The following is a 104,864-nucleotide window of genomic DNA, read 5'->3' on the forward strand; positions in this document are numbered from 1 at the left end:
AAAAAGAATTTGCAGGCTTTGAACGCAAAACCCTGCCGAACTTAGCTAAATTCGTGATGCTTACACGTTATCAAGCGACCATTGACGCACCTGTTGCGTATATGCCTGAAGAATTGAAAAATTCAATCGGTGAATATTTATCTGATTTAGGTAAAACCCAACTGCGTATCGCTGAAACTGAAAAATATGCGCATGTGACTTTCTTCTTTAGTGGCGGTCGAGAAGACGAATATGAAGGTGAAACACGTATTCTCGTGCCATCGCCGAATGTCGCTACTTATGATCTACAGCCTGAAATGAGTGCTTATGAAGTCACGGATAAACTCGTTGATGCGATTAATTCAGGTGCATATGATCTGTTAATCGTGAATTATGCCAATGGCGACATGGTTGGTCATACGGGTGTATTTGATGCGGCGGTCAAAGCGGTTGAAGCTGTCGATAGCAGTCTAGGTCGTGTCTATGACGCTGTGATGGCGAACAAAGGGCATATGATCATCACTGCCGATCATGGTAATGTCGAGCAAATGCAAGACTACGACAGTGGTCAGGTGCATACGCAACATACAACAGAGCACGTGCCATTTATCTATGTCGGACCGACTTCGGCAACGATTGCTGAAAAAGGTATTTTGGCAGATGTGGCACCGACCTTACTGAGCCTGATGAATATTCCTGTGCCAACAGAAATGCAGGGGCGTAATCTCATTACTTTGGCTTAAATCGCTGATTTAAGGTGTCGTATCAAAGAAGTTCGCTTTAGCTACTCATTGTGATGAATTGTTAAAGCGACTTACGTGCAGAATAATAATATTGAGTCGATTACATATTTCAGTTGATGTGATCGACTTTTACAGACACTATCAAGGATTGAATTGCGAGAAATCGCCACTGCATAGGACGTGAATATGCCCAACACATCACCACTAATCTTAGTTTTGCTGATGACAGTCTGTGGTGTGTTGCCAAGCTCTGCATTGTGGGCGCAAAGTGATACAACGCAGAATAATCCTCAGCCTGATAAAGGACTGAATACAAATTTTAATGATGAGGATTTTCGTACTGCGCCGAGTGATGTGAGTCAAAGCATAGATGATCAGCTCAGCCTTGACGAAGAAGAACTCTCAAATCAACCTGATGATGCGAATATCGAAGATATTCCGATTGATCAAATTCGCCAGTTTGTAGAAACTTTCCAATTGGTAAAAAAGAACTACGTGGATAATGTATCGAATGATCAACTGTTCGAGCAGGCGAGTCATGGTCTATTAGAAGGACTTGATCCCTATTCACGATATCTGAGCAATGAGCAATACCAACAACTGATGCAATTTACCGAAGGGCAGATTGCAAAAATTCCATTTCAGTTAGTTTACGTTCCTGAAAAACATCAATGGCAAATCGGTGGTATTGCCAATGGTTCTGATGCCTACGAGCTCGGCTTACGTAACAGCGAAGTGGTGGAAAGAATTAATAATAATGCCGTGCAATATTTGGATCAACGTACTGTTGATAGTTTGCTTACAGGGTCGCTCGGTAGTATTGTTAAGTTGAAAATCAAACGTGGTAATCGTTCGGTGGTTGCCGATGTCGTCCGAGATCAACAGCTAAACTATGATGTTGAACCGTATTTGACCGATGAGCGTATCTTGGTGTTAAAAATTAAAGCATTTCAGCAAGACACCGTGCAACAAATCCAACATTTCTTAAATATTTATCAGCAACGTACCGCAATTCGTGGTGTGATGATTGATCTTCGAGATAATCCAGGCGGCTTGCTTTCTTCGGCAGTTGAGCTTGCAGATTTGTTCTTGGAAAAAGGTTTAATTGTCAGTACCAAAGGGCGTATTGAGGCGAATCAACAATTCCAAGCCCTAGCCAGTCAAAATCCAGTGACTTATCCTGTAGCAATTTTACAAAATCGCTTTTCAGCTTCAGCTGCAGAAGTCTTCTCAGCAGCATTGAAAGAAAACCAAAGAGCGACTGTATTTGGTGAAACCAGTTATGGCAAAGGTGCTGTGCAAAAGCTTTTCCCATCACAACAAGGTGCGGTGCAACTGACCGTATCACATTATTTCACACCAAATGGCCAGATGATCGAAGGCAAGGGTGTTGAAGTCGATCGCAAACTCAACATGAGCGATCTACAGACAGATCGTCAGATTCAAGATGAAGCGAGTAGTCAGTTTGGTCGCATGATTCCTTAAAGGTCGAATTTTATATCAACTGCAACGCTTCGTGTTCTAAATCAAAAAGCCTTTTCATCTTAGAAAAGGCTTTTTATTGGAGTACAAATTAAAAAAGAAGTTGGTTATTCCTCATCATCGCTATCGAGTTCAAACTTTTTCAAACGATAACGCAAAGATCGGAAAGTCATACCAAGCTTTTTCGCTGCAAGTGTGCGATTCCAATGTGTTGCATCAAGCGCTTGAATAAGCAGACGTTTTTCAATCTCTGCCAAGTATTCTTCTAAGCCTTCTTGTGGAAGTCCTGATTTTCCAAGTTTTGGTAATTCAGGTTGATTTGATGCTTGCACTGACCCTGTAGGATGTGAGCTGATCGGCGACTCAGTGAGATCAGCGCTGTTACTACTGACATGCTGTCTTAAGCCTTGAATATGCTCACTGCGAATAATTTCACCATCGCATAAAGTAACGGCTCGTTCCATCACGTTGCGTAACTCACGCACATTTCCTTCATAGTAGCCTGTAAGTAAATGCGCTTTTGATGTATTCGACAATTGCATTGGTTCCAGTTGCCAATCCTGACAAATCTGCTTTAAGAAGTGCTCAGCGAGTACAATGATGTCGTTGCCACGTTCACGAAGTGGCGGAATATTCACTTCAATAACATGAATACGGAAAAATAAATCTTGGCGGAATACGCCTGTTTGCACCATCTCTGCAAGATTTTTATGCGTTGCACTCAGGATGCGAATATCGACGCTGATTTCTTGATCGCTACCGACAGGGCGGATTTTTTTCTCTTGAATTGCTCGAAGCAGTTTCACTTGCATCGCCAGTGGCAAATCGGCAATTTCATCTAAAAACAGTGTGCCGTTATGTGCCGCTTGAAACAGTCCAACTTTGTCTTGATGTGCACCTGTGAAGCTACCTTTTTTATGCCCAAAAAACTCGCTTTCCATCAACTCTTGTGGAATCGCACCGCAGTTCACAGGGACGAAAGGTCCTTCGTTACGATTGCTAAGCTGATGAATCAGTCGTGCGACGACTTCTTTACCTGTACCTGATTCCCCCGAAATATAGACTGGGGCTTGTGAGCGAGAAAGCTTACGAAGCGTACGCTTTAGATGTTGCATGACTTCAGATTGCCCTAATAGCAATTGGTCTTCGATCTGTAAATCAAGCGTGGAAATTGGGTTGATACTACTATCTAAGGCGTGTGAGAGTAATGCTTTGAGCTGAGTTTGTTGGATGGGTTTGCTGACAAAATCAAATGCACCTGCTTTGAGTGCGGCAATCGCAATATCGATACTGCCATAGGCACTGATCACCGCCACAGGTAAACCTGCATAATGCTGTTGGATATGTTCGACAATCTGTAAACCGTTACCATCAGGTAGATTGAGATCGGTTAAGCATATATTAAAAGTACGCTCGGCAAGGGCTTGCTTGGCTTGTTGGACATTTTCCACACAAACACTTTCAACGTCTAAGCGTTTTAGTGTCATTTGCATCAATGTGCGGATATCTTCTTCATCGTCTACGACTAAGGCAATCGCTTGCGCCATCGTGGTTAACCCCTAATATTTCATTAAATTTTTAATCTTCCATCAGTGGACATTCTATACGAAAACACGCACCTTGTGTCTGTGGAATATATTTCAAATGTGCGTGATTCGCCTCACAAAATGTTTTGGATAGATACAGTCCCAAGCCTGTACCATTGACCGCTGTACTATGAAATGGCTCAAATAAATTTTGCAGTTGCGCACTGCTGACGCCAGTGCCTTGATCAATCACGTCGATCATGGTGTAGTCACCAAGTCGATGTGCTTTGATGTCAATACGACTGTTTGGAATATGTTGATGTCCGTGACGGATCGCATTTCGAATCAAATTGATTAAGACTAAACGCAGCTGATGCGGGTCAAAATGAATTTCTGTTTTCGCTTCGATGGTTAAGCGCAAATGTTTTTGTACATCCATCAAGTCTTCACGGATAAAGCTACGTAGCCAAGGATATAGGTCGATGTCTTCGGACACGGTTTGATTTTGCCGTGACATATTTAAGGTATCTTCAATGATGCGATTGATGCGTTTGCATTGCTTATCAATCATCTCTGTCAACGATTTTAAATCGTCGTCAATATCATCCTCAAGTAACTCATTGGCTTGGCTAATCGCAGATAGCGGATTACGAATCTCATGGGCAATACTCGCAGAGAGTTGACCCAGTGATGCAAGTTTTAGACGTTGTACTTGTTGATTGATCTTATCCATACTTTCGATGGTAAATAAGGTCAGTTGCTGTGTCTGATTGCGTGTAATGATCGGACGATAGTGAATATTTAGCTCAACACCGATATCGGCGGTATAAATGAATGTGCCTTTGTAGTTTTGTGCTTTGTGGCGAAGTATCTCTTGCAATAGCTTTTCATCAATATGATGCAAGTCTTTGCTTCGGAGCAACATATCATTCGGTAGCTGTAACAAGTTTTCCGCAGAACGATTAATGGAAATAATCATACCTTGCTGATCAAGTACCATAAACCCTGTTTCAAGTTGCTCAATAATGTTTTGATTAATCTGTTGTAACTGAAAAATCGCAGAACGCTGGGTCGTTGCAACGGATTCAATAAACTTTAATCGACGAATGCCAATGCGGGCAATCGCATAAGTACTTAAGAAAACAAGGGTAATTAGGCTCGATGTACCAAAAAAGGCGACGTTACCATCGCCAAAAATACTATAGAAAAACTGCTGATAAACGACCGCAATCACACTCAGCAAGGTAATGATCAATGCCTTTCGTGCGGAAAGTAACATTACCGCTGCGAGTACCAACATCATAAACAGCAAGACGATGGCAATGTTTGGTCCAGTACTGAGATACAAAATCGCACTCAAGTGCAAATAATCAATGATCAAATACACAAAAAGCTGTTGGGATAAATATTTTTGTTTATAGCGAAATGTCAGGAAGTTCATCCCGCAAATCAGCACATAAGCTATGCTTAGTACCAGATAGGCTTTGGGATGTCGAGCACCAATGATCAAATCATTCATACTCACCAATAGAATGGCAAGTAAGCCCAGCGCAAGAAATAAACGATATCCCGTGTAAGATGCACCCAAGCGTTTTAGCGTTTCTAACTTATTGAGTTCTTGTAGTTTACTCATGTTGAGGAGATGTGGTTGTTTTTAGAGCTTTATTAAACCATAACGCATTGCCAAATGGGTAAGTTTTACATCACTATCCACGGTTAATTTTTCAAAAATACGATAGCGATAAGTATTGACCGTCTTTACACTGACGAAAAGTTTATCAGCGATCTCCTGCGCACTGACACAATTTACCACCATCATCGCAACTTGCATCTCACGTTCAGACAGACTATCGAATGGTGATTGTTGGTGATCGGAGAGATAAGAACTCGCCAACTGTTCAGCAATATCCGCACTAAAGTATTTGCCGCCTTGGGTGACTTTTTTGATGGCACGAACCATCTCGGTCATTGGAGCACCTTTGGTGATATAGCCTTTTGCACCTGCTTTGAGTAAAAGCGAAGGGTAAGGCTCTTCGGATAAACCACTCACAGCAAGGACATGCGTATTTGGTACAGATTGTAAAAGACGACGTGTCGTTTCTACACCACCGATCCCTGGCATGTTGACATCAAGCAATACCACTTCCGGTTGTAACTGCCTTGAAAGGAGAATTGCTTCCTCGCCAGACTCAGCTTGTCCGACCACCTCGATCTCCGGATGATCCTCTAGCATGCGACAAATCCCAGTCCGAACGAGTTCATGATCATCAACAACCAGTACAGAGATCACATTTTTCTCCCTAAATTTCAATTTTTTTGTTACATAACGCAAAATTCGCTTGCAATTACATCGTAATTTTAGCGATCCTATAACAGAACCCAACGAATTTGCTAAATGAAGTTTGAACAATGATACATGATCAAGCGTCTGGCAAGTCTTTTTTAACGCAGGAAGCGTAGTTTTAATAAAGGTTGTGTCTATGCGTAGAACTCACTCTAGAACCAGACAAGCTCTCAGTCGGCTGAGTTTGGCAATTGCCACTGTAGTTACTTGTCATTACAGTTTTGCTGAAATTGTCGTTCAGCAAAATACCTCAAACAATGCGAATATTGCATGGTCGGATGCGCAAGCGAGTCAATTCTTAAGCGATGAAGAACCAGCGGCACAGGTGTCGACACAAGTCACCACCCGCGCACAGCCTGCTCAAAAGTCTTCCACAATCGTGCTCAACAATAGCACGCTTGCCAATAAATATCCAACGACCACAAGCAATTACAACAAGACTTCATACAGCAGTTATAGTGCTTCACAGCCAAGCATCAATGCAAAAGCGGCATTGGTGATGGATGCGCAAACCGGTGAAGTGCTCTACGGTAAAAATACCAATACAGCACGTTCGATTGCTTCGATCACCAAGCTGATGACAGCGGTAGTGATCGCAGATGCACGTCTAGATATGTCAGAGCGTATTACGTTACAGCCGATCGACTTCGCAGGGGCTGCGGGTAAAAACTCAAGCTCGACGCTACGTGCAGGTGATACGCTGAATCGTGCAGAAGCTTTACTCTTTGCTCTAATGAAATCTGAAAACCCTGCTGCGGCTGCGCTTGGACGTACTTATCCAGGTGGTAAGAGTGCATTTGTTGCAGCGATGAATGCCAAAGCACGTGAGCTTGGTATGTATTCTTCGCAGTTTGCAGAAGCGACTGGTCTTGATCCTGCCAACCGTGCGTCGGCTCGTGATTTGGGGATTTTGGTGAGTGCGGCATCACAATATGGTTTGATTCGTCAGTTCTCAACCACACCACATTATGACTTCAATCTTGGCTATCGTGTATTGAAATCAAACAATACAAATGCTTTGGTGCGCAATGGTACGTGGAATATTAATATTTCAAAAACTGGCTTTATCAACGAGGCGGGTCGTTGTGTAGTGATGCACACGACAGTGAATCAACGTCCTGCAATCGTGGTATTGCTCGGTGCATCGAGTAGCTCGGCACGGACGAATGATGCGAATAATTTGCTAACTTGGGTCAGTCATTTGCCAAAACGTATCTAACGATTTTTTAAGTTCGTAAGTTTTAAAATCCCAAGTTTTGATGCTTGGGATTTTTCATTTAAAGTGTTATTTAAGGTTTTAAAGTACCGATATCAGTTTGAATAATTGGAAAAATAATATTTTTAGGGAAATCAGGAAAGAATTCATTGCTTTCGTAGGTCACTGTTGCGAGAAATAATAAAAATATCAGAATATACAGTTGCTTCTTTCTTATACTTTTCCAATAAAAAAGCGCATCAATTGATACGCTTTTAGCAAGTTTTGGTATGAGCTTCAATCTTTGTAGATCGAAGTATTTCGATTACAGATCAAACAACTTACCTGGATTCATTACATTGTTTGGATCAAAGACTTGTTTTAAGGCTTTCATATAGCCGATTTCAGTGTCTGAGCGAGTGTAGTCGAGATACGGTTTTTTGGTCATGCCAACACCATGCTCCGCCGAGATTGAGCCGTTATATTTCTTTACAGTTTCAAAGACATACTTATTCACCACCTGACATTTTGCGAAGAATTCATCTTTAGTTAAATTCGCAGGCTTTAAGATGTTTAAGTGCAAATTGCCATCGCCAATATGCCCAAACCAACAAATCTCAAAATCAGGATAATTCTCCGTCACGATTTGGTCAATCTCGGCAATGAATGCAGGCACATGGGTAATCAGTACCGAAATGTCATTTTTATATGGCGTAAATGGGGCAATCGACTCGGAAATATCTTCACGTAGTCGCCAAAGGTTCTGTACTTGCTCAAGATTTTGGCTCATTACACCATCAAGCACCCAACCTTGTTCCATGCAGTGCTCGAACAACTCCATGGCTTTGTCCATGATCGGCTCAAACGGTGCTTCAAACTCAAGCAACACGTAGAACGGACATTGACTTTCAAATGGACGCTGTACATGACCATGATCGAGGACTTTTTGCATGGCGACTTCACCGAAAAACTCGAATGCAGTCAGGTCAATTTTGCTTTGGAATGTATGCAATACAGGCATCACCGCATCAAAATTCGGCACACCAAGCACGAGAACTTGTAAGTCTTGCGGTTGACGTTCGAGCTTCATTTCTGCTTCGGTGACAATGCCAAGCGTACCTTCACCACCGATGAATAAATGCTGTAGCGCATAGCCTGTAGCATTTTTGATCATGCCTTTATTAATATGTAATACATCGCCTTTGCCCGTGACCACGGTCAAACCAAGTACCCAGTTACGCGTCATACCATATTTGATGACTTTGATCCCGCCTGCATTGGTGCCGATATTGCCACCGATCTGACTTGAGCCAGCTGATGCAAAATCGACTGGATAATATAAACCTTGCGACTCGGCATAGTCTTGCAGTTGTTCAGTCACCATACCTGCTTGGATATGTACCATACGATCGGCTGGATAGAAGTTCAGCACTTTATTCATGCGATCAAGGCTCACCACCATTTCGCCATTAGATGCGACTGCACCTGCAGATAAACCTGTACGACCGCCAGATGGTGTGATGGCGATATTGAATTGATTGGCTATTTTAACCAAATCCGCCACTTCTTGTGTGGTGCTTGGGAAAACGATCACACTTGGGTTTGGCTCAAAATGTTTGGTCCAGTCTTTACCCCAGGTCATCAGGGCGTCGGTGTCAGTTTTGACACGTTGTTCACCGACAATGTTTTGAATAGCGGTAAGAAAATCAGTAGGTAAATTGACAGAAGCATTCATAGTGCTAAACCCAAATATCGAGATAAAAAGACATGATTAAAAGCCATTGGATATATGTTATCATACTGCGATTCAATTTTTGGCCTTTGTAGCGGAGTCGTGATGAGCCAACTTTCACTTCCAAAAGATAAAATTCGTTTCCTCTTGTTAGAAGGTGTGCATCAAAATGCCATCGATACTTTGAACGCAGCAGGTTATACCAATATCGATTATCGTAAAACTGCGCTTGAAGGAGATGAGCTAAAAGAAGCGATCCAAGATGCCCATTTCGTTGGGATTCGTTCACGTACCCAGTTGACTGAGGAAGTGATTGAGTCGGCGAATAAATTGATCGCCATTGGTTGCTTCTGTATTGGTACCAACCAAGTAGACTTGAAAGCCGCTATGGCGCGTGGTATTCCAGTATTTAATGCACCGTATTCGAATACCCGTTCAGTTGCAGAATTGGTCTTGGCGCAAGCGATCCTATTGCTTCGTCGTGTCCCTGAAAAAAATATGGTATGTCACCGTGGTGGTTGGGACAAGTCTGCTGTGGGTTCGTATGAAACACGTGGTAAGACTTTGGGTATCGTTGGTTATGGTTCGATCGGCTCACAACTTTCTGTGATCGCAGAAAGCTTGGGTATGCACGTGATCTATTATGATGTCGTGACCAAGTTGCCACTCGGTAATGCACGTCAAGTCGGTTCAATGGGTGAGCTACTTGCCAATGCTGATGTTGTGTCGCTTCATGTACCTGAAGTGCCATCTACACGTTACTTCTTTACCAAAGAGCAATTTGCTCAGATGAAAGAAGGCGCAATCTTTATGAATGCGGCTCGTGGTACGTGTGTAGTCATCGAAGATTTGGCTGATGCGTTGAAATCAGGTCATTTGGGCGGTGCAGCAGTAGATGTATTCCCGAAAGAGCCGAAAGCCAATGGTGAAGAATTCCAATCTCCGCTACGTGGTCTAGACAATGTGATCTTGACACCACACGTTGGTGGTTCAACCATGGAAGCGCAGGCGAACATCGGTCTTGAAGTTGGTGAGAAATTCGTTGCGTATTCTGACAAAGGTATGACTTTATCTGCGGTGAACTTCCCTGAGATCGCATTGCCATTGACCGAAGGTCAACATCGCCTATTGCACATTCATAAGAATGTTCCGGGTGTATTGTCAAAAATCAACACACTATTTGCTGAGCAAGGCATCAATATCGCAGGTCAATCTTTGATGACTAAAGGCGATGTCGGTTACTTGGTCATGGATGTGGACGCATCTGCATCACAAGAAGCCTTGGATACTTTGTATAATGTCGAAGGTACGATTCGAGTACGTGTTTTATTCTAAGTATCGTTAAAGCAATAATCCTACAAAATCTAAACCATTCTTCGGGATGGTTTTTTAATGGGCTGAGCGTGGGTTGAATCCGCTAATTCAATAGTTGTAATTGTTTGAGTTTTTTCCAATCAACAAGGGAAACTTGATCTTTGGCAATCCAAAGATGAATTGGCTTTTCATCTTTATTTTCAAATTGAAAGAACAATAATATACCAAAGGATTGAATTGATTTTAATTCGGCTTGCTGTTGAAGATTTGATTTAACGACTTGAGAATTTTTAAGTGAATTTTTTGCGAGTGTCCACGTGTTTTGATCTAAATGTGCCATTGCCGTGATGGGCGAGCGATTTCTAAAAAATAAAGAGAAGAAACCTGCTACGACGGTCAATAAGAGCGCCCAAATACTTGGCATAGTTTGTAAAGCAAGTACAAATAAAATAGCCAATAAACCAATTTGAATCAGTAATTTATAAAAACTAACTTTGAGCTGTACATATAGGTTTGACGCATCCATAACTCAATATTTCAAAGTGTTTGTGGTGACAGGACAGTTAGTTGCTGTGTACGAAACTTTTCATCTTCGCAATCAAATCAAGCAAGGCTTTATTCTCAGGCTCAGACACTGCCATAAACCAATCAAGTAAATCAGGATCTTCTTGTTCGACCAATTCTTCAAATAAGGCTTGCTCATCAGCGGGTGCTGTTAAGTATTGAGTTTTCACATATGGGTCAAAATAAATATCCAACTCTTTTAAGCCACGACGGGCACGGTAGATGACTTTGCGCTGTTCTAAAGTAGGTTCGACTGACATAAGGGATCCTCAATGAATGAATCGGCATTCAACCGATTAAATTCGTGAAATTGTAAACTATTTTTCTAGATTTCTCTGATTTTCCTGATTGGATTGACTGAATTTACCTGAATTGTGGTCTTGGCAAAATCTGCCAGTTCCTCACTGGATTTGAGCATTGTGCGCATTGTTTGCACATTAGCTTTCCTTTTAACTAAATGGCGAATTGAATGGTAAAAATTTTCACGTTTTGAAGATTGAATGTTTTTTTAAATGATTTTGAATACAAGGATTTGTTATGTCTGAAGGTGCGATTCGTCCGATTGCCAATATGCTTCCCCGCAATTTATTTAATGCTGAACACGATGCTTTTCGTGACACGGTGCGTCGCTTCTATGAAAAAGAAGTCGTGCCAAATATCGAAAAATACGAAACCCAACAGCATGTTGATCGTGACTTGTGGAACAAGGCGGGCGAGCTCGGTTTGCTCTGTGCGACCATGCCTGAGCAGTACGGTGGCTCAGGTGTAGATCGCTTGTACAGTATGATCTTGATCGAAGAACAAGCCTATGCGATGGACTCCAGTACAGGCTTCTCTCTGCACTCTGATATCGTCGCCAATTACATTAATAACTTCGGTAATGATGCACAAAAAAGTCACTGGCTACCGAAAATGGCAGCTGGTGAAACCGTCACAGCGATTGCCATGACTGAGCCGGGTACAGGTTCAGATTTGCAAGCGGTGCGTACTACCGCAGAGCTTGATGGTGATGACTATATTATTAATGGTTCAAAAATCTTTATCACCAATGGCTATCTTTGCGATATGGCGATCGTGGTCTGCAAAACAGGTAAAGAAGAAAAAGGCTCTGCGAATTTATCCTTGATCATCGTTGAAGCGGATCGTGCAGGCTTTAGCAAAGGCAAGCCACTCAAAAAAGTTGGGATGAAAGGGCAAGATACTTGCGAGCTATTTTTTGATAATGTCCGAGTGCCAAAAGAAAACTTACTTGGTATGCAAGGCATGGGATTTATGATGTTGATGAAAGAACTTGCATGGGAGCGTATGTTAGTTGCGATCATCTGTCAGGCAGGTGCAGAAGCAGCGCTCGCACATACTATTCAATACACCAAAGAGCGCAAAGCCTTTGGTAAAGCGGTAGCAAGCTTTCAAAATACACGCTTTAAACTGGCGGAACTACGTACCGAGATAGATTTCTGTCGTGCTTATTTGGATCGTTGTATGGAGCTTCAACTCGAAGAGAAACTCGGCATTGATGCGGCGGCGGCAGCGAAGTATAAGATTTCGGATATGTTCTCCAAAGTCGTCGATGAATGTGTGCAGCTGCATGGTGGCTATGGCTATATGCTTGAGTACCCAATCGCTCGTGCCTATATCGACAACCGAGCCAATCGTATTTATGCAGGCACCAATGAGATCATGAAAGAGTTGATTTCAAGAACATTGTAAATGTGAAGTCATTGGCGATCAGGAAATTGTTAGACAAATTATCAAGATTGAAGACTATTTTTGTATAGTATGAAAATTCATCAACTGAGATAGAGGTGAGTGAAATGATTATTCCAACTTATCTTTTCGTCCTGCTAGCCACTGTTCTTGCAATCGTCATTGGTCGTGCTGGCACTGTACTTCGTGAAATGTTAGATCATCAACATTCTTAAAAAATAAGCACTCCATGCTTTAAGTTGTACACAAAAACAAGTCTATTCTCCCATAGGCTTGTTTTTTTTATGCCTAGAATTAAAAAATAATGCTGTAGAATATTTGATCTGAGCGGTAAATTGACTATACTGCCAAGTAACACTTGCAAAGCGGTCTTTTCAACAACAATAAGCTTTGCTATGGTGAGTGGTTAGGGACATCAAAAAAATATTGAGATAGAGGACGTCTATTTATGCCTAAGGTTCAGAAGTTGTGCCAGGGTGTGGCGCTTGCGATGACTGTTGCGGTGACTTTTACGGGGTGTTCGCACATCATTAAGTCAGGGGCGAATATTGCACTACGTTTTAGTGAAAATCATATCGTACCGCCAATCCTAGCTATGGATGATGCCGACATGGCATGTGCATCAGGGAACGCATTAACTCCTGCAATTATGTCTACCAAAGACATGGGTGCCGATCCCACCAAAATGGCTGTTTTACTGTACACATCTGCAGGACTTTGTGCAGAAACAGAAGCCTTAAATGCAGAGTTGCGCTACTTACGTGCTGCTAAAGCAGGTAATGTTGCAGAAGCACAAGATGCACGTATTGAACAAAAGCGTTGGGCTGCGATCGCTGCACATCGTCAATATGCAGGCTATCAAATCTTTGCCGAGCGTTGGGAAACCAAATACAAATTCAGATTGGGTGATTCATGCCCAACGATGAAAAAAGATTTAGATAAAACTGTTTACCTATTGGGTATGCTCAGTGGTCTACAAGCTGTGACCAATGATATTAACTCTGGCGGTGAAGTCGAAGTACCGAAGGACATCGCTGCGATTGTTGAGCGTGGTATGGCGTGTCTAGACAATGAACAGTTCTGGGGCACGCCAAACGCAACACGTGCGGTCATTTGGCAGCTACTTCCAGGTGCTGAAGAAGGCAAGCCTGATCCACAACAAACATTGCGTGACTCAATGGCGATCGGTGAGCGTACGGGTGTTCGCCTACCACATGCGCTCTATGCAGTCGCAGCACAAGCCAGCGGTGATCCTGCTCGAATTCGTGAGGCGCTCCGTGCGTATGGTAATTCGATTGGTGAAGGTAAGGCAGTGAATCCTGACTATCGCCTTGTCAATACAATGGCAGGCTTGATGGTGCGCTCGGTTGCAGATCGTTATTGGACTGAAAATACTGGCGTGCGTATGGCAGATGGTGGCTTTAACACCTTCTGGGATGAAACGCCTGATGATGGTTTAGGTGATCTTGGTGCGGACTTGTTTGATGCCCTAGACGCTGATAATGTGCCAGCGGTTGAAGCTGAGACAGAAGCTGTCGAAGAAACCGTAGAGGCAGAAGCAGTTGAAGAGCAAGCAACTGAATCTGAAGCGACAGAATCTGAAGCGACAGAGAGTCAAGCAGAAGAAGCTGTTGAATCTGAAACTGTAGAAGAAGTAGTCGAAGATGAGGCGGTAGAGTCTGATAGCCAACCTGCGGAATAACAGTCTGTACTCAAAAGCAGTAGGCTACTGAAAATCAAGTTAAGGTAGCGAATGAAATCAGAGCAAGGCAAATTGATGTTGATTGTACTCAGTGCAGTGCTGAGTGCAATTATGCAATTTGCGCCTGATTTTTTTATTTATCTAAGTGAGGTGATGTTGTCACAGCCGTGGCGATTTATTACAGCGCATTGGGTGCATGTGGGGTGGGTACATTATCTACTCAATCTCATTGCCTTTATCTGTTTTCCTTTTATTTTCCATAAAATTCGCACACGCCTACTGTTACTTTTTATTGTCATCTTACCGTTGATGATCAGCTTAGGCTTTTATTGGTGCTTTCCTCAGATCGAAGCCTATGCAGGGTTTTCAGGTGTACTACATGGCTTGTATGCAATGGCAGCGCTTGTGTCTTTGCAATTTCCACGTGAACGATTATTTGCGACACTTATCCTTGCAGGTTTGATCGCTAAACTGATTTGGGAAGCAACAGTCGGTGAAATCTCTGCCACGATGCAAATGATAGGTAGTCCGATCTTGATCGAAGCCCATCAGCTCGGCGCATTGATGAGCATCATACTGCTGTTGATGGTTTTGCTTTGGAATCGTATCTGTTCAAAATGGGCACTTCGTTTGGTCTATTAAAAGCGATGGATATTCGCAGATTCGACGGTAAAGACTTGGCAAGAGTTGACTAAATTAACGCAAATAATTTGAAAATAGCTATTTTCAATTGCTTAGAAATACTGCAAATTACACAAAACTGGAAAGTGAGATGTCGGGATCGGCATCAAATGGATGTAATAACAACAAGCAGATGCAATGGTCGAGAAAATGAGCTTCTCAGACTGGCGTTTGTAATCAATGTGGGATACATATGCAAGATAGTAATCAACACCACGATGCACATAAGGTTGATCCAGGGAAGCCTAGAAATGGATATGAATGGTTATCGACCATTGCCATCTTTTTCTTATTGCTACTTACCCTGATCATTGGTACTGGAGAGATGATCCACGGACAGCTATTGCGTGTCGGTGAGCAAATCTACGGTGATCCTGATACTGGGATTCAATACTCCTTCCTGCGTGCAGAGCCTGAAAAACCGAGTTGTGAGCGCAATATTGATATTGATGCTGCAGTTCAACAACAGATGGCAGCCAATCAAAATGATGAATTTGCGGACTTCTTTGGCGTAGCCTCAGAGGAAGATGTACGTAATTCAATCATTGCAGGACAAGCGTCCTGTGTAGAAAAGCATAATTTTTATGATCAGATCGTCACACATATGGACGAGCATCCGAGTGTTCGGACTTATCGTGCCTTTGAAACGACTTTCTTTGGCATCTTTAAGTTTGGTACGGAATACCGTGCGTTACTACTGATGCTCATGGTGGCGATTGCCTCGATCATTACGACCTTTAATATTCATCATATTGGGCTTCGAGCGCCGAGCACCAAGATCGACTTTAAGGTCTATGGTGTGGCAATGGTGATTGCCAACCTATTCCTGACCAGTGCCTGTATTTTCCAGTACAATTCGGCGATGAATGCAGGGGTCGAAGTTGCAACCAAGATGCAGATTATTTACTGGCTGTGGATTGGTTTATTCTCGCTGTTGACCTTGATCAGCTTGTATAAATTGGTGAAACCGCCTGTGCCAACCCAAGAGGGTGGTAGCATCGGGCTAGCATTGTTAAGTGTGCCGTTATATGCCTACATGGCGATTTCTACAGGTGCAAACTTTACATTCCTGATGAATTATCCGATGGGTCAAGCGATCTATTTGGGACAACTCATTGAGTTCTCAAATATCTTCTTGAGCTTATCATTATTCATTTGGGTGGGTATGTTGCTCAAGCGAACTCGTGTCGTCGATTTATTTTTGAATATTCTACGTCCGTGGAACTTCGCGCCTGAAACCTTAACATGGTTGATTCTATTGGCTGCGGCTCTACCAACAGCATATACAGGTGCTTCGGGTATCTTCGTAATCGCTGCGGGTGCGATCATTTATCGTGAAGTATGGAATGCGGGTGGTCGTCGTCAGTATGCGATTGCTGCTGCAGCGATGTCTGGTTCGATGGGTGTGGTACTTCGTCCATGTCTATTGATTGTGGTCATTGCATCACTGAATAAAGAAGTCACAACGGACTTGCTCTACCATTATGGTGTGTACGTCTTCTTGTTGACCTCGACTTTATTCTTGATCATTTCATTGTTCTTGGCGAAAGAGAAGTTCCGTATTGCATCACCTGCGGTCGCATTGCCAAACTCTGCCAAAGCATTGGTACCTGTATCACCGTATATCGTGATCGCAGTAGCAGTTTGGGCATTCTACAAGTTTGTACTTGATACCAACTTGAATGAGTTCACAGCGCAAGTGATCATGCCGATTATTCTGTTGGCAATGGTATTGTTTGATTCACTGCGTAAAGCACCTGAACCACAACCTGCAACAGGTCATTGGGATGAGTCGCTAAAAGACTACGAACATGCCAATGCACCGACACATGAGCCACGTGAAAATATTGGTTTCTTCAAGTCGGTGAGTTATGCGACCTTTGAAACCATTGGTCATATTGGCGCATTGATTATGCTGATGGCATTGTCTGTGAGTGTTGGTGGTTATCTTGAGCGTATCGAAGTGATGAGCATCATGCCAACTGACTTGAGCAGTATCGTGATGGCATTGACCATGCTTGCGATCTTGATGGTCTTCGTCGGTATGGTCATGGATCCATTCGGTGCGGTGATCTTGATCTCTGCGACAGTTGCGCCAGTGGCTTACTCGTATGGTATTGAACCAGTTCACTTCTGGATGATTGCATTGATCAGCTTTGAGTTGGGTTATGTATCTCCACCAGTTGCGTTGAATCAGCTTCTCGCAAGGCAATCCATTGGTGATGCCGAGGTCGCAGAAGCCGATGCAGAAGTCCGTCACAAGTCGTTCTACTATCGATTTGAGCGCTGGTTGTTACCACTGATGGTGATGTTCCCTGCGATGTTGATCGTGACCTTTATTCCATACTTACTCAAGCTATTTGGTTGGTATCAGTAAAGTGTGGTAATTGAAAAAAGTTGAACATCAATAACAAAAAATAAGCATCTTCGGATGCTTATTTTTTTACCTAAAAGAGTAGATATTTTAGCAGTTGTGAAGCTGTTAAAAGAGAAGTCGCTATGAAAATAGACGTTGTACTTTGCGCTGAATCTGTGGCGAACACATCAATAACGCAATAAAAATTAAACTAAAACCAATGACGTTGAGTACATCAGGATATTCTTGCCAAAGCAAAGCTGCCCATATCCCTGCAAAAATAATTGCTAAATAATTCGCAGGACCGATCTGACCCGCAGGTGCGAGCTTATAGGCATGTGACATGCAGAGCTGACTTGTGGTTGCCAAAACGCCTGCACCAACGAGATAAATCATTTCCATCATATCGAATGCACGCCAACGCCAAAACATGGGTACCGCAGAAATGATGGTGGCGATTAAGCAAAAATAGAACACGATACGCACGGGAGGCTCAGTACTGGTCAATGCACGAACCGTGACGAATGCCATCGCTGCACAGAAGCTAGCGGTGATACCAATGGCAGACAAAGTATTAAATAAACCACTATCAGGCTTTGCCACAAAAAGTACGCCGATCATGCCCAAGATAGAGGTGATGATCATCCATGAGGTAATGCGTTCTTTTAAAAATAACCAGGCCACTAAAGGAATAAAAATTGGTGAAGAGTAGGTAAATACCATCGCATTGGACAAGTTCATATGTGCAATAGCATAGAAAAAGCCATACATCGCAATCAGACCGATCACTGCACGCCATGTATGCATCCACAGCTTTTGCGTTTTTAGATTTTGAAAACCTGATCGAATGACCAATGGAAAAATAAAAATCAATCCGATCGCATTACGAAAAAATACGATCGTGGCATTATCAACCGTATGAGAGGCAAGGCGAATCAGTACGCCCATCGTCGCAAAAAGAAAGGCGGATATTGCTAAGAGATAGAGCGCAGTACGGATATTGGAGGTGCTGTCATGCATATTAGAAAGTTGGCACAATAATCGCTATAGTCTGAGAACTTAATTCCTGCTAAAGCGTTAACCTCGTTCGCAGTACTATTTGTACATATTCGCTCAGTTGCCTTGTATCAGAAATCAATTTCTTCGACTATATTGTACCGAAATTCTTAAATGATGCGATGTTTCTTATGTTGTGGATTAATTTTAGTGAATTATTGTACTGAAGTTTGCGTATTTTCAGAATTTTGCAATTGTGCCTCGAGCTCTGCAAGTTGTTGCTCTTTCAGTTCAAGCAATTTATCGGCATCTTGATGTTGTTGTTCAAGCAAAACTTTTTGTTCACCCAGTTGCTTTTGGACTTCCTCAAGTTGCGCAATTTCATCTTTTTGTAGCGCTTGATCTTCAGCGATCGGCTGTTCAACCAGTGAGTCGTCTACTAAGGCCGCAAATTCTTCGCTATTTTCTTGCATTTGCTCGGTTTGTTCGGTCGATTGTTTAGCAATATCTGTGAGCTGTTCTTCGCTAAGCCCATGCTCTTCAAGTGGACGAGCTGATGATGCTTTGTCTGCTGTCGCACTTTTGGCAGGTTGATTATCCTGTAAACCCACGTAGGCTGCGATCGCCAAAACAACGATGCAAATTACACCGATAATGATCCATAAATTTTTATTTGAATTTTCACTCGACATGATGTCTTCCGTAAATACTAAAATTATTTGTGTTGCCGTGGTTTAAACTGTATCACCCCAATATCGTCAGGCGCTTCAGGCTCGACATAGCTTTCTTCGCTAGGTCGTTGCTCTGTATAGTCGCATTCGACACATTCGATCCACTCATCATCAGCGGTGGTGATCATGACGACACGATCTTGTGCCTGACATTTTGGGCATTTCGCCCCTGCGATAAAACGTCGCTTCATGAATACAACCTATGAATTTCAATTGATTGTCACAATGAGATGCTTTGCGATCATTGGATCAAGGCTAAGTGTAGCGAATTCACCTCACCTCGTCCAATATTTCACATGGTTAAGTTTTTAAGGGTTTAAGAAACCGTCCAACCATTATGACGCAATAACGCATCAATGCTTGGCTCACGACCACGAAACTCGGTGAAGGCTTGCAGTGCTTCGACTTGTCCACCCACGGCGAGAATGGCTTTGCGGAAGTCTTGACCTGTTTCCACATTAAAAATACCTTCTTGCTCAAAGCGATCAAAGGCATCACTGGCAAGCACTTCCGCCCATTTGTACGAGTAATAACCCGCTGCATAACCGCCTGCAAAGATATGGCTAAAGCTGTGTTGGAATCTGTTGTCACTTGGTGTATTGAGTACCGCAACTTGACTCCGCACTTGATCTAAAATCTGCTGAATTTGTGCGGTTGTTGGCGCAGGGCTTTGCGCATGAATATCCAAGTCAAATAGTGCAAACTCGACTTGTCTTAAAGTTTGCATCCCTGTTTGGAAGAAGCGTGCTGCGAATAATGCGTCCAACAGTGACTTTTCAAGTGGTGCACCTGAGTCGATATGCGCACTGATCAAGTCTAAACCTTGCTCTTCCCACGCCCAAAACTCCATAAATTGACTTGGTAGCTCCACAGCATCCCACGCTACGGCGTGCGTACCTGCCACGCCGATATGATCAGCTTCAGTCAAGATATGATGCAAACCATGTCCAAATTCATGGAACAAAGTGGTGATTTCATCATGGGTGAGCTGTGCAGGGTGATCGCCAACAGGGGGTGCAAAGTTACACACCATAAACGCCACAGGTTTTTGATCGAGTTGCTGATCTTTGACTTTTGAGCGGAAGCCACTCATCCACGCACCGCCACGTTTATTTTCACGAGCATACAAGTCAAAGTAGAATCCGCCTATCACCTGACCTTGTTCTTCTACTTCATAATATTTGGCGTCAGGATGCCAAAGATCCGCTTGCTTCTCAACGATATTCACCGCATACAGTTTTTCCGCAATTTGGAACAAACCATTGACTACTTTTTGAATTGGGAAATATGGCTTTAAGGCTTCTTGTGACAGGTTGAAATTTTGTTGTTTAATTTTTTCAGCATAATACGCCGTGTCCCATGCTTGTAATTCGCTGATACCGTCTTTTGCAGCAAAGGCTTGGATTTCCGCCAGTTCTTGCTTGGCAGGCGCTTTGGCTTTGTCGGCAAGATCGATTAGAAATTCACGGACTTTTTCTACGCTTGGTGCCATTTTTTTCGCCAATGACAATTCAGCATAATTGGCAAACCCGAGCAACTGCGCTTGTGATTCACGCAGTGCCAAAATCTCTTGCATGATGGCACTATTGTCAAACTCGGCATGTCCGCCAAGCTCTGAGGCGCGCGTGGTATAGGCATGATAGATGGTCTTGCGCAGTTCACGATCATCGGCATAAGTCATGATGGCGAGATAGGCTGGAATGTCTAGGGTTGCGACTGCTTGATCTAAGCCTTTTTGTTCACCGTACTGACGCAGTAGCGCTTGGCTACTGGCAGGAATGCCTTTGAGCTGTGCATCATCAAGTGGCAAATGATATGCCTGCGTGGCATCGAGTACATGATTGGAAAAGTCTGAGGAAAGCTGAGATAAACGAGCGACATTTTCCGCATAAATCGCTTTTTTCTCAGGTGGAAGTGCCACACCAGAGAGTTTAAAGTCTTTGATGGCATGTTGAATTGCGCTTTGCAGTGCAGGACGCAAGTTGGCAAATTCGGCTTGATCAGCGATGAATTGATAAGTTTGATACAGCGCTTCGTTTTGCCCTGCTTGGGTATAAAAGTTGCTAATTTCAGGCAAGAGCGATTGATAGACTTCACGGACCTCAGGCGTGTTCATCACCGCATTAAGATGTGACAGCACACCAAACAGCTCACTGAATTGATTTTCAAATTCATCAAACTGTTCAACAGTATGTAAGCTGTGCTGAAAATCCTGCGGGGTTTGGACCTGCGCAAGCAGATTCAGACCACGTTGAATCAGGTCGAGAATGTCTTGTTTTAATTGTTGAATATTGATTTGACTGAATTGTGGTAAAGGTAATGTCGCTGGTTGGGGTTGCATATTCACACTCTAAAATATTGTCTTCATTGAATTTAATAAGTGCAAAAGCATGTAAAATCAAGCGATCTAGACAAAATAATTAAAATAAAACGTTATTAGCGTTTATATAGGTATTAGCCTTTTAAAAGTAACTATAAAATCTTTTGCAAAATATGAACAAATCGATATTTTTTGTATATTTGCGTCTATCTCTCTTGGTGTTTATATGAAAAACAAGTAAATTGATCATAATTTCTCTTTGCTCGAGAAATATAAATAATGCTGAACAATTTGTAATCTGGAGATTTAGCACATGGGCATGGTACAAGAATTTAAGGAATTTGCCTTAAAAGGCAATATGATGGATTTGGCGATTGGTGTGATCATCGGTGGTGCATTTGGTAAAATTATTGATTCATTGGTCAAAGATGTGATTATGCCTTTGATTTCATGGATTTTGGGCGGTGAAGTAGATTTCACCAATATGTTCGTGATTTTGGGTGACAACCCAAACAATATTCAAACTTTAGAAGCTGCCAAAGAAGCAGGTTTGAATATCTTCCATTATGGTAACTTTATTACCATTTTCATCAACTTTATCTTGTTGGCATTTGTGGTGTTCTTATTGGTGAAAGCCATGAACAAAATGCGTCGTAAAGAAGAAGCTGCGCCTGAGCCGGCGGCAACACCTGAAGACATCGAGTTGCTTCGTGAAATTCGTGATCAATTGAAAAACCGACCATAAGTCGCATTTTTTTAAATCACTATTAGCTACAGAAAAACGGCATTCATTGCCGTTTTTTATGGTCATTTTTAAGCTAACTTGAGCTAAGTTTTTAATAGAAAGTTTATGGTTTTCAGTTTACCATGCCTGAAAATTTGATCATGATCGAGTGAAATGAATACGCTATTTGTCTATGGGACATTACGACCAAATCAAGCAAATGAACATATTCTTGCACCGTTAAACGGAGGTTGGCAAAAGGGCTATGTACATGGTGTGGTTCATACACTGGATTGGGGGCCTGATATTGGATTGCCTGCAATCGTCCTTGATTCTAACGCAGATCAAGTCGAAGGTTTATTCTTTATTCATGATCAGCTTGATGTGCATTTGCAGATGTTGGATGAGTTCGAAGGTTTGCAATACGAGCGCGTCGAAGTACAAGGCTTTGATGACAATGGACAGCCCATTGATGCGTGGGTATATATCATGAAAAATTTGCACGACTGATTTCTATATTAAGCACAATTTTAAGTGTCTATTCTTAAACTCAAAAAAATCAGCGAAAACCATCCATTCGGAATTTAATTTCAAGCAGATGAAAGCCAAATTGGCTTTTGATTGGACCGTGCAGTTTGCGTTCTTCTGCGCTAAAAACCAATTTATCAATCACAGGAACGAGTTGTCCTTTCTTGACCTCGCCGAGCTCACCGCCACGTTTCGCTGAGTTGCAGGTGGAGTGCTGTTTGGCGATCTTGGCAAAATCTGCACCTGCGAGGATTCTTTGCTTAAGCGCTTCGGCAAGTGCTTTGTCTTTGACCAAGATATGGCGAACGATCGCAGTCTTCATTTAACCACTCCATTTGTTTTTCTCGCACTGACTTGAGTCGCCTTTTTCTTCGATTTTGTTGCTGTTGTTTTTATCTTTACCTTTTTCAAAGGCTGACATTGTGGGCAAAAAGCACTGGCACGTTGTCCGAGTTTGATATTTTCAATCGGTGTTTCGCAGTTGACGCACATCTCTCCAACACGCCCATAGGCAAGTAAGGTCTGTTGGAAATACCCATTCTCACCGCTGGCGTTACTATAATCCCGAAGCGTTGAGCCACCGAGTTGGATGGCATGTGCTAAGACTTTTTTAATTTCTGCGACCAAAGCAATTACCTGCGCTTGGCTTAAACTATTGGCAGGCTGAGCAGGGTGAATCGCTGTGTTAAAAAGACATTCTGTAGCATAGATATTGCCCACACCAACCACAATATGATTGTCCATCAAACCGACTTTAATGGCGACTTGCTTGTTTTTTAATTTTTCAAATAAATAATCGGCGCTGAAATCATCGGATAAGGGTTCTGGTCCTAGAGGATCAATGAGTTTTTGTTGATTCAATTGGTCGAGCCAAAGCAAGCAACCAAAGCGTCTAGGATCGTGGTAACGCAAGTGAATATCGCCAAAATCAAAAACCACATGATCGTGCTTTCTAAGTTCGGTATAGGGCTCACAGAGGCGAAAGCTCCCTGACATGCCGAGATGCCAAAGCATCTGTTTTCCCTCAAAATCGGCGATGATGTACTTTGAGCGACGACTTAAATGATTGAGTGTTAAGCCAATGAGTTGTGAAAGATCAGCAGGCACAGCCCAACGCAACGAGGGTTGATAGACCGTGACATTGACTAAGCGTAATCCCAATAAGGGTTCAAGGCTAGCTTTGGTGGTTTCGACTTCTGGAAGTTCAGGCATTCTGAAAGCATATGGCTAAAAATTTTAAGTGTGTAAATCATATCACTATTTGTTTCATCCTTTATTCATATGTTTTCGTGCATACCACGATCAGAGCGTTTGTTACTAAGTATTCGTTAGTGTCGTTGTATTAAGTTTTCATATTTTACAGGTAATAAAAAACGGATGATGAACATCCGTTTTTATCACGCTAATTAGGCTTTTTTACTTTACGGTTTCAAGTAACATTTCTAACTCTTGCGCAGTACGACCACCCGAAATACGTTGTCCATTATTGAGAAATAATGTTGGTGTACCTGTGATATTCAAGGTCGCTGCAAGGTCAATATTTTGTGCGATTGGGTTTTTGCAGTTCTCTACAGCACTCGGCGCTTGTTTGTGAAGCATGTAGTCTTCCCATGCTTCGTAGCGATTTTGAGAACACCATACCTTTTTGGCGATCGTTTCAGCATTTGGGTGTAATGCTTTTAAAGGCATGAGAAATGTGTAAATCGTGACGTTATCCACAGTTGTCAACTCTTGCTCTAGTCGTTGGCAATACGGACAGTCAGGATCGCTAAACACATAGAGTTTACGCTCACCTTTGCCTTTGACATTTTTAACTGCATTTTCTAAAGGGAGCTGACTGATATTGATCTGATTCAACTCTTGTTGACGTTGTTCAGTCAAGTTGGTTTTGGTCTTGAAATCGACCAAATTTCCAACAAAGAAGTAGCGAGCATCTTCATCGGTATAGACTAGATTGCCTGCAACTTGAACCTCATAAATGTCATCGACAGGGCTTTTACCAACGACTTTGGCACTCAAGTTTGGATAATTGTTTTTTAAATTTTTTGTCAATGTATCAGCATCGGCAAAACTTGCACTACTGAAAGTTAGCGCCAACCCCATCAATACGATAGTTGCCTTATGTAGGATCTTCATATCATTACTCATTCCATGTTTTAGACATAATGCAGAAACATCGCAGAATATACAAGATTAGATATGTTCAAAGGCATACCACGTTGAGGGTCGTATTCAAAAGAAAAATCTTTACTGTCGCAATAGTGGAACGATATGTTGACTTTATTGGCTATTTATTCGGCAAATCAACTCCTATAATAGCTTCATAACGAATTGGAGATGAATCATGAGAAAAGTGATCGCAAATATTAACAACAACCAAATGCACTGGGTGGGCGATGGATTCCCAGTACGAAACTTGTTTTCCTATGATCGTTTAGGTCAAGCGATTAGCCCATTCTTACTTTTGGACTATGCTGCACCTTATCCATTCCAACCGACTACTGAAAAACATGGCGTGGGTTCACATCCGCACCGTGGCTTTGAAACAGTGACGATTGCATACAGTGGCGAGGTTTCGCACCGTGACTCAAGTGGCGGTGGTGGTACTATCAAAACAGGTGATGTGCAATGGATGACCGCAGCATCAGGTGTGGTGCATGAAGAGTTCCATTCCACAGATTTTGCTCGAGATGGCGGTATCTTTGAGATGGTTCAGCTTTGGGTGAATTTGCCAGCCAAAGACAAAATGACACCACCAAAATATCAAGGTATCACTGCGGATGAAATTCCAAATGTCACCCTCGATGATGAAGGTAGCAACTTGCGTGTGATCGCAGGTGAATACCTTAACCAAAAAGGTGCGGCTTCAACCTACTCACCTGTCAACATGTGGGATGGTGTGTTGAGAGCAGGCACTACACATCGCTTCTTTGTCCCTGTGACACATAATGCGATGTTGGTCATCTTGAATGGTGAAGTGGTGGTCAATGGTGATCAAACTGTCAAAGCCAATAGTGTTGCAGTCTTGGCACGAGATGGTGAGGCAGACTTTGAAGTCGTGGTCAATCAAGATGCAAAATTCTTGATCCTCACAGGTGAACCATTGAATGAGCCAATCGAAGGTTATGGTCCATTCGTGATGAATACTCAAGCTGAAATCAAACAAGCTTTTGTAGATTTCCAAAGTGGTAAATTTGGTGAGATTCCAACTGAGGCATAATGTCTGAGTAGAAAATGTGAAACACATGAAAAAACGAGGTCAAGTGCCTCGTTTTTTTGTGCAAAAAATGGCTAGAAATGGCTTAAGTATAGCGCTTTAGAAAAAGAACCTTTGTGGAACCAAATTTCTCAACTTTAAATGGTTTGTAGCCTCGTCGTTGATACATCGCAAGATTCTTTTGACTATGCTCACCTGTAAATAGTTCAAACCGTTGTGCGTTCGGAAAAGTCTTTTCTAAGGCTGTAAATAGTTGCGAACCGATACCTTGACCTTGCAACTTTGGAAGGACAGCCATGCGACCAATATGGACCGATGCATTTTTAAAATAGACTTGTCCACTTGCAACTAATTCGCCGTTGAGGATGACTTTAAGAATAGTTTTATGCTCAAATTCCGTAATCAGTTCTGCTAAGGTTTGGGTTAATGGTGGAATATTAAAATCATTATTTAATTCTGCCTCGGAAATAAAAGCTACTCTTTGTAAATCGAGTAATGCGTCTGCGTTCGCAGTCGTTGCACGGTGAATTTCCATTTTAGCCATTCCTACTCTATTGCTAATTTATCTTTAAGCATTAGGATTTAATCCACCAAAACCCAGCCACTTTCACCTTTTGCCACACGTAGATCGGCGGTATTGGTTTGTGCGCCTAAGAATGGCATCTCGACGGTGACATTGACTCGGCAATTCAGATCTTTGGTTTTATCCACCTTATTACAATCCAACTTTTCAAAGCGAGTCACTTTCATGATCTCACCCTCTTGCTTCATGATTCGAGAGGCAAGATCATTGGTTTGATTGATCTGTTCTTGGTAGAGCGCATGTAGTTCTTCTTGACTTGGCTCACGGCTACAGCCTGTTAAAACCAAGCTCGACATCAGGATAATGGCGATAGATAGGATATTCTTCATTGTGATGCTTTCTCGAGTTTTTGTCATTAAGTGATATGGTTAAAAACGAACGATTTTATTGTATGGTGACTTAGTAACTTTTTAAAGCTTACGTTACTGTTTAAAGCATAGTAAATGTTACATAAAAACATAAATTGTAAATTATTATTCGATAAAACAATGAGATTCGACAACAATACGTCATGCAGATATTTGCTTTAATGAATTTAAATTTTTCCATTCAAACTCATTGGAGTAGACGACAATGTACAACAAAAAAGCATGGCACAACAAAAAAGCATGGCTGACTTTTGCCACCATCACAGGAATGGTACTTTTAATGAGCTCGGCATATGCACAGAACAGTGAAATTGCGACACAAACTCCTTCACAAGGAAAGCCTAAAGCGGTTGATGCGATTGACGTGCAAAAATATGCAGGCACGTGGTATGAAGTGGCACGATTGCCGATGTATTTTCAACGCAACTGCGTCAGCGATGTGCAAGCCAAGTATAGTTTAAATGCCGATAAAACCATTCGGGTAAAAAATCAATGTATGAATAAAGAGGGTGAGCTAGATATATCGGAAGGCGTTGCCTATCCACAAAATGATGGTAACAGCCAATTGAAAGTCAGCTTCTTACCAAAAGGGTTGCGTTGGGTGCCTTTTAGCAAGGGGGATTATTGGGTGCTTCGTGTCGATGAAGATTACCAAGTCGCATTAGTGGGCGGACCTTCGCATCGCTATCTGTGGTTATTGTCACGGACACCTGATGTGGATGAAGCGGTGATAGAAGATTATCTCAATACCGCCAAAGCACAAGGCTATGATTTATCGAAACTGGTTCGGACGAAGCATATCGCCGAGAAATAATTGATCTATTGATAAAAGTCTTTTCAGCAAAAATAACGCCTCAAAATAGAGGCGTTTTTTAATTTTAAGGCTTAATTAGACGCGCAAGCTTTTGCTTCAGTTGCAGTGTCAGAGCTGTTGTCAGATCGACGACGCATTTGCCAAAGAACCAACAACATCGCAATGCCTGCCAAAACAGCACCTGTGAGCGATACCGCCACATAGCCAAGTCCTAGACTGAGCACCGCACCACCTGCGGCTGCACCCACAGCATTGCCCAAGTTAAATGCACCGATATTCACAGAAGATGCCAAACCTTGCGCTTCATGTGCCACCTCCATAACACGCATTTGTAATGGTGGCACCACAGCAAAGGTTGATGCACCCCAAATCACTAAGGCAATACCCGCACCAATCGCTGTTTTTGCCAAGATTGGAAACAACAGCATCATCACACTCAATAAACTTAAAAAGCCTAGTAATGTTTTATCAATCGATTTATCTGCAAACTTACCGCCGAGATGATTACCAATCGAGAAGCCAATCCCGATCATCACTAACATAAAGGTAATCAATGTTGGACTGGCATCAGTGAAAGTTTACAAACTTGGCGCAATGTAGGTATAGAGGGTAAACATGGCACTGGCGCCAAGCACCGTCGTCGAAAGCGCAAGTAGCACCGCAGGTCGTGTAAGTACCGCAAGCTCTTGTTTCACATTCGGCTTGTTGCCTTTTTGTCCTTTTGGCAGTACCGCCCACAGTGCAAGCATGGTCACCATACCCAGCCCAGAAATTACCGCAAAAGCATTACGCCAACCGACATTTTGACTAAACCAAGTGGCAAGTGGTACGCCACCAATATTGGCAATGGTCAGTCCCATAAACATCATGGCGACCGCACTGGCTTGTTTCTCTTTCGGTACAAGGCTGGCTGCTACCACCGAACCTATGCCAAAGAATGCACCATGATTCAAACTGGTAATGATTCGTGCGCCCATCAGACTGGAATAGTTTGGTGCGAATGCTGCCAAGATATTGCCAATGGTGAAAATCGCCATCAGCAAGATCAAAGCCTTACGGCGTGTCGCAGATGACAATAGTAGCGTCATAAATGGCGCACCAATCATCACACCCATAGCCTAAGCGGTGATTAGCATCCCCGCTTGAGGAATAGAAATATCCAAACCTGCGGCAATCTCAGGTAAGAAGCCCATCGGTGAAAATTCAGTAGTCTCAATGGCAAATGCACCGACCGCAAGTGCCAACACAGGGAGAGATGATTTCATTCGCAATACTCAAAAAATTGAGAAAAACCCAAGTGTTTTAAGATGATGCTATTCTCTCTAAAAAACGCTTATTGAAAAATTGGACTTTAGGCAAAATGTTGTTGACTAAAAATCAATAATAGTTGTGCTCAATATAGATGAAATCCTCAATTGAAGAACTGATTGCCTTTGTCACCATCGTTGATAGTGGTGCGATCGTCTGTGCAGCGGCACAGCTTGATCAAACTACATCGGGTGTTAGCCGTACCGTGCCTTACAACGCCTTGAATCCAAGCTTGGTGTGACTTTGCTTGAACGTACTACACGCAAGATTAACCTCACGCAAGAAGGGCAAATCTTCTTAGAAAAAGCACGGCAGATACGGCGGGATTTAGAAGCTGCCGAAGATGCCCCATAGGCTTTTGATCAAGAAATTTCAGGCTTGATTCGGATCGACTCGGCAACACCGTTAATTTTGCATGTGGTGGCACAGCTGATTCAGGAGTTTATGCAACTGTATCCTGCAATCGAAATCGAGATGAATAGCAATGACCAAGTCATTGATTTATTGGAGCAACGCACCGATGTGGCATTTCGCTTTGGGCAACTGCAAGATTCGAGTTTGCACGCCAAGTTGCTGTGTCGCAGCCGTTTGTATATTGTTGCCAGTCCAGAATATCTAGCAAAGCATGGTTATCCTGAATCGCCAAATGTCTTGGATCAACATCAATTGATTGGTTTTAGTAAAGTCCCTGCACTGAACACTTGGCATTTAGAGGTAGATGATCGGGCGCTCACCATTCATGCAAAACTCAAAGCCTCTAATGATGAAACGGTGCGCCAATTGACCTTGATGGGCAATGGGATTAGCTGTCTGTCGCAGTTTTTGGTGTCTAAAGACCTGCAACAAGGACGTTTAGTTGCCCTGTTTGAGGATGAAATTACCACACATCATCAAACTATCCATGCGGTGTACTATCAGCAAGATCATTTGCCGAAGCGAGTACGGATTTTTATTGAGTTTTTGGCAGAAAAATTAAAAAATATAGAGATAACTAAGTAGCTTTACTTTTGGATATTACAACAAAAGATTGCAAACTTAAATCCACTTTTTCCAACGGAAATAAATAATCGGTCCAATAAAAAAGATCATGATCAAAATCGCCACGATAATAAAGCTCGTCGTGCCATGCGCAAAAGGCAAGACATCAGTGTTCATACCATAGATACTGGCGATGAGCATCGGTGGCGCAAGCATACTTGGCAAAATCGAGAATCGTTTGATGGTGTCACTTTGTTCAGTATTAATGAATCCTGAGGTGGTATCCATCAGGAAGCGCACTTTTTGAAATAAGAAAGCGTTGTGTTCTACGAGTGAGCGGACATCTTCGTTGAGCTCTCGAATATCCGCATCATAGATATGACTGCCGAGCGCACGAGGGCGTGATAAGAAAGTCAAAACACGACGTAAATCAATCAAACACAGTTGTGCTTTTCCGAGCATATCTTCTTGATGGGCAAGACGTGTAATCATGTCGTCAAGATCAAGAATCTGCTCACGATGATGATTGTTGAGTACTTCGGTGGCGTATTTTTCCAAGTCCTTGTGGATATCTTCCAAGATATCCGCAAGCTCATCGAGTTTGGCTTCAAGTAGTCCTAAAAGTATCCAAACAGGATCTTTAAAATCCATATCGTAATCATTACGACGTGCACGTGCACGGAAAGCACGGAAAGCAACGAGCTTCTCACCACGCAAGGTAATCAAACGATCTTTGGTCAGAATGAAAGCAACGGTCTGAATGGTCGCTGCCAACATATTTTCAAATTCTTCACTTTCACCATCGGCTTGGAAGTTTTTATTTTTGGTGAGGAAGTAAGTGCTGATGTGCAAAATCCCTTCGTCATCACGATAAAAACGTGCTGAAGAAGAAATGTCTTCTAAAGATTTGAGCGTTGGTAGGTTTTGCTTATACGCCTCAAGCACCCAATCTTGCTCTTCATGAGTTGGCGCAATCAGATCAATCCACACCAACTCAGGGTGTAGATCAAAACCACCATTGATGGTGTCATCTTCTAAACTACCGCGATCGGTGGCATAAAACGCTTCAAGCATAGTCGTCCTCCTTGCGCTAGTTGGTCAGATTGAGTTGGTTTTTAAAAGATAAACCGATTAAGTTTGCCTATTGTAGTCAAGCTATTGCAAAAATTGCACTACTTAAAATCACTTTTTGCAAAAAAGCGAGTATGGTTATACTAACCGCTTATGACCAATTAATGAATATCTGAGTTTTCCTTATGCAAGCGATCGCTATTTTTTGTGGTTCATCTTCTGGCAATGATACGCACTATATCGAGTCGGCGCAGTTGGTCGGTGAGTATCTCGCTAAGCATCAACTCACCCTCATTTATGGTGGGGGCAAAGTTGGGCTGATGGGTGCTGTGGCAGATAGTGCACTGGCGAGTGGTGGCAAAGTAATCGGCGTAATGCCCAAAGATTTGGTCGACCGTGAAATAGCCCATCAAGGCTTGTCCGAACTGCATGTGGTGGCAAATATGCATGAACGGAAGCAGAAAATGGCGAAGCTTGCCGATGGCTTCATTGCCTTGCCAGGTGGCGCAGGGACATTAGAAGAAATCGCTGAACAATGGACGTGGGCACAGCTTGGCATCCATCAAAAGCCGTGCGCTTTTTTGAATGTGCTTGGTTATTATGATCCGTTGATCACCATGGTGAATCAGATGGCGAATAAACATTTCACCAAGCAGATGTATGCCGATATGTTGATTCACAGTGATTCGATCGAAACCATCATTAGCGAATTTCAAAACTATCAAGCACCGCATGCTAAGTGGATAAAAGGGGCGGTGGAGCCGTGATTTTATTTAAGGATTTTCAACTCTATAGACCTCATCCGAAATTGGATGATAGAAGGTGTTATCAAGATTCAAATCGATAATTTCTCCCTCAAGGCGTACAGCAATAATAGTAATATCGTAGGTTTTAAACTTACTATCGATTGATGTTGTATCTATCTTCTGTGTTATTGCATCAACTTGGATTGATTCGAGTGTTTTTAAATTCGTTGCTTTCACTTTAGAATTCATGGTTTCAACTCCGTGCTTTAAGAGTTTTAATTATAGATAGCTGTATAATGGATTTGAATATCAAACTTTCCTTAGGCGACATTCCGTGTCGCTTTTAATGATTGGAAAATTAATGCCTCGCATCACACAAACATGCTACCTGCACATTGCTACAACCAAGCTCGGTGAGTAGATTTTTCACCGCAAGTACACTTGCGCCAGTGGTGATCACATCATCCAAGATCAGTACCGAGTTATAGCGTTTTTCCGTGGTATTCAGCATCATCTGCGCTTCGGCATGGATTAGTCGCTCACTGCGATCTGCGCCACGTTGGCTGATGCCAGACTCACGAGAGATTGGTCGCCAAATCGGCAGTTGCCATGCTTTGCTTAATTCTTGTGCCAACAGCTCGGATTGATTAAAACCTCGAAAGATCAGTTTATCTGTAGAGATCGGCATTGGCACGATGGCTTGTACACGAGGTTTCGGCATAGTGAGTAAACATGCAACCAGTAGATCGACATATTGCAACTGCGCTTGATCCTTATACGCATGCAAGATGCGATTCATTGGGAAGCGATATTCACACGCCACCCAACAACTTACCTCATGGCGTTCGATCAACTGTTGTTTCCACGGCAAAGTCTGCCAACATTGATGACAGACACCATGTTGCTTGGCGCGTGACGTCTGACACAGCAAACACGGTTGCAAGCCAAAGGTTGGTAGCCGAAACGTCGCATTGGAAAAAGTCCGTTGTAGCTTTTCAAACAAAGGCAAATTAGATAAAGGCATAGCGTGGTGCCTCGGGAAGCCAGCGTTGCATCAGCGCATCGGCATGCTGTGGATGCGTATGTAAAATCTGTTCGGCAACTTGATGGGCACGTGCCAGCAAATAATCGTCCCGTTGCAGATCGGCCACTCGAAAGCTCAAGTTACCTGTTTGCTTTGTACCCAGCACATCACCCGGACCGCGCAGTTCTAGATCACGCTCTGCAATCTCAAAACCGTCATTGGTTTGACGCAAAATATCTAAGCGAGCTTGACCGTTCTGTGATAGTGGTGATTTATAGAGTAAAACGCAGAAACTCTGCTGTGAGCCTCGTCCAACACGTCCACGAAGCTGATGTAGTTGTGAGAGTCCGAGTCGTTCTGCATTTTCAATGACCATGATGGAGGAGTTTGGTACATCGACACCGACTTCGATCACCGTGGTAGCGATCAACAGTTGTAGATCATGATTTTTGAATTGTTGCATGACCAGTTGTTTTTGTTCGGGTTTGAGTTTGCCATGTGCTAGTCCGATTTTTAAATCAGGAAATTTCTCGGACAGTTCTTGAAAAATCGCTTCAGCAGCCTGCGCATCTAATGTTTCCGATTGCTCAACGAGGGTGCAGACCCAGTAGGCTTGCTTGCCTTCCATGCAGTTTTGATAGATGCGTTGTAGTACCTCTTCACGGCGTTCGATCGGCATGGCGACCGTTTGGATCGGTGTACGTCCAGGTGGCAGTTCATCAATGATCGAGGTGTCCAAATCACCATAAGCACTCATTGCTAGCGTCCGTGGAATCGGTGTGGCAGTCATCACCATCTGATGCGGTGTCATGCCATCTGCGCCTTTGTCCCGTAAAGCGAGGCGTTGATCAACACCAAAACGATGTTGCTCATCAATGATGACTAAGCCCAAACGCTTAAATTCAACCTGTTCTTGAAACAGCGCATGCGTACCAATCACAATCTGCGCTTGTCCTTGTTTGATCTTCTCAAGGGCGATATTTTTCTGTTTTGTGCGTAGTTTTGATGCCAAAAAAACCACTTCTAAGCCACTTTTTTCAGCATCGAGTTCACGAAACCATTGATCAAAGTTGAGATAATGCTGTTCCGCTAAAATTTCAGTCGGTGCCATGATTGCCACTTGCCAACCTGATTCTAAAACATGGCAGCTTGCCATCGCAGCGACTAAGGTTTTTCCTGCACCCACATCGCCTTGTACAAGGCGGAGCATTGGTTTATTGGTTTGCAGATCATTGAGAATTTCTTGACTCACTCGTTGCTGTGCATTGGTGGGTGTAAATGGAAGTTGCGCTAAAAGTCCTTTGAGTAGGTTTTTACTCGGCGACATTTTTGGCGCTTGGATTTGTTGAATATAATGCCTGCGTTGTAAAAGACTGATTTGATGGGTGACCAATTCTTCAAAGATCAGCCGTTGCTGAGCAGGGTGGCGTGCTTCACGAAGCTGTGCCACATTCGAGCTCAAAGGCGGATGATGGATAAAATTTAAGGCTTGGATTAGATCAAATTTCTTGGCAATCCCTTCAGGCATCAGCTCTTGTAGGTCGTGCGCATATTGTTTTAAACATTGACCAATGATCTGACGGAGTTTGGCTTGTTTGAGTCCATCAGTGCTTGGGTAAATTGGTGTAAGCTGTGAATTCGCTTGCATTTGTGCAGATTTAGAAATGATTTCAGGGTGATACATTTCCAAGCCACGTGCGCCTAGACGCACCTCACCAAAAACACGTATCTGCTCGCCGACCGCCAATTGTTCAGTTAATGCTTTATAGAAATGATAAAAGCGTAAAGTGACTTTGCCCACACCATCGGAGAGCAGTACCGCCATGGATCTCTTTTTGCCTGCGGGAAAATCGACTGATTTGACTTCGCCTTCGATCAATACCGTGCGACCAACCTGTAAGGATTGCATATCGAGCAAAGTGCCACGATCTTCATAATCACGTGGCAGATGAAATAAGGCATCGTGTGTGGTGAATAGGTTGAGTTTTTCCAGTTGCGCAAGATTGGCATCGGTGATTTTGGCAAGTTTGGAAAGCGGGATATTCATTGATGATGAATGTTTTATTTGTTGATTTGCACTCATGATATGCAAGCGTTACAGAAAGTGCAATGCAATGACGAAAATGCACCAAATTCCACAATACTGTTTAAATTAGTGCAGTTTTTCTATAAAACTGGTCAAAATTGTCAATTTCAAAAAATTATAAATCAGTTATGATCAGTTAAAAGATGATCAATATGTGTGTGCATAATATATTGTGATGCGTAAATTTTATTATGTGTCACCATCCAATCAAATGTGATGCAGACAGGGTGAAGTCGTTTTTTTGATCATCACCGATGAAAACAAGAATATTGCAATAGCAAAAAAGTGAGGGAACACCATGCGAACTTTGAATTCGTTGATGCTGGGGACACTGTGTGTAGTGGCAGTTGGTAGTGCTCAGGCGGCGTCAAAACAACTTTGTGTTTTTGATATTATGGGTAGTAATGGCGATATCATGGCACTGGCTAAAGATTACGCTTTAGTCGCCAAACAGTGGGGCGTTGATATTGAACCCAAAACCTATACCAGTTTAGATGATGCACTTGCCGATTTTGAGGTAAAAAAGTGTCAAGGCATCATTGCGGACAATTATGCTACCAAAAAATACAACTCATTCATGGGAACAGTTGGCGCAGTTGGTGCGATTCATGATTATGAGCTGGCAAAAAAAGTTTTGATTGCTCTTGGTAGCCCAAAGCTAGCCTCTAAGCTTAAAAATAAAAACTATGAAGTTGCAGGCTATATTCCTTACGGATTGGCGTATATTTTCACTAAAGATCGTTCAATTAACTCGATTGAAACAATGAGGAATAAACGTTTTGGTGTTCTAGGCATTGATCCATCTCAGGCACGTATAGCGAAGCGTGTTGGTATGAAGCCTGTAAGTATGACCTTTGATAATGCTGCATCCAAATTTCGTAAAGGTGAAATGGATATTATTCCTGCACCAAAAGTTGTGTATAAGCCGTTTGAAGTTCAAAAAATCATTGGTGAAAATGGTGGCGTGGCGAATTATCCATTGGCGTTCATGAGTATGAATTTAATCCTGCATAAGAGTGAGTTTCCGAATACGCTTGGGCAAAAAAGTCGTTCTTGGTTTTCAAAAAAAACCCCTCAAATGATCAAAATAGTTGAAAAATGGGATGCTACAGTTCCTGAAAAAGTGCAGTACGGTATTCCTGAAATTGATCGTAGTAGTTACGACTTACTCTTATCCCAACTACGGAAGGAATTCATTGATAACAGAATGTATGATGCCACGATGATTACACTGATTCGTCATCTACGTTGTAATCAAGAGCCAACGTTCATTGAGTGTAAAAAGTGATTTGGTTCAAGGTCGAGTCAATATCGGGGTCGTGGTGAGATCACGACGTCCCATAAAACAAAAAAATATTTTAGGCGAACTAAGTAGGGGAATAGCATGCGAATTTTAAATTCGTTAGCGATAGGGACATTGTATGCGATGACAATCGGTAGTGTGCATGCTGCAACATCACAATTGTGTGTTTTTGACATTATGGGCAGTAACGGTGACATGATGGCAGTTGCAAAGGACTATGCACTGGCTGCCAAGCCGTGGGGTGTAAATATTGAACCACAGGTCTATACAAGCTTGGATGATGCAGTGTCCGACTTTGAGTCAAAAAAGTGTCAAGGCATTATTGCCGATAACTATGTGACGAAGAAATATAATAATTTTGCTGGGTCTATTGGTGCAGTTGGTGCCATCAATGATTATGATCTAGCTAAAAAAGTGCTGATTGCACTAGGTAGCCCAAAGCTCGCCTCAAAGATGAAAACGAAAGATCATGAAGTGGTCGGTATGGTGCCTTTTGGACTGGCTTATTTTTTCTCTAAAGATAAAAGTATCAATTCACTTGAGAAAATGGCTGGTAAGCGTATCGGCGTCTTAAAAGATGATCCATCGCAACAGCGTATGGCGAAACGTGTTGGTATTAAACCTGTGTTTATGACCTTTGATAATGCGATTGCAAAATATAAGAATGGTGACATGGATATTGTGCCTGCACCGCTGATTGTTTATAAGCCGTTTGAAGTAGGGAAATTGGTGGGGGGGCAAGGTGGGGTTGCTGATTTTCCAATCGCATTAATGACCATGAGTGTGGTCTTTCATCGTGGCGATTATCCTGCAGACTTTGGGCAAAAGAGCCGTAAATGGTTTGCAGGGAAACAATCTCAATTTATCAAGATGGTCGAGCGATGGGATGCAACCGTACCGAAGAATATTATGTACGAGATTCCTGAGATTGATCGAAAAAGTGGTGATTTATTACTTTCTCAACTTCGAAAAGAGTTTATTGCAGATAAAACCTATGATGGGACGATGATTACTTTGATTCGCCACTTACGTTGCAATCAAGAACCGAATTTCATCGAATGTAAGAAGTAAATATTCCTAAAAAAAATCAAGGCGGTCAGATGACCGCCTTTGTTTTGTCTTTGCAATGAATTTACTTAGCTTTACCATAAATTTATTTGGCTTTGGGCTTCTTACGTAGACGTGAGGTCTTCTGCTGTGCAAGTGCTTCAAGTGCAACTTTCAGCTCTTCATCATCAAAAGTGGTAATGTGCTCCAGCATATGTAGCGTCGATTCATCGAGCACCAAGTGCGCATTTTGAGCAATATTGCTTAAACGCTCTTGATACTCAATCAAGCCTTCATTGATCTCAATAAAGTTGAGCTGTGTCAGTACTTTTAAGAAGCTTTGGAACAAAGCTTTGTCAAAGAACTCTGGAGAGTTGAAGTCATAGAGCACAGACAGTCGTTGACCTAACAGGTGACTGAGTTCTTCAACTTGCTTACTACTGATTTTGCCACTACCACGTTGGGTAATCAGCGCAATAGTCATAAAATAGCGTTCTAAGCTTTGCTTAACAGGTTTTGCCAAGATCAACAGTTGCTTGTGCTGTTCGCTGTTTGGTGTTGGGCTATACAAGGTTTGCTCATGATCAACAGTCATCAACTTGGCTGCAACCAAAGCGTCACTATACTGATCAATGATCGGCTCAATCTCTTTAAGCTCCCATTTTAAGAACAATTCAGCTTTTAAGAATGGGTAAAGTGCTTTGATCACGTTGATTAAATCAGTACGTTCTAGGCGGCCGTTATGCTCAACTAAAGCTGCAATGAGTGATGGCAAGATATAGAGATGCAATACATTGTTGCGGAAGTAGGTGAGTAGAACCGCTTGATTATCCTCAATACCAATGATGTCGCCAAGCGCATGTTTAATGCGTTTTATGAGTTTCAACTTCAGACCGTAGGCAATCATCTCTTTGCCAGAAAGTGGTGTGACCTGACTCCGCTCGTCATATGGCAACTGTTGTGCAAGCTTTTGATAAATATCAAGCTGTGCAGCGCAAGTATCCTCATCGAGTGTGTGCTTTGACGTTGCCAGTAAAACCAAAGATAACAATGTCACAGGGTTGATCACCGCCGCACGGTTGATATTCACCATAATATCGTGGGCTGCTGTGCCAATCGCACTAGATACTTCACTTGGTAGGCTTTCGTTATTGCTTGCAACGATGGTGTTTTCCACTTGGTGTTGCTTTAACACATCATCAAGGAAAACTGGCTCACCAAAATTCACATGAACTTTACCGAAGATGCGTTCGATTTTGCGCAAAGTTTTAATAATGCCGAAGATGGATTCTGCTTCTTTGGGTTTACCTTGCATCTCGCCAATGTATGTGCCACCTTCCATTAGGCGTTCATAGCCAATATAAGTTGGAATAAAGGCAATTGGCTTTGCGCGGTCACGCAGATGGCTATGCACCGTCATGGCAAGCATACCTGTCTTCGGAGGCAATAAACGTCCAGTACGTGAACGACCACCTTCGATAAAGTATTCCAGTGGTGTATTACGTGACAAGATGCTAAACAAATACTCTTTAAATACCGCAGTATAAAGTGGCGCACCAGTGAAGCTACGGCGAATAAAGAATGCACCACCACCACGTAATAATTGACCGACAAACGGCAAGTTGAGATTATCACCCGCAGCGATATACGGCACCATTAAGCCACGTTGATAAATCACATAAGACAATAATAAATAGTCGATATGACTGCGATGACATGGCGTGTAGATGATTTCATATTTATCCGCAAGTTCACGCACGGTACTAAAGTTATGCACCTCTACGCCATCGTAGAGCTGAGTCCATAGGCGAGTCAGCGTGCTTTCAGCAAAACGAATCGCAGAATAAGAATAGTCTGAAACGATCTCATTTAAGTGACCAATCGCAAGACGTTCAGCTTCTTCAACGCTGATCTTTTTACGGATACTTTCTTGCACAATCGCATCTTGAATGTCACGAGATTTGATCAAACTCTGCATCACATTGCGACGATCAGAAAGATCGGGACCAAGTACAGCTTCACGTTTGCTATCAAGATAGTCATTGATATGACTGACGACAAAAGTCGCAGGAGAAAGATTTGGATGTTGCACTTTTGCATAGTCAACAAGCTGACGTAGCGAACGCCCTTCATGGAACTCAATATAAGTCTGGCGACCGTGAATACCGATATTTGCCAATTGTTTGATTTTACCCGGTGTACTCCACGAGTCGGTAAATAACAGCTTTAACCATGAATCTTCTTTGTCAGGCGCACGTCCCCACAAAATGGTGACAGGTACCAGTTCAATATCGAGTTCAGGGTTTGCCTCGAGTGCTTCGATCAAACGAAGTAAACGTGGTGGGAAGTTGTGTGCAGGCGGATTAAGCAAATTATTTTCATTGCGGTGTTGTAAGAAAATGACCGATTTCTTCTCATGGACATCGGCAAAATTCAATGGATATAGCGCACGATCCAAGCCCTGTCGCTTGGTTTCATTGTCGAGCAAAATCGCATTGCTTCGTGAATAATTCTGCAAAACATACAGCGTCAGTTTGTTGCGAGCTTCACTATCTGTTTGTGGTTCAGCTTGCGCATCTGTCTTATTTTTTTGTTTTGGTAATTCGCCCAAAAGATGAGGCTTCACCGCAAAATTCAATAACTTACTTGAAAGTCGGCGAGATAGTTTTGTAAAACCAGACTGATCCACTCGAGGACTCCTGTGGTTGGTCAAATGCAAATATCGGCTATTTTGCAGAGATTGGCTTAAAAAAGAATGGTATTTTATGCCAACTTTGCACAGAAGTGTTTAATCACCTTACTTTGTTACAAGTTTCTCTTGAGCTAGGCATATCATTGAAAAGATTAGCATCAATTTATGGCAATGTAGTTCGGTATTTTGTGAAAGAAAGGTGCGTATTTGCATCTGCCAAATTATCCAAGTGGGGCAGTAAATGATGACTTCGCAGTTTTTCTTGATAGAAAAATGATTCTCATATGATATTTTTATCTTAATTTGATAAATATTTATGAAATGCGAATTAAGTCATCGTGGCTATAGGTTGAATAAGTCAAATATGGCACAATGATGTTGACAACAGCTATTTCCTATTTTTATTCACTGCAACATAGACAAAGCAGAACAGGTGCGCTATGACTTCACTCACTAAAGAATTAATTGATCTTCTGACGCTAGAGCGAATCGAAGATGGGCTGTATCGTGGGCAAAGTCGTAACCTTGTTGGCAAGCGTGTCTTTGGTGGACAGGTACTTGGTCAGGCATTAATGGCTGCATCGTATACCGTTGAAAATCGTCCTGCGCATTCGCTACATGCCTACTTCTTATTTGGTGGTGATATCAATGCACCGATCGTCTATGAAGTCGATAAACTGCGTGATGGTAAAAGTTTTTCCAGTCGTTGTGTGAAAGCCATTCAACATGGTCGAGTGATTTTTCAAGCGATGGTATCGTTCGCTGAGCCTGAAGAAGGCTTGGAATACCAAATGGATGCACCTGACTATCCGCTCGCCAAAGATTTACCAAATGAAGAAAAACTCAAAGGCTCATTGATCAAATTTGTCCCTGAAAATTTGCGTGCTGCATTTCAACGACGTCGTCATATTGAGATTGCACCGATCAATCCAAGTAATCCATTTGATCCACAACCCGAAGCACCATCTCAAGCGCATTATCTACGTACTTGGGACAAGATTGATGGAGAACATGACACGATCGCTTTGCATCAGGCGATTGCCGCATTTTGTTCAGATTTTACTTTGTTGAGTACAGCTTTGCGTCCACATGGCTTGTCGTGGATTTCACCAAGCCTGCAGTCGGCAAGTATAGATCATGCAATGTATTTTCATAAACCATTCCGAGTAGATGAGTGGTTGCTCTATGATATGGAAGCAACGCAGACTGCAGCCTCTCGTGGATTAAACTTTGGTCGCATGTGGCAAGATGGACAACTGGTATGCAGTACCACACAAGAAGGTTTAAATCGTCTTAGAGAAGTTGATTTGGGTCGAGCTTGAAAGGGTAAAGGTTCAAACCCTTAAAAATCATTTTAACAACTCACGTTAAAAACAAACTCGCTAAAAGAACACGACATCGTGTCGAGTTTTTTTCTGCCTTGTATTTTATGCTAATGTGTAGTCAATTGAAAAATAGATAATTCGCTATGTGGAAATCACTCAATACGCAGATTTTTATTGCCGCCATTTTGGGCTTGGCATTCGGGTGGCTCTTGTCGCTTGGTGATCCTACACATGTTGAAGTGACAACATGGCAGAGTGGCAGTTTATATATTCTTGGTTTGTTGAGTGGCGTTTTTATTGGCTTGCTCAAGATGCTATTGATTCCACTGATTTTTTGCTCCATCGTGGTTGGCGTGGCAAATCTTCAAGCTATTGGGCGCTTTGGTCGTGTTTGGAAAATTACATTATTATGTTTTATGACCACGACAACGTTGGCACTATTTTTAGGTTTAGCTTGCGCACATATTTTTGATACAGGTAAAGGGCTAGACATTGCCCTGTTCCAAGATCAGATGGCGAATTATCAAGCGCCAGATACGCTGAGCCCATCGGCATTTTTTAGCAATTTTATTCAAAATACGTTGATCAATCCGTTTAAAGCATTTAGTGATGGTAATGTGCTGTCCGTGGTGATTTTTGCTTTATTAGTTGGTGCGGTGATTGTCGCAGGGCGTGGGCAGTTTGACACGGCGCAGCAGTTTTTTCAGCAAGGCTTTGAGATGATGATGAAGTTGGTGCAATGGGTGATGTACATTGCGCCAATTGGTATTTTTGCATTACTAGCAAAGCTGGTGGCGACTTCTGATTTTGAAGTGCTTGGCAGTTTGGCGAAGTTTGCCACAGTGGTGACAGGGACGACGATTTTTCATGGCTTGGTGGTATTACCGCTGTTGCTGTGGCTATTTGGGCGGATTTCGCCGTGGCGCTTTTTTAAAGTCGCTCGTCCTGCATTAGTCACGGCATTTGCCACCAGTTCAAGCTCGGCGACTATGCCTTTATCTATGCGCTGCGCACAGGAGCTAGGCGTGAGTCCGCAAGTTTCAGGTTTTGTGATTCCGCTTGGTGCACAGCTCAATATGGATGGTACGGCATTGTATGAAGCCGCCGCAGCATTGTTTATTGCCAATCTGATGGGGCTTGAGCTCAGTTTGACTCAGCAGATTATTGTGTGTTTGACCGCTATGCTTGCTTCACTGGGTGCGCCAGGGATTCCAAGTGCAGGGATGGTCACCATGATCATGGTCTTGCAGTCTGTAGGATTGCCTGCCGAAGCGATTGCCATACTTTTACCAATTGATCGTTTGCTCGATACGGTGCGTACTGCGGTGAATGTACAGGGCGATATGATGGTGAGTGCAGTGGTGCAACGGCATGTTAGTGATGCAGATTTACTCGAACAAAATATGGCTTAACACTTATATAAAAAGGCAGATCAATGATCTGCCTTAGTTTTGTCATATTACATGACTGAATAAAAATTTTAATGCAGAATCTTATCTAAGAATTGTTGCGCACGTTCGCTACGTTGTCCTGTAAAGAACTCATCCGTTGTACAGTCTTCCAAGATTTTGCCTTGATCCATAAAGATAATGCGACTTGCCACTTGCTTGGCAAAACCCATTTCGTGCGTCACACACATCATGGTCATACCTTCTTTGGCAAGTCCAACCATCACATCGAGCACTTCATTGATCATCTCAGGATCGAGTGCTGAAGTTGGCTCATCAAAGAGCATCGCAATCGGATCCATACTGAGCGCACGAGCGATTGCAACACGTTGTTGCTGACCACCTGAAAGCTGTGAAGGGAACTTGTGCGCATGTGCACTCAAACCAACTCGATCAAGATAAGCCAAGCCTTTCTTCTTGGCATCTTCTGGCTTGCGTCCCAAGACTTTGACTTGAGCAATGGTGAGATTTTCGGTAATGCTCAGGTGTGGAAAAAGTTCAAAATGCTGAAACACCATACCGACTCGACTGCGTAACTTGGTCAAATCCGTTTTTGCATTGGCGATCGACATACCATCAACGACGATATCGCCTTGTTGAAAAGCTTCTAGTCCGTTGACGGTTTTGATGAGTGTTGATTTCCCCGAACCTGATGGACCACAAACGACGACGACTTCACCTTGACGGATCGCAGTTGAGCAGTCGGTTAACACTTGGAAATCCCCATACCATTTATTGACATTTTGAATATCAATCATGACTTCATTCATGCTCATACTTGTAACCTTTTTTGCAATTTTTTGACGGTATATGTGGCAAGTAAACTAATACTGAAATAGACCAAACCTGCGAACAGAATATATTGAGTCAGCAATGCCATCAGATCACCACGGACGTAGTTGGTACGGAAAAAGTCTAATAAACCAATCGCATACACCATCGTGGAATCTTGAAAGAGAATAATGGTTTGCTGTAAGAGTAGCGGTGTCATTTTGCGAAAAGCTTGAGGCAAAATGATCAAACGCATATTCTGACCATAGCTCATGCCCAGTGCATAAGCGGCAGCCGATTGACCTTTTGGGATAGACTGAATCCCTGCACGGACAATCTCGGCAAAGTACGCCGCTTCAAATAGCATAAACGCCACGATACTCGATACCAGTGCGGTATCAATGGTCAGGTATTTGCCAGTCACCCCTGTATAGATAAATGGCACCGCAAAGTAGAACCACATCAATACCAAGAGCAGTGGAATGGAACGGAATAAATTTACGTAGCTTTTGGCAATCAAGTTCAACACTTTAATGGATGACAATCGCATCAATGCCAAGATGGTTCCGATAAAGACACCGCCGATGGCAGCTACGACGACGACTTGCACAGTGATCTTAAAACCATGCCAAAGCGCAGGGCCTGAAAGCTGTAGATCGTTAATAAAACTCGTTAACCACTCCATCACTTACCTCCTTCTGCGATCAAACCTGGGATTTGAAAGCGTTTTTCAAGGAAGTTCATAAAGAGAATTAGACAAATATTGACGGAGATAAAAATCAGCGTCACATAGGTGTAAATCTCAATAGTATTTTGCGTATATTCGCTGATGGTTTTCATCTGTGCGATGAGTTCTGATACACCAACCAGCGATGCCACAGAAGTGTTTTTGACGCAGTTGGTCAGTTCAGAGCTGAGAGGCGGTAAGATCATGCGAAAAGATTGCGGTAAGATCACATGGCGATACAGCTGTGGCGTGGTAAAACCCATTGCATAGCCTGCATTGATCTGACCTTTTGGAATCGCTTCGATACCAGTACGGACTTGCTCGCAGACCCGAGCTGCGGTAAATAATCCTAAACCGATACTTGCCGATAAAAATGCTGTCGTACCGACACTTAAATCATTCATCCACCATGCTTTGATTGGCGCAGGTAGAAAGTTGGGGATGACATAAAACCAAATAAACAGTTGAATCAATAAAGGCACATTACGAAAAATCGTCACATATCCTGTACCAATCGCACGTGCAGTCTTATTCGGTAACGTACGCATAATCCCAAGCACACTACCGAGGATGAGCGCAATACTCCATGATACCAGTGTAATCAGGAGTAACCACTCAATCCCGAGCAGTACCCAATGCAGATAAGTCGTATTGTCTACACCTGTGGACTGAAACAGCATCGCCCAATTCCAATTGTAATTCATACGTACTCCAATAGTTTAAATCGCACCATTGTCAAAGTGTTTTAAATGAAACCACTACACAAGGATGCTTGCATTAAAGCCGTCAGTAAAATCGCCACGCCACCATTTATAAAACAGTAACGTGGCGGAATATATGAATTACTGATCACGGTCGTGTGGATTGGCGATCAATGCTTTGACATCATCTGACATCGGGAAGTTCAGGTTGATATTCTTCGGTGGAATTGGCGATTCAAACCATTTCGTATACATGCTGTTGATTTCACCTGAAGCGTATGTCGCTTTGATGGCATCATCGACGATTTGTTTAAATGCGGTATCACCTTTACGCATCATACAGCCATAAATCTCTTTAATTGGCGCTGTACCCACGATCACCCAGTTGCTTGGATCTTTGGCTTTTGATTGCTCACCTGCAAGTAGAATGTCATCCATCATAAAGGCTGCGGCACGACCACTTTGTAGCATTAAGAATGATTCTGCGTGGTCTTTTGCAGAGATTACTTCGCTGACACCAAGCTCAGTTGCATGTTGCTTCAACCAGCGCTCAGAGGTTGTCCCTGCGGTGGTGACGACTTTTTTATCTTTCAAATCTTCATAGTCTTGAATGCCAGAATCTTTGGCAGTCAGTAAACGACCGCCTACCTCAAAATAACCCACAGAAAACGCAACTTGCTGTTGACGCTCTTTATTATTGGTCGTCGAGCCACATTCCAAATCCACTGTACCGTTTGATACCAGTGGAATACGGTTTTGACTGGTCACGAGGTTATAACGAATTTTTAAATCAGGAATGTTGAGTTGCTGTTTTAAAGCTTCGACGACTTTCAGTTGTAAGTCATGTGCATAGCCTTCAGGTTGATTTGGGTTGCCTGAAATATATGAAAAAGGAATGGATGAGTCACGATGACCGAGTACGATGGTTTTTGATTGTTTGATCTTATCCAGTGTACCAGAGGCACTTTCAGCACCACCTGTTGCAGGTGCTTTATTGCCACTATCACAAGCCGTTAGTCCAAACATGAGTGTGCTTGCACAAAGCGTCGAAATCAAAAAACGTTGATTTAGCATAGAGAAATTCCTTCTTTAACTTCATAGAGCGAACAGATTTCGATCTATAAATTTGCATCTGCATCCATTGATAAGGTGAGATGAATATGTCCATAAATGTTGCGTTGTTGCTGTAAGATAAATCGCAAAAATTCTGCTGCATTTATTCAATACACAACACGCTTTGATACAAAAATATATGAGAAAGAAAAACTGTACAAGAAAACTAAGCAAGTATCATGCTAAAGAATAACATGCAGTGGTGAATGATTAATTAAATTGAGAGATTTTCCGTAAAAGCAGAGCTCAAATCTGACCCATAAAAATGCACCCAAAAAGGTGCATTTTAAGATGCTTAGATTCGCATTTGAGTATTTAATTCATTTTATGCAGCGGCATGCGTTCCTGTCAGCTCGGCGCGTTTTGCTGCGGGAGATTGATCGAGATAGCGAATTGCATCTTCGGTATTCGCCTCATGTAAAGGGTTATACCAAGGCATCAAATAATCAATCTGCTGTGCAACCAGCCAAATTGGATTTGGGATCAATTTGTTTTTACTGCGTTTTGCTGTTGAATACCATTCTAACCAAATCCACGGTTTGAGCAGATGTGGTTTTTTATGAGCAAAACGAGGGTCTTGCTTCATAATATTGGCTGCACCATCGACCCATAAACCGAGAACCCCGACGATCACAGCAATACTCAAATAATAGCGTGCAATATAGCCACCACCGAGATGACGGTATAGGTCAAATGCGACGGTACGATGTTCGACTTCTTCTGCGCCATGCCATTTGACCAAGTCCACCATTTCAGGATCAGCACCGAGCATTTCCCAGTAGTTATTTTCCAAAGCATATTTTCCGAGAACACAGGTCATGTGTTCAACTGTGGCGATGATGCCAAGTCGGAATAAATCCCATTGTTTTTCAAGTGCTTTGGGTACGGCGATACCAAGTGGCTTATCTGCGAGTAATTTGTTAAATAGCAGATTCATCACTTCAAGATTACGTGCTGGATCAATATTCCGCACGCTGAGATATTCACCATTGGCAGAGCTGTGCGCTTTGGCGTGCATGGCTTCCTGACGGATAAAGGCTTGCACATCTTGTTTGAGCTTTGGATCGTCGATTTGATGTAAGACTTTGTTGTATAAACGGCAAAACCAAAACTCACCCGCAGGCAAAATCATATTGATTTCGTTGACAAAGTAGCTTGCAAAAGGTTCATTCGGAATCCAGTCTATAGGCGTTTCTTGCCAATCAAATTTTACCTTACGAGGTTTGATTTGGTAAGCAATCGAAGAAAGGACTTTTTTACGCTTAAAAATTGAAAGTAATGACATGATGATGAACCTTAATGCACCGATAGCTATGTATCATTGGTTTTATTTAAGCTCAGCGATACTATTTGCGCAAAGGAATTGAGGTCAAAGCATGTCATTTTGGGACGATTGTTTTGATGAAAAACGGCTTATTTCTCAGGATGATCGCTATCCACTTCACCTAAGATCGGAATAGCATCAAGGTCAATCCCTTCAAGCAGATCGAGCTCTTGAATATTCTCTTGTGTGCTGTCGTTTTCACCGTCACGATCTGATTCATCAGATTGATTAATGGTAAAGCCTAAGCGACCAGCCATCACCATAGCGAGTTCATCCAAACCTTGACGATCGAGTGATGAAAACAGTTGAATAGAAAATTTGAGTTTTAACTGATTCAGGTCTTTTTTGACTTCAAGCAAAGCTTTGTTTGCAGGGCCACGATTCAATTTGTCTGCTTTGGTGAGCAAGATGTGTACAAACAAGTTTCGTGCGTGCGCCCATTCCAGCATCATACGGTCAAAGTGTTGTAGCGGATGGCGAATATCCATCAGCAAGACTAAACCTTGCAAGCTCTCCCGATGAATCAGGTAGTTTTCCAGTTCTTTTTGCCAAACTTTCTTCATTTCTTCAGGAACAGCAGCATAGCCATAACCCGGTAAATCGACTAGACGTTGCTCAGGATTACCCAGTGTAAAAAAGTTGATCATCTGCGTGCGACCCGGTCGTTTCGATGCACGAGCCAGTTGCTTTTGATTGGTCAATGTATTGATCGCACTGGATTTTCCTGCATTGGAACGTCCTGCAAAAGCAATCTCATAGCCTGTATCTTCGACACATAAATCGAGCTTTGGCGCACTCATCAAAAACTCCGCCTGACGTAGCCAGTTCAACGCCTGCGATGAATATGCACTGGTGGCATCATCAGTTTTTTTCGTATAGCTGATTTTATGCTTTGGTGCGAGTTTGGCTTTGGTGTCTTTGGACTTTTGATAGCGGTGCATTTCAATTCATTGTGTCGTTGATTAATAGGTATTATAAGTCAAGTCGACAAGATGTGAAGTTATTGATGCTGTTACCAATAAGAATTTGCGTAATGCAGAAAAGCCCGATGATGAATATGATTGGGTCGTTGCACCTGACTTTAATCCTCAAAAAGCACGTACCTTAACTGCGTTAGCACTGACCAAAACTAACTCAACCAAAGAGCTACAACGAATGTTTTGGCCGTATTAAAATTGTTTAATTATTCATAATTTTAAAGAAATAAAATCCCATCAAGTGCCATGCTTGGTGGTTTTTTTGTAGATCATTCTTATTGAGTCATGTTTCAGAAGTGACGAAAGTAAACTCGGTGTTTAAATAATTTGTTTCACATTTAGTGGCTTTTGAAATTCATAATCACCCAAATGGGTGATGTTTTACATCTTCCTTTAATTTAGTGTTTATATAATATATTCTTTAATTGGCATATAAGGCTCTAATTTAGAAAAAGTGACCGATTTTGATGTTATTTTTTTGTTTATATCATGAGTTGCCAAGAAAATATTTTAAAAAAATGATGAATCTCTAAAAATGAGGAGCAAGACGATGATTTTTAATAAAACCTTATTAGCATTATTTGTGAGTACGTCCATCTTATTAACAGGATGTGGAAGTGACTCAGATAACGATGATACGAATCCAACACCAACCACACCTTCGGAGCCTGAGGATAATACGGTTCAGTCTGAGGCAACTTTGGTCAGCGAGGATGCCAATATTGCAGTATTTGGTAATGTTGAAAGTGCAAATTTTTCTGAAACCCAATTGAAGTCGGGGAAAGGAGTTTTACTGCTTGATGATAAAGCGGTGAACGCAGTTGGTTTTGCTTTGGAAGCAGGGGGTGAAACGCAAGATTTAAATCAGTTTGCTTCAGAAAATCTCGCTGACTTCATTACCCTTCTGCAAGAAAATAATGCAACGGTGAATGTACTAGTGAACCGAGTTTCTACGAATACTCAAGGCCAAGTGTCAAATGTTACATTGGATATTGATTTTGCAAGTGCAGAAAATGTGACAAAGGTGCGTGATCTGTTGCTTGCATTTCTCAATGGAGGTTCAAGTGTTTCTACGCCTGCAAAGGTTACCCTTGCAGAGAATAAGCTTCGTCTAAATCTTTCATTTTGGGTCGTTGGAGATACAGGCTTTATATGGGCCAATACTTATGCCGCAAAAGATGCTACTGCAGTCAATAAAGTTTATGGTGACTTAAACTTGGCAAGTGCTTTAACTAGCAATGTGGCGCTGAGTGTGAAATCGGCAACGGAAAAATTTACTCAGAACGCGCAAGGTTCGAATGCTGTAGATATTCTGTGGAATATTGATTCTTCAGGATCAATGGGCGAAGAGCAAGCAAATTTGGCGGATGGTGCAAGTCAGTTCTTCACGACCTTGAATCAAGCAGGAATAGATTATCGTCTTGCAGTGAATACCCAAGATAAGGCAGATTGTAAACAGTTAAGAACACTGACTGATACGACAACGAAGTTTATTGATAAGAACACACCCGATGCTCTTACAGAGTGGGCATCCTTAGCTAGTCCTGGTACGTATGATTCAAGTAATGAAACAGGTTTTTATTGTACTCGTGAAGCAGATTTGACAGGATTTGATCGTGAAAATGCAAAAAATCTTGTTGTCTTCGTTTCTGATGAGCCTGAAAATGAAACTGCAGAAGAAAATATTTATATTTCTAGCGACTATATGGCACGGGACTTTGCAAACTATAAGAATTACTTTGTCGGCACAGGCTTCACCTACTTTGCAATCGTAGGTACAGGCAATTATGTGCGAAATACTTTCAGTGACCCAGCAAATAATTACTATTCGACGCCAAGCGAGAATTGTAGTGGAGAGGGTGGTTCGGCTGTTGGTGGTGGGCACTTTAAAGAAATTGCAAAACTTACAGGTGGAAGCTCTGCCTCAATATGTGCTGATGCCTCAAGTTGGACGGTCGTGTTTGATGAAATTATAAAAGCGGCATCAGCTTTGGCGAGTCAATTTGCCTTAAAGCAAGTGCCAATTCCATCAACTCTTCAAGTTAAAGTTGCTGGCAAAGATGTTGCTCGTGATACTGCGCATCAAAATGGATTTGATTTGGTCTACAGTGTAGATGGCGCAACAGTTGTGTTCTACGGCGATGCACTTCCAACAGCGAATCAAAAAGTTGATGTGAGTTATGACTATTTGCAGCAATAAGTTGCAAAAGAATGCTCTGAAAGGCAATTAGTAAACCTGCACTGACTTGATTGTTAGTGTGGGTTTTAAGTTTTATGTGGGAATCATTAGCTGATGCACAGAAATTTAAGCTTTAGCGAATCGTTACATTGGCAATTTTTTCTAAATCCGCATCTTCGGTGAGGCTATAGAGTACAGGTTGATGCAGTGCGTCACGAAGTTGAAAACCATTGAGATGTTGGTAGAACTGCTCTAATGCTTGATCTAATAAGGATTTTAGCCCACAGCTAAAGCGCAAAGCGCAAGCGGGTTCTAGGCAATTCACTGCTTTTTGGTCATGTTCTAAGGTTCGTACGATCTCACCAATCGGCAATTCGTAAGCTTTAGGTGCAAGTTGAATACCGCCCCCCTTACCACGTGTGCTGATAATCCAACCTTGTTTGACCATAAAATGTGTGACTTTCACCAAGTGATTTTCGGAGATTTTGAGGGCTGTTGCTGCTTGCGCAATAGTGACCAGTTCTTCACTCGGTTTGAGTAAGAACATGAGTAGGCGTAGACCATAATCACTAAATTTATTCAGTTGCATAGACAGCAGAGCAGTTCAAAAAGGCAAAAGACGAGTATAGCATTGACTCGTCTTTTGCTATTGGTTTTAAAAAAACCTATAGTCGAAGTAACTTATTCCTGATACAGGGCAACCAAGTGAAGGTGTATAAGTCGTACTGCGAGCGAGGTTAACGAAGTAGCAGGATTAAAGTGCTTTGACTATACAGTTAAGCACTGAGTTTTACACCACCAGTACCAAAGGCTTCGCTATGGATATTCTCGGCAGGAATTCCACGAGCTACGAGCGCTTTCTGTTGTTCAGCCATAAACGGCATTGGACCACAAAGATAATAATCTGCATCTTTAGGCAATTGATCATCAGAGAGTGCACTTAAATCTAAGCGACCTGCAATGTCATAATCTTGCCCAAGTTGGTCATGGGTTTCAGGAAACTCATAAGCCACTAAATGAGTAAGCTGTGGAAATTTTGCATTCAGTTCTTGCACATGTGACTTCATTGCATGCACTTTACCATTGCGACATGCATGATAGAAATATACGGATTCAGGCATATCTAAGCTTGCCAAATGATTGAGCATGGAAATCATCGGTGTGAGTCCAACTCCGCCACTGATCAACACATTTGGACGATCTTTATCAAATAAGAAGAAGTTACCTGTTGGTGCAGACACTTCGATTTCAGCACCTTCAGTTAGACCATGTAGTGTATTCGATACCCAACCACCTGCGAGATCGCCTTTTTCATCTTCACGTTTTACAGAGATACGTAAATAATCCTGCTGTGGACTATCAGATAATGTGTACTGACGTGGTTGCTTCAAGCCCAACTCTTCGACCAAAACACGTACCGAAATATATTGCCCTGCCTGATGTGTTGGTAGGTCGCCATCATCACTTGGCTTCAGATAAAAAGAGGTAATTTCACTGCTTTCTTGCACTTTTTTCGCAATTTTAAAGCTTCTCCAACCGAGCCAACTACCTTTGGTTTGCTGATGTTGTTCATAAATGGCTTTTTCTGCATTTATAAACACATCGGCAAGCTGACCGTACGCAACACCCCAAGCTTCAATCAATGGATCGTCCATTGAAATACTCAAGACTTCACTAATGGAATGCAATAAATTCTCACCAACAATCGCATAGTCAGGCGATTGAATATTCAAGCTCACATGTTTGTGCGCAATCAACTCAATCACTGGGGCAAGGACAGATGGATCATCAATATTCTCCGCATAAGCAAGCACCGCACCTGCGAGCGCCTGTGCTTGTGCGCCACTACGTTGGTGTCCCATATTAAAAGTTTCTTTTAACTCAGGGTTATTGCTGAGCATGCGATTGTAAAAATAGGAGGTGAGGGCTACGCCACTTTCACGTAGAACAGGAACTGTGGCTTTGACGAGGTCTTTTTGGCTTTCAGTAATCATGATCGTTGGCTCTTTTTGGGATGGTGGATTAAAATATATATTTAAAATACATCTTTAAAGATGTATTTGCAATATATCTTTTTTGTGGCAACTATATTGTTAACTTAAGCTTTTGTTTAAATTGATATTAAATATGAAAATGCCTTTGCGCATTGTTATGCAAAGGAATTTTATGATCTGTCTTAATGATTGCTTCTAATTATTTCCGCCCAAAAATCGACCCGAGAATACCTCGCATGATTTTTTGCCCAGTGCGTCCACCTAAGCTACGTGCTGCACTTTTTGCAAAAGTACCCACAGTGTCTTGAATCAACTTTTCACGTTGTCTTGCGGCACGCTCGGCTTCTTTTTGTTGCTCTTTTGCGATGCGTTCTTGTTCACGGGCTTGCTGTTTTTCTAAAGCGGCTTGTTCTTTAGCTTGTTGTTTCGCCAATGCTTCCTGTGCTTTTGCATTCTCAGCAGCTTGGGCATCAGCGATCTTTTGTTGTTCGAGTTGCGCCACTTTTTGATTTAAAAGCTCATAAGCACTTTCACGGTCGACCATCTGCTCATAGACACCTGCAACGATGCTATGAGTCATAAAGGCTTTACGTTCTTCTACGGTGATTGGACTAAATGCTGAGTATGGAGGCATCACCCAACCACGTTCAACGATTTGTGGTGTACCTTGCGCATCAAGACAGCTAATCAGGGCTTCGCCGACGCCAAGCTGAGTAATTGCATCAGCGACTTCAAATTCAGGATTAGCACGGAATGTATCAGCAGCGGTTTTCACTGCTTTTTGATCTTTTGGCGTGAATGCACGCAGGGCATGCTGTACACGATTACCGAGTTGACCCAACACACTTTCAGGAATATCCAGTGGACTTTGTGTCACGAAGTAAATCCCAACGCCTTTGGAGCGAATCAAGCGCACCACTTGTTCGATTTTCTCTTGCAGTGCAGGACTAGCATTATCAAAGAGTAAATGCGCCTCATCGAAAAAGAACACCAATTTCGGCTTGTCCATATCACCGACTTCGGGCAGTTGTTCGAACAATTCAGATAACATCCACAATAAGAATGTGGCATAAAGTTTCGGGCTATTCATCAGCTTATCGGCAGCCAATACGTTGATATAACCTAAGCCATTACCATCAGTTTGGATAAAATCCATAATGTTTAGACTTGGCTCACCAAAGAAGTCCTCACCACCTTGATCACCAAGTGCTAACAAATTGCGTTGAATTGCGCCAAGACTGGCAGGAGAGAGGTTACCGTATTCTGATTTCAGTTCAGATGCATTTTCACTGACATAAGTCAGCATTGATTTTAAATCTTTAAAATCAATTAGCAACATGCCTTGATCATCAGCCACACGGAACACTGCTGAGAGGACGCCTTCTTGGGTGTCATTTAGATTGAGCATTTGCGCAAGGAGAAGTGGTCCAATCTCAGACACCGTGGTGCGAATCGGGTGCCCTTGCTCGCCAAATAAATCCCAAAAAGTCGTCGGACAACCTGCAAAAGGAACGCTATCAATGCCAAGTAATTTTAAGCGTTCTTCAAATTTCGGACTGGTTGTCCCTGCTTTGGCGATACTCGATACATCCCCTTTGGCATCGGCAAGAAATACGGGTACGCCGATCCGAGAGAAATTTTCCGCCAAGACTTTTAAGGTCACGGTTTTCCCTGTACCCGTTGCGCCTGCGATCAAGCCGTGACGATTGGCAAATTTGGAAAGGAGGTCAATATTTTGCGTGGTATCTGTTGTTTTTTTGGCGATGGTTAAGGCTTGGCTCATTGATGATGCTCATAAAAAGGCGAATTGAGCAAAACATAACATATTCAAAATGTTTGAAAAAGCCATTTCAATGTAGCCATTTTGATAAAGCCAAGCTGTGAATTGGTTCTCGCTTAAATAAGTGTAATAGTTCTGTCTTAACGTGCTCGCTTCTGCAAAGAAGATTTAAAACTTTGCACCAAATACTCGTTATTCAGCCAATATTGCAGTTGCGGATCGTTGCTGTCTTTGATGTGATTAAAGGTATGCCACAATGAGCTTAACGTAGCATCAGGTTCAGGGCGTTCGATTAACTGACATTCATCATCGAGTTTGAAATGTCCATTTTGCACAATGCGGTAATACCAACCGATACAGCCCTCATCCAGTAAAAATTTGGCAATACCACGACGATTCAGTTGCGCATCAATTTTCCAACACGGTTTACGAGGACGAGTGACTTGCATTTTCACCGTGCCGATTAGATAAATATCACCAACGCAGACATTCGACTCATTCATACTGGCTTGATCCGCATCGCCGATAATCAGATTTTCACCAAGCATGCCTTCATAAATCGTTACATCTGGAAAATTGGCTTTGATCAGTGGATAAACCGAAGCAGGCATTTGGTGAATCGCTTGAAATTGCCCACCATGAAAAAATGGATCGGCTTGTTCATCTCCGACAATGCCTAACGTAGTGACATCAGCTTCGGTAATGGTGAACTTATTAATGGCACTGGTTTGTTCTCGTGCGAAAGGCATGGCTTCGCCGATTTGAATGCGAGTGACTTTACCACAATTTAGTGGTAAATCAGGATGTGTGAAGTCGCTCATCTCATTCTCCAGTGCGTTTAGTTCTGCAATGTATTTAAGGCTTGCTGAATATCCTTGATCAAATCATCTGCATGCTCAAGCCCAATGCAGAATCGTACCAACCAACCGTCTTGCAAATGTGGCGTTGGCAATTTGCGAATTGCTTTGAGGTCATAATACATCACCAAACTGGTCGGTCCTCCCCAACTAAAGCCGAGGTGGAATAGCTGTAAGGCATTGCAAAATTGCTGAATCTGTTCAAGCTGATATTCCGCTTTAAAAATCACACTGACAATCCCTGCGCCCAGTCCTGTTGTACAAATCTCTTGCCAATGTTGATGTCCTGCATGACTCACAATACTTGGGTGTAGCACTTGAGCAAATTCAGCACGAGATTGTAAAAATGGAATCAGTTGTAAGGTGTTTTGATGGTGCTGTTGATAGCGTAGTGCCATGTGGCTGAGGCTTCGGCTGATTTGGGCGCAATCATCACCTGATACAGCAATGCCTTGTAAGGCGTGCATACGCAGTAATTCAAGATGCAACTTTTTATCAATGGTGCTGATGCTTCCCATCAGCATGTCGCCACCACCGCTTGGATATTTGGTTAAAGCATGTACGCTGATATCGACTGCAAGTTTTTCACTATCGTTACTCTTATTAGCGTTATTTGTATCACGAATGTCAAAAGGTGAGAAAGCTAAACATGCGCCCCATGTGTTATCCAGTGCGGTCGTTACGCCATGCGCTTTGGCTTTTTTAATCAGTGTGGCTAAGTCAGGAAATTCTAAAGTGATCGAGCCTGCCACTTCGATCCACAGCAATTTTGACTGTGCGCTAAATTGAATACTATCTACGTCGGTTGGACTATAGAATTTTAACACCACACCATATTTCTGCTGTAAGGCAACTAGATGATCATGGTTTGGGCTGTAAATATTGTCAGGAATCCACACTTCATCGCCCGTATTTAATAGTGCGCTATTGACCAAATTGATCGCAGACAATCCACTTGGTGCAAGCAGACAGTATTTTGCACCTTCAATGTGCGTAATTTGATCAGCGAGATTGTAGGTCGTCGGCGTGCCGTGCGTGCCATAACTATAGTCATAATCATCTGACCAGTGGCGATTGTTCAGTGCATCGGTATCTTTGAAAATAATGGTTGAAGCACGATAAATCGGCGTCTGTACCGTGTGTATATATTGTGGCGCTTGGCGAATCGGTTGGCTTATCGCCGTTTGTAAGTGAAGTTGCTGCTGTGCTGTGTTTGATTCGCTTGTATTGGTATGCTTAGACATTGTTAATAAATGATAACGAAGTGTGAATAAATATCATTTTTTCATATTTTAACGAGGGCTTGGCTTCAATTTTGCAATCCAATTGTAAATCGTCAAACAATGGAATAACGACATGACAACGCAACTGCGAGTGCATTATTTTCAGCATATTGCTGGTGAAGGATTTGGGAGCTGTGAAAATTACTTAAAAAGTAAAAATGCCAAGATCAGCGCCACAGAGTTTTTTGCACTACCAATCGAATATAAGTTGGATATCGAAGCTTTGCCCAATATCGAGGATGTGGATTTGCTGATCATTATGGGTGGCACGATGAGCGTCAATGATGAAGCAACTTATCCGTGGCTTGTGATCGAGAAGCGTTGGTTGCGTCGTTATATCGCCAGTGGTAAGCCTGTGATTGGTCTTTGCTTGGGTGGGCAGTTGATCGCTAGTGCTTTGGGTGCAAGTGTGACTCAAAATACACAGCGTGAAATCGGTTGGACGGCGATACAGGCGGTCAATCCGTATCCGATCGATTGTTTTGTGATGCCTGAGCAATGTGAAATCATGCAGTGGCATGGTGAAACTTTTGCCTTACCGCAAGGCGCGAAACGCTTGGCAGAAAATACAGTGTGTAGCAATCAGGCTTTTCAAATTGGGAATAATGTCCTTGGATTTCAATTTCACCCTGAGATCACACAATTGGCATTAAAAAATCTGCTAGAAAATGAGCAAGAGGTAGAGTTGTTCGTTGAACAAGTGCCGAATGTCAGAGATCGCCTGAAACAAGCTGTTTCTCACGATGCTTTAAAAAAATTCCAAACTGGTAATCTATTGCTCAATCAAGCAATCGACTATGTATTAGCGCATAGTGTGTCCATGCAAAATTTGATGGTTGACGGTTTGAGAGCAACTTTTTCTGATGATGAAGCAGTGATTGTGTAGTTGTTTATTGAATGCGTTTAATAGGACAAATTATTCATAAAAATAAGGACTGGAAGACAGTAGATAGATTAAAAAATATTCGTCGTGTTTCCTTGCTTTACAAGGCTTACATGGATATAATGAGCGACCTTCGAATTTCGAAGACGAGTTGATCTGGTTTAAATTATTGATTTATTTCTTTAATTTAAATGTTGATGGTCAATTTATCGTGACAGTCGTGGCATCGATCACGACCTTAGTGATATTCACTGCCCTTGACACTTGCCGAAAGGTGAGGTGCGTCATGGGTGATTCTTTATATTTTAAGCTTGGAGTTTACTGGTATGTCTAACCAGAGAATCCGTATCCGTCTTAAGTCTTTTGATCATCGTCTGATTGATCAATCTTCTCAAGAGATCGTGGAAACTGCTAAGCGTACGGGCGCACAGGTGTGTGGTCCGATTCCAATGCCTACACGCATTGAGCGCTTTAACGTTTTGACTTCACCTCACGTGAACAAAGATGCACGTGATCAGTACGAAATCCGCACCTACAAACGTTTGATCGACATCGTTCAGCCAACAGACAAAACTGTTGATGCATTGATGAAATTGGATCTTGCGGCTGGTGTAGACGTTCAGATCGCATTGGGATAAGGCTTTCGGATGATTAAGTCGATTTATAGAAAGATTTAATCAGCTGTATTTTAAGAGGTTTACACACATGGCTATTGGTCTAGTCGGTCGCAAGTGCGGTATGACCCGCATCTTCACTGAAGCCGGCGTCTCTGTGCCAGTCACAGTGATCGAAGTCGATCCAAACCGTATTACACAAATCAAAACACTTGAAACTGATGGTTATCAGGCGATTCAAGTGACTACTGGTGAACGTCGCGAATCTCGCGTAACGAGCGCTCAGAAAGGTCACTTTGCAAAAGCTGGTGTGGCTGCTGGTCGTCTTGTGAAAGAGTTTCGTGTAACTGAAGCGGAACTTGAAGGTCGCGAAGTTGGTGGAACTATCGGTGTTGATCTGTTTGAAGTTGGTCAAGTAGTTGACGTAACAGGTCAGTCGAAAGGTAAAGGTTTTCAAGGTGGTGTTAAGCGTTGGAATTTCCGTACGCAAGATGCAACTCATGGTAACTCTGTATCTCACCGTGTTTTGGGTTCTACAGGTCAAAACCAAACACCTGGTCGCGTGTTCAAAGGCAAAAAAATGGCTGGTCACTTAGGTGATGAACGCGTAACTGTGCAAGGTCTTGAAGTGGTATCTATCGACGCAGAACGTTCAGTTCTTGTTGTTAAAGGTGCTATTCCTGGTTCAACTGGCGGTGACGTTATCGTACGTCCTACCATCAAGGCTTGAGGGGAAATAAAGTGAATTTAAAAACTGTTTCCGGCTCTGCGGTTGAATTGTCTGAAGTTGCTTTCGGTCGTGAGTTTAACGAAGCGCTTGTACACCAAGTTGTAACAGCTTACTTAGCTGGTGGTCGTCAAGGTTCTCGTGCACAAAAATCACGTGCAGACGTATCTGGCGGTGGTAAAAAGCCATTTCGTCAAAAAGGTACTGGTCGTGCTCGTGCTGGTTCTATTCGTAGCCCTATCTGGGTAGGTGGTGGTAAAACTTTTGCTGCTCGCCCACAAGATTGGTCTCAAAAAGTTAACCGTAAAATGTATCGTGGTGCGATGCAATGTATTTTGGCTGAACTTGTTCGCCAAGATCGTTTGGTATTGGTTGAAGATATTCAAGTATCTGCACCAAAAACCAAAGAGCTTATTTCTAAGTTGAATGACTTGAATGCAAGCCGTGCATTAATCGTAACTGATGCTGTTGATGAGAATCTTTACCTAGCTGCTCGCAACATTCCACATGTTGATGTGGTCGACGCAACTGCAATCGATCCAGTAAGTTTGATCGCATTTGATAAAGTTGTTATGTCTGTTGCTGCTGCGAAGAAAATTGAGGTAGAACTCGGATGAACAACGAACGTATCTATCAAGTCCTACGTGGACCTGTATTCTCAGAGAAAGCACAAGTTTTAGGCGATACTGCTGGTGTTCAAGTGTTCAAAGTTGATATTCATGCAACTAAACTTGAAATCAAAAAAGCGGTTGAACAACTCTTTGGTGTGCAAGTTGTGAAAGTAAATACAACAATCACTAAAGGTAAAACTAAACGCTTTGGTAAAACATTAGGACGTCGTTCTGATGTGAAAAAAGCATACGTCACCCTGAAAGCTGGCCAAGATGTAGAAATGGCTGACTTGGGCGATACCGCTGCTGATTCAATAAGCAATACAGCGGAATAAGGACGAAAATTATGCCAATTCAAAAATGTAAGCCAACGTCTCCAGGGCGTCGCTTTGTGGAAAAAGTGGTGCATAACCACCTTCATAAAGGAAAGCCGTTTGCAGCGTTGACTGAAGCTAAAAAACGTACTGGTGGTCGTAATAACAACGGTCACATCACGACTCGTCACGTTGGTGGTGGTCATAAGCAACAGTACCGTATTGTAGACTTCAAACGTAATAAAGATAGCATTCCAGCGGTTGTTGAGCGTATCGAATACGATCCTAACCGTACAGCGCACATCGCATTGTTAAAATATGCTGATGGTGAGCGTCGCTATATCATTGCGCCGAAAGGTTTGCGTGCAGGTGATAAAGTTCAATCTGGTAACGATGCACCAATTCGTCCAGGTAACTGTTTGCCACTTCGCAATATGCCAATCGGTTCTACGATTCACAACATCGAGCTTAAAATCGGTAAGGGTGCACAGTTGATGCGTTCTGCTGGTACTTCAGCACAGTTGTTGGGTCGTGATGGTATTTACGCAATTATTCGTCTGCGTTCAGGTGAAATGCGTAAAGTGCATGTTGAGTGCCGTGCTGTGTTAGGTGAAGTATCTAACTCAGAAAGCAACCTTCGTTCATTGGGTAAAGCTGGTGCATCGCGCTGGCGTGGTGTTCGTCCTACCGTTCGTGGTATGGCGATGAACCCAGTTGACCATCCACATGGTGGTGGTGAAGGGCGTAACAAAGGTATTCAACCTGTAAGCCCATGGGGTCAAAAAGCGAAAGGGTACAAGACTCGTACCAATAAGCGTACGACTAAGATGATTATTCGCGATCGTCGCGTCAAGTAAGGAATCTAACTAATGCCTCGTTCATTAAAAAAAGGTCCATTCGTCGACGCACACTTGTTTGCTAAGGTTGAAGCTGCAGTCGCTGCGAACAACCGCAAGCCGATCAAGACATGGTCACGTCGTTCGATGATCCTCCCAGATTTTGTTGGTTTAACAATCTCTGTTCATAATGGTCGTAACCACGTTCCAGTAATTATTACTGAGCACATGGTTGGACATAAACTTGGTGAATTCGCGCCAACCCGTACCTATCGTGGTCACGGTGTTGACAAGAAATCTAAACGTTAATAGGTGTCATGATGGAAGTAACTGCAAAATTACGCGGTGCCGCTATCTCGGCACAAAAAGCACGTTTAGTTGCTGATCTTATCCGTGGTAAGTCAGTTGCGCGCGCACTCGATATTTTGAGCTTCAGCAACAAAAAAGCTGCTGTGTTAGTCAAAAAAGCACTCGAATCTGCGATCGCCAATGCTGAACACAACAACAGCTTAGATGTTGATGATCTCAAAGTAACAACGATCTTCGTTGACGAAGGTATGAGCCTTAAACGCATCATGCCACGTGCAAAAGGTCGTGCGGATCGTATCACTAAGCGTACCTGTCACATCACTGTTAAGGTAGGAGTTTGATATGGGTCAGAAGGTTCATCCAATCGGTATCCGCCTAGGTGTTGTGAAGCGTCATAACGCCAACTGGTATGCGAGCCCGAAACAATACGCTGAATATTTGCTAAAAGATCTTCAAGTTCGTGAGTTTTTGAATAAAAAACTTAAGAGTGCGATGGTCAGCAAAATTCTTATCGAACGTCCAACAGGTGCTGCTAAGGTAACAATTAGCACTGCTCGTCCTGGTATAGTTATCGGTAAAAAAGGCGAAGACATTGAGAAATTACAACGCGAATTAACATCTATTATGGGTGTTCCTGCGCAAGTAAGCATTCATGAAATTGATCGCCCTGACTTAGACGCACGTTTGGTTGCTGAAGCGATTGCTTCACAACTCGAAAAGCGCGTAATGTTCCGTCGTGCTATGAAGCGTGCGGTACAAAACACTATGCGTGCTGGTGCGAAAGGTATCAAGGTAGAAGTTTCTGGTCGTTTAGGTGGTGCAGAGATTGCACGTACTGAATGGTATCGTGAAGGTCGTGTGCCTTTGCATACACTTCGTGCGGACATCGACTACTCTACTTTCCGTGCAGAAACAACTTACGGTACGATCGGTGTTAAAGTTTGGATTTTCCGTGGTGAGATCTTGGGTGGCATGAAACAAGTCATGAACCCAGCACCTGCTGAAGAGCGTCCAGCTAAACGTGGTCGTGGTCGTGGTGAAGGTCAAGAGCGTCGTGGTCGTCGTTCAGACCGTGCAGACAAGGGAGAATAATCCATGTTGCAACCTAAACGTACCAAATTCCGTAAAGTGCACAAAGGCCGTAACACTGGTCTAGCGCATCGTGGTAGTACAGTATCATTCGGTACGATCGCATTGAAAGCGACTGAACGTGGTCAAATGACTGCGCGTCAGATCGAAGCAGCGCGTCGTACGATTAGCCGTCGTGTAAAACGTGGTGGTAAGATTTACATTCGTGTATTCCCTGACAAGCCAATTACCGAAAAACCATTAGAAGTTCGTATGGGTAAAGGTAAAGGTTCTGTTGAATACTGGGTTTGCCAAATCAAGCCAGGTAAGATCCTGTACGAAATGGAAGGTGTGAACGATGAGTTGGCACGCGAAGCATTCACGCTTGCAGCTGCTAAGCTCCCGTTTAAAACCACTATCGTAACTCGGACGGTAATGTAATGAATACTAAAGATCTACGTGAAAAATCGGTAGAAGAGTTGAAAGCTTTGCTTGATGAGCAACAGCTAAACCAATTCCGTCTTCGCATGGCGAAAGCGACTGGTCAATTGGGCAAAACGCACGAAGTGCAAATTGCTCGTAAGGCGATCGCACGCATCAAGACACTCCTTACCGAAAAACAGGGGAACGGACAATGAGTGAGAATACAGTTCGCACTTTAACGGGTAAAGTTGTAAGCGACAAAATGGATAAGTCTATTGTTGTACTTATCGAACGTCGTGTTCAACACCCGTTGTATGGCAAATCAATCCGCCGTTCAACTAAGTTACATGCTCATGATGAGAACAATACTGCCAAGATTGGTGATGTTGTAACCATCAAAGAAAGCCGCCCAATTTCTAAAACTAAAGCTTGGACTTTAGTGGAAGTGGTTGAAGCAGCTGCTGAGTAATTCAACGTTCTTGTTGCATCATTGGTTAATTTCGAGTAGGATTTACGCCTTTCGAATGAGCCAGTGATGCTCGGTTTTGGAGTAGGGCAATGATTCAAACCGAAAGTATGCTCGACGTAGCAGATAACAGTGGTGCACGCCGCGTACAATGTATTAAAGTACTTGGTGGCTCGCATCGTCGTTACGCTTCAGTTGGCGATATTATTAAAGTAACAGTAAAAGAAGCAATTCCACGTGGTCGTGTTAAAAAAGGCGACGTAATGAATGCTGTTGTTGTTCGTACCAAGTTTGGTATTCGTCGTCCAGATGGTTCTGTGATCCGTTTTGATGACAATGCTGCGGTGATTTTGAACAATAACAAAGCACCGATTGCAACTCGTATTTTCGGACCAGTGACTCGTGAGCTTCGTACTGAACAGTTCATGAAAATCATCTCATTGGCTCCAGAAGTTCTATAAGAGACAGTCATGGCTAAAATCAAAAAAGGCGATCAAGTGATCGTGATCGCTGGTAAAGAAAAAGGCAAGCAGGGTACTGTTCTGTCTATTTCAGAAGATCGTGTTAAGGTCGAAGGCCTTAACTTGGTGAAGAAGCATCAAAAGCCAAACCGTGTAACAGGCGCTGAAGGCGGCATTGTTACTCAAGAGGCTTCGCTTCATATCTCTAACGTGGCAATATTTAATGCTACAACCCAAAAGGCTGACCGTATTGGTTACCAAGTTGATGCAGAAGGCACGAAAACTCGTGTTTACAAGTCAAATGGTGAAGCAGTGGCGGCGGCGAAGTAATAGGTTGATAGGGCAATGGCCAGACTTAAAACTCGTTATAACGACGAACTTAAAGCTAAGCTTAAAGAAGAGCTAGGCATTAAGAATGTGATGGAGATTCCTCGCATCACAAAAATCACTCTAAACATGGGTGTTGGTGCAGCTGCAACTGATAAGAAATTATTAGATGGTGCTGTAGCAGACATGACGTTAATTGCTGGTCAAAAACCAGTAGTTACGCTTGCACGTAAATCAATCGCTGGTTTTAAAATTCGTGATGGTTGGCCAATCGGATGTAAAGTTACATTACGTGGCGACCAAATGTATGAATTCTTAGATCGCTTGATCTCTATTGCAATCCCACGTATCCGTGACTTCCGTGGTTTCTCATCGAAATCATTTGATGGTCGTGGTAACTACTCAATGGGTTTGAAGGAGCAAATCGTTTTCCCTGAAATCGATTTCGATAAGATTGATCGTATTCGTGGTATGGATATTACCGTTACTACGACTGCTCGCACCGATGACGAAGGCCGTGCGCTTATGCGTGCATTCGGCTTCCCGTTCAAATAAGAGGTCGATATGGCTAAGAAAGGTATGATTAATCGCGAATTAAAACGTGAGAAAACAGTCGCTAAATACGCTGCAAAACGTGCTGAATTAAAAGCAATCATTGCAAACGTAAATGCGTCTGAAGAAGAGCGTTTTGAAGCGATGATGAAATTTCAAGCATTACCACGTAATGCATCTCCAGTGCGTCTGCGTAACCGTTGTGGTTTGACTGGTCGTCCACATGGTTATTTCCGCAAGTTCGGTCTAAGCCGTAACAAATTGCGTGATACCGTGATGCAGGGTGATGTCCCAGGCGTTGTTAAGGCAAGCTGGTAAGGAGCGACTATAAATGAGTATGCAAGATACCGTTGCCGACATGCTAACACGTGTTCGTAACGCACAAATGGCAAATAAAGCAACTGTTGCTATGCCAAGCTCTAAATTGAAGGTTTCAATTGCAAACGTTCTAGAGCAAGAAGGTTATGTTTCTGGCGTTGAAGTATCTGAAGAAGGTGCTAAAGCGACATTGACGATTACCTTAAAATATTTTGAAGGCAAACCAGTTATCGAAAGCATTAAGCGTGTAAGCCGTCCAGGTCTACGCCAATATCGCAATAAAGATAGCTTACCGAGCGTTAAGCAAGGTTTGGGTGTTGCAATTGTTTCTACAAGCAAAGGTGTCATGACTGACCGTGCGGCTCGTGCTGCTGGTGTTGGTGGTGAAGTCCTTGCTTTTGTATCTTAATAGGTGATTCCTCATGTCTCGTGTGGCTAAAGCCCCAGTAACTGTACCGAATGGTGTAACAGTTACTCAGAACGGCCGGCAGGTCGAAGTGAAAGGCAGCAAAGGTACGTTGTCTCTCAACCTGCATGCGCTGGTCGAGCTAAAACAGGAAGAAGGTCAACTTCAAATTGCTCCTAAGCAAGAGTCGAAAGACGCTTGGATGCAAGCTGGTACTGCTCGCGCTGTATTAAACAACCTTGTGAAGGGTGTAAGTGACGGTTTTGAACGTAAATTACAACTAATCGGTGTTGGTTATAAAGCTGCGGTGAAAGGTAATGTAGTTAACCTTAGCCTTGGTTTTTCTCATCCAATCGATTACAACTTGCCTGAAGGTGTGACAGCTGAAACACCTACTGCGACTGAAATTATTTTGAAGTCTGCAAATAAGCAATTATTAGGTCAAGTTGCTTCTGAAATCCGTGGCTATCGTCCGCCAGAGCCTTATAAAGGTAAAGGTGTGCGTTATTCTGACGAAGTTGTACTTCGTAAAGAAGCTAAGAAGAAATAAGGCGCGAGGTTCTTATGAACGAAAAGAAACAATCCCGCTTGCGTCGTGCAAAAAGCACACGCTTGCACATTCGTGCATTGGGTGCGACTCGTTTGTGTGTAAACCGCACACCGCGTCACATTTATGCGCAAGTTATCTCTGCAGATGGTGGCAAAGTATTGGCGCAAGCTTCTACTTTGGATGCAACTTTGCGTAGTGGTACTACGGGTAACGTTGATGCTGCAACTAAAGTTGGTGCATTGATCGCTGAACGTGCGAAAGCTGCTGGCGTAACAAAAGTTGCATTTGACCGTTCTGGTTTTAAATTTCATGGTCGTATCAAAGCCTTGGCTGATGCTGCTCGTGAAAACGGCTTGGAGTTCTAATCATGGCTAAAGTTGAACAAAACGAAGGTCTTGTTGAAAAGCTGGTTGCCGTTGATCGTGTAGCCAAAGTGGTTAAAGGTGGTCGTATCTTCTCTTTCACAGCATTAACTGTTGTAGGTGATGGTAACGGTCGCGTAGGTTTTGGTCGTGGTAAAGCACGTGAAGTTCCAGCTGCTATTCAAAAAGCACTTGAAGCTGCTCGTCGCAACATGATTACAGTTGACCTAAAAGGCACAACTTTACAACATCCTGTGAATGCGCGTCATGGTGCAAGCCGTGTGTACATGCAACCTGCATCTGAAGGTACTGGCGTAATTGCTGGTGGCGCAATGCGTGCTGTTTTAGAAGCAGCGGGTGTACATAACGTACTTGCGAAATGTTATGGCTCTACAAATGCCGCTAACGTAGTAAACGCAACTTTTAATGGTTTGCGTGACATGACTTCTCCTGAGAAAGTCGCTGCGAAACGTGGTAAATCAGTAGAAGAAATTCAAGGGTAATAATCATGAAAACGATTAAAGTTACCCAGACTAAATCATCAGCGCATCGTTTGAAAAATCACAAACTTTGCCTACAAGGTTTAGGTCTGCGTCGCATTGGTCATACTGTAGAAGTTGTTGATACTCCTTCTAACCGCGGTATGATCAATAAAGTCTACTATATGGTTAGTGTAGAGGAATAAGCCCATGACTCTGCGTTTAAATGAACTTGCACCTGCAGAAGGTGCAAAACGTGACAATCTTCGTCTAGGTCGCGGTATCGGTTCTGGTGTCGGTAAGACTGGTGGTCGTGGTGTGAAAGGTCAAAAATCACGTAAAAGTGGTGGTGTTCGCCCAGGCTTCGAAGGTGGTCAAACAGCGTTGTATCGTCGTTTACCGAAATTTGGTTTTACTAGCCAAATCGCATTAAAAACAGCTGAAGTACGTTTGTCTGAGCTTGCTAAAGTTGAAGGTGATATCGTTTCACTAGAAACTTTGAAAGCTGCGAACGTAGTACGTAAAGATATGTTGCGTGCTCGTATTGTACTTTCTGGTGATGTTGCTCGTGCATTCACTATTCAAGGTGTTGCATTGACTAAGGGTGCGAAAGCTGCTGTTGAAGCGGCTGGTGGTAAAGTCGAGGAGTAATCGTCGGTGTCTATGTCTCCTAGTTCTTCGGGTCATGTGCATTTGCAAAAAGGGCAACCTTTTTATGTGAAGTATCGTGAAATTATTAACCGATTGATGTTCCTTGTTGGAGCATTATTGGTGTTTCGACTAGGAGCGCATATACCTGTACCTGGTATTAATAATGCTGCACTAGAGAATTTATTTAATGCAAACCAAGGAACTATCCTTGGTATGTTTAATATGTTCTCTGGTGGTGCGTTAGAGCGTATGTCGATTCTTGCGCTTGGGATCATGCCGTATATTTCGGCATCGATCATTGTGCAGCTCATGTCTTCTGTCGTGCCTTCGTTAGAAGCATTAAAGAAAGAAGGTGAGCAAGGTAAACGTAAAATCCAACAATATACTCGTCAGGGTACATTATTACTTGCACTGGTTCAGTCAGTCGGTATGTGTGCTGGTTTGATTAGTCAAGGGATTACGTTATCTACAGGCTTAGCATTTTATGTTCCTGCTGTGACCTCTTTGGTTGCAGGTACCATGTTTTTGATGTGGTTGGGTGAGCAAATTACTGAGCGTGGTGTAGGTAATGGTATCTCGATGATTATCTTTGCAGGTATTGTTGCAGGTTTACCAACATTGGTGATGCAAACTTTCTCATCTGTTGAAAGCGGACAGAGTAGTTTGATTGCGATATTAGTGTTTGCGGTATTGTCTTTGATCGTTTTGGCGGCCATTGTCTTTATCGAAAAAGCACAACGTCGTGTCCCAGTGAACTATGCACAAAAGCAGCAAGGTCGTCGTGTCTTTACTGCACAGCAGACACATTTGCCATTAAAGATTAATATGGCGGGTGTGATTCCTGCGATCTTTGCAAGCTCACTGCTATTGTTCCCTGCAAGTTTGGGTCAATGGGTGGGAAGTAATGATCCAGATGCGGGCATTATTAAACGTGCTTTACAAGATTTGGCATTGGTTTTGTCACCTGGACAGCCGTTATATTTAATTCTGTTCGGTGCTTTAATTATCTTCTTCTGTTACTTCTATACCGCTTTGGTATTTAGTCCTAAAGAAGTTGCTGAGAATCTAAAACGTAGTGGTGCATATGTGCCAGGTATTCGCCCAGGTGAACAGACGTCACGGTATTTAGATCATATTCTCAATCGGTTGACCTTCATCGGTGCGATCTATATGACCATCATCTGCTTGATGCCGATGGTGCTACAAAGCTCTTTCGGTGTGCCATTTTATTTAGGTGGAACATCGTTGCTGATTGTTGTGGTTGTTGTGATGGATTTTATGGCACAGCTACAAGCTCATTTAACATCGCATCAATATGATAATCAAACATTGATGAAAAAATCGACCGCTCAACCATAAGTTGGAGCAATAGAGGTTTATCATGAAAGTTCAAGCTTCAGTGAAAAAAATTTGTGGTAACTGTAAAGTTATCCGTCGTAATGGGGTGATTCGCGTAATTTGTAGCGCAGAGCCTCGTCATAAACAACGTCAAGGTTAATCTTAATCTTAGACCTGTTGATTTATTAGGTTTTTTGGGTTAATATCCGCCCCTCAAGATTTTTGTGGGGCGGCTCATTATCACGAGTGCCTTGTTGGAGAAAAGTCAATGGCTCGTATTGCCGGTGTAAACATTCCGGATAACAAGCATGCTGTTATCTCTCTTACGTATATCTTTGGTGTTGGTCTTCACACTGCTAAGAACATCTTGGCTGCTGTGGGTATCGCTCAAACAACGAAGATTCGTGAATTGGATGACGCTCAGCTAGATGCGATTCGCTCGGAAATTGCTAAGGTTCCTACCGAAGGTGATTTACGTCGTGAAATTTCCATGAACATTAAACGTTTAATGGATTTAGGTTGCTACCGCGGCCTTCGTCATCGTCGCAGCTTGCCTGTCCGTGGTCAACGCACCAAAACTAACGCACGTACCCGTAAAGGTCCGCGCAAACCGATTAAAAAGTAAGATTTTTGGAAGCTAAAAGATGGCTAAAGATACTCGCACACGCAAGAAGGTCTCTCGTACCGTCTCTGAAGGTGTTGCACACATTCACGCGTCTTTTAATAACACCATTGTAACGATTACCGATCGTCAAGGTAATGCATTGGCTTGGGCTACCTCTGGTGGACAAGGCTTCCGTGGATCACGTAAATCAACTCCGTTTGCTGCTCAGGTAGCGGCTGAAGTTGCTGGTAAAGCAGCTTTGGACTACGGTTTGAAAAACTTGGACGTCCTTGTAAAAGGTCCTGGTCCAGGTCGTGAATCTGCGGTTCGTGCATTAGGTGCAGTGGGTTATAAGATTAACAGCATTACCGATGTGACCCCAATTCCTCACAACGGTTGCCGTCCACCTAAAAAACGTCGCGTGTAAGGAGAAACATTCATGGCTCGTTATATTGGTCCTAAATGCAAACTCTCTCGCCGCGAAGGGACAGACCTGCAACTTAAATCTGGCGTTAAACCTTTTGACGTCAAAACTAAAAAACATGCTAAAGCGCCTGGTCAACATGGCGGGGCTCGTGGCAGTAAGCAATCTGAGTATTCACTACAATTACGTGAAAAACAAAAAGTACGTCGTATGTACGGTGTTTTAGAGCGTCAATTTAGTAATTACTATAAAGAAGCTGCTCGTGTAAAAGGTGCAACTGGTGAAAACTTGTTGAAACTCCTTGAAAGCCGTTTAGATAACGTTGTTTATCGTATGGGCTTTGGTTCTACTCGTGCAGAAGCTCGTCAGTTAGTTTCTCACCGTAGCATTACTTTGAATGGTCGCCGTGTAAATATTGCATCAATTCAAGTGAAAGCAGGTGATGTGATTGCTGTGCATGAAGGCGCTAAACAACAATTACGTATTAAAAACGCAATTGAATTAGCGACTCAACGTGGTATTCCAGAGTGGGTTGATGTAGATCACTCTAAATTGGAAGGCACGTTTAAATCTGCACCAGATCGCGCTGATCTATCTGCTGAAATTAATGAAAGCTTGATTGTAGAATTGTATTCTAAATAATCCTTGAGGTGGCAATATGACGCGTACTGCAAACGAGTTCCTTACTCCGCAAGCGATCAAAGTCGATGCGGTTACAGGAACCTCGGCAAAAGTAATTCTTGAGCCTTTAGAGCGTGGTTTCGGTCACACTCTTGGTAATGCTTTGCGTCGCATTCTATTGTCTTCTCTACCTGGCGCTGCTGTGGTAGAGGTGGAAATAGAAGGTGTCGAGCATGAGTACAGTACCTTAGAAGGCTTGCAGCAGGATATCGTCGAGCTCTTGCTGAATCTAAAAGGGTTGTCAATTAAACTGTTCGATCAGAGCGAAGCATATTTAACATTAGACAAACAAGGCGCTGGAGAAGTAACTGCAGCTGATCTTCGTTTGCCACATAATGTTGAAGTTGCAAATCCTGAACATGTATTGGGTACTTTGAGTGCTAATGGTCATTTAAAAATGCGACTAAAAGTTGCTCAAGGTCGTGGTTATGAGCCATCTGATGCGCGTTTCCCTGAAGGTGAAACTCGTCCAGTGGGTCGTTTACAGCTTGATGCAAGCTATAGTCCAATCACTCGTGTGTCATACACAGTCGAAAGTGCTCGTGTAGAACAACGTACTGACTTGGATAAGTTGGTTATTGATCTTGAAACCAATGGTACTGTTGATCCTGAAGAAGCGATTCGTAAGGCAGCTACTATTTTGCAACAACAAATCGCGATTTTTGTTGATTTGCAAAAAGATCAAGCCCCTGTTGCACAAGAACCACGTGAAGAGGTCGATCCGATCTTACTTCGTCCAGTGGATGATTTGGAGCTTACTGTTCGTTCGGCGAACTGTTTGAAAGCAGAAAATATTTACTACATTGGTGATCTTGTTCAACGTACTGAAGTTGAGTTGTTGAAAACTCCTAACTTAGGTAAGAAATCGTTGACTGAGATTAAAGATGTGTTGGCTTCTAAAGGCTTACAACTCGGCATGCGCTTAGAAAACTGGCCACCAGCTAGTTTGCGTATGGACGATCGTTTTGCCTATCGTAGCCGTTAATTGAGTAGGACTATTCACCATGCGTCATCGTAATAGTGGTGTTAAATTAGGCCGTACTAGCAGCCATCGCAAAGCGTTGTTCCAAAATTTGACGAATGCTCTTGTAGAGCATGAGTTAATTAAAACAACTTTGCCAAAAGCGAAAGAACTTCGCCGTGTTGCTGAGCCTTTGATCACCTTAGCGAAAAACGATACTGTTGCAAACCGCCGTTTGGCATTTGCTCGTACTCGTTCAGCTGCAACTGTTGGTAAATTATTTACCGTTCTTGGCCCTCGTTATAAAGAACGTAACGGCGGTTATCTACGTGTGCTTAAAGCAGGCTTCCGTGCAGGTGATGCTGCGCCAATGGCTTATGTTGAGCTTGTAGATCGTGAGATCAAATCTGCAGAATAATTCTATTATTCGCAATAAAAAAGGTCAGCTTATGCTGACCTTTTTTGTGTTTGTGATTTTTCTAAATATATTCCTTACGGCTTATATATGACTAGGGCGGTGTATTTTGTTTAGCCAACAATTGCTGTGAAAGACTATGATATGGATGAACTAGTTGTGGTGATTATGGGGGGGATTTATTGACAATTACAAAGTAGAGGAACATCCATATCTAACCAGTAGTGTAAAGGCTTTAATTAATTTCATTATTGTTCTTAATTTTGGTTGCTGGAAAAGCCTTTATAAATGATACATTGACCTACTATGGATTTACGCTGAACTTTTTAGTCGCTACAGTAATATAGTCATTTCTAGCGGTTACTTTTAGCTTTATAGAGTTTGTTTTTAAAGGACGTAAATAACTATTCAAAAAATCAAATGAGCTTATTTGTTAATGATTATCAATATTTGCTTTTTTAAAACAATAGTGCTTAGATGGAAAACAAAACCATTTGATAAGCTGACCTTTTAGAAATCAATCGCAATTGATTGCTTTTGTAGGAAACTAAATTAATAAAAACAATCCTTTGAATGCTATCTAAAGTTAATGTTAGCTTGATTTTGCACGGTTGTATTTTCGATGATTTATCATGTTGTCATCGAATAAACATAAAAATTTCCCAAATTGACATTGTTCATTGTCAAGTTTGTGCTAGAGTAAGATCAAAGCAAAACTCGGAACAGAATAATGGCTCAGCATATTAATACATTGATCATCGGTGCAGGGATCTCGGGCATTGGTACAGCGGTACATCTCCAAAACGACGCACCGCAACGTGACTTCCTTATTTTTGAACGTCGTGACCGTATCGGTGGGACTTGGAGTTTATTCCAATATCCAGGCATTCGTTCTGATTCAGATATGTCTACCTTTGGTTTTGAGTTTAAGCCGTGGCGCAAAGCGAGTGTACTTGCTGATGGGGCTGCAATTTGTGAATATCTGCAAGAAACTATTGATGAAAATAGATTAAATCAAAAAATTAAATTTAAGCATGCGATTGTATCTGCGAATTGGAATTCTGAAGCACAATTGTGGGAATTGAATGTTGATAACAATGGTAAAGCAGAGCAGTGGACTGCAAACTTTGTGGTGAGCTGTACTGGTTATTACAACTATGCCAACGGTTTCCAACCTGATTTTCCACAAGCAGATCGTTTCAAAGGGCAATTTATTCATCCACAGCATTGGCCTGAAAACCTAGATTTTGTCGGTAAAAAAGTGCTGATCATAGGTAGTGGTGCAACGGCGATTACATTGGTACCTGCGATGGCAAAACAAGGTGCAATCGTGACCATGCTTCAACGCTCACCGACTTATATTGCGACGGTGCCTTCAGTCGATATGGTGTACAAAACCATGCAGAAATTTATGTCGGAAGATCGTGCATATCAACTGACGCGTAAACGTAACATCGCTGTGCAACGTGGGATCTATGCTTTTGCAAAAGCACAGCCTAAGCTGTTACGCAAATTGCTCCTTGCAGGTGTAAAACAACAGCTGAAAGGTAAAGTCGATATGAAGCACTTTACTCCGACGTATAATCCGTGGGATCAGCGTCTTTGTGTTGTTCCAGATGGTGATCTGTTTAAAGTACTTCGTGAAGGGCAGGCGTTTATTGAAACTGATCATATTGATCATTTTGAAGAAAATGGCGTGGTCTTGAAGTCTGGTAAGAAGATTGAGGCGGATATTGTGGTATCTGCAACAGGTCTTGAGATTCAGTTGCTTGGTGGTATTGATGCAACGATGGATGGCGTGAAAATCAATACACGTGAAGCAATGATGTATAAAGGTGCGATGATTAGCGATATTCCAAACTTTGCATTGATCATTGGTTATACCAACGCATCTTGGACGTTGAAAGTCGATGTAGTTGCAGATTATCTTGCACGTTTGCTAACGCATATGGATCAGAATCAACTTGCAACAGTGATTGCTCAAGGTGATCCATCCGCCAAGTCAAATGATAGTTTGATGGGGAGTAGTTTGACTTCGGGTTATATCAAACGTGCCGATCAGATCATGCCACGTCAAGGGACAAAGTCACCGTGGAAGAATGAGGCGAGCTATTATGCTGATCGTGATGCGCTTAAAAATGCACGCTTTGATGATGGTATTTTAAGCTTTGCCAAAAAACTGGTGGCAACAAAACCGACAGCAAAAAAATTGGCAAGCTAATCATCCATTACGCTGAACGTAAAAAAATGCCTAGATTTGTCTAGGCATTTTTTATTGCTTTCAAGCCCCATAGCTTCTAATTTATCGTTTTCAACGAAGCACTGATATTGTTTGTACTGAGTTGAAGATAACGCCATCCTTCGAAAGGAATTATTCAATCACACCGCAAGCGATACGTGCACCGCCACCGCCTAGTGCTTCAGGCGTGTCAGAGTAGTTATCACCACCTGCATGGATCATGAGTGCTCGTCCTTGAATGGCATCAAGACTCAAGCGAGGCGCTTGTACTGCAGATGTCGCTGTGCCGTCAGCATTGACTGTGAGCGCAGGCAAATCACCGAGATGACCATTGCCTTGAGGATAGTCATGTTTGCCTGATTTGGTAGGGTCAAAGTGACTACCAGCTTTCAGTGCGGCACCAGCTTTGCCATCTTTCATATCAGGTTCGCATGATGGATTTTCATGGATATGGAAGCCATGTTTACCCGCAGGCAAGCCTTGAAGCTCAGGTTTAATCACGAGCCCTTGCTCTGCTTTAATAAATGTCACGGTACCAATGCTATCGCTAACACCTTCAGCAGTCACGGCATGCACTTTGATTTTGTGCATTTCATTGGTTTTCATGGTGCTCGTACAGCCAGTCAATACGACTGCGGAAAGAATGCCACTTGCAAGCAGTTTCATTTTTAGCATATTGGTCATATTCATTCTCCATGGATTGATTCAATAAAATTCGTAAATTTAATTCTAGAATAATACGAATGATTCTAAGTTACTGTAACAGTATGAAAGTAAAGCAACATAATGTAAAAAATAGAAATATTCATATCAATAAAAAAGCCCAACCGTTGTTGAGCTTAGTTTATTCGGCGTGTGGAGTATTGCTATTTGCTCGTATCCAAATCTTCTGTATGTAAACCTTCGGTCACCAATTCATCTGCATTGGCATGAAAGTCTTCTGCTTTTTGAATATTTTCTTGGAGCCATTCTTTCCAAATCGCAAGTAAAACTGCCAAGATCACAGGACCGATAAATAACCCAACCAATCCAAAGCTTGCTAAACCGCCCAGTACACCAAACATAATCAATAAGAATGGAATTTTTGTTGCACCTGAAATGACCAATGGGCGAATCACATTATCCGCACTACTGACGATGGCGACACCCCAAATCAATACACCTGCAGCTTCAACAGTGTGCCCTTGTGAAAATAGCCATAGCGCCACGCTACCATAAGCAATCGGTGGACCAAAAGGAATCAGTGCAAATACAAAAGTGACGAGGGTTAGTACCATTGGATTTGGCACACCTGCAACGATATAACTCGCTCCTGCAAGGAGTGATTGGACAATCGCAGTTAAGCCCACACCATAGACCACAGCGCGAGTGGTTTCAGAAATGGTTTGAAAATAGTGGTGAATACGAGGACCAATCACCATTTCAAATGCTCGGCGCACTTGTTCTAAGATCAAGTTGCCATCTCGATAGAAGAAAAATAATGACAAGATCGCAAAAATCAGTTTTACCAAATTGCGACTAATCTCGGCAACGACAAAACGACCATAACCAAGATGCCCTTGAATCCATAAGCCAATATTTTGCGTAATCGCATGTGGATTGCTATTGAGCTCAAAGATAATGCGCTGTATCTCTGGACCAATAAATGGCAAGGTTTGCACAAACTCGGGTACTTCAATTTTTCCTGCATAAAGCTGTTGCTGTACTTCGAAGTACAACTGACGTCCTTCGTGTTGCAGTACAAAAATACCAATGGTGAGCGGAATACCGACCACCAGTACCAAAAGACTGGTCATCAAAATTGCGCTGAGGTTTTTACGTTCCCCAACCCAATGATAAATTTTTTGATGCAAAGGCCATGTGATATAGGCGATGATGGACGCCCATAACACTGGAACAATAAAATATTTGAGAATTTCAAAGCTTAATAAGATCAGACAGAAGAATAGTCCGAATAGTAGTAAACGTTGCAAAATAGGCGCATTTTGTTGCACGAGAGCTTTCCATCTTCACGAAGCATGCTGAGGCTTATGTTAGCTGAAAATCAACGCTTGTGGAACGCTGATTTTGTCAGTTATCGGGATTGGATTTTTAAAACCAATTCTGCTTTTTATCTTTGCTATTTTGACCCAACAAGCGACGAATCAATGGCTCCCATTGTTGTTGGATGAGCATGTATTGCTTCTGTGTACGGTCAAAGACACTTAAACCATCCATTGCCAACTGACCATAAGCTGTACGTTCACTGATCCACGCAACGGGCTCTTGCTCGACTTTATCAAAGAATTTCTGAATTTGTACTTTGCTATTTGCACCTGTCTTGATGCGGTTGGCAAGGAGCATGATGTCCACTTTGCCTTTACGGATGCGCTTAATGTCATCAATATTTTTTAAGAAACGCTTGGTACTGTCGATATCAAAAAATGAAGCTTGCAGTGGCACGATCATCGCATCACTTTCTGAGATGAGATGTTCTGCATGCTCGCCAGAGAGAGCCCCCGGAGCGTCGATGATGAGCCAATCGACTTTTGCTGGCGCATCGCCAATAGAGCTTTCATTGCGCCAATCGACGGCTTGAATATTTGCGACTTCTTTGCCACGGACTTTGAGCCATTTGAGTGATGATTTTTGATTATCTGCATCGGCAAGTGCGACTTTGTAGCCACGATTGGCAAGTGCTGAAGCAAGAGTAATTGCTGTTAAGGTTTTGCCACAACCACCTTTTTGATTTGCAATTAAAATTGTCTTCATATGCTCACTCTTTAACCTTTCTAATAAATCATCATTAGGGTCTGTTGACATTTCAACCATGGATTGCGTTATCAGCTGAAACTACAGAAACGAGGCATGAAACGAAGGGAATGGTCACTCCCTTGCCAAGTTTCATAACGAAGTTTATGGCAGTTTTAGCGATAGCCCTTCGGGACTAGGATATTTTTTGACGCTACGTCGTTAGGAAAGAGTCATTTAGAGTGACTAAATTTCCTCATTCCTGCCTAGTATCGCCTAAAAAATATCCGTAGTCGCAAGCATCTGTGAAAGGTCAGCAGACCCTATGCAAAATCTTTACCCAAGCATATCATTAAAATATGACAAGAGAATGACAGGGTTGTGTAAAATTGGTTTTAATCTATTGATATTTCAGGCATGAATGTATTTGAGTTGTGCGCTTGAAATTGTTTTAATCTGCGCATAATGACGCATTAGTCTAGGTAAATTCTTATGTCTGTCCCAGTGGCGCTATTCATTGGTATTTGTATTGGGGTGATGATCAGCGTGTTGTGGTTGTATCTCATCAAAATACAACAGCTTCATGCAGAGTATCAATATGAAATCAGTGAAATGCGACGAGAGCATGATCAAGCACTTGCGCTCGCTCGTAAGCGTAGTGTGAATACCAGTCGTGCTGTACTCAAAGGCAAGATGGCAGAGCAGTTTGCGCCACATTTGCCTGAATTCGATTATTTGCCGAGTGATGCGAGATTCTTAGGCGATCCTGTGGATTATGTGGTGTTTTCAGGCTATAGCGACTTTCGAGAAGGTCTGTGTGATGCGGACGAGATCGAAGTGGTGTTGATTGACATTAAATCTGGTACTGCGAGATTGACCAAGGGACAGCAAGCAATTGCACAGGCGATTGATGATGGACGAGTGCGCTTTGAAACGATACATATTGCCCTGCCCACAGACGATAATGAGGATGAGGAGATTTAATCCTTAGTAAATCTAAGAATTTAAAAAGTTAAAAATTTCCCTTTCTATAAATTTATCGTTTTTGTACACGTGCCATCAGCATACGGTTTCCAATCGCAGGAATGCCATCTGCGTAGAAATAATTTTTTTCCACAAATTCAAATCCTGCATTTTTTAAGTAGTGTTCAATATTGCGGTTGAGATGACAGCCATCGGCAAGCTTTTTCTGAATCGGTGTCAGTGCATTCTGCCAACGCTGTGTAGATGTCTGATCGGAATAGACATGCTCGACTAAATGAAATGTACCGCCAACTTCCATCACCCGATAAATTTCTGCCAAAGCCTGTTCGAGTTTTGGAATGCTACACATTGTCCATGTTGAAACCACATTTTTAACGCTATTAGTCGGTAGTGGAATGGATTCTGCAAAATTGCGTAGATGACGAATTTCAAAATTACTTTGCGTAAGTCGCTCACTGGATAATGCTTCGATATGCGCATTGGGCTCAAGCGCATACAGTACATTCAGATTTTGATAAAATGCTAAATTCAAACCAGTACCAAAACCAATCTCCAAACATTCATCAGATATTGGCAAAAGCAACTCACGGCGTGCATCCATCAAGCTTGCTGTTTTCATCACTTGATCGAGCAAATGCGGAAAGATGTGTTGTTGATAATATTGATATGGTCTGAATAATTTCAAAAGTCGCTTTCCTTGCTCTGAGCACATTTACAATTTTGTGCATATTTTCTGCCGATTCCACGCTTAAATTTACCAAAAAATACGGAAAAAAGCACAGCTACATTAGACAATAAATACGTAATAGTTGTGCGTATAAAGTAGCAAAATGGTAGGAATGGTCACGTGATGGAATTCGCCTTGAATAAAATCAGTCAGAAGAAAATCAGTTTAATCCTCATGATGAGTTGTTTACCTGTGACGATTACCCATGCCAGTCATCACAATGCAGATACCACCCAACAAGTACAACCTAGCCAAGATTTTTCAGTGCAAGCACTGTATAACGTAGCACGTGGTCTGCCACCAGTAGCAGGGCAGTCGGTGTCGGTGTTGCAGCCTTTTCAGGGTGATTTTCGCATTTTGGGCTACAAGACTTATCAAGATGATGAGCAAGCTAAATTTTCCCCTGTCGATTTTGCCGTGAGTTGGGGGATGTTCGCCAATCCAAAAATCGCATCACAAATCCAAGTCAAACAATACGACCGTTACTTGCAGTGGGCGATTCCTTACTTGCCAGTGCCTGCCGAAGAAGCGATGCAAATGGTGTCGAATATTCACATTATTCCTGCCAATCCTGAGATTGCCAAGCAGATCAAACACGTAAAACGTGGCGACTTGGTACGTATGCAAGGTGATTTGGTCGAGGTGAAATCAGAAGATTTGGTGTGGCGATCTTCGGTACGACCTGATGATGTCGGTGATGGCGCATGTGAGGTATTTCGGGTTGATTCGATCCAATGGTTAGAAAAAAATGCAAAAGTGCCGAGTAGGTCTTAATTTTTCAAACTATTACACCAACCTCAACTTTAAATTTGTTTAAATTCAGAAAATCCCCCTAAATCCCCCTTTGAAAAAGGGGGACTTCCAATGAAATTATGTAAGTCATCGAGCTTTGGTTGCTCCTCCCTTTTTTAAAGGGAGGTTGGGAGGGATTCTAAACTTATGAATGCTAATCTAAGATGATAATATATTCTATCAATTAATATTGTATATAAAATAAATCTGTATTAGCTGTTTAAAATTCATCAAAAAAATGCCGACTCAGATGTTCGGCATTTTTTTGATTTAAACATTTAATTCAGCATTTCAAATTTACGCTTAAATTTTTTGATAATGATAAGCGTGAGTGATGTAGGGAAATGCAATTTCATCATCAAGCTGAAGATCAAGATAAGTGTCGATAATCTTTTCCAACTCATGACGAATCATCGCCTTGTCGATCGCCGAAGCGGTGGCAATAAAACTGGTCGATAAGATGCGCTGAATCACGACGTGTTCAACTGTACCGATATGCTCAAATTGGAACTGACTTTTCCCGATCAATTGAAATTGAGTATGCGTATCTAAAGCCTGTTGCCAATCCCCCTTGTGATAGCGTGGCGTGTCACCTTCAAATGGTGCGATGAGATTGGCAATCGCAGCCACCCAATCAATCTCTGTATCTCGTTGATTCCAAATCAATCCCAAAGATGCTTGCGGTTTTAGCACATGATAAATTTCATCTAAAGAAGCATGATCTGCAAACCAATGAAAAGATTGTGCGCAGATGATGGCATCGAAATATTCATTCGGAAAGCTTAGATTTTGGCTGTCTGCTTGTTTGGTTTTGACCTCGGGAAAGCGATGTTGCAATTGCTGTAGCATCTCTTCGATGGGCTCAATCGCCGTGAGATGTGAGCTGACTTGTTGCAAATAAGGAATAAATTTCCCCGTGCCTGCGCCAAGATCGGCGATACGACTATCAGCCGTTAAAGCCAAATCTTGCTTTAACCATTCGACGATGGCTTGCGGATAATTTGGACGTGCCTGCTGATATAGCACTGCATTTTGACTAAAACCATCTTTGGCAGATGGATGGATGATGCTATTCATGATGAATTTTATTCTTAAAGAAAAAGGAAAATAGAACGCTTAATTTCGACTGGAATCTTAACGCTTATTGTAGGAAGCTCAAGTGATGCTTTGTAATGTTTAAAGCATTTTTCGGTGCTTTATATTTCAAAATATGAAAGCCAATTCATTCTAAAACCAATGATGCAAGCCAAGCATGTAAAAACTAAAGCGGACAAAGTGTCCGCTTTAGATATTTCAGGAGTATGAAAAGTTGTTTGGCTTAGATCAATTAACTTAAATCATAGCGATCAGCATTCATCACTTTAACCCATGCTTTGACAAAGTCTTTGACAAACTTCTCTTTGTTGTCGTCTTGCGCATAGACTTCAGCGTATGAACGTAAAATTGAGTTTGAGCCAAACACCAAATCCACCCGAGTCGCAGTCCATTTCACTTGTTCAGTTTCACGGTCGATGATCTCGTAGCTATTACGTCCAGTCGGTTTCCACTTGAAGCGCATATCGGTCAAATTGACAAAGAAATCATTGCTGAGCACGCCAACTTTGTCGGTGAGCACGCCATGTTTGCTGTCGCCATAATTGGTGCCGAGGACACGCATACCGCCGACCAATACCGTCATTTCATGTGCGGTCAAGCCCATGAGCTGTGCACGATCGAGTAGTAATTCTTCAGGTGTATTTTCATAATGCTGTTTCTGCCAGTTGCGGAAACCATCATGAATCGGCTCAAGCACATCGAAAGATTCTGCATCGGTCTGTTCATCCGTAGCATCACCACGACCCGCTGCGAACGGCACAGTGATCTCAACACCTGCTGCACGAGCCGCTTGTTCAACCGCTGCTGTTCCACCAAGTACGATCAAATCGGCAATGCTGACTTTCTTCGCTAAGCTAGCTTGAATAGATTCTAAAGTACTCAGTACTTTTTGTAGGCGTTCAGGCTCATTGCCGACCCAATCTTTTTGCGGTGCTAAGCGGATACGTGCACCATTGGCACCGCCACGGAAATCCGAACCACGATAGGTGCGTGCGCTATCCCAAGCCGTGTTAATTAATTCCACAGAAGTCAATCCGCTATTTAATAATTGCTGTTTTAAGTCGGCAATTTCTGCATGAGACAAAGTGTAATCCACGGTTGGAATTGGATCTTGCCAAAGCAAATCTTCACTTGGAAAATCATTGCCAAGATAACGACTTTTTGGTCCAAGATCACGATGGGTCAATTTGTACCAAGCACGAGCAAAGACTTGAGAGAAATAATCAAAGTCATTATAAAAACGCTCAGAAATTTCACGGTAAATCGGATCAGCTTTCATCGCCATATCGGCATCGGTCATGATCGGATTTCGACGTACCGATGGATCGTGTGCATCCAGTGGTTTTTTCTCTTCAGGTAGGTTCACAGGTTCATATTGCCACGCACCCGCAGGGCTTTTGCTGAGTTCCCAGTCATAATTGAGCAACAAGTCAAAATAGCCATTGTCCCATTTGGTCGGCTCAGTCGTCCAAGCGCCTTCGATGCCACTAACCATGGTATTGCCAGCATTACCTGTACCTTCAGAGTTATGCCAACCTAGACCTTGAAACTCAACATCGGCAGCTTCGGTATTCTCACCCAAAAGTTCAGCCTGACCATTGCCGTGACATTTACCAATGGTGTGACCACCTGCCGCCAGTGCCACAGTTTCTTCATCATTCATCGCCATGCGACCAAAGGTGACACGGATATCATGCGCAGTTTTCAGTGGATCAGGCTGACCGTCAACGCCCTCTGGATTGACATAAATCAAGCCCATTTGTACCGCAGACAATGGATTCTCTAGGCTTTCACGGTCGCCATCATTTTCATAACGGTTTTCTGTGGCAGCGAGCCATTCACGTTCAGAGCCCCAATTCACATCTTTTTCAGGATGCCAAATTTCACGGCGACCACCTGCGAAGCCATAAGTTTTCAGCCCGACCGCTTCATAGGCAACCGTGCCTGCAAGTACGATCAAATCGCCCCACGAGATTTTATTGCCATATTTCTTTTTGAGTGGCCAAAGTAGACGGCGACCTTTATCGGTATTGACGTTATCAGGCCAAGAGTTCAGCGGTGCAAAACGTTGATTACCTGTGTTACTGCCACCACGACCATCGCCTTTACGATAGGTGCCCGCCAAGTGCCATGCAGTACGCACAAACATGCCTGCATAGTTGCCCCAATCTGCTGGCCACCATGCTTGGCTTGAGGTCATCAGGTCGTGTAGGTCTTTTTTAACTGCATTCAGATCGAGCTTGTTAAACTCTGTCGGATAATCAAAATCTTCATCGAATGGATTGGTCTTGCGGTCATGTTGATGCAAAATGTCGAGATTGAGCGCATTTGGCCACCAATCCGTTGGGGTATGTTTATTTTCGGTGTTTGCGCCGTGCATGACAGGGCATTGTCCAGTGGGTGCGTTCATTGGTCTCTCCTATAGCTTGCGAATATCCGTATGGCTGGCTATTGCTTGCTGAATCATGAAGTGGAAACTCAGTGTTTAAAATAAAAAATTAAACAACCTGAAATTTTTTAAAAATCGTGTCTTCAAAAACATTGCAACATCTCTAAAAAGATTTTGTCATCAATGATTTAAACTGTACTCAGCAAGATATACTTTGAATAAAGCTAACATACCTTGCTGAGGTGAAGTGTTACGTTTGTTAGTCGAAATCTGTGTTTTGAAATCAGTCATGGGACGAACTCCATTTACATCTGCTGATGTCGAACAGATGCTGTCTTAACCGTTGGAATTTATTATAAGAATGACGCTTAATATTTGTAAAACAGATTAAAACTTTAACTGTTATTTAAATATTCGATAGTCTTGTATGGAAGAAATTCTACTTTGTTTGATGTCATTGTTTTAGAAAAGCATCACAGGCAATGCCAATGTCAGCTTGCAAAATTTCCCATTCGCTAAAATCAGGCTGAACCAACAGCGTCTGCATCACAAAACCATAAATTACACGATGTAAATTGATCGCAGTACACTCAAGGTGTTCTATCGCAAATGGTTGTAGCAAGTCCTGCCAAAGCTGACACATCAGCGCATAATGCTTTTGATAAACTTCGCTGGTTGATAATTGGCGCTCTAATAAAAAAATGGTCACCCAAATCTGCTGTGCGTTTTGAATCTTTTTTAGTTGAATTTGAATCAGTTGCTTCACATAGTCAGTAATTAAAATATCAGGTTGAGCGCTTCTTATTTGCGTGCCGTGTTCAAGTATTTTTTGTGCTAGTGCTTTGATCTGTTGATGAATGATCAGGGCAAAAACGTCCTCTTTTTGACTAAAATATTCATAAAAAGTGCCTAAGCCCACGCCTGCAATCTCGGTCATCTCTCGAATGGTGATTTCAAAATGATGTTTCTCCGCCAAAAGCTGAACAGCACTATCGAGCAGAGCTTGTTGGGTAAACTTCGCCCTTGATTGGCGAGGCTTTCGGCGGACATTGATCGGGGATTGTGACATGCAGAAAATCCGAACGGCTCAAAGATTGGAATGATTTATACTGAATTGGAAATCTAAAAAATACAAGTAATCAGGAAACAGATGATGCAATCGCAACACATCGTAGACATGGAAAAGTCCTCAACACATATCGTCAGCAATCAGTTTGATGAATTGCAAGATTATAATTTGTTTGAAACGGATACCATTCTCAAAGAAATTCTGCATCATTATCACAGTGAATTGCAGGCTGAGCATGCTGTATTTGGTGAAACGGTTGGGCGTGCCTCATTTTTCCAAGCAGCGGATCTCGCCAATCGTCATACCCCAGAACTCAGCCGCTTCGATGCACGTGGACGACGCATTGATCATGTAGAGTTTCACCCTGCGTGGCATCAGATCATGCAGACCAATCGTCAGTTTAATGTGCATGGCTATCCTTTTACTCATTGTAAGAGTGATCACATAAAATCAGCATGGGTGGATTGGGCGACTAAGTTTTATCTGACAGGACAGGTCGAAGCAGGCAACCTCTGCCCACATGCCATGACTTTGGGTTGTATTCCATTGTTACAACGTGAACCAAAACTTTGGGCGGAAATTGGGGAGAAATTATTGTCCTCAGAATACGATGCCCGAGATATTCCAATCGCACAGAAAAAGTCTATTTGGATTGGTATGGGTATGACTGAAAAACAGGGTGGCTCTGATGTGCGTGCCAATCAAACTATTGCTAAGCCGGTTGATCAATCAGGTCGAGGCGAAGCCTATTTGCTTACAGGGCATAAGTGGTTTTTCTCTGTGCCGATGTCAGATGCGCATCTCGTGGTGGCGCAAACAGAACACGAACGCATTGGTTGTTTCTTTGTGCCACGTCGCCTAGCCGATGGCAGTTTGAATCAAGTGCATGTGCAACGCCTCAAAGAAAAAGTCGGCAATCGCAGTAACTCTAGTTCTGAAGTTGAATTTCTGAACGCATGGGGCATCATGATCGGTGAGGAAGGGCGAGGCATTCCGACCATTATCGAAATGGCGAACTATACTCGCCTGACTTGCTCCGTCGGCAGTACAGCGATTCTGCGTCAGGCGTTGGTGCAGTGTCTTGCCTATACTCGACAGCGTCAGACTTTTGGTAAAGCACTTGCTGAGCAACCGTTGATGCAAGCGGTATTGGCTGATTTGGCTTTAGAAACCGAAGCTGCTTTGCAACTGAGTATGCACCTTGCCTCACATTATGATCAGATGGCAGAGCAAGACAATCTCAATGAAAATAGTTTGTCTCAAGCATGGATACGTCTGATGACGCCTGCAGCTAAGTTTTGGATTTGTAAGCGTGCGGTGGAGCTGACAGGCGAGGCGATGGAAGTGCTTGGTGGTAATGGCTATGTTGACAATGGCATCATGGCTCGGCTGTTCCGTGAAGCGCCAGTCAATACCATTTGGGAAGGTTCGGGCAATATCATGTGCCTGGATGTGCTTCGAGCGATACAACGTGAATCAGAATTGATCGAAATACTTTTAGCGTCTTTTTCAGAAGAATGTGCTTCACATGAAATACTTAAAATTGAACGCAGTAAACTCTATGAAATGCAAATGCTTCCGCCTGATCAATTGCAGTTTCAAGCACGGACTTTGGTGACACGATTGGTGCTGTTGGCGCAGTCGGTGCTGATGGTGCGCTATTCTGAGTCCTATGTTGCTGAGGCATTTATCCAAAGTCGTTATAGTGCCATGCACGGACGTGTGGTAGGGATGTTGAATCTCTCTCAAGCAGATATTCAGCGTTTATTTGATCGGGCTTTGGCATCCTAAAAAACGGACAGCTGAAACAAAAAAAGCACTTAAATCACTTTATGATTTAAGTGCTTAGTCATCTATACATTCAGATAAATTAAACCGTGACCACACGACCTGATTTCACCATATCGCCCAAACCATGCGTACGGAAATATTGTTCAATCATACTCTTGGTCATGAGTGGGTTATTCAGTTTTAACGCCTGATTAAGTAAGTCTTTGGCATCCGACATTGGAATATTACAGATCGCTTTGCGTACTCGTAGAATATTACTAGAGCTCATCGACAAAGTATTAAAGCCCATCGCCATCAGCAATATAGCCGTCAACGGATCGCCCGCCATTTCACCGCAGATGCTGACAGGTTTTTCAAACTTGTGACAATCCTGAACAAGCTTAGCAAGTGCACGCAAAATCGCAGGGTGAAAATGTGAATAAACACTTGCCACACGAGGATTGTTACGGTCTACAGCAAGCAGATACTGTATCAAATCGTTAGAACCAACAGAGAAGAAATCGACCAAATCCGCAAAGTCTTCGATCTGCAGCAAGATGCTCGGCACTTCGATCATGATGCCGACTTTTGGTCGGGTGATTTTCACTTGTTCTTCTTCTTGGACTGCGGCGAGGTCACGTTCGAGTAGATACAAAACTTCTTCGACTTCGCTGACACTGGTGATCATCGGCAGTAAAATATGCAAATTATTCAAGCCAATACTGGCTTTGAGCATCGCTCGGATTTGCGATGAAAAAATCTCTGGATGATCAAGCGTAAAACGAATCCCACGCCAACCGAGTGCCGAGTTTTCTTCATCAATTGAGAAATATGGCAAATCTTTATCCGCACCAATATCGAGGGTACGCATCACCACAGGTTTATTGGCGAAGTGGCTTAATTGCTGACGATAAATCGCCCGTTGTTCTTCTTCCCCAGGGAAGCGTTCACGGAGCATAAAGGGAATTTCACTACGGTATAGACCGACACCTTTTGCACCACGTTGTACGCCACGCACCACGTCGATCATTAGACCTGTGTTGACGAAAAGTTTCATTTCTTCGCCATCAGGTGTGATCGCATCTTTGGTTTCGTACTGTTTTAAATCCTTTGCGATGAGGTCTTCGTCTTTTTTAATTTCTTTATATCGGGTACGTAGACGACGTGGCGGATGAATAAAGACACGACCCTGATAGGCATCAACGATCATCTCTGCATCATCGAGCGAGTGAATTGGTAATTCCGTCACACCAACTACGGTCGGAATACCGAGTGCACGTGCCACGATCACCATGTGCGAGTTCGCTGCGCCTTCGGTGGTCACAATGGCGGCAATATTGGCAATCGGCATTTCGACCAATGCAGCAGTGCTAATTTCTTCACCGATGAGAATGGTATCTTCGGTAATTTCTTTGTGTCCAGTATCTTCGGTTTGCAGATGTGCAAGGATACGACGACCTAGATCTTTGATATCGGATACACGTTCACGGAGATAGCCATCTTCCATCTGCGCAAAGGCATTGGCATGCTTATCAATGATACGGCGCACCGCGCCTTGCGCCCATTGACCTTCACGAATTAAGGCATTGATTTCCGCAGGTAGGGCGTGATCATCGAGCATGCGTAGAAAGACACTGAATAAAGCACGCTCTTCTGACATGAGTGAATCTTGCATCTTGGCATCAAGCTGTTGCAATTCTTCTCGGACGGCTTCGATGGCTTCTGCCAAAATATCTAATTCTTCGCTAATGTCTTCTGCTTCACGGTCAGGCACAGAAGATAAATCCGCAGCAGGATAAAGAATCACTGCTCGACCCAGTGCAATACCGTCTGCACCTGCTACACCGAGGAAAGTTTGATAGTTTGGTCCGCTATTTGGCTTGCGGAATACATCAATATTACCCACCACGTGCGCATGGGCAATCGCACCTGAAAGCTGTGCGCATAAGGTCACGAGAAAAGATTCAGCGGCTTCACTAAAGTCTTGGCTTTCTTTATTTTGAATGACCATCACGCCCATCACCTTACGGCGATACATGACAGGCACACCCATGAACGAGTTATAAATTTCCTCACCTGTTTCTGGCAAGTAAAGGAAGCGTTCGTGTTGCGGAGCATTTTCGAGGTTGACGATTTCTTCACGTTGACCGACTAAGCCGACCAAGCCTTCACTGGTGGAAAGCGAAACATTACCGACCGCTTCGGCTTTTAAGCCGTGCGTTGCCATCAGCACATAACGATGATTACGTTCATCCAGCAAGTAGATGGAGCAGACATCGACGTTCATGGCTTCTGCAACTTGATTGACCATGACATCCAAAGCCTCGTGCAGGCTTGGTGACGCATCGACTTCTTGTACGATGCGTCGTAAGGTTTCAAGTTGCATGGTATTTGCCATTCACAATGTCCTTTGCTCAGTGAATTAATACAATCTCATCAATCTAAAATGTTTACCACAGTGACGCAGTTTTTTCTGTACAGCTTATTCTGTGGTTCACTTCTGTTATGCGCTAAAAGGTAGCTCTAAGCTGAGCTCTGCCAGAGCACGACGATAGACGTCTTTTTTAAAGTTCACCACTTGCCCAAGCGGATACCAGTAGCTGACCCATTGCCATTCATCAAACTCGGCAGGGTCGGTAGTGTTTAAACAAATATGTTTCGTCGAGCCTGTAAGGCGCAATAAAAACCATTTTTGCTTTTGTCCGATACAGACTGGATTAGAGTCAGAACGGATGTAGCGATATGGCAAACGATATCTTAACCAGCCACGGGTTTGTGCAACGATCTCGACATGCTCTGGCAACAATCCAACTTCTTCATAGAGCTCTCGATACAGAGCATCTTCGGGAGATTCACCATATTGAATCCCGCCTTGTGGAAACTGCCAAGCATTGTGTCCAATGCGTTTTGCCCATAGTACTTGTCCAGCGTCATTTGCCAAGATGATCCCGACATTGGGTCGGAAACCTTCGGAGTCGATCATTTGGCACCTAAATATTCTATGTTATGGACTTTGCGTGCAGGGCGAGTTCAGCTATGATGCTTGCCGTGTGATCGCAAAGTCAAAAAGCAATTTAAATTGCTATGATCTTAACGAATTTCTGCGCTTTGCGGTAATAGAATTACATTTTTTTAACTAAATTCTTTAGGAATTTGAGAAACTTGATGAAATTGGCATTATTTGATTTAGACCATACCTTGTTAAATACCGACTCCGATCATTCTTGGGGAGAGTTTTTGGTGAATGAAGGATTAGTCGATGCTATTCATCATCGCAAAATGAATGATAAATTTTATGAAGATTACAAAGCAGGACAGCTTGATCCGATCGCCTATAATGAATTTGTTTTTGATTTTTTAACGAAGCATGACAATACCTATTTGACCGAATTGCACGAGCTGTTTATGCAAAAAGTGATTCGTCCGAAAATGCGCCCAAAAGGCTTTGATGCAATCAAACATCATCAAGATCAAGGACATGCCATTGTCGGGATTACAGCAACTAGTGATTTTATTACGGCACCGATTTTTCGTGCTTTTGGCATTACTGAAATTATTGCGACCAATGCAGAAGTCGTTGACGGCAAATACACAGGCAAAGTCACAGGTGTGCCGTGCTATCAAACAGGCAAACTGACCCGACTAGATCAATGGCTTGATGGTCGTCAAGTAGATGAATCTTGGGCGTATTCTGATTCGATCAACGATCGCTTTTTGCTTGAATATGCGACCCATGCAATCGCCGTGAATCCAGATGATCGCCTTGAACAATTAGCCAAAGAGAAAAGTTGGAAAATTGAAGACTGGTCGATTTAAGGCTAATCAATTTAAAACCAGTCAATTTAATCTCTGTTGCACTTCATTTGAGAATCTAAGGATCATAAAACGGCTATAAATGAAGTATGTCATCATTTGAATGTCATTCTTTTCCTAAACTTTCTAACTGATTTAATAAGCATTGCATCGCTTTGGACTGACTACGATGAGGATGCCAGACAATGCCAAGTTGACGTTCAAGCTGATGATTCAAATCTAAAATCACCAAATCATCATTAATCAACGTATGTGGTAATACCGACCATCCCAAGCCGATTGATACGAGCATACGAATAGACTCCAAAGGATTGGTACTCATCGAAGCATAAGGTTTTAAGCCATACTTCGCAAATTCAGCCAAAGTGATCTGACTGGTATACGTATTCGACGCAGGCAGTAAGCTCGGATAAGTAATCAAATCTTCAAGCTTCAAGCGCTTTTGCTGTGCCAAAGGATGAAAAGGCGCAACCACAAAAGATAAAGGATCATTCCAAAGTACACGATGCTTTAAGCGTGTATCAGGCTTTGGTGGCAAGGTCAGAAATGCAAGCTCAATCTCACCTGAAAGGACTAATTGTAAGGCTTGCTCAGAATCGACAAAATGCACATCAAGCTCAACCTGTGGGAACTGCTCGGCAAAAGGTTGAAGCTGTTTCGCCAAATGGTGTAAGCCAATATGGTGACTCGTCCCAATTTTTAATTTTCCTGCGATATCTGTTTGAGATTGACTAAGATCACGGTGCATATCTTCGAGCTGATAAATCCACTGTTGCACTTGTGGCAGCAGGCGTTCAGCGGCTTGAGTGGGTTGAATATTTCGACCAACACTGTCAAAAAGTTGTACATTAAAAAATTGTTCAAGACTTTGAATGCGTTTACTCACCGCAGGTTGGGTGATGAATAATTTTTCTGCTGCCATGGAAATCGAACCTGTTTCCATTACTTTGAGGAAGGCTTCGAAAGCGGCAATATTCATAATTTTTTATACTTAAAGTAAATGATATCGAAATGATCTAATGAATCATCAAGAAATGCAAATGGATACGTTGATTTATTTTTTGAGGTTTTTTGAAGGGGATAAAAAGCTTGAGCTGTAAAGCTCATTGTTTGTTGAGAATGGCGAGCTTACTTGTGTCCGTAATGCCAAACTGCGCCAGTATAAGCCACGAAACCAATCGTTAATAGTACTGCTGTCATCATGAGAAATTTTCCATTGATCTTTGATGAGCCTATTTAATGACATAAATATTACAGTATGATGACATTGTTGTAATATTTAAAAAATTTTAAAACGATTGAAATATAGTTTATGTATCTGATCTTTAAAATAAAAAACAGAATTGTTGTAGTTTGTTTAATCAAAGATTTACTGTCATATTCCATGAAATATGACAGTTTTATTGAAAATAATTTGAATATTTTGGCGCTATTTATCGACTTTGATAACGCTCTAGCTCACTTGGGTCATGTGCACAAAACATTTCGATTTCAGGATGTGCCAAGTGCAAAGCTCGCAATTTTTCTTGTGTCGCTATGCGCTGTGCTTGATTGGTTTGTACCTGTTTTTCAAAAATGGCTAGACCGATTGGCATTTGAGGATTTTGCGTGATTTGACTCGGATGAAAATACGCATCACCGCAATGCAATAACCATTTATTTTCAGACTTTACAGCGATGCCAACATGACCTCGGGTATGTCCAATCAGCGGCACGATTTTGGCTTCAAAACCGAGTTGCTCGGTCAAATCAATTGCATCTAAACCAAACCACTCAGCATTGATTTCAGGATGGCTTTGCCATTTTGTAATATCCTGAAGTTGTGCTTTGCGAAAGCGCAGACGATCTTTGAGTTTTGGTTTCAATGCGTAGTCGAGCTCTTTGTTATAGACGTGAATCGTTGCATTTGGAAAATCAGGCGCACCGCCAATATGATCAAGATCCAAATGGGTTGGTAAAATATCCGTCACATCGGCAGGCGAGTAGCCCAGTTGTTTGATCTGCTCAAAAGCAGTTTCTTGGCGATCTAGTTTGGGGCGAGTGAGTTTTAAAAATAGACCACCTAATCGAGTTTTCGGCTGTACAATATCTTTTAGACCATAACCTGTGTCAATCAGTACCAGTTTATTCTTGTGCTCAATCAGAAGGACATGACAAATGAGTTTGGCAGGCTTGAAATAGCTTCCTTGACCGCTCATCAGTTTTTGGCAGATTGGACACATGGTGCCACAGTTTAAGTGGTGAATTTTCATCGGTTGCTCATCTTGTTGTGAATGTTATTGCTTTAATGCAGACCAAACTACATGAAGCAGAGCGATCCGTGAAAAATATTGCCACAGTAGTGGGTTAATGTATAGATGATCTGACAATTTACCTTGTCAAACTTAATTAAGAATTCTAACTTGTCGGGGCAGCAAAGGTGTGTTGTTTAAAATTATTTTGTTCTTCTTGGTCAGATATTACGATTAGCACTTAGAGAAGATTGAATATTTTGTTAAGATAATGACAGTTAAGAATTCATATGAAAATTAAGGAATACAGGCATGTTAATTATCCCTGCGATTGATTTAAAAGATGGTAAATGTGTACGCTTAAAGCAAGGTCGCATGGAAGATGACACCGTATTTTCTGATGATCCAGTGGCGACGGCAGCACATTGGGTTAATGAGGGCGCACGTCGGTTGCATTTGGTCGATTTGAATGGCGCTTTTGCAGGGACACCGATCCACAAGCCTGTTGTTGAAGCGATTGCCAAATCTCAACCTGAATTGCCGATCCAAATCGGTGGTGGTATTCGTTCATTAGAAACCATTGAGCATTATATTGATGCTGGTGTATCGTTTGTGATCATCGGAACGAAAGCCGTGCAAGAGCCTGAATTTGTTGAGCTTGCGTGTAAAGAGTTTGCAGGACACATCATCGTGGGTATTGATGCCAAAGATGGCTTTGTGGCGACTGACGGTTGGGCGAATGTGACTGATGTCAAAGCGACTGATTTGGCCAAGCGTTTTGCTGATGCAGGTGTATCCAGCATCGTCTATACCGACATTGCACGTGATGGCATGATGCAAGGTGTCAATGTCGAGCAGACTGTAAACCTTGCAAACCATTCAGGCTTACCTGTGATTGCCTCTGGCGGTGTGACCAATCTTGAAGATGTGAAATTGCTACAAGGTCAAAAAGGCATCTTGGGTGCGATCACAGGCCGTGCGATCTATGAAGGTACGCTGAGCTTACGTGAAGCGCAATTGTTATTGGATGACAAATTATAATTTTTAAATCATTAATGCTTTGATCGAGGCAACATCGACCTAACCTTAAACGATCTTGTCTCACATGGAGTGTATATATCGTGCATGATTATCTTTATGCTTTGATTGGTGGCGTGTTGCTTGGTATTGCTGTGGTCGGCTATCTTTATATTCTTGGTCGAATCGCAGGTATTAGTGGTTTGATTTCTCAAGTCTTACAAGGGCAAATGCAATCGCCTGCTGTGTGGTTTTTACTTGGTTTATTCATTACGCCATTTTTCTATGCGCAGATCGTTCAGCCTGATATTGAGCTAAGTAGCCATCCAATATTATTGATTATTGCAGGGTTGTTGGTTGGCTTTGGCACTCGAATCGGATCAGGTTGTACGAGTGGACATGGTATTTGTGGTATGAGTCGGCTATCTATTCGCTCAATTGTAGCAACTTGTACCTTTATGACTGCAGGTTTTATTACGGTTTACGTCATGCGCCACCTAATGCAAGGGGGAGTATGATGAAAAATCTATTTGCAATGTTATTTGGTGCGCTATTTTCAGTCGGCTTAATGTTTTCAGGCATGTCGAACCCAAAAAAAGTATTAGACTTTTTAGATATTTTTGGTCGTTGGGATGCGAGCCTTGCCTTTGTCATGATTGGTGCGATTCTCATTGCTTTTGTACCATTCCAACTTGCAGTTCGCAAAACATCTCCACGCACTATTTTCGGTGAAAAAATCGCCCTTCCAACAGTTCAATACATCGATCGTCGATTGGTCATTGGTGCAATCATGTTTGGTGTTGGCTGGGGGTTGGTGGGCATTTGCCCTGGGCCAAGTTTGACATTGATCGGCTTAGGCTATTATTCAGCGTTATACTTTATCATTGCCATGTTGCTCGGGATGTTTATTGCCAATCGTTTTGGAGGTCGTTCATGAACACAACGAGTCAAGCAAAAATACAGTCATTTTTTCATGATGACACGAATACTTTTAGCTACGTGGTGAGTGATCCTCATAGCTCTGAATGCGCAATTATAGATTCGGTACTGGATTATGATGCGGCTTCGGCATCGACTTCAACGACGCATGCTGACCAGATGATTGATTATATTTTATCAAAAAAACTATCCGTACAATGGATTTTGGAAACCCATGTGCATGCCGATCATCTCAGTGCAGCACAATATTTAAAACAAAAACTGGGTGGCAAAGTCGCCATGAGTGCCAAGATTGGCATTGTGCAAGAGACATTCTCCAAGATTTTTCATTTAGACATTAAACAAATTAATGCCACACAGCATTTTGATTATCTGTTTGCTGATGGTGAGGCATTCGAAATTGGCAGTTTAAGCGCCTATAACATTCCCACACCAGGGCATACGCCTGCTTGTTTGAGCTATGTGATTGGCGATGCAGTCTTTGTCGGCGATACTTTATTTATGCCTGACTACGGCACGGCACGTTGTGACTTTCCAAAAGGAAGTGCAGAGCAATTATTTGATTCGGTGCAACGGCTGTATCAACTACCTGATACGACACGTATTTTTCTTTGTCATGATTATTTACCTAAATCACGCCAAAATTTTAAATGTCAGACGAATATTCAAGCGCAAAAGACTGAAAATATTCACATCCAAGCTGACACTGAAAAATCGACATTTATTGAGATGCGAACCCAGCGAGATGCGACGCTTTCTATGCCACGGCTGATCTTACCTGCGATTCAAATCAACATGGTGGCAGGGCATTTCCCCGAGCCTGAAGAAAATGGACAGCGTTATTTAAAATTGCCACTGAATTATTTTTAAAGTGAATATTTATGCATAAAAAATCCGAGCATTAACTCGGATTTTTTATATGTAATAACTTACATGTTCGGATATGAGAGGCATTGCCTCGCAAGACTATCCAAATTACATATTTGGATAGTTAGGACCACCGCCACCCTCAGGTACAACCCAAGTGATGTTTTGTGACGGGTCTTTGATATCACAGGTCTTACAATGTACACAGTTGGCAGCGTTGATTTGGAAACGCTTAGAACCGTCATCATTTTCCATGATTTCATAGACACCCGCAGGGCAATAGCGCTGCGCAGGCTCGTCCCATTTTGGTAAGTTCACATCGACTGGAATATCAGGGTTCGTCAATTTCAAATGTGCAGGCTGATTTTCTTCATGCACCGTATTTGAGACAAATACCGAAGATAAACGATCAAAAGTCAACTTGCCATCTGGTTTTGGATAGTTCGGTTTAAAGCTCACCGCATCGACATTTTTCAGTACAGCATAATCTTGTTTGAGATCATGTAATGTAAACGGTACTTGGAAAATGTTTTGATCAACAAAGTTAAACGCACCACCGACCCATAGACCGAATTTGTGCATTGCAGCGCCAAAGTTACGTGAACGATAAAGTTCTTCTTTGAGCCAGCTATTATCAAACTTTTGTGTATACGTCGAAACTTCTTTGGCAAAGTGATCTTCGCCTTCAAGCATACGAGCAACCATCAGGTCGCCGCCTTTTTCTGCGCCTGCTTTGATTTCTTCAAATACAGCCTCAGCACAGAGCATGCCTGACTTCATTGCAGTGTGAGAGCCTTTGATTTTTGAGAAGTTCAAGAAACCTGCATCATCACCAATCAAGCAACCACCTGGGAAAGTCAGCTTAGGCAATGCGTTTAGACCGCCTTTAACGACTGCACGTGCGCCATAAGAAATACGCTTACCGCCTTCCAAATACTGTTTGATCAGTGGATGCGTTTTCCAGCGTTGCATTTCCATGAACGGATACATGTGTGGATTTTCATAAGACAAGTCCACGATCACGCCCAAAGTCACTTGGTTGTTCTCTGCGTGGTATAACCACCAACCGCCTGTAGAACCTGTTTCACTCAAAGGCCAACCTGAACCGTGCATGACCAAACCTGGTTTGTGTTTTGCAGGGTCGATTTCCCAAAGTTCTTTGATACCGATACCGTAGTGCTGTGGATCTGCATCTTTATCTAAGCCAAATTTTGAGATCAAACGCTTACCAAGATGTCCACGGCAACCTTCTGCAAATAACGTGTATTTTGCATGAAGCTCATAACCCGGTGTGAAGTTGTGTGTTGGTTCGCCATCTTTGCCGATGCCCATGTCGCCAGTTTGAATACCTTTGACTGTACCATCTTCATGATACAAAATTTCAGAAGCGGCAAAGCCTGGGAAGATGGATACTTCAAGCTCTTCTGCTTTTTGACCCAACCAACGAACGACATTACCCAATGAAATCACATAGTTACCATCGTTGTGCATTGACTTTGGCACCATCCAATGAGGCATTTTTTGTGATTTTTCTTCAGACAATAAGAAGTAAGTTTCGTCTTCTTTGACTTCAACAGTGACAGGCGCACCTTCTTCTTTCCAATTTGGGAAAAGTTCGTTTAAGGCACGTGGCTCAAGAACTGCACCAGAAAGAATATGGGCGCCGACTTCAGAGCCTTTTTCCACGACACATACTGATAAATCAGGTAGATTATTTTCGATTGCAAGCTGACGAAGACGAATCGCAGCAGATAGACCAGATGGCCCTGCACCGACGATTACAACGTCAAACTCCATTGATTCACGTTCGATGTGCTCCATGTAGGACTCCTCAAATCATTGACGGTGGCAACCGTATTGTCGAAGCATTGTTTCAACTCGGTGCTGCCATGAATATAGGGTGTTTGCTGTAATTCATACCTGACTCAATGTATGAAGCGAACAAACCTTAAAATTTGCTTGGACACAAAACTAACATCGTGTCACATTTATATCTTGTTATTATAATTTCAAAATGGCAGTTTAGCCAATTGGCTAGAACAACTTATTTTGTTGTCATTCGTGCATAAGCATTGGAAAATGCTGATTTTTCAGGTGCTAATGACGCATCAGTCAAAAGGAAAATAAAATGGTAGATTCGGCAAATTTTGAAAATATTGCCAGTTATTTACAACAATTTGCACATGATCGCACGATTCCACCTTTGGAAAAGTGGAATCCAGACTATTGTGGCGAGATGGATTTGGTGATCAAAGCCAATGGTGAATGGTGGCACGAAGGGCGACCGATTCGACGTCAAAAGATGGTCGATCTATTTGCCAAAATATTATGGCGTGAAGGTGACGAATTCTTCCTAAAGACGCCAGTAGAAAAAATCAAAATCCAAGTGGAAGATGCGCCACTACTTATCAGTGCAGTCGATCAAATAGAAGTCGATGGGAAGCAATATCTGCAAATGACCACGCAAAATCAGGATGTCTTTATTCTTGATGCGGATCATCCGATCTATATGCGAGCGTTTAACGGCGAATTGCGCCCTTATGTCAAAGTCCGCTACGAACTCGAAGCATTAGTACAGCGTAATGTGTTCTATCATTTGGTGAATTATGGTGAGCTTTCTGAAATGTCCGATGGCACGTGTTTAAAACTGCGAAGTGGGGATATCGAGTACGTCTTGGGTATGTCTGAATAAGTGGTTTATCAAAACTTCAAAGCTTTGCTTTTCTTTGCATGAAGATAACAAATTCAGCTATGGTTTCTTTGCAAATTCGGCGTATGATGCCTACAGTTTATTCAAATTTTTATCATCTATTTTTTAGTCTTATATGTCTGCTCATTCGTCTTCACAGTCAAGCCTAAGCTCTGCATCAAGCCAAGCCCTTGAGCATGATGTCGCATTGCCAAATGGTGCAGATCGAAACTCACCCATTGGGATTTTTGACTCAGGCATTGGTGGTTTGTCTGTGGCTATGGATGTGCATCACTATTTACCGAATGAACAAATTCTCTATTTCGCCGATACAGCACATGTGCCTTATGGCGCACGCAGTGATGAGGAAATTCGTCGCTTTACCGCACAAGCGATTGATTGGCTCTATCAACAAGGTTGTAAAACCGCGATTGTTGCTTGTAATACTGCATCGGCATTTAGCTTAGATTATTTACGCCAGTATTACGGCGAGCAGTTTCCCATTATTGGTTTAGTCCCTGCAGTTAAGCCTGCGGTAATTCAGTCACAGACCAAAGTTGTGGCGGTACTTGCTACTCCTGCGACTTTTCGAGGGAAGCTGATTCATGATGTAGTACAGCATTTTGCCTTGCCTGCGGGAGTCAAAGTGATGAGTACAACGTGCTTAGATTTGGTGCCATTGATTGAGCAGGGCAAGGCTTTAGATGCAGAATGTTTGATTGCACTGCAACAATGTTTGCAGCCTGTGGTGGATGCGGGCGCAGATCATTTGGTGCTTGGTTGTACCCATTATCCATTTTTAAAACCTGCGATAGAGCGACTGTATGGCGATCGGTTGGTCTTGGTCGATTCAGGGCAAGCAGTGGCACGGCAATGTGGTCGAATTCTACAAAAACATCAGCTCACCCGAGAAATGCCTTTAGATCATTTTGAGATTCCGTGCGTGCTGACTGGTAACAATGCACAGCAAATGCAAGCTGTGGTCACGCATCTACTGCAAAATAAAGTGACTATCCGACTAAGTGATCTTTCTAATTTTTAAGATTTCAGGCATGCTTAACAGGCGGTTAAGAATAAAATGCAAATTGTTGCAAAAACAAATTAAATACATCAGTTTGTAGAAAGTGTGCTTAAAGTCGCAATTTTTTAGGGGTAATGATTTTAAAAATGATTTAGAATCATAAATGGTGTATTGACTTAAATCCGTTTGGATGCGGTATCGTGCATCTATATAGTCATAGAAAATTCATTTGATTGTAATAATGAAATAGAAGAAATGACAACGGTTTAGGTGATAAGGAATTTTCATGTCTGATAAGCGTTATCATGTATTTATCTCCACGGCATTTCAAGGTGTCGAGGCGGAGCGTTTAAAATTAGAATATACATTGCTCAACTTGGGTGCTTTTCCGTGGCAGTTTAATGAACCACGTAACTCACTCAATACAGCGCAAGCACGCCGTCAAATGGATGAGTGTGACTATGTGGTTTTTGTATTGGGTGATGAGTATGGCGAGTTATCCGCTTCAGGGATTAGTTATTTGCATCTCGACTTTCTGTATGCAGTCAATAAGCAAAAGCCAATTTTAAGCTTTATCAGCACCAAAGCGAGTACGGATAAAGATCCTGAGATTATTAAAAAACGCAAAGGCTTTGTGGATTTATTAAAGTCTGAAAGTAAATATTTTCAAGAGTACAGTAGCTTACTTGATTTTGAACGTAATGTACGAAATGTCTTCCAAAAAGCCAAAACGGAATATCCAGTGCTTGGCTGGATCAGACCAAAATCAAATGATGTATTGCAAAACGAGATCGTGCGCTTACGTGGAAAAGTTGCGGAGCTAGAACAAAATCTGATTCGTACACGGCAGGAAGCATCATTTACTAAAGCTGATCAAAATGAACAACAAAGTTTTAATTTGCATTACCGTACACAAGCCTATCAAGATGGCAATCTCAAGGACATCACCCCGCAGAAAGAGCTTACGTGGGTTGAGGCGTTGAAAATCTTGGCGCCACACTTTAAGCAACCGACGCTAGAAATGAACTTCATCAAAGTGATGAACAGCTATCTTGAAGGTATTGCACTGGAAGAAGCACGCAAAGTCATGCCACGTGTACATGCGGTGTCAAGAACGCATGTCGATACTCGAAGTTTGCAACAGCTCAAACTTCAAATGAAATGGAATAATTGGATTATTCCACAGGCAGATATGGGGTCGGGTACTCGTGTCTATTGGCGCTTAACTCCTGATGCAGAGCGTGTGTTGAGCCGTCAGCGTTGAAAAATAAGACGTCAGCGCTATTCGACAGTATCTATTTTGATGTAAGCGTTTGTGTTGATTTATTCTTTCTATTGCGATGATAGAAATTAGCGGAAGTCTATCTGCTGAAATTTACTGCCAATTGAATTAATATAGTTTGAAACTTTTTGTGCAAATGCTCTTATGAAACTAGCTATGAAATCAGCTCAGCCACGCATCGTGATTATTATGGCGAATCTCGGCACACCTGATGCACCAACGCCACAAGCGGTACGTGCCTTTCTTAAACAGTTTCTTTCTGATCAGCGGGTAATCGAGATTCCCAAATTGCTGTGGCAGATTATTCTCAATCTCTTTGTTTTACCTTTTCGACCGAAAGCTGTGGCACAAAACTATGCCAGTATTTGGCAAGATGACTCGCCTATGCGCAAAATTTTGAATGAACAAGTCGCATTGGTTGAGCAAACATTATTATCACAAAACCCTGATTTAAATCTGCAAGTCATTCCAGCCATGACTTATGGTCAGCCCAGTATTCATAAGGTGTTAAATCAACTTAGCGATGATATGCCTGATCAAGTGATTCTCTTGCCATTATTTCCACAATATTCTGCAACTTCAAGTGCGCCACTTTATGATGCGCTCAGTCAGTGGGTATTAAAACAACGCAATTTACCTGCGTTATCAATGATTCGGGACTATTATCAACATCCTGATTATATTCATTCACTTGCGCAGAGTGTGCGAGATTTTCAAACCGAACATGGTCAAGTAGACAAATTACTGATGTCTTTTCATGGCATTCCACAGCCTTATGCAGATAAAGGCGATCCCTATGCTGATCGTTGTCGAGAAACTGCTCGGTTGGTGGCCGAGCAGTTAGGATTATCAAATGATCAATGGGCGATTAGCTTTCAATCTCGTTTTGGCAAGCAAGAGTGGGTCAAGCCTTATACCAGCGAGCTGTTAAAAGAATGGGCGAGTCAAGGTGTGAAATCTGTACAAGTGATGAGTCCTGCATTCTCAGCAGATTGCTTGGAAACCCTTGAAGAGCTTGAGGTGGAAAATCGTGATATCTTTATGGAGAGCGGTGGGCAAAGCTATGCTTATATTCCTGCCTTAAATGTTCGAGATGATCATATTGCCGTATTTACAAAGCTGATTCAGGCACAGTTGAATGCCAGTCGTGAGCAATTGCTATCCTAAGTTTTAGGCTTATAGTTTAAAGTTTTCCAAAAATCACCGATTGATTGACCAGAGGTTGTTTATGTTACGTTGCCAAATTATTCCTGTGACGCCTTTTCAGCAGAACTGTAGCATTGTATGGGATGATGAGAGTTTGGAAGCGGTGTTGATCGACGCAGGTGGTGAAGCGGAAAAACTTCAGCAAGCAGTCGAAGCACTCGGTGTCACAGTGAAAGCATTATGGAATACCCATGGGCATGTTGATCATATTGGCGCAGTCGGTGAATTGGCAAAAGTCTATGAAGCACCTGTGATTGGACCACATCGTGAAGATGAATTTTGGATTGATGCGCTACAAGATATTTGTCGTCAGTATGGCTTTCCTGTTGCCGAAAAAGTTGTGGTTGATCAGTGGCTTGAGGGTGGCGATACCTTGACTTTGGGGAAATATACTTTTGAAGTGCGCTTTGCACCAGGGCATACACCAGGTCATGTGATGTTTTACTGCGCTGAGATGAATATTCTATGGACTGGGGATGTGATCTTTAAAGGTTCGATCGGACGTACTGATTTTCCAAAAGGTGACTTTGATACTTTGATTGACTCAATCAAAACACAAGTCTATACGCTACCTGATAACACTCAGTTTATCTGTGGGCATGGTCCAACCAGTACAGTTGGGCATGAAAAGCAATTTAACCCATTCGTATCGAGCAAAGCAGGCTAACTCTTTATTTCAGTAGCATGGTTCACATATTAATTTGGCAATTGTGAAGCGGTTTTTTGCATATTTTGATAGATGACATCGGTCTGTGCATTGAGCCGTTCAAAAGTATTGCGCTGAGAAGACGTTGTCTTGTCCAAAGTGGCAAGTTTAAACACGTTTTGATATTTGGTTGCATGGTTCGTCATACTTTGACGTAGCTTCACTGCGGTTTGATTGGATAAAACCAAATGCTTTAATAAAGCTTTTGATTGCTCTAAGTTGCGATTGAAGGTGTAGACACGTGCATTGCGTTTTTGTTGATCTTGTTCTGCTTGTAGGCTTGGAATTTCCTGATTCATTTGCTGAATATTTTTTTGATAATCCTGCCAAATCGTTTTTAACTTTTGCGTATCAATGACTTCTTGCTTGGCAAGACTTTGTTTCGTCACAGTCGTTGCGTATGTCTGTGATGTACACATTGCCAAGAACGCAAACCCCATAGCGAATAAGAATTGACGCATCGTTTTACCCCTAACCTTGAAACTTTTTACACGCCGTTGTGTAAGGTATTTATTTCATTAGCATTAATTATTTTGGCTTGTGCATAATGCTAATTTAATCTTGATCAATGAGTAGAATCATCCCCCATAGCTTTTACACGACTACACGATGGTTGGGATGGGAACCAAACAGAACTGATCATTTTTATGAGAAACGACTATACAAAAAATAGTTACTTACTGACAATATTTGGCGACAAAACTAATACGTTGTAACATTTTGGGCTTGGACAAATTTTGAATAAATATGCTGTTAGTCTTGATCGTGTTCAGGCGTGACACGTGATGGGCTGTCTTCTGATGCAACCTTGTAGTCCTCATTCGCCCATGCAGAAAAATCTACCATCTTGCAACGCTCAGAGCAAAACGGACGATGAGGGTTGTCTTGCCACTGACTGGCTTCACCACAACGAGGGCAAGGAAAAGATTTTGGATTTGTAGAGGATGAAGTATTGTGGTCAGTCATTGTTGTCACAGATAAATTTAAAAGAAAAATGAAAAGAGCAAGCTTGAAAGCACAGACAAATTTTAACGTACTTGCTAGACTGATGCAGTCCTAAAACCGTATTCAAATGTATTTGTAGTTCATGACTTATCCTGATATTCGCCCATTTCAATCGCACTACTTAAAAGCGCCTCGCAATTTTCAACCGATTGAAAAGCAAGTGGTGGAAAACCATCCAGTTTGCCTCGAAATCGGCGCAGGAAAAGGCAAACATGCTTGTTTGTTTGCATCAAATCATCCAAATCTGCAATTGATCGCCATCGAACGCACAGCAGAAAAATATCAAGCGATGCAAAAGTCACAGCGTGAAGCTGAATTAGAAAACTTAACAACGGTTCATGCTGATGCGATCCCGTGGGTGGTGCATGCGCTGTATCCTGCACAGTTGCAACAAATTTTCCTGCTTTATCCAAATCCTGAACCGCATAACTCAACACAGCGTTGGTTGAATATGCCATTTTTTGAATATTTACTGTCACGCTTGCAGGCGGGCGGTACGATCACATTGGCGAGTAATATTGTAGAGTACATTGCGGAAGCGGTTGAGCAGTTAGAACAAGTCTGGAAATTACCCTTTGAAGTACAAACCATCCCACAAGACTCTGCACGAACGCACTTTGAAATAAAGTATTTAGAGCGTGGTGAACTGTGTCAGCAAATCATCATCACCAAACCACAAGGCTATCAAACGCGATTCGATGCTATCCAACCACGCTTAGGGAAAACTCATGAAGCGTAAGGTCGCCATCATTGGTGCAGGGCCTGCGGGACTAGCATGTGCTGAAGTGTTGGCAGAGCGTGGCGATTTTGACATTAGTATCTACGAGCAAAAGCCATCGGCGGCACGTAAATTCCTCATGGCGGGTAAGACAGGGCTCAACATTAGCCATAATGAGCCACTTGGCGATTTTATTAATCGTTATGATCATGCCGAGTGGCTTCGTCCGATGGTTGAAGCGTTCTATGCAGAACAGATACAGACATGGATGCAGGGCTTAGGCATTGCGTCGTATATTGGCAGTTCGGGGCGGATTTTCCCTAATGAAATGAAAGCAGCGCCACTGCTTAGAGCATGGTTAAAACGACTGCAAAATCAAGGGGTAACTTTTAATTATCGCCATCAAGTTAGTCATATTCAAGATGGTGAAATTACCGTCATTGACCTTCAGAATAGTGATTTAAAAATTCATCAAACTCGTACTGAACAGGTCGATGCTATCGTGTTGGCATGTGGTGCAGTGTCGTGGTCACAGCTCGGTAGCGATGGGCGTTGGCAGTCGTGGTTAGAAGATGCACAGATTGAGCCGTTCCAAGCCAGTAATGTCGGTGTCTGTGTGGCTTGGTCAGACTTTATGCAGGCGCATTTTGGACAACCGTTAAAACGCATTCGTGCATGGGTGGAAGGCGATACGCCACAGTTTGGTGAGATGGTGATTAGTCATTATGGTCTGGAAGGTGGTTTGGTTTATCGTTGTAATCGTGCGTTGCGTGAACAATTCAGCACGAGTGACGACAGCTTAAAAACAGCAAAACTTTATCTCGATTTGCTTCCTGCGTTTAGTCAATCCGAGCTTTTGGAAAAATTACAACACGGCAAAAAGCTGTCTTTAAATACGCTATGGCAACGCATCGGTTTGGATAAAACTAAAATTGCCCTGATACGTGATGTGGTGGCGAAATCTGATTGGAATGATCATGCCAAAATGGCACAGCACATCAAGCAACTTGTGATCAATGTGGAAGGCTTCCGTCCGATCGAAGAGGCGATTAGCTGTGCGGGTGGTATCAAGCAAGAGGCTTTGGATGAAAACTTAAAGCTAAAAAATTGCCGAGCGATTTATGCCTGCGGTGAGATGCTCGACTGGGATGCGCCGACAGGTGGCTATCTGCTGACGGCGTGTATGGCAACTGGGCGATGGGTTGGGGAGAATATAGTATGAACAATATAGATTAGGTGCTTTATACTCGCACTTTTTCCATTAATGCTTCAAAAGAATACATTGCCGATTTACTTCCTGATGCAGGGTCAATTTCAAGCAATATTTCATGCTCCACAAGTATTTTAATAAATTTATGTGCGGTTGCTGAAGGTATACCACTTTTTTGAGTAAATCGATTATTACGAAAAACAGGATGAGTGAAAATAAAATCTAATACGTGTACAGACCATTTTGAGCTTAATATTTCTGCAAATTTGATCTTTAATTCTTCATAGAGTTGTCTAATATTTTCTGCAACTTCCAAATTTTGGATGGCTTGGTTAGATGTGGCTTCTAAAAAAAACATCACCCAATCTTCCCACGCATCACGCATTGAGACATTCCTCATTTTATCAATATAATCATCCTTATATTGCTCCATATAACCGCTGATATAAAAATGTGGTGATGAGATTAAACCTGACTGCCATAGCATTAGCGTAATTAACATTCGCCCTATACGTCCATTACCATCTTTAAATGGATGTAATGCTTCAAATTCAACATGAGTTAATGCGATCTTAATCAATGCATTATGCTCTCCACGGTCAATGTAACCAAACAGCGTGTCCATACCTGTTTGGAGTTGTTCGGGACTAATAGGGACAAATAGAATTTTCTTACTATTTTGATCTGCCAAATAGTTCTGTTCAGTTTTATATTCACCTGGAGACTTACGTGCACCTCGACCAAAAGATAAAAGTCCTTGATGTGCTTGTCTAATCAAAGCACTAGACAGTGGAGCACCCTCCAATAATGCTTGTTGCACCATTTTAAGTGTGCGTTGATAGAGTATTGTTTCAATTACATCTGAGCGAGCTTGTCCTGTTTCTAATTCATCATGGTCAGCTTCATATCTTAGAATTTCATCCATTGTACTGATCGTCCCTTCCATTCTAGAAGAAATAACAGCTTCTTGGTTTCTAAGTGGTGCGAGCAGAATTTCACTATTATGCATATTTTTCAGCATTTGATCGTAGCGAGCAATTGCATTGGTTGCTCTCATCAAAATTTGAATAAGAGGCTCAGTATATTGAAAGTTCTGAGGTGGAAACTTTCCATAATGATATTTAACTGCATCTGCTGAATCATAAATTACCATTTTTGCACCACACTTATTTGTCTCTCGTTTTTTGATAAATTTGAGAGACAAATTGTTTAGTCTCTCATTATAGAGGCACAAACTCATTTGTC

107 protein-coding genes and 5 pseudogenes (1 of these 112 only partly in view) are annotated in these 104,864 nt (G+C 42.5%); 65 read left to right on the top strand and 47 right to left on the bottom strand.

The features are described 5' to 3' along the window. Positions 1-722 carry the end of a 2,3-bisphosphoglycerate-independent phosphoglycerate mutase gene (gene gpmI / locus MKI79_RS00590; protein WP_241570052.1) on the top strand. 823 nt of this gene lie to the left of the window's left edge, so 722 of the gene's 1,545 nt are visible here — the last part of the coding sequence; its start codon lies beyond the left edge, outside the window; its stop codon occupies positions 720-722. 186 nt (positions 723-908) lie between these two features. After that, positions 909-2,207 carry a S41 family peptidase gene (locus tag MKI79_RS00595; protein ID WP_241570055.1) on the top strand — a complete coding sequence of 433 codons (1,299 nt, stop codon included), beginning with the start codon at positions 909-911 and terminating at the stop codon, positions 2,205-2,207. A gap of 104 nt (positions 2,208-2,311) precedes the next feature. On the opposite strand, the gene MKI79_RS00600 is transcribed toward MKI79_RS00595, so the two are convergent. The 3 genes from MKI79_RS00600 to gacA are packed head-to-tail and all read right to left on the bottom strand — an operon-like array spanning position 2,312 to position 6,020. Further along, positions 2,312-3,751 carry a sigma-54-dependent transcriptional regulator gene (locus tag MKI79_RS00600; RefSeq protein WP_241570057.1) on the bottom strand — a complete coding sequence of 480 codons (1,440 nt, stop codon included), beginning with the start codon at positions 3,749-3,751 and terminating at the stop codon, positions 2,312-2,314. Positions 3,752-3,782: 31 nt separating this feature from the next. Next, a complete protein-coding gene (locus MKI79_RS00605) occupies positions 3,783-5,363 on the bottom strand; it encodes an ATP-binding protein (protein WP_241570059.1) in 1,581 nt (526 codons plus the stop codon). 21 nt (positions 5,364-5,384) lie between these two features. Continuing rightward, the gene (gene gacA, locus MKI79_RS00610; protein WP_241570070.1) at positions 5,385-6,020 is read right to left on the bottom strand and encodes a response regulator transcription factor GacA; all 636 of its coding nucleotides are present in this window, start codon (positions 6,018-6,020) and stop codon (positions 5,385-5,387) included. A 190-nt stretch (positions 6,021-6,210) separates the two neighbouring features. On the opposite strand from gacA, the gene MKI79_RS00615 reads away from it, so the two are divergent. Beyond that, complete coding sequence (locus MKI79_RS00615; protein WP_241570072.1) at positions 6,211-7,293, top strand: D-alanyl-D-alanine carboxypeptidase family protein; 1,083 nt, start codon at positions 6,211-6,213, stop codon at positions 7,291-7,293. Between the two features lie 301 nt (positions 7,294-7,594). On the opposite strand, the gene MKI79_RS00620 is transcribed toward MKI79_RS00615, so the two are convergent. Beyond that, the gene (locus MKI79_RS00620) at positions 7,595-9,004 is read right to left on the bottom strand and encodes an FAD-binding oxidoreductase (protein ID WP_241570075.1); all 1,410 of its coding nucleotides are present in this window, start codon (positions 9,002-9,004) and stop codon (positions 7,595-7,597) included. A gap of 102 nt (positions 9,005-9,106) precedes the next feature. Here MKI79_RS00620 and serA point away from each other — a divergent pair, with 102 nt between their 5' ends. Beyond that, positions 9,107-10,336 carry a phosphoglycerate dehydrogenase gene (gene serA / locus MKI79_RS00625; RefSeq protein ID WP_241570077.1) on the top strand — a complete coding sequence of 410 codons (1,230 nt, stop codon included), beginning with the start codon at positions 9,107-9,109 and terminating at the stop codon, positions 10,334-10,336. 82 nt (positions 10,337-10,418) lie between these two features. On the opposite strand, the gene MKI79_RS00630 is transcribed toward serA, so the two are convergent. Further along, positions 10,419-10,841 (bottom strand): protein YgfX, encoded by a 423-nt coding sequence (locus MKI79_RS00630; RefSeq protein WP_241570079.1) that lies wholly within the window; start codon positions 10,839-10,841, stop codon positions 10,419-10,421. A gap of 37 nt (positions 10,842-10,878) precedes the next feature. After that, positions 10,879-11,139, bottom strand: coding sequence for an FAD assembly factor SdhE (locus MKI79_RS00635; protein WP_241570081.1), 261 nt, complete (start codon positions 11,137-11,139; stop codon positions 10,879-10,881). 277 nt (positions 11,140-11,416) lie between these two features. Here MKI79_RS00635 and MKI79_RS00640 point away from each other — a divergent pair, with 277 nt between their 5' ends. The 4 genes from MKI79_RS00640 (at position 11,417) to MKI79_RS00655 (ending at position 17,346) form a co-directional block, all read left to right on the top strand. After that, complete coding sequence (locus MKI79_RS00640) at positions 11,417-12,589, top strand: acyl-CoA dehydrogenase family protein (RefSeq protein ID WP_241570083.1); 1,173 nt, start codon at positions 11,417-11,419, stop codon at positions 12,587-12,589. A 445-nt stretch (positions 12,590-13,034) separates the two neighbouring features. Next, complete coding sequence (locus tag MKI79_RS00645; protein ID WP_241570085.1) at positions 13,035-14,288, top strand: hypothetical protein; 1,254 nt, start codon at positions 13,035-13,037, stop codon at positions 14,286-14,288. Between the two features lie 51 nt (positions 14,289-14,339). Beyond that, positions 14,340-14,930: a rhombosortase gene (gene rrtA, locus MKI79_RS00650; protein ID WP_241570093.1), complete on the top strand. Its 591-nt coding sequence runs from the start codon at positions 14,340-14,342 to the stop codon at positions 14,928-14,930. Positions 14,931-15,162: 232 nt separating this feature from the next. Then, positions 15,163-17,346 carry a TRAP transporter large permease subunit gene (locus tag MKI79_RS00655; RefSeq protein ID WP_241570094.1) on the top strand — a complete coding sequence of 728 codons (2,184 nt, stop codon included), beginning with the start codon at positions 15,163-15,165 and terminating at the stop codon, positions 17,344-17,346. A gap of 120 nt (positions 17,347-17,466) precedes the next feature. Here MKI79_RS00655 and MKI79_RS00660 read toward each other — a convergent pair whose 3' ends face one another. From MKI79_RS00660 to MKI79_RS00675, 4 genes are all read right to left on the bottom strand, one after another. Then, positions 17,467-18,345 (bottom strand): DMT family transporter, encoded by an 879-nt coding sequence (locus tag MKI79_RS00660; RefSeq protein ID WP_241570096.1) that lies wholly within the window; start codon positions 18,343-18,345, stop codon positions 17,467-17,469. 191 nt (positions 18,346-18,536) lie between these two features. Continuing rightward, positions 18,537-19,013: a hypothetical protein gene (locus MKI79_RS00665; RefSeq protein ID WP_241570098.1), complete on the bottom strand. Its 477-nt coding sequence runs from the start codon at positions 19,011-19,013 to the stop codon at positions 18,537-18,539. 23 nt (positions 19,014-19,036) lie between these two features. Continuing rightward, positions 19,037-19,243: a YheV family putative zinc ribbon protein gene (locus MKI79_RS00670; RefSeq protein WP_241570100.1), complete on the bottom strand. Its 207-nt coding sequence runs from the start codon at positions 19,241-19,243 to the stop codon at positions 19,037-19,039. Positions 19,244-19,368: 125 nt separating this feature from the next. Continuing rightward, entirely contained in the window at positions 19,369-21,393 is a 2,025-nt protein-coding gene (locus MKI79_RS00675; protein ID WP_241570102.1) for a M3 family metallopeptidase, read from the bottom strand. Between the two features lie 292 nt (positions 21,394-21,685). Between MKI79_RS00675 and mscL the strand changes: the two genes are divergently transcribed. Continuing rightward, positions 21,686-22,117, top strand: a complete 432-nt coding sequence (mscL, locus tag MKI79_RS00680; RefSeq protein WP_241570104.1) for a large conductance mechanosensitive channel protein MscL — start codon at positions 21,686-21,688, stop codon at positions 22,115-22,117. Between the two features lie 153 nt (positions 22,118-22,270). Continuing rightward, positions 22,271-22,606, top strand: a complete 336-nt coding sequence (locus MKI79_RS00685; protein WP_241570110.1) for a gamma-glutamylcyclotransferase family protein — start codon at positions 22,271-22,273, stop codon at positions 22,604-22,606. 49 nt (positions 22,607-22,655) lie between these two features. On the opposite strand, the gene MKI79_RS00690 is transcribed toward MKI79_RS00685, so the two are convergent. The 3 genes from MKI79_RS00690 to MKI79_RS00700 form a co-directional block, all read right to left on the bottom strand. Then, on the bottom strand, positions 22,656-22,946 hold the full coding sequence (locus MKI79_RS00690; RefSeq protein ID WP_241570113.1) for a peptidylprolyl isomerase: 291 nt from the start codon (positions 22,944-22,946) through the stop codon (positions 22,656-22,658). Continuing rightward, the gene (mutM, locus tag MKI79_RS00695; protein ID WP_241570115.1) at positions 22,943-23,836 is read right to left on the bottom strand and encodes a bifunctional DNA-formamidopyrimidine glycosylase/DNA-(apurinic or apyrimidinic site) lyase; all 894 of its coding nucleotides are present in this window, start codon (positions 23,834-23,836) and stop codon (positions 22,943-22,945) included. The genes MKI79_RS00690 and mutM overlap by 4 nt, the downstream gene beginning before the upstream one ends. 204 nt (positions 23,837-24,040) lie before the next feature. After that, positions 24,041-24,760, bottom strand: coding sequence for a DsbC family protein (locus MKI79_RS00700; protein WP_241570123.1), 720 nt, complete (start codon positions 24,758-24,760; stop codon positions 24,041-24,043). Between the two features lie 208 nt (positions 24,761-24,968). Between MKI79_RS00700 and MKI79_RS00705 the strand changes: the two genes are divergently transcribed. Then, a complete protein-coding gene (locus MKI79_RS00705; protein WP_241570126.1) occupies positions 24,969-25,844 on the top strand; it encodes a pirin family protein in 876 nt (291 codons plus the stop codon). Positions 25,845-25,926: 82 nt separating this feature from the next. On the opposite strand, the gene MKI79_RS00710 is transcribed toward MKI79_RS00705, so the two are convergent. After that, the gene (locus MKI79_RS00710) at positions 25,927-26,376 is read right to left on the bottom strand and encodes a GNAT family N-acetyltransferase (RefSeq protein WP_241570127.1); all 450 of its coding nucleotides are present in this window, start codon (positions 26,374-26,376) and stop codon (positions 25,927-25,929) included. A 47-nt stretch (positions 26,377-26,423) separates the two neighbouring features. Continuing rightward, complete coding sequence (locus MKI79_RS00715) at positions 26,424-26,753, bottom strand: hypothetical protein (RefSeq protein ID WP_241570129.1); 330 nt, start codon at positions 26,751-26,753, stop codon at positions 26,424-26,426. 319 nt (positions 26,754-27,072) lie between these two features. On the opposite strand from MKI79_RS00715, the gene MKI79_RS00720 reads away from it, so the two are divergent. Then, complete coding sequence (locus tag MKI79_RS00720; protein WP_241570242.1) at positions 27,073-27,606, top strand: lipocalin family protein; 534 nt, start codon at positions 27,073-27,075, stop codon at positions 27,604-27,606. Between the two features lie 71 nt (positions 27,607-27,677). Here the strand turns inward: MKI79_RS00720 and MKI79_RS00725 are convergent. After that, positions 27,678-28,871, bottom strand: a pseudogene (locus MKI79_RS00725) (MFS transporter). Between the two features lie 137 nt (positions 28,872-29,008). On the opposite strand from MKI79_RS00725, the pseudogene MKI79_RS00730 reads away from it, so the two are divergent. Beyond that, positions 29,009-29,913: pseudogene (locus MKI79_RS00730) on the top strand (LysR substrate-binding domain-containing protein). A 36-nt stretch (positions 29,914-29,949) separates the two neighbouring features. Here MKI79_RS00730 and MKI79_RS00735 read toward each other — a convergent pair. Then, complete coding sequence (locus MKI79_RS00735) at positions 29,950-30,966, bottom strand: CorA family divalent cation transporter (protein WP_241570131.1); 1,017 nt, start codon at positions 30,964-30,966, stop codon at positions 29,950-29,952. A 182-nt stretch (positions 30,967-31,148) separates the two neighbouring features. Between MKI79_RS00735 and MKI79_RS00740 the strand changes: the two genes are divergently transcribed. Next, positions 31,149-31,730: an LOG family protein gene (locus tag MKI79_RS00740; RefSeq protein WP_241570139.1), complete on the top strand. Its 582-nt coding sequence runs from the start codon at positions 31,149-31,151 to the stop codon at positions 31,728-31,730. Positions 31,731-31,736: 6 nt separating this feature from the next. Here MKI79_RS00740 and MKI79_RS00745 read toward each other — a convergent pair whose 3' ends face one another. From MKI79_RS00745 to recG, 3 genes are all read right to left on the bottom strand, one after another. Next, positions 31,737-31,958 (bottom strand): hypothetical protein, encoded by a 222-nt coding sequence (locus tag MKI79_RS00745; protein WP_241570141.1) that lies wholly within the window; start codon positions 31,956-31,958, stop codon positions 31,737-31,739. A gap of 109 nt (positions 31,959-32,067) precedes the next feature. After that, positions 32,068-32,733, bottom strand: coding sequence for a ComF family protein (locus MKI79_RS00750; RefSeq protein WP_241570144.1), 666 nt, complete (start codon positions 32,731-32,733; stop codon positions 32,068-32,070). Continuing rightward, positions 32,720-34,816 (bottom strand): ATP-dependent DNA helicase RecG, encoded by a 2,097-nt coding sequence (recG, locus tag MKI79_RS00755; RefSeq protein WP_274619055.1) that lies wholly within the window; start codon positions 34,814-34,816, stop codon positions 32,720-32,722. Before recG ends, MKI79_RS00750 begins: the two co-directional genes overlap by 14 nt. A gap of 301 nt (positions 34,817-35,117) precedes the next feature. Between recG and MKI79_RS00760 the strand changes: the two genes are divergently transcribed. Continuing rightward, positions 35,118-36,107 (top strand): putative solute-binding protein, encoded by a 990-nt coding sequence (locus tag MKI79_RS00760; protein WP_241570148.1) that lies wholly within the window; start codon positions 35,118-35,120, stop codon positions 36,105-36,107. A gap of 96 nt (positions 36,108-36,203) precedes the next feature. Further along, positions 36,204-37,193, top strand: coding sequence for a putative solute-binding protein (locus MKI79_RS00765; protein ID WP_241570150.1), 990 nt, complete (start codon positions 36,204-36,206; stop codon positions 37,191-37,193). An 82-nt stretch (positions 37,194-37,275) separates the two neighbouring features. On the opposite strand, the gene plsB is transcribed toward MKI79_RS00765, so the two are convergent. Continuing rightward, the gene (gene plsB / locus MKI79_RS00770; RefSeq protein ID WP_241570154.1) at positions 37,276-39,858 is read right to left on the bottom strand and encodes a glycerol-3-phosphate 1-O-acyltransferase PlsB; all 2,583 of its coding nucleotides are present in this window, start codon (positions 39,856-39,858) and stop codon (positions 37,276-37,278) included. Positions 39,859-40,301: 443 nt separating this feature from the next. Here plsB and MKI79_RS00775 point away from each other — a divergent pair, with 443 nt between their 5' ends. Both MKI79_RS00775 and MKI79_RS00780 read left to right on the top strand, forming a co-directional pair. After that, positions 40,302-41,183, top strand: a complete 882-nt coding sequence (locus MKI79_RS00775; RefSeq protein ID WP_241570157.1) for an acyl-CoA thioesterase — start codon at positions 40,302-40,304, stop codon at positions 41,181-41,183. A gap of 146 nt (positions 41,184-41,329) precedes the next feature. Next, positions 41,330-42,598, top strand: coding sequence for a dicarboxylate/amino acid:cation symporter (locus tag MKI79_RS00780; RefSeq protein ID WP_241570160.1), 1,269 nt, complete (start codon positions 41,330-41,332; stop codon positions 42,596-42,598). 68 nt (positions 42,599-42,666) lie between these two features. On the opposite strand, the gene MKI79_RS00785 is transcribed toward MKI79_RS00780, so the two are convergent. The 6 genes from MKI79_RS00785 to yihA all read right to left on the bottom strand — a co-directional run bounded on the left by MKI79_RS00785 (position 42,667) and on the right by yihA (position 48,211). Next, positions 42,667-43,392, bottom strand: a complete 726-nt coding sequence (locus MKI79_RS00785) for an amino acid ABC transporter ATP-binding protein (protein WP_241570243.1) — start codon at positions 43,390-43,392, stop codon at positions 42,667-42,669. Positions 43,393-43,406: 14 nt separating this feature from the next. After that, the gene (locus MKI79_RS00790; RefSeq protein WP_241570162.1) at positions 43,407-44,090 is read right to left on the bottom strand and encodes an ABC transporter permease subunit; all 684 of its coding nucleotides are present in this window, start codon (positions 44,088-44,090) and stop codon (positions 43,407-43,409) included. Next, complete coding sequence (locus MKI79_RS00795; protein WP_241570166.1) at positions 44,090-44,836, bottom strand: amino acid ABC transporter permease; 747 nt, start codon at positions 44,834-44,836, stop codon at positions 44,090-44,092. Before MKI79_RS00795 ends, MKI79_RS00790 begins: the two co-directional genes overlap by 1 nt. A gap of 138 nt (positions 44,837-44,974) precedes the next feature. Continuing rightward, positions 44,975-45,907 carry a transporter substrate-binding domain-containing protein gene (locus tag MKI79_RS00800; protein WP_241570168.1) on the bottom strand — a complete coding sequence of 311 codons (933 nt, stop codon included), beginning with the start codon at positions 45,905-45,907 and terminating at the stop codon, positions 44,975-44,977. 364 nt (positions 45,908-46,271) lie between these two features. Continuing rightward, positions 46,272-47,231 carry a metal-dependent hydrolase gene (locus MKI79_RS00805; RefSeq protein WP_241570170.1) on the bottom strand — a complete coding sequence of 320 codons (960 nt, stop codon included), beginning with the start codon at positions 47,229-47,231 and terminating at the stop codon, positions 46,272-46,274. A 128-nt stretch (positions 47,232-47,359) separates the two neighbouring features. Continuing rightward, positions 47,360-48,211, bottom strand: a complete 852-nt coding sequence (yihA, locus tag MKI79_RS00810) for a ribosome biogenesis GTP-binding protein YihA/YsxC (protein ID WP_241570184.1) — start codon at positions 48,209-48,211, stop codon at positions 47,360-47,362. Positions 48,212-48,266: 55 nt separating this feature from the next. Between yihA and MKI79_RS00815 the strand changes: the two are divergent. Then, positions 48,267-48,443 (top strand): annotated as a pseudogene (locus MKI79_RS00815) (hypothetical protein); the annotation flags it as partial. Between the two features lie 354 nt (positions 48,444-48,797). Next, positions 48,798-50,447, top strand: coding sequence for a vWA domain-containing protein (locus tag MKI79_RS00820; RefSeq protein WP_241570186.1), 1,650 nt, complete (start codon positions 48,798-48,800; stop codon positions 50,445-50,447). A gap of 112 nt (positions 50,448-50,559) precedes the next feature. Here MKI79_RS00820 and MKI79_RS00825 read toward each other — a convergent pair whose 3' ends face one another. The 5 genes from MKI79_RS00825 to MKI79_RS00845 all read right to left on the bottom strand — a co-directional run bounded on the left by MKI79_RS00825 (position 50,560) and on the right by MKI79_RS00845 (position 56,301). Then, positions 50,560-51,015 (bottom strand): RrF2 family transcriptional regulator, encoded by a 456-nt coding sequence (locus MKI79_RS00825; RefSeq protein WP_241570189.1) that lies wholly within the window; start codon positions 51,013-51,015, stop codon positions 50,560-50,562. A 187-nt stretch (positions 51,016-51,202) separates the two neighbouring features. Then, entirely contained in the window at positions 51,203-52,417 is a 1,215-nt protein-coding gene (hmpA, locus tag MKI79_RS00830; RefSeq protein ID WP_241570244.1) for an NO-inducible flavohemoprotein, read from the bottom strand. A 202-nt stretch (positions 52,418-52,619) separates the two neighbouring features. After that, positions 52,620-54,203, bottom strand: a complete 1,584-nt coding sequence (locus tag MKI79_RS00835; protein ID WP_241570190.1) for a helicase HerA-like domain-containing protein — start codon at positions 54,201-54,203, stop codon at positions 52,620-52,622. Between the two features lie 137 nt (positions 54,204-54,340). After that, a complete protein-coding gene (locus tag MKI79_RS00840; protein WP_241570191.1) occupies positions 54,341-55,021 on the bottom strand; it encodes an MOSC domain-containing protein in 681 nt (226 codons plus the stop codon). A 17-nt stretch (positions 55,022-55,038) separates the two neighbouring features. Next, entirely contained in the window at positions 55,039-56,301 is a 1,263-nt protein-coding gene (locus tag MKI79_RS00845; RefSeq protein WP_241570192.1) for a PLP-dependent transferase, read from the bottom strand. A 112-nt stretch (positions 56,302-56,413) separates the two neighbouring features. Between MKI79_RS00845 and MKI79_RS00850 the strand changes: the two are divergent. The 30 genes and pseudogenes from MKI79_RS00850 to MKI79_RS00995 all read left to right on the top strand — a co-directional run. Then, a pseudogene (locus MKI79_RS00850) lies at positions 56,414-57,145 on the top strand (type 1 glutamine amidotransferase); the annotation flags it as partial. Positions 57,146-57,549: 404 nt separating this feature from the next. Continuing rightward, a complete protein-coding gene (gene rpsJ / locus MKI79_RS00855) occupies positions 57,550-57,861 on the top strand; it encodes a 30S ribosomal protein S10 (protein WP_004725677.1) in 312 nt (103 codons plus the stop codon). A 67-nt stretch (positions 57,862-57,928) separates the two neighbouring features. Beyond that, positions 57,929-58,567, top strand: a complete 639-nt coding sequence (rplC, locus tag MKI79_RS00860) for a 50S ribosomal protein L3 (protein WP_092616701.1) — start codon at positions 57,929-57,931, stop codon at positions 58,565-58,567. A gap of 11 nt (positions 58,568-58,578) precedes the next feature. Continuing rightward, positions 58,579-59,181, top strand: coding sequence for a 50S ribosomal protein L4 (rplD, locus tag MKI79_RS00865; RefSeq protein ID WP_092616704.1), 603 nt, complete (start codon positions 58,579-58,581; stop codon positions 59,179-59,181). Then, positions 59,178-59,510 (top strand): 50S ribosomal protein L23, encoded by a 333-nt coding sequence (gene rplW, locus MKI79_RS00870; protein ID WP_241570193.1) that lies wholly within the window; start codon positions 59,178-59,180, stop codon positions 59,508-59,510. Before rplD ends, rplW begins: the two co-directional genes overlap by 4 nt. An 11-nt stretch (positions 59,511-59,521) precedes the next feature. Then, a complete protein-coding gene (rplB, locus tag MKI79_RS00875; protein ID WP_241570194.1) occupies positions 59,522-60,346 on the top strand; it encodes a 50S ribosomal protein L2 in 825 nt (274 codons plus the stop codon). A 12-nt stretch (positions 60,347-60,358) separates the two neighbouring features. Beyond that, positions 60,359-60,634 (top strand): 30S ribosomal protein S19, encoded by a 276-nt coding sequence (gene rpsS / locus MKI79_RS00880; RefSeq protein WP_004985338.1) that lies wholly within the window; start codon positions 60,359-60,361, stop codon positions 60,632-60,634. 11 nt (positions 60,635-60,645) lie between these two features. Next, on the top strand, positions 60,646-60,975 hold the full coding sequence (gene rplV / locus MKI79_RS00885) for a 50S ribosomal protein L22 (protein ID WP_092616713.1): 330 nt from the start codon (positions 60,646-60,648) through the stop codon (positions 60,973-60,975). Between the two features lies 1 nt (position 60,976). Next, complete coding sequence (gene rpsC, locus MKI79_RS00890; protein WP_374296543.1) at positions 60,977-61,726, top strand: 30S ribosomal protein S3; 750 nt, start codon at positions 60,977-60,979, stop codon at positions 61,724-61,726. A 3-nt stretch (positions 61,727-61,729) separates the two neighbouring features. Beyond that, positions 61,730-62,143 carry a 50S ribosomal protein L16 gene (gene rplP / locus MKI79_RS00895; RefSeq protein WP_092616719.1) on the top strand — a complete coding sequence of 138 codons (414 nt, stop codon included), beginning with the start codon at positions 61,730-61,732 and terminating at the stop codon, positions 62,141-62,143. Continuing rightward, positions 62,143-62,340, top strand: coding sequence for a 50S ribosomal protein L29 (rpmC, locus tag MKI79_RS00900; protein WP_092616722.1), 198 nt, complete (start codon positions 62,143-62,145; stop codon positions 62,338-62,340). The genes rplP and rpmC overlap by 1 nt, the downstream gene beginning before the upstream one ends. Next, on the top strand, positions 62,337-62,594 hold the full coding sequence (gene rpsQ / locus MKI79_RS00905) for a 30S ribosomal protein S17 (protein WP_241570195.1): 258 nt from the start codon (positions 62,337-62,339) through the stop codon (positions 62,592-62,594). Before rpmC ends, rpsQ begins: the two co-directional genes overlap by 4 nt. Before the next feature lie 89 nt (positions 62,595-62,683). Then, entirely contained in the window at positions 62,684-63,052 is a 369-nt protein-coding gene (gene rplN, locus MKI79_RS00910) for a 50S ribosomal protein L14 (protein WP_004725701.1), read from the top strand. A 9-nt stretch (positions 63,053-63,061) separates the two neighbouring features. Further along, positions 63,062-63,382 (top strand): 50S ribosomal protein L24, encoded by a 321-nt coding sequence (rplX, locus tag MKI79_RS00915; RefSeq protein WP_241570196.1) that lies wholly within the window; start codon positions 63,062-63,064, stop codon positions 63,380-63,382. Between the two features lie 15 nt (positions 63,383-63,397). Further along, on the top strand, positions 63,398-63,934 hold the full coding sequence (gene rplE, locus MKI79_RS00920) for a 50S ribosomal protein L5 (protein WP_241570197.1): 537 nt from the start codon (positions 63,398-63,400) through the stop codon (positions 63,932-63,934). A gap of 9 nt (positions 63,935-63,943) precedes the next feature. After that, positions 63,944-64,249: a 30S ribosomal protein S14 gene (gene rpsN, locus MKI79_RS00925; RefSeq protein WP_092616734.1), complete on the top strand. Its 306-nt coding sequence runs from the start codon at positions 63,944-63,946 to the stop codon at positions 64,247-64,249. A 13-nt stretch (positions 64,250-64,262) separates the two neighbouring features. Continuing rightward, the gene (gene rpsH / locus MKI79_RS00930) at positions 64,263-64,658 is read left to right on the top strand and encodes a 30S ribosomal protein S8 (protein WP_241570198.1); all 396 of its coding nucleotides are present in this window, start codon (positions 64,263-64,265) and stop codon (positions 64,656-64,658) included. A 13-nt stretch (positions 64,659-64,671) separates the two neighbouring features. After that, positions 64,672-65,205, top strand: a complete 534-nt coding sequence (gene rplF, locus MKI79_RS00935) for a 50S ribosomal protein L6 (RefSeq protein ID WP_241570199.1) — start codon at positions 64,672-64,674, stop codon at positions 65,203-65,205. 14 nt (positions 65,206-65,219) lie between these two features. Beyond that, positions 65,220-65,570 (top strand): 50S ribosomal protein L18, encoded by a 351-nt coding sequence (rplR, locus tag MKI79_RS00940; RefSeq protein ID WP_241570200.1) that lies wholly within the window; start codon positions 65,220-65,222, stop codon positions 65,568-65,570. 2 nt (positions 65,571-65,572) lie between these two features. Continuing rightward, positions 65,573-66,070, top strand: a complete 498-nt coding sequence (rpsE, locus tag MKI79_RS00945; protein WP_241570201.1) for a 30S ribosomal protein S5 — start codon at positions 65,573-65,575, stop codon at positions 66,068-66,070. A 5-nt stretch (positions 66,071-66,075) separates the two neighbouring features. Further along, entirely contained in the window at positions 66,076-66,252 is a 177-nt protein-coding gene (gene rpmD / locus MKI79_RS00950; protein ID WP_089605404.1) for a 50S ribosomal protein L30, read from the top strand. A 4-nt stretch (positions 66,253-66,256) separates the two neighbouring features. Next, positions 66,257-66,697, top strand: coding sequence for a 50S ribosomal protein L15 (rplO, locus tag MKI79_RS00955; protein ID WP_241570202.1), 441 nt, complete (start codon positions 66,257-66,259; stop codon positions 66,695-66,697). Positions 66,698-66,709: 12 nt separating this feature from the next. Further along, positions 66,710-68,056: a preprotein translocase subunit SecY gene (gene secY / locus MKI79_RS00960; protein WP_241570245.1), complete on the top strand. Its 1,347-nt coding sequence runs from the start codon at positions 66,710-66,712 to the stop codon at positions 68,054-68,056. 22 nt (positions 68,057-68,078) lie between these two features. Beyond that, positions 68,079-68,195: a 50S ribosomal protein L36 gene (gene rpmJ / locus MKI79_RS00965; RefSeq protein WP_039619814.1), complete on the top strand. Its 117-nt coding sequence runs from the start codon at positions 68,079-68,081 to the stop codon at positions 68,193-68,195. A gap of 108 nt (positions 68,196-68,303) precedes the next feature. After that, complete coding sequence (rpsM, locus tag MKI79_RS00970; RefSeq protein ID WP_241570203.1) at positions 68,304-68,660, top strand: 30S ribosomal protein S13; 357 nt, start codon at positions 68,304-68,306, stop codon at positions 68,658-68,660. Positions 68,661-68,679: 19 nt separating this feature from the next. Next, on the top strand, positions 68,680-69,066 hold the full coding sequence (gene rpsK, locus MKI79_RS00975; protein ID WP_004641037.1) for a 30S ribosomal protein S11: 387 nt from the start codon (positions 68,680-68,682) through the stop codon (positions 69,064-69,066). Between the two features lie 12 nt (positions 69,067-69,078). Continuing rightward, positions 69,079-69,705, top strand: a complete 627-nt coding sequence (rpsD, locus tag MKI79_RS00980; protein WP_241570204.1) for a 30S ribosomal protein S4 — start codon at positions 69,079-69,081, stop codon at positions 69,703-69,705. 16 nt (positions 69,706-69,721) lie between these two features. After that, on the top strand, positions 69,722-70,729 hold the full coding sequence (locus MKI79_RS00985; protein ID WP_241570205.1) for a DNA-directed RNA polymerase subunit alpha: 1,008 nt from the start codon (positions 69,722-69,724) through the stop codon (positions 70,727-70,729). Positions 70,730-70,748: 19 nt separating this feature from the next. Continuing rightward, complete coding sequence (rplQ, locus tag MKI79_RS00990) at positions 70,749-71,123, top strand: 50S ribosomal protein L17 (protein ID WP_092616763.1); 375 nt, start codon at positions 70,749-70,751, stop codon at positions 71,121-71,123. Positions 71,124-71,850: 727 nt separating this feature from the next. Further along, positions 71,851-73,341 carry a flavin-containing monooxygenase gene (locus tag MKI79_RS00995; protein ID WP_241570206.1) on the top strand — a complete coding sequence of 497 codons (1,491 nt, stop codon included), beginning with the start codon at positions 71,851-71,853 and terminating at the stop codon, positions 73,339-73,341. 150 nt (positions 73,342-73,491) lie between these two features. Here the strand turns inward: MKI79_RS00995 and sodC are convergent, their stop codons facing one another. From sodC to MKI79_RS01010, 3 genes are all read right to left on the bottom strand, one after another. Beyond that, the gene (sodC, locus tag MKI79_RS01000) at positions 73,492-74,049 is read right to left on the bottom strand and encodes a superoxide dismutase [Cu-Zn] SodC (RefSeq protein ID WP_407651520.1); all 558 of its coding nucleotides are present in this window, start codon (positions 74,047-74,049) and stop codon (positions 73,492-73,494) included. Between the two features lie 176 nt (positions 74,050-74,225). Beyond that, a complete protein-coding gene (locus MKI79_RS01005) occupies positions 74,226-75,353 on the bottom strand; it encodes an AI-2E family transporter (protein WP_241570207.1) in 1,128 nt (375 codons plus the stop codon). A gap of 97 nt (positions 75,354-75,450) precedes the next feature. Continuing rightward, positions 75,451-76,110: a ParA family protein gene (locus tag MKI79_RS01010; RefSeq protein ID WP_241570208.1), complete on the bottom strand. Its 660-nt coding sequence runs from the start codon at positions 76,108-76,110 to the stop codon at positions 75,451-75,453. 471 nt (positions 76,111-76,581) lie between these two features. On the opposite strand from MKI79_RS01010, the gene MKI79_RS01015 reads away from it, so the two are divergent. After that, complete coding sequence (locus tag MKI79_RS01015) at positions 76,582-77,073, top strand: Holliday junction resolvase-like protein (RefSeq protein ID WP_241570209.1); 492 nt, start codon at positions 76,582-76,584, stop codon at positions 77,071-77,073. Between the two features lie 52 nt (positions 77,074-77,125). Here the strand turns inward: MKI79_RS01015 and MKI79_RS01020 are convergent, their stop codons facing one another. Further along, complete coding sequence (locus MKI79_RS01020; protein WP_241570247.1) at positions 77,126-77,692, bottom strand: class I SAM-dependent methyltransferase; 567 nt, start codon at positions 77,690-77,692, stop codon at positions 77,126-77,128. Between the two features lie 369 nt (positions 77,693-78,061). Between MKI79_RS01020 and MKI79_RS01025 the strand changes: the two are divergent. Beyond that, positions 78,062-78,574, top strand: a pseudogene (locus MKI79_RS01025) (hypothetical protein); the annotation flags it as partial. 321 nt (positions 78,575-78,895) lie between these two features. Here the strand turns inward: MKI79_RS01025 and MKI79_RS01030 are convergent. From MKI79_RS01030 to MKI79_RS01040, 3 genes are all read right to left on the bottom strand, one after another. Then, positions 78,896-79,669, bottom strand: a complete 774-nt coding sequence (locus MKI79_RS01030) for a class I SAM-dependent methyltransferase (protein WP_241570210.1) — start codon at positions 79,667-79,669, stop codon at positions 78,896-78,898. 250 nt (positions 79,670-79,919) lie between these two features. After that, on the bottom strand, positions 79,920-82,097 hold the full coding sequence (katG, locus tag MKI79_RS01035; protein ID WP_274619057.1) for a catalase/peroxidase HPI: 2,178 nt from the start codon (positions 82,095-82,097) through the stop codon (positions 79,920-79,922). Between the two features lie 433 nt (positions 82,098-82,530). Beyond that, positions 82,531-83,145, bottom strand: coding sequence for a TetR/AcrR family transcriptional regulator (locus MKI79_RS01040; RefSeq protein ID WP_241570211.1), 615 nt, complete (start codon positions 83,143-83,145; stop codon positions 82,531-82,533). A 108-nt stretch (positions 83,146-83,253) separates the two neighbouring features. Between MKI79_RS01040 and MKI79_RS01045 the strand changes: the two genes are divergently transcribed. Beyond that, positions 83,254-84,936 (top strand): acyl-CoA dehydrogenase family protein, encoded by a 1,683-nt coding sequence (locus tag MKI79_RS01045; RefSeq protein ID WP_241570249.1) that lies wholly within the window; start codon positions 83,254-83,256, stop codon positions 84,934-84,936. Positions 84,937-85,015: 79 nt separating this feature from the next. Here MKI79_RS01045 and ptsP read toward each other — a convergent pair whose 3' ends face one another. Together ptsP and MKI79_RS01055 are read right to left on the bottom strand one after the other, a co-directional pair. After that, positions 85,016-87,313 carry a phosphoenolpyruvate--protein phosphotransferase gene (gene ptsP, locus MKI79_RS01050; protein WP_241570212.1) on the bottom strand — a complete coding sequence of 766 codons (2,298 nt, stop codon included), beginning with the start codon at positions 87,311-87,313 and terminating at the stop codon, positions 85,016-85,018. 105 nt (positions 87,314-87,418) lie between these two features. After that, positions 87,419-87,898 carry an RNA pyrophosphohydrolase gene (locus MKI79_RS01055; protein WP_241570213.1) on the bottom strand — a complete coding sequence of 160 codons (480 nt, stop codon included), beginning with the start codon at positions 87,896-87,898 and terminating at the stop codon, positions 87,419-87,421. A gap of 182 nt (positions 87,899-88,080) precedes the next feature. On the opposite strand from MKI79_RS01055, the gene MKI79_RS01060 reads away from it, so the two are divergent. Beyond that, entirely contained in the window at positions 88,081-88,731 is a 651-nt protein-coding gene (locus MKI79_RS01060; protein ID WP_241570214.1) for an HAD family hydrolase, read from the top strand. 103 nt (positions 88,732-88,834) lie between these two features. Here MKI79_RS01060 and MKI79_RS01065 read toward each other — a convergent pair whose 3' ends face one another. Both MKI79_RS01065 and MKI79_RS01070 read right to left on the bottom strand, forming a co-directional pair. Further along, positions 88,835-89,707: a LysR family transcriptional regulator gene (locus MKI79_RS01065; protein ID WP_241570215.1), complete on the bottom strand. Its 873-nt coding sequence runs from the start codon at positions 89,705-89,707 to the stop codon at positions 88,835-88,837. Positions 89,708-90,161: 454 nt separating this feature from the next. Beyond that, positions 90,162-90,980: an MBL fold metallo-hydrolase gene (locus MKI79_RS01070; protein ID WP_241570216.1), complete on the bottom strand. Its 819-nt coding sequence runs from the start codon at positions 90,978-90,980 to the stop codon at positions 90,162-90,164. Between the two features lie 291 nt (positions 90,981-91,271). Here MKI79_RS01070 and hisA point away from each other — a divergent pair, with 291 nt between their 5' ends. From hisA to MKI79_RS01090, 4 genes are all read left to right on the top strand, one after another. Then, positions 91,272-92,000: a 1-(5-phosphoribosyl)-5-[(5-phosphoribosylamino)methylideneamino]imidazole-4-carboxamide isomerase gene (hisA, locus tag MKI79_RS01075; RefSeq protein WP_241570217.1), complete on the top strand. Its 729-nt coding sequence runs from the start codon at positions 91,272-91,274 to the stop codon at positions 91,998-92,000. Between the two features lie 80 nt (positions 92,001-92,080). After that, a complete protein-coding gene (locus MKI79_RS01080; protein ID WP_241570218.1) occupies positions 92,081-92,494 on the top strand; it encodes a YeeE/YedE family protein in 414 nt (137 codons plus the stop codon). Further along, positions 92,494-92,913, top strand: a complete 420-nt coding sequence (locus MKI79_RS01085) for a DUF6691 family protein (RefSeq protein WP_241570219.1) — start codon at positions 92,494-92,496, stop codon at positions 92,911-92,913. Before MKI79_RS01080 ends, MKI79_RS01085 begins: the two co-directional genes overlap by 1 nt. Then, positions 92,910-93,785 (top strand): MBL fold metallo-hydrolase, encoded by an 876-nt coding sequence (locus MKI79_RS01090; RefSeq protein WP_241570220.1) that lies wholly within the window; start codon positions 92,910-92,912, stop codon positions 93,783-93,785. Before MKI79_RS01085 ends, MKI79_RS01090 begins: the two co-directional genes overlap by 4 nt. A gap of 105 nt (positions 93,786-93,890) precedes the next feature. Here MKI79_RS01090 and MKI79_RS01095 read toward each other — a convergent pair whose 3' ends face one another. Further along, positions 93,891-95,603: an electron transfer flavoprotein-ubiquinone oxidoreductase gene (locus tag MKI79_RS01095; protein ID WP_241570221.1), complete on the bottom strand. Its 1,713-nt coding sequence runs from the start codon at positions 95,601-95,603 to the stop codon at positions 93,891-93,893. 307 nt (positions 95,604-95,910) lie between these two features. On the opposite strand from MKI79_RS01095, the gene MKI79_RS01100 reads away from it, so the two are divergent. From MKI79_RS01100 to MKI79_RS01120, 5 genes are all read left to right on the top strand, one after another. Then, entirely contained in the window at positions 95,911-96,474 is a 564-nt protein-coding gene (locus tag MKI79_RS01100; RefSeq protein WP_241570222.1) for a DUF1285 domain-containing protein, read from the top strand. Between the two features lie 133 nt (positions 96,475-96,607). Next, positions 96,608-97,513, top strand: a complete 906-nt coding sequence (murI, locus tag MKI79_RS01105) for a glutamate racemase (protein ID WP_241570223.1) — start codon at positions 96,608-96,610, stop codon at positions 97,511-97,513. A 265-nt stretch (positions 97,514-97,778) separates the two neighbouring features. Next, positions 97,779-98,756 carry a DUF4062 domain-containing protein gene (locus tag MKI79_RS01110; protein WP_241570224.1) on the top strand — a complete coding sequence of 326 codons (978 nt, stop codon included), beginning with the start codon at positions 97,779-97,781 and terminating at the stop codon, positions 98,754-98,756. A 174-nt stretch (positions 98,757-98,930) separates the two neighbouring features. Next, on the top strand, positions 98,931-99,941 hold the full coding sequence (hemH, locus tag MKI79_RS01115; protein ID WP_241570225.1) for a ferrochelatase: 1,011 nt from the start codon (positions 98,931-98,933) through the stop codon (positions 99,939-99,941). Between the two features lie 61 nt (positions 99,942-100,002). Further along, entirely contained in the window at positions 100,003-100,647 is a 645-nt protein-coding gene (locus MKI79_RS01120; RefSeq protein ID WP_241570226.1) for an MBL fold metallo-hydrolase, read from the top strand. 29 nt (positions 100,648-100,676) lie between these two features. Here the strand turns inward: MKI79_RS01120 and MKI79_RS01125 are convergent, their stop codons facing one another. Together MKI79_RS01125 and MKI79_RS01130 are read right to left on the bottom strand one after the other, a co-directional pair. Next, positions 100,677-101,147 (bottom strand): hypothetical protein, encoded by a 471-nt coding sequence (locus MKI79_RS01125; protein ID WP_241570227.1) that lies wholly within the window; start codon positions 101,145-101,147, stop codon positions 100,677-100,679. Positions 101,148-101,439: 292 nt separating this feature from the next. Beyond that, complete coding sequence (locus MKI79_RS01130) at positions 101,440-101,652, bottom strand: DNA gyrase inhibitor YacG (protein ID WP_241570228.1); 213 nt, start codon at positions 101,650-101,652, stop codon at positions 101,440-101,442. Positions 101,653-101,773: 121 nt separating this feature from the next. Between MKI79_RS01130 and MKI79_RS01135 the strand changes: the two genes are divergently transcribed. Together MKI79_RS01135 and MKI79_RS01140 are read left to right on the top strand one after the other, a co-directional pair. Continuing rightward, positions 101,774-102,430, top strand: coding sequence for a DUF938 domain-containing protein (locus MKI79_RS01135; protein ID WP_241570229.1), 657 nt, complete (start codon positions 101,774-101,776; stop codon positions 102,428-102,430). Further along, the gene (locus MKI79_RS01140; RefSeq protein WP_241570230.1) at positions 102,420-103,631 is read left to right on the top strand and encodes a TIGR03862 family flavoprotein; all 1,212 of its coding nucleotides are present in this window, start codon (positions 102,420-102,422) and stop codon (positions 103,629-103,631) included. Before MKI79_RS01135 ends, MKI79_RS01140 begins: the two co-directional genes overlap by 11 nt. Before the next feature lie 19 nt (positions 103,632-103,650). Here the strand turns inward: MKI79_RS01140 and MKI79_RS01145 are convergent. Further along, a partial coding sequence (locus MKI79_RS01145) for a Fic family protein (protein ID WP_322111804.1) occupies positions 103,651-104,864 on the bottom strand: 1,214 nt, incomplete at its 5' end.

The sequence above is a fragment of the Acinetobacter sedimenti genome, from assembly GCF_022601685.1.
GTDB lineage: Bacteria > Pseudomonadota > Gammaproteobacteria > Pseudomonadales > Moraxellaceae > Acinetobacter > Acinetobacter sedimenti.

Coding starts and splice junctions, on each gene's coding strand:
- MKI79_RS00595 (WP_241570055.1), top strand. CDS start 909: ATGCCCAACACATCACCACTAATCTTAGTTTTGCTGATGACAGTCTGT.
- MKI79_RS00600 (WP_241570057.1), bottom strand. CDS start 3,751: ATGGCGCAAGCGATTGCCTTAGTCGTAGACGATGAAGAAGATATCCGC.
- MKI79_RS00605 (WP_241570059.1), bottom strand. CDS start 5,363: ATGAGTAAACTACAAGAACTCAATAAGTTAGAAACGCTAAAACGCTTG.
- MKI79_RS00615 (WP_241570072.1), top strand. CDS start 6,211: ATGCGTAGAACTCACTCTAGAACCAGACAAGCTCTCAGTCGGCTGAGT.
- MKI79_RS00620 (WP_241570075.1), bottom strand. CDS start 9,004: ATGAATGCTTCTGTCAATTTACCTACTGATTTTCTTACCGCTATTCAA.
- serA (WP_241570077.1), top strand. CDS start 9,107: ATGAGCCAACTTTCACTTCCAAAAGATAAAATTCGTTTCCTCTTGTTA.
- MKI79_RS00630 (WP_241570079.1), bottom strand. CDS start 10,841: ATGGATGCGTCAAACCTATATGTACAGCTCAAAGTTAGTTTTTATAAA.
- MKI79_RS00635 (WP_241570081.1), bottom strand. CDS start 11,139: ATGTCAGTCGAACCTACTTTAGAACAGCGCAAAGTCATCTACCGTGCC.
- MKI79_RS00640 (WP_241570083.1), top strand. CDS start 11,417: ATGTCTGAAGGTGCGATTCGTCCGATTGCCAATATGCTTCCCCGCAAT.
- MKI79_RS00645 (WP_241570085.1), top strand. CDS start 13,035: ATGCCTAAGGTTCAGAAGTTGTGCCAGGGTGTGGCGCTTGCGATGACT.
- rrtA (WP_241570093.1), top strand. CDS start 14,340: ATGAAATCAGAGCAAGGCAAATTGATGTTGATTGTACTCAGTGCAGTG.
- MKI79_RS00655 (WP_241570094.1), top strand. CDS start 15,163: ATGCAAGATAGTAATCAACACCACGATGCACATAAGGTTGATCCAGGG.
- MKI79_RS00660 (WP_241570096.1), bottom strand. CDS start 18,345: ATGCATGACAGCACCTCCAATATCCGTACTGCGCTCTATCTCTTAGCA.
- MKI79_RS00665 (WP_241570098.1), bottom strand. CDS start 19,013: ATGTCGAGTGAAAATTCAAATAAAAATTTATGGATCATTATCGGTGTA.
- MKI79_RS00670 (WP_241570100.1), bottom strand. CDS start 19,243: ATGAAGCGACGTTTTATCGCAGGGGCGAAATGCCCAAAATGTCAGGCA.
- MKI79_RS00675 (WP_241570102.1), bottom strand. CDS start 21,393: ATGCAACCCCAACCAGCGACATTACCTTTACCACAATTCAGTCAAATC.
- mscL (WP_241570104.1), top strand. CDS start 21,686: ATGGGCATGGTACAAGAATTTAAGGAATTTGCCTTAAAAGGCAATATG.
- MKI79_RS00685 (WP_241570110.1), top strand. CDS start 22,271: ATGAATACGCTATTTGTCTATGGGACATTACGACCAAATCAAGCAAAT.
- MKI79_RS00690 (WP_241570113.1), bottom strand. CDS start 22,946: ATGAAGACTGCGATCGTTCGCCATATCTTGGTCAAAGACAAAGCACTT.
- mutM (WP_241570115.1), bottom strand. CDS start 23,836: ATGCCTGAACTTCCAGAAGTCGAAACCACCAAAGCTAGCCTTGAACCC.
- MKI79_RS00700 (WP_241570123.1), bottom strand. CDS start 24,760: ATGAAGATCCTACATAAGGCAACTATCGTATTGATGGGGTTGGCGCTA.
- MKI79_RS00705 (WP_241570126.1), top strand. CDS start 24,969: ATGAGAAAAGTGATCGCAAATATTAACAACAACCAAATGCACTGGGTG.
- MKI79_RS00710 (WP_241570127.1), bottom strand. CDS start 26,376: ATGGAAATTCACCGTGCAACGACTGCGAACGCAGACGCATTACTCGAT.
- MKI79_RS00715 (WP_241570129.1), bottom strand. CDS start 26,753: ATGAAGAATATCCTATCTATCGCCATTATCCTGATGTCGAGCTTGGTT.
- MKI79_RS00720 (WP_241570242.1), top strand. CDS start 27,073: ATGAGCTCGGCATATGCACAGAACAGTGAAATTGCGACACAAACTCCT.
- MKI79_RS00735 (WP_241570131.1), bottom strand. CDS start 30,966: ATGCTTGAAGCGTTTTATGCCACCGATCGCGGTAGTTTAGAAGATGAC.
- MKI79_RS00740 (WP_241570139.1), top strand. CDS start 31,149: ATGCAAGCGATCGCTATTTTTTGTGGTTCATCTTCTGGCAATGATACG.
- MKI79_RS00745 (WP_241570141.1), bottom strand. CDS start 31,958: ATGAATTCTAAAGTGAAAGCAACGAATTTAAAAACACTCGAATCAATC.
- MKI79_RS00750 (WP_241570144.1), bottom strand. CDS start 32,733: ATGCCTTTATCTAATTTGCCTTTGTTTGAAAAGCTACAACGGACTTTT.
- recG (WP_274619055.1), bottom strand. CDS start 34,816: ATGAGTGCAAATCAACAAATAAAACATTCATCATCAATGAATATCCCG.
- MKI79_RS00760 (WP_241570148.1), top strand. CDS start 35,118: ATGCGAACTTTGAATTCGTTGATGCTGGGGACACTGTGTGTAGTGGCA.
- MKI79_RS00765 (WP_241570150.1), top strand. CDS start 36,204: ATGCGAATTTTAAATTCGTTAGCGATAGGGACATTGTATGCGATGACA.
- MKI79_RS00775 (WP_241570157.1), top strand. CDS start 40,302: ATGACTTCACTCACTAAAGAATTAATTGATCTTCTGACGCTAGAGCGA.
- MKI79_RS00780 (WP_241570160.1), top strand. CDS start 41,330: ATGTGGAAATCACTCAATACGCAGATTTTTATTGCCGCCATTTTGGGC.
- MKI79_RS00785 (WP_241570243.1), bottom strand. CDS start 43,392: ATGATTGATATTCAAAATGTCAATAAATGGTATGGGGATTTCCAAGTG.
- MKI79_RS00790 (WP_241570162.1), bottom strand. CDS start 44,090: ATGGAGTGGTTAACGAGTTTTATTAACGATCTACAGCTTTCAGGCCCT.
- MKI79_RS00795 (WP_241570166.1), bottom strand. CDS start 44,836: ATGAATTACAATTGGAATTGGGCGATGCTGTTTCAGTCCACAGGTGTA.
- MKI79_RS00800 (WP_241570168.1), bottom strand. CDS start 45,907: ATGCTAAATCAACGTTTTTTGATTTCGACGCTTTGTGCAAGCACACTC.
- MKI79_RS00805 (WP_241570170.1), bottom strand. CDS start 47,231: ATGTCATTACTTTCAATTTTTAAGCGTAAAAAAGTCCTTTCTTCGATT.
- yihA (WP_241570184.1), bottom strand. CDS start 48,211: ATGCACCGCTATCAAAAGTCCAAAGACACCAAAGCCAAACTCGCACCA.
- MKI79_RS00820 (WP_241570186.1), top strand. CDS start 48,798: ATGATTTTTAATAAAACCTTATTAGCATTATTTGTGAGTACGTCCATC.
- MKI79_RS00825 (WP_241570189.1), bottom strand. CDS start 51,015: ATGCAACTGAATAAATTTAGTGATTATGGTCTACGCCTACTCATGTTC.
- MKI79_RS00835 (WP_241570190.1), bottom strand. CDS start 54,203: ATGAGCCAAGCCTTAACCATCGCCAAAAAAACAACAGATACCACGCAA.
- MKI79_RS00840 (WP_241570191.1), bottom strand. CDS start 55,021: ATGAGCGACTTCACACATCCTGATTTACCACTAAATTGTGGTAAAGTC.
- MKI79_RS00845 (WP_241570192.1), bottom strand. CDS start 56,301: ATGTCTAAGCATACCAATACAAGCGAATCAAACACAGCACAGCAGCAA.
- rpsJ (WP_004725677.1), top strand. CDS start 57,550: ATGTCTAACCAGAGAATCCGTATCCGTCTTAAGTCTTTTGATCATCGT.
- rplC (WP_092616701.1), top strand. CDS start 57,929: ATGGCTATTGGTCTAGTCGGTCGCAAGTGCGGTATGACCCGCATCTTC.
- rplW (WP_241570193.1), top strand. CDS start 59,178: ATGAACAACGAACGTATCTATCAAGTCCTACGTGGACCTGTATTCTCA.
- rplB (WP_241570194.1), top strand. CDS start 59,522: ATGCCAATTCAAAAATGTAAGCCAACGTCTCCAGGGCGTCGCTTTGTG.
- rpsS (WP_004985338.1), top strand. CDS start 60,359: ATGCCTCGTTCATTAAAAAAAGGTCCATTCGTCGACGCACACTTGTTT.
- rplV (WP_092616713.1), top strand. CDS start 60,646: ATGGAAGTAACTGCAAAATTACGCGGTGCCGCTATCTCGGCACAAAAA.
- rpsC (WP_374296543.1), top strand. CDS start 60,977: ATGGGTCAGAAGGTTCATCCAATCGGTATCCGCCTAGGTGTTGTGAAG.
- rplP (WP_092616719.1), top strand. CDS start 61,730: ATGTTGCAACCTAAACGTACCAAATTCCGTAAAGTGCACAAAGGCCGT.
- rpmC (WP_092616722.1), top strand. CDS start 62,143: ATGAATACTAAAGATCTACGTGAAAAATCGGTAGAAGAGTTGAAAGCT.
- rpsQ (WP_241570195.1), top strand. CDS start 62,337: ATGAGTGAGAATACAGTTCGCACTTTAACGGGTAAAGTTGTAAGCGAC.
- rplN (WP_004725701.1), top strand. CDS start 62,684: ATGATTCAAACCGAAAGTATGCTCGACGTAGCAGATAACAGTGGTGCA.
- rplX (WP_241570196.1), top strand. CDS start 63,062: ATGGCTAAAATCAAAAAAGGCGATCAAGTGATCGTGATCGCTGGTAAA.
- rplE (WP_241570197.1), top strand. CDS start 63,398: ATGGCCAGACTTAAAACTCGTTATAACGACGAACTTAAAGCTAAGCTT.
- rpsN (WP_092616734.1), top strand. CDS start 63,944: ATGGCTAAGAAAGGTATGATTAATCGCGAATTAAAACGTGAGAAAACA.
- rpsH (WP_241570198.1), top strand. CDS start 64,263: ATGAGTATGCAAGATACCGTTGCCGACATGCTAACACGTGTTCGTAAC.
- rplF (WP_241570199.1), top strand. CDS start 64,672: ATGTCTCGTGTGGCTAAAGCCCCAGTAACTGTACCGAATGGTGTAACA.
- rplR (WP_241570200.1), top strand. CDS start 65,220: ATGAACGAAAAGAAACAATCCCGCTTGCGTCGTGCAAAAAGCACACGC.
- rpsE (WP_241570201.1), top strand. CDS start 65,573: ATGGCTAAAGTTGAACAAAACGAAGGTCTTGTTGAAAAGCTGGTTGCC.
- rpmD (WP_089605404.1), top strand. CDS start 66,076: ATGAAAACGATTAAAGTTACCCAGACTAAATCATCAGCGCATCGTTTG.
- rplO (WP_241570202.1), top strand. CDS start 66,257: ATGACTCTGCGTTTAAATGAACTTGCACCTGCAGAAGGTGCAAAACGT.
- secY (WP_241570245.1), top strand. CDS start 66,710: ATGTCTCCTAGTTCTTCGGGTCATGTGCATTTGCAAAAAGGGCAACCT.
- rpmJ (WP_039619814.1), top strand. CDS start 68,079: ATGAAAGTTCAAGCTTCAGTGAAAAAAATTTGTGGTAACTGTAAAGTT.
- rpsM (WP_241570203.1), top strand. CDS start 68,304: ATGGCTCGTATTGCCGGTGTAAACATTCCGGATAACAAGCATGCTGTT.
- rpsK (WP_004641037.1), top strand. CDS start 68,680: ATGGCTAAAGATACTCGCACACGCAAGAAGGTCTCTCGTACCGTCTCT.
- rpsD (WP_241570204.1), top strand. CDS start 69,079: ATGGCTCGTTATATTGGTCCTAAATGCAAACTCTCTCGCCGCGAAGGG.
- MKI79_RS00985 (WP_241570205.1), top strand. CDS start 69,722: ATGACGCGTACTGCAAACGAGTTCCTTACTCCGCAAGCGATCAAAGTC.
- rplQ (WP_092616763.1), top strand. CDS start 70,749: ATGCGTCATCGTAATAGTGGTGTTAAATTAGGCCGTACTAGCAGCCAT.
- MKI79_RS00995 (WP_241570206.1), top strand. CDS start 71,851: ATGGCTCAGCATATTAATACATTGATCATCGGTGCAGGGATCTCGGGC.
- sodC (WP_407651520.1), bottom strand. CDS start 74,049: ATGAATATGACCAATATGCTAAAAATGAAACTGCTTGCAAGTGGCATT.
- MKI79_RS01010 (WP_241570208.1), bottom strand. CDS start 76,110: ATGAAGACAATTTTAATTGCAAATCAAAAAGGTGGTTGTGGCAAAACC.
- MKI79_RS01015 (WP_241570209.1), top strand. CDS start 76,582: ATGTCTGTCCCAGTGGCGCTATTCATTGGTATTTGTATTGGGGTGATG.
- MKI79_RS01020 (WP_241570247.1), bottom strand. CDS start 77,692: ATGAAAACAGCAAGCTTGATGGATGCACGCCGTGAGTTGCTTTTGCCA.
- MKI79_RS01030 (WP_241570210.1), bottom strand. CDS start 79,669: ATGAATAGCATCATCCATCCATCTGCCAAAGATGGTTTTAGTCAAAAT.
- katG (WP_274619057.1), bottom strand. CDS start 82,097: ATGAACGCACCCACTGGACAATGCCCTGTCATGCACGGCGCAAACACC.
- MKI79_RS01040 (WP_241570211.1), bottom strand. CDS start 83,145: ATGTCACAATCCCCGATCAATGTCCGCCGAAAGCCTCGCCAATCAAGG.
- MKI79_RS01045 (WP_241570249.1), top strand. CDS start 83,254: ATGGAAAAGTCCTCAACACATATCGTCAGCAATCAGTTTGATGAATTG.
- ptsP (WP_241570212.1), bottom strand. CDS start 87,313: ATGGCAAATACCATGCAACTTGAAACCTTACGACGCATCGTACAAGAA.
- MKI79_RS01055 (WP_241570213.1), bottom strand. CDS start 87,898: ATGATCGACTCCGAAGGTTTCCGACCCAATGTCGGGATCATCTTGGCA.
- MKI79_RS01060 (WP_241570214.1), top strand. CDS start 88,081: ATGAAATTGGCATTATTTGATTTAGACCATACCTTGTTAAATACCGAC.
- MKI79_RS01065 (WP_241570215.1), bottom strand. CDS start 89,707: ATGAATATTGCCGCTTTCGAAGCCTTCCTCAAAGTAATGGAAACAGGT.
- MKI79_RS01070 (WP_241570216.1), bottom strand. CDS start 90,980: ATGAAAATTCACCACTTAAACTGTGGCACCATGTGTCCAATCTGCCAA.
- hisA (WP_241570217.1), top strand. CDS start 91,272: ATGTTAATTATCCCTGCGATTGATTTAAAAGATGGTAAATGTGTACGC.
- MKI79_RS01085 (WP_241570219.1), top strand. CDS start 92,494: ATGAAAAATCTATTTGCAATGTTATTTGGTGCGCTATTTTCAGTCGGC.
- MKI79_RS01090 (WP_241570220.1), top strand. CDS start 92,910: ATGAACACAACGAGTCAAGCAAAAATACAGTCATTTTTTCATGATGAC.
- MKI79_RS01095 (WP_241570221.1), bottom strand. CDS start 95,603: ATGGAGCACATCGAACGTGAATCAATGGAGTTTGACGTTGTAATCGTC.
- MKI79_RS01100 (WP_241570222.1), top strand. CDS start 95,911: ATGGTAGATTCGGCAAATTTTGAAAATATTGCCAGTTATTTACAACAA.
- murI (WP_241570223.1), top strand. CDS start 96,608: ATGTCTGCTCATTCGTCTTCACAGTCAAGCCTAAGCTCTGCATCAAGC.
- MKI79_RS01110 (WP_241570224.1), top strand. CDS start 97,779: ATGTCTGATAAGCGTTATCATGTATTTATCTCCACGGCATTTCAAGGT.
- hemH (WP_241570225.1), top strand. CDS start 98,931: ATGAAATCAGCTCAGCCACGCATCGTGATTATTATGGCGAATCTCGGC.
- MKI79_RS01120 (WP_241570226.1), top strand. CDS start 100,003: ATGTTACGTTGCCAAATTATTCCTGTGACGCCTTTTCAGCAGAACTGT.
- MKI79_RS01125 (WP_241570227.1), bottom strand. CDS start 101,147: ATGCGTCAATTCTTATTCGCTATGGGGTTTGCGTTCTTGGCAATGTGT.
- MKI79_RS01130 (WP_241570228.1), bottom strand. CDS start 101,652: ATGACTGACCACAATACTTCATCCTCTACAAATCCAAAATCTTTTCCT.
- MKI79_RS01135 (WP_241570229.1), top strand. CDS start 101,774: ATGACTTATCCTGATATTCGCCCATTTCAATCGCACTACTTAAAAGCG.
- MKI79_RS01140 (WP_241570230.1), top strand. CDS start 102,420: ATGAAGCGTAAGGTCGCCATCATTGGTGCAGGGCCTGCGGGACTAGCA.